The 115343-nt window shown below is 40.7% G+C and carries 99 protein-coding genes and 4 riboswitches (1 of these 103 running past the window's edge); of the genes, 62 read left to right on the forward strand and 37 right to left on the reverse strand.

Annotated elements, in window-relative coordinates; translation table 11 throughout:
* The 4 genes from C9J48_RS18465 to C9J48_RS18485 all read left to right on the forward strand — a co-directional run.
* Positions 1-309, forward strand: a 309-nt coding sequence (locus C9J48_RS18465; protein WP_146151661.1) for an EAL domain-containing protein, incomplete at its 5' end; no start/stop codon positions are given.
* A gap of 134 nt (positions 310-443) precedes the next feature.
* Positions 444-526: riboswitch (Fluoride riboswitch) on the forward strand.
* A gap of 217 nt (positions 527-743) precedes the next feature.
* The gene (locus C9J48_RS18475; protein ID WP_006232183.1) at positions 744-1436 is read left to right on the forward strand and encodes an iron-sulfur cluster assembly scaffold protein; all 693 of its coding nucleotides are present in this window, start codon (positions 744-746) and stop codon (positions 1434-1436) included.
* Positions 1437-1497: 61 nt separating this feature from the next.
* Positions 1498-2496 (forward strand): GGGtGRT protein, encoded by a 999-nt coding sequence (locus C9J48_RS18480; protein ID WP_006232184.1) that lies wholly within the window; start codon positions 1498-1500, stop codon positions 2494-2496.
* A gap of 296 nt (positions 2497-2792) precedes the next feature.
* Positions 2793-3698: a manganese-dependent inorganic pyrophosphatase gene (locus C9J48_RS18485; protein WP_006232185.1), complete on the forward strand. Its 906-nt coding sequence runs from the start codon at positions 2793-2795 to the stop codon at positions 3696-3698.
* Between the two features lie 89 nt (positions 3699-3787).
* Here the strand turns inward: C9J48_RS18485 and C9J48_RS18490 are convergent, their stop codons facing one another.
* Together C9J48_RS18490 and cydH are read right to left on the reverse strand one after the other, a co-directional pair.
* Positions 3788-5095, reverse strand: a complete 1308-nt coding sequence (locus C9J48_RS18490) for a patatin-like phospholipase family protein (RefSeq protein ID WP_006232186.1) — start codon at positions 5093-5095, stop codon at positions 3788-3790.
* A 125-nt stretch (positions 5096-5220) separates the two neighbouring features.
* Complete coding sequence (gene cydH / locus C9J48_RS18495) at positions 5221-5310, reverse strand: cytochrome bd-I oxidase subunit CydH (protein WP_006232187.1); 90 nt, start codon at positions 5308-5310, stop codon at positions 5221-5223.
* Between the two features lie 187 nt (positions 5311-5497).
* Between cydH and C9J48_RS18500 the strand changes: the two genes are divergently transcribed.
* The 10 genes from C9J48_RS18500 (at position 5498) to panP (ending at position 14509) form a co-directional block, all read left to right on the forward strand.
* Positions 5498-6055: a hypothetical protein gene (locus C9J48_RS18500; protein ID WP_242610848.1), complete on the forward strand. Its 558-nt coding sequence runs from the start codon at positions 5498-5500 to the stop codon at positions 6053-6055.
* Positions 6056-6445: 390 nt separating this feature from the next.
* Positions 6446-7927, forward strand: coding sequence for a sodium-dependent transporter (locus C9J48_RS18505; protein ID WP_006232189.1), 1482 nt, complete (start codon positions 6446-6448; stop codon positions 7925-7927).
* Between the two features lie 2 nt (positions 7928-7929).
* On the forward strand, positions 7930-8031 hold the full coding sequence (locus tag C9J48_RS18510; protein WP_006232190.1) for a MetS family NSS transporter small subunit: 102 nt from the start codon (positions 7930-7932) through the stop codon (positions 8029-8031).
* Positions 8032-8560: 529 nt separating this feature from the next.
* A complete protein-coding gene (locus C9J48_RS18515; protein ID WP_006232191.1) occupies positions 8561-8788 on the forward strand; it encodes a hypothetical protein in 228 nt (75 codons plus the stop codon).
* Positions 8789-8814: 26 nt separating this feature from the next.
* A complete protein-coding gene (locus C9J48_RS18520; RefSeq protein ID WP_006232192.1) occupies positions 8815-9183 on the forward strand; it encodes a VOC family protein in 369 nt (122 codons plus the stop codon).
* Between the two features lie 535 nt (positions 9184-9718).
* Entirely contained in the window at positions 9719-9958 is a 240-nt protein-coding gene (locus C9J48_RS18530; protein WP_006232193.1) for a hypothetical protein, read from the forward strand.
* A 165-nt stretch (positions 9959-10123) separates the two neighbouring features.
* Complete coding sequence (locus C9J48_RS18535; RefSeq protein ID WP_036803418.1) at positions 10124-10333, forward strand: hypothetical protein; 210 nt, start codon at positions 10124-10126, stop codon at positions 10331-10333.
* 520 nt (positions 10334-10853) lie between these two features.
* The gene (locus tag C9J48_RS18540; RefSeq protein WP_006232195.1) at positions 10854-11366 is read left to right on the forward strand and encodes a hypothetical protein; all 513 of its coding nucleotides are present in this window, start codon (positions 10854-10856) and stop codon (positions 11364-11366) included.
* Between the two features lie 349 nt (positions 11367-11715).
* Positions 11716-12696 carry a DUF2860 domain-containing protein gene (locus tag C9J48_RS18545; RefSeq protein ID WP_006232196.1) on the forward strand — a complete coding sequence of 327 codons (981 nt, stop codon included), beginning with the start codon at positions 11716-11718 and terminating at the stop codon, positions 12694-12696.
* Positions 12697-12859: 163 nt separating this feature from the next.
* Positions 12860-14509, forward strand: coding sequence for a pyridoxal-dependent aspartate 1-decarboxylase PanP (gene panP / locus C9J48_RS18550; RefSeq protein ID WP_006232197.1), 1650 nt, complete (start codon positions 12860-12862; stop codon positions 14507-14509).
* Positions 14510-14944: 435 nt separating this feature from the next.
* On the opposite strand, the gene torR is transcribed toward panP, so the two are convergent.
* A complete protein-coding gene (gene torR, locus C9J48_RS18555; protein ID WP_006232198.1) occupies positions 14945-15658 on the reverse strand; it encodes a two-component system response regulator TorR in 714 nt (237 codons plus the stop codon).
* Between the two features lie 202 nt (positions 15659-15860).
* Here torR and torC point away from each other — a divergent pair, with 202 nt between their 5' ends.
* From torC to C9J48_RS18575, 4 genes are all read left to right on the forward strand, one after another.
* Positions 15861-17027, forward strand: coding sequence for a pentaheme c-type cytochrome TorC (torC, locus tag C9J48_RS18560; RefSeq protein ID WP_006232199.1), 1167 nt, complete (start codon positions 15861-15863; stop codon positions 17025-17027).
* A 70-nt stretch (positions 17028-17097) separates the two neighbouring features.
* On the forward strand, positions 17098-19629 hold the full coding sequence (gene torA / locus C9J48_RS18565) for a trimethylamine-N-oxide reductase TorA (protein WP_006232200.1): 2532 nt from the start codon (positions 17098-17100) through the stop codon (positions 19627-19629).
* 249 nt (positions 19630-19878) lie between these two features.
* The gene (gene torD / locus C9J48_RS18570; protein ID WP_006232201.1) at positions 19879-20529 is read left to right on the forward strand and encodes a molecular chaperone TorD; all 651 of its coding nucleotides are present in this window, start codon (positions 19879-19881) and stop codon (positions 20527-20529) included.
* A gap of 299 nt (positions 20530-20828) precedes the next feature.
* Complete coding sequence (locus tag C9J48_RS18575; RefSeq protein ID WP_006232203.1) at positions 20829-21386, forward strand: hypothetical protein; 558 nt, start codon at positions 20829-20831, stop codon at positions 21384-21386.
* A gap of 127 nt (positions 21387-21513) precedes the next feature.
* On the opposite strand, the gene C9J48_RS18580 is transcribed toward C9J48_RS18575, so the two are convergent.
* The 4 genes from C9J48_RS18580 to hutW form a co-directional block, all read right to left on the reverse strand.
* Entirely contained in the window at positions 21514-21903 is a 390-nt protein-coding gene (locus C9J48_RS18580) for a hypothetical protein (RefSeq protein WP_006232204.1), read from the reverse strand.
* Positions 21904-22145: 242 nt separating this feature from the next.
* The gene (hutZ, locus tag C9J48_RS18585) at positions 22146-22703 is read right to left on the reverse strand and encodes a heme utilization protein HutZ (protein WP_006232205.1); all 558 of its coding nucleotides are present in this window, start codon (positions 22701-22703) and stop codon (positions 22146-22148) included.
* A 119-nt stretch (positions 22704-22822) separates the two neighbouring features.
* Positions 22823-23314 (reverse strand): heme utilization cystosolic carrier protein HutX, encoded by a 492-nt coding sequence (hutX, locus tag C9J48_RS18590; RefSeq protein WP_207383114.1) that lies wholly within the window; start codon positions 23312-23314, stop codon positions 22823-22825.
* 98 nt (positions 23315-23412) lie between these two features.
* Complete coding sequence (gene hutW / locus C9J48_RS18595) at positions 23413-24840, reverse strand: heme anaerobic degradation radical SAM methyltransferase ChuW/HutW (protein WP_006232207.1); 1428 nt, start codon at positions 24838-24840, stop codon at positions 23413-23415.
* Between the two features lie 487 nt (positions 24841-25327).
* On the opposite strand from hutW, the gene C9J48_RS18600 reads away from it, so the two are divergent.
* From C9J48_RS18600 to C9J48_RS18670, 15 genes are all read left to right on the forward strand, one after another.
* The gene (locus C9J48_RS18600) at positions 25328-26107 is read left to right on the forward strand and encodes an energy transducer TonB (RefSeq protein WP_006232208.1); all 780 of its coding nucleotides are present in this window, start codon (positions 25328-25330) and stop codon (positions 26105-26107) included.
* 3 nt (positions 26108-26110) lie between these two features.
* Complete coding sequence (locus C9J48_RS18605; protein WP_006232209.1) at positions 26111-26854, forward strand: MotA/TolQ/ExbB proton channel family protein; 744 nt, start codon at positions 26111-26113, stop codon at positions 26852-26854.
* The gene (locus tag C9J48_RS18610; protein ID WP_006232210.1) at positions 26851-27270 is read left to right on the forward strand and encodes an ExbD/TolR family protein; all 420 of its coding nucleotides are present in this window, start codon (positions 26851-26853) and stop codon (positions 27268-27270) included. The genes C9J48_RS18605 and C9J48_RS18610 overlap by 4 nt, the downstream gene beginning before the upstream one ends.
* Positions 27270-28139 (forward strand): heme/hemin ABC transporter substrate-binding protein, encoded by an 870-nt coding sequence (locus C9J48_RS18615; protein WP_006232211.1) that lies wholly within the window; start codon positions 27270-27272, stop codon positions 28137-28139. The genes C9J48_RS18610 and C9J48_RS18615 overlap by 1 nt, the downstream gene beginning before the upstream one ends.
* Before the next feature lie 33 nt (positions 28140-28172).
* Complete coding sequence (locus C9J48_RS18620; protein ID WP_207383115.1) at positions 28173-29210, forward strand: FecCD family ABC transporter permease; 1038 nt, start codon at positions 28173-28175, stop codon at positions 29208-29210.
* Entirely contained in the window at positions 29207-30040 is an 834-nt protein-coding gene (locus C9J48_RS18625) for a heme ABC transporter ATP-binding protein (RefSeq protein ID WP_006232213.1), read from the forward strand. The genes C9J48_RS18620 and C9J48_RS18625 overlap by 4 nt, the downstream gene beginning before the upstream one ends.
* Positions 30041-30542: 502 nt before the next feature.
* Positions 30543-31547, forward strand: a complete 1005-nt coding sequence (gene purR / locus C9J48_RS18630; RefSeq protein WP_006232214.1) for an HTH-type transcriptional repressor PurR — start codon at positions 30543-30545, stop codon at positions 31545-31547.
* Positions 31548-31767: 220 nt separating this feature from the next.
* Positions 31768-31874, forward strand: a riboswitch (cyclic di-GMP riboswitch).
* 121 nt (positions 31875-31995) lie between these two features.
* On the forward strand, positions 31996-32586 hold the full coding sequence (locus C9J48_RS18635; protein ID WP_006232215.1) for a TfoX/Sxy family DNA transformation protein: 591 nt from the start codon (positions 31996-31998) through the stop codon (positions 32584-32586).
* Between the two features lie 417 nt (positions 32587-33003).
* Complete coding sequence (locus C9J48_RS18640) at positions 33004-33396, forward strand: hypothetical protein (protein WP_242610849.1); 393 nt, start codon at positions 33004-33006, stop codon at positions 33394-33396.
* A gap of 110 nt (positions 33397-33506) precedes the next feature.
* Positions 33507-34106: a carboxymuconolactone decarboxylase family protein gene (locus C9J48_RS18645; protein WP_006232217.1), complete on the forward strand. Its 600-nt coding sequence runs from the start codon at positions 33507-33509 to the stop codon at positions 34104-34106.
* 8 nt (positions 34107-34114) lie between these two features.
* Complete coding sequence (locus C9J48_RS18650; RefSeq protein ID WP_006232218.1) at positions 34115-36328, forward strand: dihydrolipoyl dehydrogenase family protein; 2214 nt, start codon at positions 34115-34117, stop codon at positions 36326-36328.
* Positions 36329-36350: 22 nt separating this feature from the next.
* Positions 36351-37559: an ABC transporter substrate-binding protein gene (locus tag C9J48_RS18655; RefSeq protein ID WP_006232219.1), complete on the forward strand. Its 1209-nt coding sequence runs from the start codon at positions 36351-36353 to the stop codon at positions 37557-37559.
* A 124-nt stretch (positions 37560-37683) separates the two neighbouring features.
* Complete coding sequence (locus C9J48_RS18660; protein WP_006232220.1) at positions 37684-39432, forward strand: ABC transporter permease; 1749 nt, start codon at positions 37684-37686, stop codon at positions 39430-39432.
* Positions 39398-40057, forward strand: a complete 660-nt coding sequence (locus C9J48_RS18665) for an ATP-binding cassette domain-containing protein (protein ID WP_006232221.1) — start codon at positions 39398-39400, stop codon at positions 40055-40057. Before C9J48_RS18660 ends, C9J48_RS18665 begins: the two co-directional genes overlap by 35 nt.
* Positions 40050-40661 carry a CDP-alcohol phosphatidyltransferase family protein gene (locus tag C9J48_RS18670; RefSeq protein WP_006232222.1) on the forward strand — a complete coding sequence of 204 codons (612 nt, stop codon included), beginning with the start codon at positions 40050-40052 and terminating at the stop codon, positions 40659-40661. The genes C9J48_RS18665 and C9J48_RS18670 overlap by 8 nt, the downstream gene beginning before the upstream one ends.
* A gap of 41 nt (positions 40662-40702) precedes the next feature.
* Here C9J48_RS18670 and C9J48_RS18675 read toward each other — a convergent pair whose 3' ends face one another.
* Positions 40703-41047: a hypothetical protein gene (locus tag C9J48_RS18675; protein WP_006232223.1), complete on the reverse strand. Its 345-nt coding sequence runs from the start codon at positions 41045-41047 to the stop codon at positions 40703-40705.
* Positions 41048-41477: 430 nt separating this feature from the next.
* Between C9J48_RS18675 and C9J48_RS18680 the strand changes: the two genes are divergently transcribed.
* Complete coding sequence (locus C9J48_RS18680) at positions 41478-43760, forward strand: leukocidin family pore-forming toxin (protein ID WP_006232224.1); 2283 nt, start codon at positions 41478-41480, stop codon at positions 43758-43760.
* 76 nt (positions 43761-43836) lie between these two features.
* On the opposite strand, the gene C9J48_RS18685 is transcribed toward C9J48_RS18680, so the two are convergent.
* Both C9J48_RS18685 and C9J48_RS18695 read right to left on the reverse strand, forming a co-directional pair.
* Positions 43837-44763, reverse strand: coding sequence for a LysR family transcriptional regulator (locus tag C9J48_RS18685; RefSeq protein WP_006232225.1), 927 nt, complete (start codon positions 44761-44763; stop codon positions 43837-43839).
* Between the two features lie 552 nt (positions 44764-45315).
* The gene (locus tag C9J48_RS18695) at positions 45316-46368 is read right to left on the reverse strand and encodes a zinc-binding alcohol dehydrogenase family protein (RefSeq protein WP_006232227.1); all 1053 of its coding nucleotides are present in this window, start codon (positions 46366-46368) and stop codon (positions 45316-45318) included.
* A 125-nt stretch (positions 46369-46493) separates the two neighbouring features.
* Here C9J48_RS18695 and C9J48_RS18700 point away from each other — a divergent pair, with 125 nt between their 5' ends.
* Positions 46494-47438 carry a LysR family transcriptional regulator gene (locus C9J48_RS18700; protein WP_006232228.1) on the forward strand — a complete coding sequence of 315 codons (945 nt, stop codon included), beginning with the start codon at positions 46494-46496 and terminating at the stop codon, positions 47436-47438.
* 16 nt (positions 47439-47454) lie between these two features.
* On the opposite strand, the gene punR is transcribed toward C9J48_RS18700, so the two are convergent.
* On the reverse strand, positions 47455-48357 hold the full coding sequence (gene punR / locus C9J48_RS18705) for a DNA-binding transcriptional activator PunR (RefSeq protein WP_006232229.1): 903 nt from the start codon (positions 48355-48357) through the stop codon (positions 47455-47457).
* Positions 48358-48463: 106 nt separating this feature from the next.
* Here punR and punC point away from each other — a divergent pair, with 106 nt between their 5' ends.
* Complete coding sequence (gene punC / locus C9J48_RS18710; RefSeq protein ID WP_006232230.1) at positions 48464-49672, forward strand: purine nucleoside transporter PunC; 1209 nt, start codon at positions 48464-48466, stop codon at positions 49670-49672.
* A 162-nt stretch (positions 49673-49834) separates the two neighbouring features.
* Here the strand turns inward: punC and C9J48_RS18715 are convergent, their stop codons facing one another.
* Both C9J48_RS18715 and C9J48_RS18720 read right to left on the reverse strand, forming a co-directional pair.
* The gene (locus C9J48_RS18715) at positions 49835-50458 is read right to left on the reverse strand and encodes an SCO family protein (protein WP_006232231.1); all 624 of its coding nucleotides are present in this window, start codon (positions 50456-50458) and stop codon (positions 49835-49837) included.
* 3 nt (positions 50459-50461) lie between these two features.
* Positions 50462-51973, reverse strand: coding sequence for a multicopper oxidase family protein (locus C9J48_RS18720; protein WP_006232232.1), 1512 nt, complete (start codon positions 51971-51973; stop codon positions 50462-50464).
* Between the two features lie 629 nt (positions 51974-52602).
* On the opposite strand from C9J48_RS18720, the gene C9J48_RS18725 reads away from it, so the two are divergent.
* Positions 52603-54117 carry a Na+/H+ antiporter NhaC family protein gene (locus tag C9J48_RS18725; protein ID WP_006232233.1) on the forward strand — a complete coding sequence of 505 codons (1515 nt, stop codon included), beginning with the start codon at positions 52603-52605 and terminating at the stop codon, positions 54115-54117.
* Positions 54118-54280: 163 nt separating this feature from the next.
* Here the strand turns inward: C9J48_RS18725 and C9J48_RS18730 are convergent, their stop codons facing one another.
* From C9J48_RS18730 to C9J48_RS18740, 3 genes are all read right to left on the reverse strand, one after another.
* A complete protein-coding gene (locus C9J48_RS18730) occupies positions 54281-55027 on the reverse strand; it encodes a transporter substrate-binding domain-containing protein (protein ID WP_050764912.1) in 747 nt (248 codons plus the stop codon).
* A gap of 381 nt (positions 55028-55408) precedes the next feature.
* Positions 55409-55807: a hypothetical protein gene (locus C9J48_RS18735; RefSeq protein ID WP_006232235.1), complete on the reverse strand. Its 399-nt coding sequence runs from the start codon at positions 55805-55807 to the stop codon at positions 55409-55411.
* A gap of 274 nt (positions 55808-56081) precedes the next feature.
* Positions 56082-56702, reverse strand: a complete 621-nt coding sequence (locus tag C9J48_RS18740; protein ID WP_006232236.1) for a TetR/AcrR family transcriptional regulator — start codon at positions 56700-56702, stop codon at positions 56082-56084.
* 189 nt (positions 56703-56891) lie between these two features.
* Between C9J48_RS18740 and C9J48_RS18745 the strand changes: the two genes are divergently transcribed.
* The gene (locus C9J48_RS18745) at positions 56892-58121 is read left to right on the forward strand and encodes an efflux RND transporter periplasmic adaptor subunit (RefSeq protein ID WP_006232237.1); all 1230 of its coding nucleotides are present in this window, start codon (positions 56892-56894) and stop codon (positions 58119-58121) included.
* 2 nt (positions 58122-58123) lie between these two features.
* A complete protein-coding gene (locus C9J48_RS18750) occupies positions 58124-61210 on the forward strand; it encodes an efflux RND transporter permease subunit (protein ID WP_006232238.1) in 3087 nt (1028 codons plus the stop codon).
* A 102-nt stretch (positions 61211-61312) separates the two neighbouring features.
* Here C9J48_RS18750 and C9J48_RS18755 read toward each other — a convergent pair whose 3' ends face one another.
* Together C9J48_RS18755 and C9J48_RS18760 are read right to left on the reverse strand one after the other, a co-directional pair.
* A complete protein-coding gene (locus C9J48_RS18755; protein ID WP_006232239.1) occupies positions 61313-62455 on the reverse strand; it encodes a DnaJ domain-containing protein in 1143 nt (380 codons plus the stop codon).
* 327 nt (positions 62456-62782) lie between these two features.
* On the reverse strand, positions 62783-63484 hold the full coding sequence (locus tag C9J48_RS18760) for a helix-turn-helix domain-containing protein (RefSeq protein WP_006232240.1): 702 nt from the start codon (positions 63482-63484) through the stop codon (positions 62783-62785).
* Positions 63485-64061: 577 nt separating this feature from the next.
* Positions 64062-64212, forward strand: a riboswitch (glycine riboswitch).
* Between the two features lie 27 nt (positions 64213-64239).
* A riboswitch (glycine riboswitch) is annotated at positions 64240-64355 on the forward strand.
* An 82-nt stretch (positions 64356-64437) separates the two neighbouring features.
* Here C9J48_RS18760 and C9J48_RS18765 point away from each other — a divergent pair.
* Positions 64438-65817 (forward strand): alanine/glycine:cation symporter family protein, encoded by a 1380-nt coding sequence (locus C9J48_RS18765; protein ID WP_006232241.1) that lies wholly within the window; start codon positions 64438-64440, stop codon positions 65815-65817.
* A gap of 87 nt (positions 65818-65904) precedes the next feature.
* Here the strand turns inward: C9J48_RS18765 and C9J48_RS18770 are convergent, their stop codons facing one another.
* Together C9J48_RS18770 and C9J48_RS18775 are read right to left on the reverse strand one after the other, a co-directional pair.
* Positions 65905-66315, reverse strand: coding sequence for an ester cyclase (locus tag C9J48_RS18770; RefSeq protein WP_006232242.1), 411 nt, complete (start codon positions 66313-66315; stop codon positions 65905-65907).
* Positions 66316-66638: 323 nt separating this feature from the next.
* Complete coding sequence (locus C9J48_RS18775; protein ID WP_006232243.1) at positions 66639-67292, reverse strand: HAD family hydrolase; 654 nt, start codon at positions 67290-67292, stop codon at positions 66639-66641.
* Positions 67293-67671: 379 nt separating this feature from the next.
* On the opposite strand from C9J48_RS18775, the gene C9J48_RS18780 reads away from it, so the two are divergent.
* Entirely contained in the window at positions 67672-67980 is a 309-nt protein-coding gene (locus C9J48_RS18780; protein ID WP_006232244.1) for a high-potential iron-sulfur protein, read from the forward strand.
* 113 nt (positions 67981-68093) lie between these two features.
* On the opposite strand, the gene C9J48_RS18785 is transcribed toward C9J48_RS18780, so the two are convergent.
* Both C9J48_RS18785 and yegD read right to left on the reverse strand, forming a co-directional pair.
* Positions 68094-70940, reverse strand: a complete 2847-nt coding sequence (locus C9J48_RS18785) for an Ig-like domain-containing protein (RefSeq protein ID WP_006232245.1) — start codon at positions 70938-70940, stop codon at positions 68094-68096.
* Between the two features lie 406 nt (positions 70941-71346).
* Entirely contained in the window at positions 71347-72699 is a 1353-nt protein-coding gene (yegD, locus tag C9J48_RS18790) for a molecular chaperone (protein ID WP_006232246.1), read from the reverse strand.
* Positions 72700-72875: 176 nt separating this feature from the next.
* On the opposite strand from yegD, the gene C9J48_RS18795 reads away from it, so the two are divergent.
* From C9J48_RS18795 to C9J48_RS18845, 10 genes are all read left to right on the forward strand, one after another.
* Positions 72876-73499: a thiol:disulfide interchange protein DsbA/DsbL gene (locus C9J48_RS18795; RefSeq protein ID WP_006232247.1), complete on the forward strand. Its 624-nt coding sequence runs from the start codon at positions 72876-72878 to the stop codon at positions 73497-73499.
* Positions 73500-74060: 561 nt separating this feature from the next.
* Positions 74061-75146: a porin gene (locus tag C9J48_RS18800; protein WP_006232248.1), complete on the forward strand. Its 1086-nt coding sequence runs from the start codon at positions 74061-74063 to the stop codon at positions 75144-75146.
* A 290-nt stretch (positions 75147-75436) separates the two neighbouring features.
* Positions 75437-76504 carry a porin gene (locus C9J48_RS18805; RefSeq protein ID WP_006232249.1) on the forward strand — a complete coding sequence of 356 codons (1068 nt, stop codon included), beginning with the start codon at positions 75437-75439 and terminating at the stop codon, positions 76502-76504.
* A 421-nt stretch (positions 76505-76925) separates the two neighbouring features.
* Complete coding sequence (locus C9J48_RS18815; RefSeq protein ID WP_006232250.1) at positions 76926-79076, forward strand: adenosylcobalamin-dependent ribonucleoside-diphosphate reductase; 2151 nt, start codon at positions 76926-76928, stop codon at positions 79074-79076.
* A 20-nt stretch (positions 79077-79096) separates the two neighbouring features.
* A complete protein-coding gene (locus C9J48_RS18820) occupies positions 79097-79804 on the forward strand; it encodes a TSCPD domain-containing protein (protein ID WP_006232251.1) in 708 nt (235 codons plus the stop codon).
* Positions 79805-80334: 530 nt separating this feature from the next.
* Positions 80335-81993, forward strand: a complete 1659-nt coding sequence (locus tag C9J48_RS18825; protein ID WP_006232253.1) for a putative transporter — start codon at positions 80335-80337, stop codon at positions 81991-81993.
* 397 nt (positions 81994-82390) lie between these two features.
* Complete coding sequence (locus C9J48_RS18830) at positions 82391-84076, forward strand: methyl-accepting chemotaxis protein (RefSeq protein ID WP_006232254.1); 1686 nt, start codon at positions 82391-82393, stop codon at positions 84074-84076.
* 185 nt (positions 84077-84261) lie between these two features.
* Positions 84262-85269, forward strand: coding sequence for a LacI family DNA-binding transcriptional regulator (locus C9J48_RS18835; RefSeq protein ID WP_006232255.1), 1008 nt, complete (start codon positions 84262-84264; stop codon positions 85267-85269).
* A 164-nt stretch (positions 85270-85433) separates the two neighbouring features.
* Complete coding sequence (gene nhaC / locus C9J48_RS18840; RefSeq protein WP_006232256.1) at positions 85434-86897, forward strand: Na+/H+ antiporter NhaC; 1464 nt, start codon at positions 85434-85436, stop codon at positions 86895-86897.
* A gap of 27 nt (positions 86898-86924) precedes the next feature.
* On the forward strand, positions 86925-88097 hold the full coding sequence (locus C9J48_RS18845) for a MalY/PatB family protein (RefSeq protein ID WP_006232257.1): 1173 nt from the start codon (positions 86925-86927) through the stop codon (positions 88095-88097).
* Positions 88098-88323: 226 nt separating this feature from the next.
* Here the strand turns inward: C9J48_RS18845 and C9J48_RS18850 are convergent, their stop codons facing one another.
* The 8 genes from C9J48_RS18850 to pheS all read right to left on the reverse strand — a co-directional run bounded on the left by C9J48_RS18850 (position 88324) and on the right by pheS (position 97311).
* Positions 88324-89079, reverse strand: coding sequence for a DsbA family protein (locus C9J48_RS18850; RefSeq protein ID WP_036803802.1), 756 nt, complete (start codon positions 89077-89079; stop codon positions 88324-88326).
* 130 nt (positions 89080-89209) lie between these two features.
* Positions 89210-89665, reverse strand: a complete 456-nt coding sequence (locus C9J48_RS18855) for a hypothetical protein (protein ID WP_006232259.1) — start codon at positions 89663-89665, stop codon at positions 89210-89212.
* Positions 89666-89768: 103 nt separating this feature from the next.
* Positions 89769-90530 carry a vitamin B12 ABC transporter ATP-binding protein BtuD gene (gene btuD, locus C9J48_RS18860; protein ID WP_006232260.1) on the reverse strand — a complete coding sequence of 254 codons (762 nt, stop codon included), beginning with the start codon at positions 90528-90530 and terminating at the stop codon, positions 89769-89771.
* 26 nt (positions 90531-90556) lie between these two features.
* On the reverse strand, positions 90557-91549 hold the full coding sequence (gene btuC, locus C9J48_RS18865; protein ID WP_006232261.1) for a vitamin B12 ABC transporter permease BtuC: 993 nt from the start codon (positions 91547-91549) through the stop codon (positions 90557-90559).
* 156 nt (positions 91550-91705) lie between these two features.
* The gene (locus C9J48_RS18870; RefSeq protein ID WP_006232262.1) at positions 91706-92773 is read right to left on the reverse strand and encodes a succinylglutamate desuccinylase; all 1068 of its coding nucleotides are present in this window, start codon (positions 92771-92773) and stop codon (positions 91706-91708) included.
* 313 nt (positions 92774-93086) lie between these two features.
* Positions 93087-93383, reverse strand: a complete 297-nt coding sequence (ihfA, locus tag C9J48_RS18875; protein WP_006232263.1) for an integration host factor subunit alpha — start codon at positions 93381-93383, stop codon at positions 93087-93089.
* Positions 93384-93904: 521 nt separating this feature from the next.
* Positions 93905-96310 carry a phenylalanine--tRNA ligase subunit beta gene (gene pheT / locus C9J48_RS18880; protein ID WP_006232264.1) on the reverse strand — a complete coding sequence of 802 codons (2406 nt, stop codon included), beginning with the start codon at positions 96308-96310 and terminating at the stop codon, positions 93905-93907.
* A 17-nt stretch (positions 96311-96327) separates the two neighbouring features.
* Positions 96328-97311, reverse strand: a complete 984-nt coding sequence (gene pheS / locus C9J48_RS18885; protein ID WP_006232265.1) for a phenylalanine--tRNA ligase subunit alpha — start codon at positions 97309-97311, stop codon at positions 96328-96330.
* Between the two features lie 507 nt (positions 97312-97818).
* Between pheS and C9J48_RS18890 the strand changes: the two genes are divergently transcribed.
* Complete coding sequence (locus C9J48_RS18890; RefSeq protein ID WP_006232266.1) at positions 97819-98301, forward strand: GNAT family N-acetyltransferase; 483 nt, start codon at positions 97819-97821, stop codon at positions 98299-98301.
* 29 nt (positions 98302-98330) lie between these two features.
* A complete protein-coding gene (locus tag C9J48_RS18895) occupies positions 98331-99284 on the forward strand; it encodes a LysR family transcriptional regulator (protein ID WP_006232267.1) in 954 nt (317 codons plus the stop codon).
* A gap of 90 nt (positions 99285-99374) precedes the next feature.
* On the opposite strand, the gene rplT is transcribed toward C9J48_RS18895, so the two are convergent.
* From rplT to thrS, 4 genes are all read right to left on the reverse strand, one after another.
* Positions 99375-99728, reverse strand: coding sequence for a 50S ribosomal protein L20 (gene rplT, locus C9J48_RS18900; protein WP_006232268.1), 354 nt, complete (start codon positions 99726-99728; stop codon positions 99375-99377).
* Between the two features lie 43 nt (positions 99729-99771).
* Positions 99772-99966, reverse strand: coding sequence for a 50S ribosomal protein L35 (rpmI, locus tag C9J48_RS18905; protein ID WP_006232269.1), 195 nt, complete (start codon positions 99964-99966; stop codon positions 99772-99774).
* Between the two features lie 95 nt (positions 99967-100061).
* Positions 100062-100613 carry a translation initiation factor IF-3 gene (gene infC / locus C9J48_RS18910; protein WP_081450113.1) on the reverse strand — a complete coding sequence of 184 codons (552 nt, stop codon included), beginning with the start codon at positions 100611-100613 and terminating at the stop codon, positions 100062-100064.
* Positions 100614-100616: 3 nt separating this feature from the next.
* Complete coding sequence (gene thrS / locus C9J48_RS18915) at positions 100617-102545, reverse strand: threonine--tRNA ligase (protein WP_107281214.1); 1929 nt, start codon at positions 102543-102545, stop codon at positions 100617-100619.
* 329 nt (positions 102546-102874) lie between these two features.
* Here thrS and C9J48_RS18920 point away from each other — a divergent pair, with 329 nt between their 5' ends.
* Entirely contained in the window at positions 102875-104119 is a 1245-nt protein-coding gene (locus C9J48_RS18920; protein WP_006232273.1) for a leucine-rich repeat-containing protein kinase family protein, read from the forward strand.
* Positions 104120-104190: 71 nt separating this feature from the next.
* Here C9J48_RS18920 and yqfB read toward each other — a convergent pair whose 3' ends face one another.
* The gene (gene yqfB, locus C9J48_RS18925; protein WP_207383116.1) at positions 104191-104490 is read right to left on the reverse strand and encodes a N(4)-acetylcytidine aminohydrolase; all 300 of its coding nucleotides are present in this window, start codon (positions 104488-104490) and stop codon (positions 104191-104193) included.
* Between the two features lie 216 nt (positions 104491-104706).
* Between yqfB and hutC the strand changes: the two genes are divergently transcribed.
* From hutC to C9J48_RS18965, 8 genes are all read left to right on the forward strand, one after another.
* Positions 104707-105411: a histidine utilization transcriptional repressor HutC gene (gene hutC / locus C9J48_RS18930; RefSeq protein WP_006232275.1), complete on the forward strand. Its 705-nt coding sequence runs from the start codon at positions 104707-104709 to the stop codon at positions 105409-105411.
* A 241-nt stretch (positions 105412-105652) separates the two neighbouring features.
* On the forward strand, positions 105653-106897 hold the full coding sequence (gene hutI / locus C9J48_RS18935; protein ID WP_006232276.1) for an imidazolonepropionase: 1245 nt from the start codon (positions 105653-105655) through the stop codon (positions 106895-106897).
* Complete coding sequence (gene hutG, locus C9J48_RS18940; protein ID WP_006232277.1) at positions 106887-107957, forward strand: formimidoylglutamase; 1071 nt, start codon at positions 106887-106889, stop codon at positions 107955-107957. The genes hutI and hutG overlap by 11 nt, the downstream gene beginning before the upstream one ends.
* Before the next feature lie 78 nt (positions 107958-108035).
* A complete protein-coding gene (gene hutU, locus C9J48_RS18945) occupies positions 108036-109742 on the forward strand; it encodes a urocanate hydratase (RefSeq protein ID WP_006232278.1) in 1707 nt (568 codons plus the stop codon).
* 24 nt (positions 109743-109766) lie between these two features.
* Positions 109767-111299, forward strand: a complete 1533-nt coding sequence (hutH, locus tag C9J48_RS18950) for a histidine ammonia-lyase (protein WP_006232279.1) — start codon at positions 109767-109769, stop codon at positions 111297-111299.
* 307 nt (positions 111300-111606) lie between these two features.
* The gene (locus C9J48_RS18955; RefSeq protein WP_006232280.1) at positions 111607-112473 is read left to right on the forward strand and encodes a fructosamine kinase family protein; all 867 of its coding nucleotides are present in this window, start codon (positions 111607-111609) and stop codon (positions 112471-112473) included.
* Positions 112474-112683: 210 nt separating this feature from the next.
* Positions 112684-113337 carry a hexitol phosphatase HxpB gene (gene hxpB, locus C9J48_RS18960; protein WP_006232281.1) on the forward strand — a complete coding sequence of 218 codons (654 nt, stop codon included), beginning with the start codon at positions 112684-112686 and terminating at the stop codon, positions 113335-113337.
* A gap of 374 nt (positions 113338-113711) precedes the next feature.
* Positions 113712-113915 carry a CPXCG motif-containing cysteine-rich protein gene (locus C9J48_RS18965; protein WP_006232282.1) on the forward strand — a complete coding sequence of 68 codons (204 nt, stop codon included), beginning with the start codon at positions 113712-113714 and terminating at the stop codon, positions 113913-113915.
* 86 nt (positions 113916-114001) lie between these two features.
* On the opposite strand, the gene C9J48_RS18970 is transcribed toward C9J48_RS18965, so the two are convergent.
* Both C9J48_RS18970 and C9J48_RS18975 read right to left on the reverse strand, forming a co-directional pair.
* On the reverse strand, positions 114002-114622 hold the full coding sequence (locus tag C9J48_RS18970) for a riboflavin synthase (protein WP_006232283.1): 621 nt from the start codon (positions 114620-114622) through the stop codon (positions 114002-114004).
* Between the two features lie 158 nt (positions 114623-114780).
* Positions 114781-115343, reverse strand: partial view of an ATP-binding protein gene (locus tag C9J48_RS18975; RefSeq protein ID WP_006232284.1) — the end only. The gene runs 874 nt beyond the window's last position; only the last 563 of its 1437 coding nucleotides appear in the window; its start codon lies off the right edge, out of view; its stop codon occupies positions 114781-114783.

The raw sequence follows: 115343 nt of genomic DNA on the forward strand, positions 1-115343 counted from the left end.
GGATATGGCGGTTTTAGTTACTTACAAGAGTTACCGATTGATACGCTTAAAATTGATAAAATGTTCGTAGAAACAATTGGAACAAATGATGTAAAAAGTAAAATTTTGAGCTCTATTATTTTGTTTGGTAAAAATGCAGGCCTGAAAATGATCGCGGAAGGCGTAGAAAGCCAAGAGCAAGTTGACTACTTAAACTTAAAAGGAATTACTTTAATGCAAGGCTATTATTACGCCAAGCCGATGCCATTTGAAGAGTTCACCCGCTATTATTATGGACAAAACGTTACAATGTATAAGGAGCGTAATTAACTCCCCCTTATTTTTAAAACTCATAAATGGAATATTTGTTTGAATAATTATCCCACTACAAAATGAAATAAAAGCGTATAGTTACTTCATCGGCAACGTGAACAACGCGTCGAAGTCACAATAACCCACTTGTTATTATGACGGGAGATGATGATCCTCCTTTAACTGCCTTACTGAAGTTTACCCTTCTTATAAGGATGATGACGTCTAACAACATTGGCATAGAATGGCCAGAGGAAGCTTTTCCGTGGATCCCTACATCCATAGAAAACTGCAGTTGTTAGATCGTAATTATCCTCTACCGTTCTCTGCCCTTTATTTAAAGCACAATCATTCAGTTTGTACGGTTCAAATCGTTCGCCTTTATTAGACGCGATTTCACAATAACAACGAATTGAACGGTACAACGCTAGAACAGCAAATGAGGCAGAGTAATGCAATATTCAGCAGAAGTTCAAAACATGTGTCCTATCTCTCGCGGACCACAACATGCGTCTTCCCCCATTCCTGTAGAAGGCCGCTGGGTTAGTCCGAAAGATGTGATTGCTATTTCCGGCGTTAGTCACGGTGTGGGTACATGTGCACCACAACAAGGCGCAGCAAAACTTACTCTTAATGTTAAAGATGGCATCATTGAAGAAGCATTGATTGAAACTATCGGCTGCTCTGGTATGACGCATTCTGCTGCGATGGCATCTGAAATAATCACAGGTAAAACCATCCTTGAAGCCTTAAATACAGACCTTGTATGTGATGCGATTAACGTCGCAATGCGTGAAATATTCTTGCAATACGTATACGGCCGTACGCAAACAGCTTTCTCACTCGATGGCTTACCAATCGGCGCTGGTCTTGAAGACTTAGGTAAAGGGCTACGTAGCCAAATTGGCACTCACTACGGTACGCGTGAAAAAGGCCCTCGTTACATGGAAATGGCCGAAGGTTATGTCACCAAGTTAGCACTGGATGACAGCGATGAAATCATTGGCTATTCATTCGTTAACCTTGGAAAAATGATGGAGTTTATCGGCAAAGGGACATCGGCTGAAGAAGCGATGGAACAAGCCAGTGGTCAATACGGCCGTTTCGACGAAGCAGTTCGCACTATCGACCCTCGTCACCAATAAACACAGTCATACCACGACTTACGCATCACATGCTATCACGCTGAATTTTGAGGATACCATCATGGCTCTATTTGAAAGTTACGACCGTCGCATCGACCAAATCACTCCTGTACTTGAACAATACGGTTTCACGTCATTTGAAGAAGCACTAGAATACTGTAAAGAACGTAATGTTAACCCTTACAATATTGTAAAAGAAACCCAACCTATCGCATTTGAAAATGCTTCTTGGGCTTACGTATTAGGTGCGGCTATCGCACTAAAAGAAGAAGCAAAAAATGCAGCTGAAGCAGCAGAATATATTGGTCAAGGCTTGCAAGCCTTCTGTATTCCAGGATCTGTTGCTGATCAACGTCAAGTTGGTTTAGGCCATGGCCGTTTAGCCGCACGTTTATTGAATAACGATACTCAGTGCTTTTGTTTCTTAGCGGGTCATGAATCTTACGCAGCAGCTGAAGGCGCGATTAAAATCGCAATGAACGCTAATAAAGTACGTCATCATCCTCTTCGCGTAATCCTTAATGGTTTAGGCAAAGATGCTGCTTATATGATTGCCCGTATTAATGGTTTTAATTACATACAAACTCAATTCAACTATGAAACAGGTGAATTGGATGTGGTATCAGAGCGTCGCTTCTCAACAAGCCAGCGTGGTGAAATTAATTGCTACGGCGCAGATGACGTACGTGAAGGCGTTGCGATTATGCACCGTGAAGAGGTTGATATCTCCATCACTGGTAATTCAACTAACCCTACTCGCTTCCAACACCCTGTTGCAGGTACGTATAAAAAAGAACGTCTAGAAGCGAATCAAGCGTATTTCTCTGTTGCATCAGGTGGCGGTACGGGTCGTACTCTTCACCCTGATAATGTTGCAGCAGGTCCTGCTTCTTATGGTATGACAGACACAATGGGTCGCATGCACTCTGATGCCCAGTTTGCTGGTTCTTCATCTGTACCTGCTCACGTTGAAATGATGGGGCTTATTGGTATGGGGAATAACCCAATGGTAGGCGCAACTGTTGCCGTTGCCGTTGCGATAGAACAAGCAAAAAATTAAACTGCATTATTATTGGATAAGTAGCAGGTCAAATACTCGTAAAATGATCAGATCCTTATTTAAATTGTTATAAAATCAAACACTAAATTCATATTTAGATAGCTTGAGTTAGGTGCGGATTTAACCAACCGCACCTTTAATTGCGCAACTTAATTGGTTATTTCGTAAAAAACCTCTAGAATTGCCCGAGTTTGATCACTTACGTTGGCTTCATTTTCAGAATTAAAGCCACTAAGTTAGTCCCATTCAGTCTTACAGCAGGTTGTTGCTGTAATCGGCGCAGTAAAGGAAACATGATGATTCAAGTTGTAGGTCACAAAAACCCAGATAGTGATAGCATCTGTTCAGCTCTAGTAGGTGAAGCACTTCTTAAAGCTCGTGGTTTAGAAGCAAAAGCCGTTCGTCAAGGCGAGCTTAACCGTGAAACTCAGCACATTCTAAAAACTGCTGGTGTTGAGCAGCCAGAAATGTGTACTGGTGTTGCCGGTCAAAAAGTATGGTTAGTCGACTACACCGATCTTGCGCAAGCACCTGACGATATCGCAGAAGCTGAAATCGTAGGTATTGTTGATCACCACCGTTTGGGTGATGTGATGACAGTTAATCCATTAGAAGCATGGATTTGGCCTGTTGGTTGCACATGTACAATCATGTTCAATCTATTCAAGATGGAAGGTACTGAAATCACGAAGCCACTTGCAACATTAATGATGTCTGCAATTCTAAGTGACACAGTAGGTTTCGCTTCTCCAACATGTACTCAGAAAGATCGTGATGCAATTGCAGAGCTAACACCACTTGCTGGTGTTGAAGATCTTGACCTGTTCATCAAAGAGCTTCTAATCGCAAAAACTGACATTGAAGGTCTAAGCGCTTCTGAGTTAGTTGAAAAAGATCTTAAAGCATACCCATTCAACAACCGCAATGTTGTTGTTGGTCAAATTGAGCTAGCAACACTTGAACAAGTTGACAGCATAATTGATGAGCTAAACGCAGATCTTCAACGTCGTTGTGACGAAGAAGGTTTAGCAATGGCTGCCCTTATGCTTACAGACATCACAACAAGTACGACACGCTTGCTATTTAAAGGCGAGTGGAATACGACATTAGAAACATTCGCAGACAATGGCGTACTTACAATGGAAAATACGCTTAGCCGTAAAAAACAAGGCTGGCCTTGGCTACAAAAAGTACTTTCGTAATTTAGCTAGAGTATTTATTAATTCGAGTAGGATAAGGTATTACTGTTTTATCCTCTCTAAAATAAAAAACACAGCATTCGCTGTGTTTTTTATTTATTACTTTTCAGTGTTGTCTTTTCGTTTAAAAGATCACCAAAATGAGCTAAAAATTGGCGCCCTATTACTTTTCCTTCTCGATAATCAATTTCTAGATCGTCTTCACTACTCAGCAATGCTCGACTCCTTAAATTACTCTCAGGTGCAATTTGAATGACTTGTAAACCTTCAGGAGGGTTAACTAAAAACGCATTTAGATCATTATAGGTATAATAGTAACGCCTTAGCATATCCATAACTTCAGCACTTTTACTTTTTCCTGCCATTGATATAAACCGTTCAATGTTATTTGATGCAAAAAGTGACCAATTTGAAGATTTGCTTTCATCAACAAATTCTTTAGCCTCACTGCTGTCTGTATTTCTCTTTTTTATATCATTAAGTTGGTCAAATTTATTCATCATATCGAATACACTTGTATTACGATAATCACCGTCTTCATGATTAACGCGAGTTTCTTTCCATGATTCAAATCGCTGTGTTAAATCGCTATGTATATTTTTAATTTTATCCATTGGTTCATTAAGGCTTAATTTCTCAATATACTGTGGAAGTGTTGCTTCTATTCTTTCTCGCCAATCATCAAATACACCTTGTGACTTTTCAGCATTACCGTCTGAACTGGTTTGTATCAGATGTTCACTTATCGGCTCTGTTCTTATCACAACAACTAACTCAGCCCCTTGCTTCCACGCTTCTTTTACTGGTACAGCAGCAGCAACACCACCATCAACCCATTCAAGATCATTGATATTCACAGGCTGATTATAAAGAACCGGAATGGCACAAGTGGCACGTAATACTTCTCGCCAGTTTTCTTGATACATCGGAAGGTAAATATCTTGAAGAGTATCTTTACGTGTTGCGCACGCATAAGCATTACGATGAATTAATGTCTTACGTGCTTGCTGAAAATCAAGCGGAGTATCACCGCCCGGTGAAATAACCTGTAACGCCCAATCAAGATTTAATGGTTTTTGTTGACTAAGGTATTTATAAAGATTAAAGAATTCATCATTTGTTGTGTAATTAACAATGAAATTATAGCTGTAGCCAGGTTGACGACTAAGAAAAGAAGATACCGTCAAAGCACCAGCAGATGTGCCAATATACAGTTCAAAAGGATCAAAACCTGCTTCCAAAAATGCATCAAATACCCCCGCAGTGAATATTCCTCTTTGACCTCCCCCTTGAACAACTAAAGCAATTTTCTTTCGACGCGACTGAACAAGCTGCGTCGAAAATTCGTTAACCATATGTAAATTAATAGAGTTTAAGCTAAACGGCAGATGATTCGACATAGTCCCTCAACAAAAAATTACCAGAACGTATTGCCGTTAGAATATCACCTAATGTTTAATGCAAACGGAACGATGAACACAAAACATTATCTATTATTAATAAGTTACATATTTATTACGAACACTTATGCACCAATTGCGGTTAATCCAAATCCGATAAGAATGGTAAAAACAACGCCCGTAATAATAAGTGCAAATTTTAGTTCAGTTTCCATACCTTACATCCTCAAAAAACCAACTGGTTAACATATTATTAACTATAGTTTAAGCTGACTTCAAGATCCTTACCTATTTATAAGCACGTTTTTAAGATAGCTGTCACAATTAAACCCATAACTTCAAGGGATATAGTATTAATATATGAAGCCATCAACAATTAGTGCCTTAGTGTTAGGTATAATCATGTTTTTTTCTTCCCAAGTAGCTGCAGAGTACCCTGTACATATCACACCTTTTGTTGGTTATACCTTCTCTGGCGATGTAACGGATGAAAATGACATAAATATTCAGCCTGAGAACGACCTTCATTTTGCACTATCTGTTGAAACCGATGTTGACCCTGGAAGAGTTGGCTTATTTATTAGCTACTTACCTACAGAGACACAAGATTTTAAAAATGACACCTCTTTTACATACCTTCATTTTCAAAGTTCTCTCCGTTTCGAACCAACTCCTAAAATTGATAGCTACTTTGGAGCCAGTTTAGGAGGTACTTTCGTTGATGCAGACTGGTCTGATAACAGTCTTTTATTCTCTGCCGGTCTGTTTGGCGGCGCTGAATACAAAGTGCATAAAAATGCGAAAATTGTTTTTGAAACTCGATGGTTAGCAAATGTTGTAGATAGCAATACATCTTCAATCTGTACCCTACCAACGGGTGATGAAACCTGTAAAATTCACGTAGATTCGAAAATATTGAGTCAATTTCAAACAAATCTGGGACTTAGCTTTAGCTTCTAAAAGGCAGGGTTAAAAGTTATGTAATATGACTGATATTTTGCAAATCAGCCCCTACCTGCTAGTTTCCGCTTATTTTGCAGTCATTTTTACAACTATTAGAAAATAAAATAAAACACTGCAAAACACAAGATAACCAGTGATTAACTTCAAATATCAACCCGCCAACTGCCCTATTCAACAATCATTAGAGTAACAAACCAAACGTTAACACCTTTGGAGCAGGTTATTAACAAAGGCACACTCTATTGATTTACATATTATCTCTGGTTAGTCTCAACTCATCAGCGTGGCTTATCAAACCAGATGTCACGACTTAGGATTCTGATTTAGAGAATAAATCTCTAAGAATATTTAGTTTCATAGTGATTAGCAGTACATAAGGAGATGTTTATGAAGCGAGAACAATGGGGCTCTCGTCCCGGTTTTATCTTGGCAGCGGTTGGTTCAGCCATTGGCCTAGGTAATATTTGGCGATTCCCATACATGGCTTACGAGAATGGCGGCGGCGCATTTTTTATTCCTTACCTTTTTGCCATGATTTCAGCCGGTATTCCATTTATGATTATGGAATTCACTTTAGGTCATAAACTTCGTGGTGCTGCACCTCGCGCTTTTTCTAAGCTAGGTGTAAAACTTGAGTGGCTTGGTTGGTTCCAAGTATTTATTGCTGCGATCATTGCTGTTTATTATGTCGCCATTATCGGTTGGGCAATTTCGTATTTAGGGTACTCATTTACACAAAGTTGGGGTGCAGATACTAATGCCTTCTTCTTTAGTGAATACCTACAGCTAGGTGAAAACTCACCAAGTAAGCTAGGCAATTTGCAAATGCACATTGTTCTACCAATGGTATTAGCTTGGGGTATTACTTTTGCAGCAATCTTTACCGGTATTAAAGGCGGTATCGAACGCGCAAGTAAAATAATGATGCCTCTTCTATTCCTTATGGTTATAGGCTTAATAACACGTGTTGTTTTCCTACCTGGTGCACTAGACGGTATTAACTACCTATTCGAACCAGATTTTAGCAAGATTACAGACCCTACTGTTTGGTCAGCAGCTTACGGACAGATATTCTTCACATTGAGTGTCGGTTTTGCCATCATGATTGCTTACTCAAGTTACTTGCCAGAGAAATCTGATATAAATAACAACGCATTCATGACTGTACTGATTAACTGTGGTTTCTCTATTACTTCTGGTGTGCTTATTTTCGCAGTATTGGGTTATATGGCTCAAGACCAAGCGAAACCACTAACGGAAGTTGTAACAGCAGGTGTAGGTTTAGCGTTTGTTACTATTCCAGCGGCTATTAACCTACTACCAGCACCGTATATTCTTGGTCCACTATTCTTCTTGGCACTTGTTGTTGCAGGCTTGAGTTCACATATCTCAATCATTGAAGCAGTAACATCAGCCGTTATTGACAAGCTGAACTGGTCACGTAAGAAAGCTGCTTCTGTTGTATGTGGTGTAGGTTTTGCGGTATCAATGGCGTTTGCAACCAATGGCGGTCTACTACTACTTGACCTGGTTGATTACTTCATTAACAACGTTGCACTACTTGCAAGCTGTCTAATTGAACTTATCGTTATCGGTTGGTTACTTAAAATTTCAGATATTCGCGATTACGCCAATGATATCTCTGACTTTAGCATTGGTAAGTGGTTCGAAATTTGTATCCGCTTTATCAGCCCAATAATGCTTGCGGTAATTCTTGCAACTAACCTTTGGAAAACGTTCAACGAAGGCTACGGCGGTTATGAAATGTCTGACCTGCTGATGCTAGGTTGGGGTTTAGTTGCTGCAATGTTTGTTGTCGCGGTTATCATCAACGTAACATCTAAATCACCAACCCAACAGGAGAGTTAATTATGACTACAGGTGCAATTATAATGATGCTGTTTGGTTTTGGTATCACATGGGGTGGCGCAGCATACTGCATCTCCATTGCGATGAAAAAGAATCAAGAGTAATTCAGACACTCGTAACAAATAGAAAATAAATAAATGCCAATCAATTCGTTGATTGGCATTTTGTTTTTAAATACCTTCAGCCAGCTCTCTATTGTCAGCCTCAGAACTTTTCGGCGTACAAAACGTACCACATCAGTATTCGATATTATATTTTCGTAGTTTCTCATCTCATTGGCATTTATCAATCCAGCTTTACCGGCATACCTAGCGCACTGCGATAAGGCTTCATGTTGCCACACTCGAGTTATACGATGTTTTGTTCAAAGAGCAGCTGACTTATTGCGAATTCTCGGTAACGCTCAGGCTGAATAGCCACAGAGGCTGGGTTAATACATTGTCTTTATCATCCATAAAAATGACTCCTCTCACACAAAGAGACTTCGTTTCTTTGAAAACTTATTTTTCATACAACTTTTGACAGAAAAAGATGCACTTATGTTAATTTTACATAGCACTAATTAACAATATAACAACGAAGATCAATACTTATTGTTCTCTATAAGTACTAATAATAACGAGTGAGATAATAATGAAAAAGCATTTCTTCATAAATGAAGATGGATCTTTTCGAGTACTAAATAGTGATGCCGCATTGAAGCAGTTTTACAAAAATTACAATGGCGATCGTATTATTTATAAGAGATGTACTATGACTAGTGATAGCAAGCGCTATGTAGTTTTCGTTGATGTAAATTTTGATGTTCATGAAGCGTACGTAATGCTAAAAGAAATTATTAAAGCCACCCTTACTGACTAACGTAAGACAATGAACAAGGAGGTAAAATGATAAGCCACATAGATCATGTCGTTCTGACCGTTTCTGATATTGAAGTCACGTTGGATTTCTATCATCGAGCTCTATTTATGGAAAAAATAGCCTTCGGCAATGGACGCAAAGCACTAAAGTTTGGCGCTCAAAAAATCAATCTGCAAACACTAGGCCAAGAGCCAAGAAATAGAGCCCAAGTCGGCTCTGGTGATTTATGCCTTATTACACAGTGGAACTTAAAAGAAGTAATTGCTCACCTAATGAGTGAGAATGTAAAAATAGTAGAAGGTCCAGTAAGCAAATCAGGCGCTGTAGGAGAAATTGAGTCAGTCTATTTTCTGGATCCTGATGAAAATTTGATAGAAGTAAGCGTTTATAAATAACGTTCGGTCTTTAATCCAATAACGTTACGAAGTAGCTGGTGTCTTCAATGATTTACTTATTACCATCTGGTTTTTAGTTAGTAGCTTTTTGCGTTCACGACAATCTTGTTGTGGTGCGCGCTATAAACACGTTTTAGGGCATATTCGGCTTAAAGTGATCACCTACTAAAGCATTCGGGTGGATTTCGCTTTGTCCACTTAGCGAATTTAGCTATATCGCCCAGATAGAACCTGCGATACGCAAATATTGGTTCGTCATTCACTTTATATATATCGGGCATCGCTTGAGGGAATGCTGTTAAACCAATTGAATGAAATGAATGTACTGATATTAAATAATTACGAGTAAAGTAAATGTGCAGCAACTACCCCGTCTAGTAATACGGGGGAAAGGTTTGGCATACACTAGCAGTCAACTGCCCTACTATGTCGGCTATCGAACTGGTAGATATACGATCTTAAATGTTATCTAGTGTCCCGTGAGTTGTTGATTCCTTCTATAGTTAGACTAATTTTAGCAGTTGAGATTTATAGAATGGAAGAAATGGAATCCAAAGACACCATTACAATTTTCATTGCTACTCTCAGTTTCTTTGTTAGTGCGTTTGCTGTTTTCATATCATCTAAATCAGCGCAAAAATCTAGAAATAATGATGCCCTCAATTTACTTCATGATACGTGGAAAGACCAAAAAGTATTTGAAGCAAGTAACCCTAAGACGTTGGTCGCTATTGATGGAGCTATGCTGCACCTATGTGGATTGATTGTGGTGTAAGCAAAAACTTAATTTACGATGTATTCTTTGATAGGTACAAGTCCATTTACTGTCAATTATTGGCGCATACAGTGCATTTACCTGATGTTGACTATTGTGGAAAAGACTTAATCACTGAAACTGTAAGAAAAGTGTATGCGGAAATGTCCTTTTGGAGCGTTTAATATGAATTTAATTAATATAATTAATGCAACAGATGAAGTGTCTCGGTTAATACTGGAGCTAAGAGAGTCAGGTGCTGAGTTAGATGAATATCAGTTCCAATCATTTGAAAACTCTTTACAAAACTTAGTTTCATCTGCTACTGGATTAAAACCAAACCTAAGAGATTGTGAGCATTGTAAAGGTAAGGGGTATGTAGATTCGATAACATAACAAAACAAAATGATGCGTTCCACTCGGCAACTTTGGTACGAAAAATAACAGCCAACACCTTGTTGACTGTTAGAATGAGAGCTACTAATTAACTGCCTCTGCGGCTCTTTGGTAGTTCTTTCAATTGCCTTGCTGTTCTGATTATTTTAGACATGTTTACCCTATCTCTTTCAGCTCCAATTATCATCAATTGAAGACAATTCCCGCCCAGAATAAAGTTTCATCAAGCGCCGATACTCTGGAGGGATTGGTTTTCCGTTACTCCTCTCAGTAACAGCTCTCACACTCTTGAAAAGCTGACCGTGATAAGATCTTCTCTAAATACAAGAACTCAAGGTTAGAGCGTAATTTAATCTTCAACAAAATGTGATGCCTTGCATGTTTGTCCATTATAAAAGCGACAAAAATTAAGTAGATTCAGGATGAATGAATCATTCTTATAAAGAATCATTTTCTTTATCACAATCATCTCGTTACAATTAACACATAAAAATAAACATTGATCAATCAAGGATAGGCAATGAAGTTATCTGCTGTAATTCTTTCACTCGTACTTCTTCCAACAACGGCACTGGCATCAACAACTAACTGTGAAAGCGACAAATACCACCAGTATGTCGACGCATCATTAAGCTGGTATCAAAGTTTGGTTGATTTGAGTGTTAAACAAGATGAAAGCCTTAAAGAAGTAGGTGACTGGTTTTTAGCTGGTCGTAAACATCACTTTGAATTAAATCGTGAAGCGGTTGATTGGTACTTAGAAAATGATAAAGACCAACTTGATCTAAACCAACCAGTTGAATCTTGGTTACAACTAACTCAGCAAGACGTTAAAAAGCTATCAACGCAACAAGATGAACTTGGTCGTTATGCAAAAAAAGCATTTGATGATCGCCAGAGCACACCTCATAAGAAGAATTATGAGCTACGCAGTGCCTTTGCTAACTTACTGACCCACCCTGTAAATATTGATGAGCCCCTGAATGCTTACAATGAAAAAATGACAAAAATTGCAGCGATTAAGTGTGACTAACACCGTTGGTAATAACTCTATTTAATTACTGAATATAAAGTATCCGCGACTCATTGTTGCGGTTTTTTTTATCTACTCATAGATACCTAATCTACTTCAGAGTCACTTCCGAAAGACGAGTTTTAGATAAAGTATATAAGTATTAATTATCATTAACATCTTAATTATTCAGCTATATTTTTGATATTATAGTAAATTTATTATTTAACATTATATTGACATAGCGTATTCTTGCTTTGCGTATAAGAACAGCACAAAGTAAAATTCAACTTGCATACTTTGTGTGCCATATAAAAATACACGTTATATACCTTTTTATTTAACAGCATTGTTTTTCACAGGAGTGGTAATGAAGCCTCTTTCGATGGGTCTGCTTATTGCAATGACCTCAACATCAGCTTGGGCTAACCCTTTAGTTCAGTGGGAGCAAGGATTCAGCGGTGATATTTCATTGCTTACGGGTTTTAGCTATAGCAAATCACAATTCAATACAGATCAAGAATCAACCTCTTCTCTTAACAGCTCTGGCAAATCTGATACTAAAGCACTTATCACCCCACTCGGTGCTATTCAATATTCTTTCGCTTCAGATAAGCAGGTTTTCATGGGTACTAGCCGATCAGATTTGGCATTAGGCCGTTTCCACATTGAGGCAGGTTACCGTCAATTATTCGAAGGTAATGGTATGGTTAGCTTAAGCTATGTACCTGGTATCATTGGAACTAAAACATGGGAAGATCCCTTTTTAGTGAATGAAAACCGAACTGAGACAGATACAAAAATTAAAGGGTTCCGTTTTCAATACAAAAATATACTGGGATCTAACTTCTCAATGGAAACCTCTGTTGGGCAGCAAGATATTGATACTGAAAAAAGTGGTCAAAAACAAAACTTGTCGGAAACTGAAATAGCCTCATTAGATCGTGAAGGAAACATCGTTTATTTAGAGGGGTCTTATCGCCAATCTATTGCTCGAGGGCGATTATTGCGTGGTGCGTTGAGCTATACCCGATTTGATGCTGATGGCGACGCGATGTCATATGATACCTATGGTGCACAGCTAAGTGTTATACAGATGCTACCAAGCTCTAGTCTCGTGCTAACGTTTGGCTATAAAAATGCACAGTACGAAGCAGAGAACCCAGTATTTGACGAAAAGCAAAAAGATGATCTGTGGAGTGTCTTTTTAGCGTATGAATACAACGAGCCTTTTGGTTGGACAGATTGGGGGCTAGTGTCATTGATTGGTTATAACACAACAGACTCCAATATCAATTTCTATAACGAAGACTCCCTAATGGCCACAGTCGGTATCAACTATAAATTTTAATATCAATGCATCAAAATAGTTAATTGGTGTGACTATATCGATGATCTTGAAGGTTTTTATGCGAACAGTTAGTAGCAAACATAGAAATATTTCGAGACATCGATACCAATTTCTATTAAATTAGCATCAATTTGCCGAAGTTAATCAAAAGTAACAAGTCATTATGGCAGTGGATAATAGAAAAGCCGATGCGACTTTAGAGTCGTTACATCGCATTTTTACGGTGCCGGAAGCACCTGAATCAACCTTAGGGCTGATCGAGCAAAAAATCTCACAAAACCTAAATGAATTTTTAGGGACTCATATTGCTGCGCGCGAAAAGCCGCTTGTAGAGATTGAAAAGGATTTCTCGTCTGCTGACATTCCTGAAAGCCCTAGCTTTGTTTCCGATCACACTCAATTCTTGCTGACTAAGCTTGTTGCTCAGTCAGTTCATACGTCTGCGCCAAGCTTTATTGGCCACATGACGTCTGCTTTACCGTATTTTTTGATGCCGCTATCAAAAATTATGATTGGTCTAAACCAAAACTTGGTAAAGATTGAAACCTCAAAGGCATTCACTCCCCTAGAGCGCCAAGTTTTAGGCATGATGCACAACTTAATCTTCAATGAAGAGACAAGTTTCTATCAGCAGTGGATGCACAGTGCAAACCACTCTTTAGGGTCTTTTTGTTCTGGCGGAACAATTGCCAATATCACAGCACTCTGGGTGGCACGAAACAATGTGTTAAAACCAGATGGTGAATTTAAGGGTGTGGCCAATGAAGGTCTATTCCGTGCAATGAAGCATTACGGATATGATGACCTTGCAGTACTTGTCTCTGAACGTGGTCACTATTCACTGAAAAAAGCCGCTGATATATTAGGTATTGGACGTGACTGCGTGATCCCAATTAAAACGGATGACAATAACCGAATACGAGTTGATGAATTAACGGCAACACTCCAATCCCTAAAAGAAAAGAACATTAAACCTTTCGCTATTATTGGTGTGGCTGGTACAACTGAAACGGGTAATATTGACCCGCTAGACGAGCTAGCCGACATAGCGCAAGCGCATGATTGTCATTTTCATGTCGATGCTGCTTGGGGCGGCGCAACCTTAATGTCAAACAAATATCGTTCTTTATTAAAAGGGATCGAGCGAGCAGACTCGATCACTATTGATGCGCACAAGCAACTGTACGTACCAATGGGAGCTGGCATGGTTATCTTCAAAAACCCGGCTTTAATGACATCGATTGAACATCACGCTGAATATATTCTTCGTAAAGGTTCCAAAGATTTAGGTAGCCATACTTTAGAAGGTTCGCGTAGTGGTATGGCAATGCTACTGTTTGCGAGTTTGAACATTATTAGCCGACCTGGCTATGAAATGTTGATCAATAGCAGTATCGATAAAGCCAAATATTTTGCTAATCTGATTAAGCAAGAGCCTGATTTCGAGCTAATCACAGAACCTGAGTTATGCTTACTCACCTATCGCTATGTACCAGCAGAAACACAACAAGCATTAGCCATTGCGAATGCCGAAGATAAGCATCTATTGCACGATTCACTCAATGACCTTACGAAATTCATTCAAAAGCGTCAGCGTGAATCTGGTAAATCTTTTGTATCACGTACTCGTTTAACACCTGAAAAGTGGGATCACAAAATCACGACGGTTTTCAGAGTTGTACTGGCGAACCCGCTAACCACCGATGATATTTTACAAGATGTTTTAATCGAACAAAAAGAACTCGCGAAAGAAAGTGTGCATAGTCTGCCGCGTTTGATCCATTTAACCAAACGTATTTTGGCTAATAACTAGCGTCCAATAAATCCATTAAACAGTCTGATAATCTCAGGCTGTTTGGGTATTACTCCCTCAAATTCCCCCACCAACGCTCAGCCTTATTTATCGAGATATAATACTATATTTCAATAATGTCATAATCGTAACATTTCGAATTATTTAGCTGTTACCATAACAATATGCATGTTAAAGAGTCGATATTTTATGTAACCGTATCGTAAATTTCATCGTAAAAAAAACAAATTTTCAGAGTCACTATTGAGCAGGTCGATTAATGTTCTAAAAACATACAGTTAGCATTTATTTACAGATTCAACAAAAGTTGATTAAAATCAACAAAAGTGCAGTTAAGTTACCATGAAAAAGCCGGAACATAGAATATCCCGGCTTAAATAGAGGCTGGTTAAAACGACTTTTCAGTTAGATATTTTAACGTTAATTTGTGAGGATTTAATCACCAGCAAACATGTAACCTTCACCATGAACAGTGACAAAAATTTGTGGATTTTTAGGGTCAACTTCCATTTTAGAACGCATTCTCCGAATCAGAACATCGATGGTTCTATCATTAGGAGCCTCTACGCGATGGCTCAACATATTCAGAATTCTTTCACGGCTTAATACAACATTTTGGTGCGAAGAAAAAGCAACTAAAAGCTCATATTCTGCTTTAGTAAGCTTCACTGGCTGACCATTATGAGTCAATGCTCGCTTGTTAATATCGAACTGCCAATCGCTGAAACGAATGATGTTATCTTCTTGTATTTCAACTAACGTTTCACTACGTGCTTTTTCGACTAAGTCCATGCGCCATAATAAGTTTTTAACTCTTACAAGCAGTTCCCTTAACTCGAATGGTTTTGTCACATAATCGTCAGCACCCATCTCTAAACCCACGATGCGATCAATGCTATCTGTTCGACCTGTAACTAGAATAATACCCACTTCAGAGCGGCTTCTTAATTCACGTGTAAGTAATAAACCATTCTCACCCGGCAAGTTAATATCGAGCATGATTAGGTCTATGTTTTCGACCATCATTATCTCTCGCATCTGCTCGCCATTTTCTGCTTGGCTTACTTGGTAACCCTCATTTTCAAAATACCCAACAAGTTTGGTGCGGGTAACAATTTCATCTTCTACAACAAGTACGTGATGACTCATTTTTATCTCTTTTATTGTGTTTTTATTGCCTAATAAAACGTTAGCACATCCAATTGCCATTAACAATTTTTCATAAACCGATGCTGACTGTTAATTCTTGCCGTTAACCTTATTCATATCGTGGACTTATTATCACCTCATAAAAATTTAAGCACCTCCGTAGGTTATGGAGGCAATTCTTTGTTTATGGAATATTCCAAATATGAAAAAACTTTGGCAAAAGTTGATAAAACCAAGCAGCAAGTATTCAATTCTTGCGTTGGTATTAGTCGGTATCGGTATCACGCTAACGGGTACATTCACTGTACACAAAGGTTTTGAGTTTGCTTCAACCACAGAATTCTGTACCTCTTGTCACACCATGCAAGGTAACTACGAAGAGTATAAACAAACTATTCACTTTAAAAATGCCTCTGGTGTACGTGCTGAGTGTGTTGATTGCCACCAACCAAAAGACTTGCCAGGAAAAATATTCCGTAAGCTAGAAGGCGCAAAGGATCTTTACCACCACTTCATTTCTAAAAAAGTAGATACGCCTGAAAAATTCGAAGAACACCGCCTAGGAATGGCGCAAGCTGTTTGGGCTCGAATGGAAGGACAAAACTCGAAAACATGTAAAAGTTGTCACGCTTACGATTCGATGGATCACTCAAAACAATCGGCTAAAGCTGCGTTTGAAATGAACAAAGCAGCCGCTGAAGATATGAACTGTATCGAATGTCACAAAGGTATTGCTCACGAGTTACCTAACATGGCGGGAGGCTTCCAAAAAGATTTCGAAGAGCTACAAACAACAGCTAAATCTCAAGGTGCTGCTGCTGAAAAACTTTACTCTTTAGGAGAGAAAGATCTTTTCGCAACCAACAACGCTGATGCTAAATCAGAAGGTAAGCTATTACCGGCTTCTGAAGTTATCGTTCTTGAACGTAAAGACGACATGCTGAAAGTACAAGTTGACGGCTGGTTAGAAAAAGCAGGAAAAGGCCGTGTACTAACTGAATACATGGGTAAACGTGTCTTTAAAGCAACGATTCGCGGCGATGTAAAAGCGGGTGAGAAATTACTTGAAGAGAAAACTGACGCGTCAACCGACATTGTTTGGCAACACGTTTCTGTTGAAGCATGGATCAGCCCTGATGACATGATCGATAGCATTCAACCTATCTGGAATTACGCAGAAGACATGTATGGCTCAACCTGCAATGCATGCCATGCTGCACCAGCACCTGACCACTTCACAGCAAATGGCTGGATCGCAAGCCTGAATGCGATGAGTGCTTACTACCGCTTAACGAAAACTGAAGAGCGTACTTTGCTGAAGTACCTACAAAATCACGGTAAAGACACTGGCGGCGCTAGCGCCCACTAATACCTAAGAGGCGGGTTATGACTAATAGCCCGCGTTATTGCACAGAATTTCAAATTTAAGGATCGCGTCTATGACGACTCAAATTCTAAATAAAGGTGTTTCACGCCGCCGCTTTTTATCTGGTCTGGTTACAGTCAGTGCAGCATCCGTTGTAGGGACAAGCTTACTTGCACCACGTAAAGCAATGGCAGCAACCGATAGCAAGACCATGTTCACAGGCAATGTGCTGTCAGGCTCTCACTGGGGTGCATTCCGCGCTAAAGTTGTTGATGGTGTTTGGGTAGATACAGTTCCATTCGAGAAAGATTTACACCCTACTCCTATGATTAACGGTGTACGCGAGGTTGTTTACAACCCTGCCCGTGTTAAATACCCAATGGTTCGTATTGATTGGCTAAAACATGGTTACAAATCTGACACTACGCAACGTGGTGATAATCGCTTTGTACGTGTGCCATGGAGTCAAGCGCTTGATTTCTTCTACCACGAACTAGAACGTGTACAAAATAACTATGGCCCTAGCGCACTTTACGCAGGTCATACAGGTTGGCAGTCAGTCGGTAAGCTTCACTCTGCCGGCACTATGATGATGCGTGCTATTGGCCTACACGGTACTTACCTTGGCAAAATGGGTGACTACTCAACAGGTGCAGCACAGGTTATTCTTCCGTACGTTGCTGGTGCAATGGAAGTATACGAACAGCAAACATCTTGGCCTTTGGTTCTTGAAAACTCAGACACAATTGTTATCTGGGGTTCAGATCCAATTAAAAACCTTCAAGTAGGTTGGTTGGTTCCAGACCACAGCCCATATGCTTATTACCAAGAATTGGCTGAGAAAGTAAAGAACAAAGAAATCAAAGTAATTTACGTTGATCCTGTTCGTTCTGAAACTCAGAAGTTTGTCGGTGGCGAGCAAATCGCAGTTAACCCGCAAACCGATCTACCGTTGATGTTAGCTATCGCGCATACCTTGTATACCGAGAACTTATACAACAAAGATTTCATTGCTGATTACACAACTGGCTTCAAAAAGTTTGTCCCTTACCTAACAGGTGAGAGCGATGGTGTTGAAAAAACACCAGAGTGGGCTGAAAAAATCTGTGGTATTAAAGCAGATGAAATTCGTGCACTTGCTCGTCAAATGGCATCTGGTCGTACTCAGATCATTGGCGGTTGGTGTCTACAACGCATGCAACACGGCGAGCAATACGCGTGGATGCTTGTGGTAGTAGCTGCAATGCTGGGCCAAATCGGCTTGCCTGGTGGTGGGTTCGGTTTCGGTTGGCACTACAATGATGCTGGCTCTATCACGTCTAATGGCCCATTAATGTCTGGCTTTAGTGGTGTAACAGGCGTTGACCCTATCCACAACGGTTCATACAAAGGTTACTCGAATTACATCCCAGTAGCTCGTTTCGTAGATTGTATCGAAAATCCAGGCAAAACAATCCAGTGGAATGGTCACGATGTTACATTCCCTGAAATGAAGATGGCTATCTTCTGTGGCAACAACCCGTTCCACCACCATCAAGATCGTAACAAAATGATCAAAGCATGGCGCAAACTGGAAACGGTTGTATCAGTAGAGCACCAATGGACAGCAACTTGTCGTTTTGCAGATATCGTTTTACCTGCAACAACAACGCATGAACGTCATGACATTGAACAATATGGTAACCACTCAAACGCAGGTATTATTGCCCTACCTAAAGTTGTTGAGCCTATGTTCGAAGCAAAAGATGACTTCGATATTTTTCGTGAACTATGTCGCCGCTTTGATCGTGAAGAAGCATTCACCGGTGGTAAGACACAAATGGAATGGATTGAAGAAATCTATAACGGTGCTCGTTTACAAGGCCGTGGTCTTGGTGTTCGTATGCCTAACTTCAAGAAGTTCTGGGATGAAGAAGGTTTCATTGAGTTTCCTGAAGGTGCTGAATGGGTACGCCACGAATCATTCCGTAAAGAACCGGATCTAGAGCCTCTAGGTACCGCTTCTGGTCTGATTGAGATCTATTGTAAAACAATTGCAGATATGGGTTACGACGACTGTCAGGGTCACCCAATGTGGTTTGAAAAGAATGAGCGTAGCCACGGTGGTCCTCAGTCAAACAAGTTCCCACTGAACATGCAAAGCACGCACCCTAACCACCGTTTACACTCACAGCTATGTTCATCGACAGAGCTTCGTGCAAGTTATTCAGTTGCGGATCGTGAACCTGTTTACATCAGTGCTGTCGACGCAAAAGCACGCGGCATTCAATCTGGTGATGTTGTTCGTGTATTCAACGACCGTGGTGAAGTACTAGCAGGCGCAGTAGTGACTGAAGACTTCAAATCGGGTGTTTGTCGTATTCACGAAGGCGCATGGTATAGCCCACTTGAAGGCGGTAAACCTGGCACAATCTGTACATATGGCGATCCAAACGTTCTGACTCAAGATGTTGGCTCATCAAAGCTTGCACAGGCAACAACAGCGGCATCGGCTCAAGTAGATATCGAAAAATACACTGGAAATCTTCCAGCGGTAACAGGCTTTAATGGTCCTGTAGAAGTCACTGATATTAACCCTCTATTCCCAGCAATGGATTTAGAGTAATCCCTATACGTTAAGATATTAACGCTACCGGAAAAACAATAAGCAACCAAGCGAATACTTGATGTGCGCATTGTTTTAGTGAACGGAATGATAGCCGCCTTAAATATAGGCGGCTAATCAAAAATAATAAAAAGATAGGCGATCTTACGCAATAACATCGTCTTTCTTTAAACAAAATAAAACCTATTCACATATAATCATTACAAATCTATGTTTTATGTGAATATGTTTTAAGTGTCTGGAGTGACCATGCAAGAATTTATTGCTTTCAACGAACAACGTGCTGAAATTTACTGGTGGATGTCTTCACTTTTGGCTCGCGAGTTGACGAATGAAGATTTAACCGAATACCACGGTGACGAAATGTTCACTTTCTTGTCTGGTTTAGGCATAACACCTGAGCTTAAAGAACCTGTTGAAGCATTTCGCAATGCAATCAACACGCTAAAAACACGAGAAGATGCACAGCTTGAATTAGCGGCAGATTTCTGTGGCCTATTTCTGAGCACACCTAAATCAGGCGCACTACCTTATGCATCAATATATGTTGGTGAATCTGGTTTATTGAACGATAAGCCTGCTCAAGACATGAATGCATTAATGGAAGAATACGGCATTGCACAACGTAAAGAATTCAACGAACCAGCTGATCATATTGCTGTAGAGTTAGACTTTATGGGCAATCTTATCATTCAAGCAAACCATGAGTTGAATGAAGAAAAACGTGAAGCATTGATGCAAGCGCAACTCGCCTTCGTTAATGGCATGCTATTGAACTGGATTCCTGCATTTGCCCAATCGTGTAAAGCACGTGATGACTTCGGGTTTTATACTGCATCTGTTAACTTACTTGTTGCTTTCTGCCAACTCGACGCTACTTTCCTGTTAGGGGAAGAATAGAACCAAATTCTATAATAACCAGTATGCATTCATGTTGGTACCTACATGATAATGCTACTGATGCACTATCTCTTTGCCGGTATTGAATACCGGCTTTTTTATACCCAAAATTCAAAAATACGCTCACCGTACTCGCAAGATATTGAAGAATAAAGCGTTCAAATCAAACGCTGATATGCGTTGATATAACGACCTGAAGAGTGTTCAGCTTTTAAACAGCCTTCATGACAATCTTCTGACATAACTCCCCCTTCCGACATTTAACGTATACCCCATACTAAATAACAAGAGATATAAACATGTCTAGAATTACGGTAAAAGAACCTCTATTTAAATCCTTATTTGCAAAACTGCTTCTATCTTTTTCTATACTTGGCTTTATCGCAAGTGTGCAAGTAAATGCGAGTGAAGTAATGGCATCACCTGCTGTTGAGCAGCAAAAGCTGGCTAATCGTATTGGCATCATTCAACAAGAGTTAGCTGATATAAGAACGCAAACTATGCAATCAAACCCAGCTCTTGTTGAGCAAGTAAAAACATTCGAAGCAACGTTTGAGAAGAAAGCGAAAGAAGTCAATTATCAACCAGAAGCTTTCCTTAAAACTGCACAAGAAATCCAGCAACAAGTAAGAGATGAAAATACGACAGATGAAAAACGTGCAGAGCTAATAAAATCATTCGCCAAAGAAAAACAAGCATTAGCTAAACAACGTGAATCTATCATGGCAGATCCTGAGCTTAGTAAACTAGAAATCGCACTACAGAAAGATACGATCTCTGCAATGAAAAAGCAGGATCCAAAAACAGAGACTCTCTTAAAAGAGCTCGACACTTTATTTACCCAATTTAGAAGCTAAGTCGACAAGCTAGACTAGTTCCCCCCTAGTTTAGCGAGGAAGCGAGCAATAAAAAAACCTGTGGCAAGTCTGAGTAACTCATCAGACTTGCCACAGGTTTTCTAGTTCTAACTAAATATTTGGGCTATTACATTTCTACAGCTTGGTTTACGCTAAGCTGCTTCATACCTTTTACTATCTTCGCAAACCAAGCCACAATCGCTGCTAAGGCAATAGCTGCACCAATAAATGGCAGTATATTCAGTACTGTATGAAGTACATTACTATGAACCCAATACTCAGCCCCCGCTACCATACCCGTTATAGTCGCCGCCGTTACACCCAAAACAACAAAAAATGTGAAGAACAAAAAGAAGCTTCGAATAATGGTGTAATAATGGCTGTAAGCCACTTCATCAGTACCTTTATTCAACTGATAGCCAGAATAAATAATGGCAACAATACCAGAGGTTAGTAATGTGAAAGGTGTTAAGAAGCTTGCGATATAGGCAAACCATAAACCGTTTTTATTAGCCATAATATTGATCCGATATAAGCGTAAAGGTTGATGTAATTATCACACTTATTTGGGAGACATCAAGTTTCTCATTGTTATCTGATGATCATGATCAAGCGTTTAAAAAACCTGTCTGTGATTATCCGCAATAACACCCTAAACAAACAAAGGCCTGAACCTAGGTTCAAGCCTTTTGCTTATTAACTGTACCAACTCACCGTACTTTTAAGCGTACTTCACTTATGCCCAAGCGTGGATATACATTATAACTCTTCTGTTGGCGCTGTTACTTCACTACCATCTTTAACACGCTTATGACCTTCTGTTAGATGCACAAAATCAACCAGGTCATCACTGCTTACTTGGAATGCTTTACCAAAGCCTTTTACAAATAAGCCTTGAGTGGGTTCAAGACGGAACATTTTAAAATCTTCCAATCCACTTAAACCATCAACAATTTCGCCAAAACGATCTTTAAGACCCACTACGGCTTCTTGCCAACGTGCTGTTTCACGCTCTACAATCACAACGTTTGCTTCAAAAGTTAAGCGTTTACGGGCATAAATTGTTTTCGATGACGCTTCATCTTCAATCATCATTAAAGATACTTTTGGATTTTCAAGCAAGTTACGTGCGTGCTTCGCAATTTGGCTAATCAACACATAATAACCATCATCTAATAATGCAAACGGGGCATAACTCACGTTCGGGTTACCATTCGCATCAACTGTCGCGAGCTGAATAGTTTGGCACGATTCACGAAATTCTTTGATTTCTGGACCTAAACGGTTTTGAAGGCGTTCTTGTTTTACCTGACTCATTTTTACTTTCTCCGTTTATACCTGTTTAGTCGGTATTTTGAGGTGATTTCTTTATATGATGACAATGCTTATAACTGTTGTTTATAAGTACTGTTTATAATCATTATTGATAAGCTTTTTTATAAATACTGGGTTTTAAGTTGTTGGAATTTTTCAATTTGCTCTGGGAATAACTTACGCTGCTTATCGCGTCCTAAATATACTTTAAACACACACTCGCCCGTTTTAGCAAAGAAGCCAATAAAGTAACTTTCTTGCCCCATAAATGTTTTGCTTACTAAGCCAATCTTAGACATGAGATCTAAACGCAAATGACCGTGCAGTTCGCCGTCTTTACCCATCAAGTTATAATAACCACGCGCTTCCTTGCCTTTAGGAAATGGTGCCTTCACCTCAAAAATTGAACCCATTGAATGCACAATTGCTGTAACAGGGCCCCATGAAGGTAAATCTTCTAGAATGCTTTTCGCGAACTCACCAGACAATGTCACTACTAACTCATCAGGAAAAGCGAATACAACTTCTCCTTCGGTAACTTCTAATTTTTCGGCAATCGCACCAGCATGTAACTTAGGGTCTTCAGCTAATAATGCGGCTACTTTTTCTTTCATTGTTTCTAGTGAGTATGTTGAAAACACGGTGTTTCTCCATATTTATAAATGCGTTAATTTACTTTTTAATTTTTATCTATAAAGGTGCTAGATGCGCTTCATGCCGCCGCTTGCACGGGTAAAAACTGCTGTAATACTTCAATCATTGCCTGAGCCAACGACACCGACCAGAATTGTCCTGCTAACGTTAGCGATAAATACTCATTATCGACATCGACCAGCCCATGACTTTCCCACTTTTTAAACAAGGGTAAACAGTAGTCATACACATCAATATTCATATATATTGCTGAAGTCTGGTTTACCATCACTTGCTGTGCAAGAGCCTTTCTAAGTAACGATGCAGACAGTACCCCGCGATCAAAACTTGCTTTAATTTCTGCGTGTAGTGCAGCTAAAGGTGCAGACTTGGTCATCATCATTAAAGGCATCTCACCTTTACTTACAGACGCCATATACGTGTCTAAGTTCCGGTGTTGCATGAAACCATAACCACTAACATTGCCACCCGCCCCTGCACCTAAAGGTAATACCTCTGCAGAGGTTTTAGCTAAGCTATTGTAAACACTACGTTCACGGTTATCTCTTGCCCAGTGATTCACACTCAAACGGCGCATATGGTGTTTGGCCATAAAATTCACGCCATTTTCAAACATCGTCGCTTTTGTGGGGGTATCTGCTGGCTCGGGTAATCGACCATTCTCCACCAGCCCCTTCATCGGTGTACCACCCATTTCGATAAGTTGATACAGATCGACACCATGCGCACCACTGTCTAAAAAGTCCTTTAGATCTTGTTGCCACACCGTTAAGTCTTGGTACGGCAACCCATACAATAGATCGATAACAATAGGTGCTGATTCGCTCGAACTAAGCGCTTGAATTCTCTCTAATACCACGTCTTTATCATCTAAACGCTTTGCTTTACGTCGAACTTGCGTATCGAAGCTTTGCACACCAAATGAAAAGCGATTGAAGCCACCTTCTAATGCTGAATCAAACATTTCATCAGTAAAACGATTAATTCGCCCTTCCAACGTTAGTTCACAATCTGTTGTTAATGGGAAATGTTGGCGAATCATTTGTCCCAAACGCTTAATTTGCGCAGCCGTTAAATCTGTTGGGGTACCACCACCAATATATACCGCATGAAATGGTGCAGCTTGTGTCCAGGCTTGACCTGCTTTCAGTTCAAGCTCGACCATCAACGCAGCAAAATAATCATCAATTAAACTTTGGCTCGATGCGTATTGAAAAAAATTACAATACGTACAACGCACACGACAAAAAGGAATATGAACGTATAAACAACGCTTCCCCGACTGTCTTGGTACCGTACTTAAAATTGCTTGCGCTATAGGCTGCTGTTCGCTCTCTGCAACCATTGATGTCATGCCACCAGCATGCGCTGACCGTTTTTGACGGAATGCAAACCTCAGTGGATCGGGTGTATTTTCCCCGACAATATCAACACTCATGCTTTCAACATGTATTTTATCAATACTCGGCAATTGTTCTTTATTCATAGATTAATGTGCTGGTTTAACCAGCCACTCCTCGTGTCGGTACTCTTCACCAAAAATAGTGTGAGTTAAGTAATAAGGTGAGCACTTACCACTTAGCTAATGAGTCAACTTCAACGCTGTTTACTTTCTATATGCATACTTTCTTATTAACTGACGATACATATGCATTTATGTCATTTACTCAAACAAGCAATCACCCAATGGATACATTAATGTCAATGCATTCATATTAGAAATTACATCAAGTAAATTATTGAATTTAATGCTTTTATATCAAAATACACAATAATCAAATGATAATCAGTCTTATTTGATAGGCATCATATTCAGCATCAAATGAGATTGCAAATGATAATTGATATTATTCGCTTTTAGTGGATAATAAGACTCATTCTTGATAACATGTTTATCTCAATATCGTTATGAACCCTAATTCCAATGCCTTGTGCGTTTGTGGAAATATCAAATTTTCGAGCAGGTGATCTTTGTGAATACCAAGCGATACGTCATTGCGGGTGCTACATCCATTATTTTCCATGGCATCTTGCTTTCTGCGATCCCAAACAAAAATGCGATGGCAATGCCTGTTGGTGCTGAATCTGTGCGTGTATCTCTCAATTTGGTTTCAGTACCTCAAGTTGCTTCTTCGCAACCGATAGCTGAACCAGTCAAGCAAGACGTTATTCAACAAGCGGTACAAAAGGCACCACCTAAAAAGGTAATTGACCCCGTAGAAACGAAAACAAAAAAGCTGGTGAAAAAATCGGACAACAAACCGAAAGTAATTAAAGAAGTGAAACCTAAAAATCCCCCTAAAGAAAAGACCACACCGAAGAAAGTGGTTAAAAAGACGACCCCAAAGAAAAAAACACAAACAAAAGAGGTTAAACAAACACCCGCTAAGATCATGGATAAACCAACTCCAAACGTTGCAAAAACAGAACAGCAGGCAACAAAAAGTGAAGTATCGTCTGGGGCTAATTCGCCAGCGTTGATATCAAAACCAACATTTGCAACACGTCCTAGCCCTGTGAAATATCCTCGTTTAGCTAAACGCCGCGGTGTTCAAGGGGAAGTTATGGTTGAGGTATGGATAGATCAAACAGGCCGTCAAATTAAACAAACATTGCTCGCCTCTTCAGGCACAAACATGCTGGATAAAGCGGCATTAGAGGCTATCAAAAAATGGCAATTCTCTTCACATATCGTCGATGGACAAGCAATTGCCCACCGTGTACAGATTCCTGTTCGTTTTCAGTTGGATTAAATAATGGACACCATCAATAATTTACAAAACCAGTTTGGGCTAATGACATGGCCTCTTCTTATCTGCTCTGCATTAACCATCATGATTTTGTTGGAAAGATGCGTACAAGTCCTCTTGTGTACCGGTGTGGGTAAAACAAAAATAAATGCCCTACTTGCCAAGCAATATCGTGATGATGATAGCGGGTTAGATGAGCTTGCCTCTGAATTAAAACAACAACGCCCTTTGCTATATAAGGGAGTGGCAATGCTAATTTCACACCGCCATTTTGATAAGCCACTTCGGGAAGATGCAGCAGGTATTTGGTTACAACAAAAACGCACACAACTACGTTCAGGCTTGCGTTTACTCTCGCTGATTGGCGTGATCACCCCTTTGCTAGGTTTATTGGGCACAGTGTTGGGTTTAATCGAAATGTTTAAAGGAATAGCTGCCACATCTGGTTCAGTTACACCGAGCGACCTTGCCGACGGACTTGGGCTCGCCATGCGGACAACAGCTGCTGGTTTGATTATTGCTCTACCTGCTATCACAGGAGCTCAACTACTAGGTTTGTGGGCTGATCAAGTAACTGCAAAATTAGAACATACCTTAAACCATTGTAACCTTTGGTTAGAAGGGCTAGACCTTGACCCCGCTTGTAATAAGCATTCGAAAAAAACGAGTGTAGAGCCATCAGCGGTCAACATAAACACATCAACAACTAACATAAACGCTTCTCTTGCTAGTACAGAGACAGCCTTATGATCAGCGTAAGCCATACATATAGAAATGACGATGAGCTAAAGCCCGACCTCACACCTTTACTCGATATTATTTTCATCGTTATGGTTTTTCTGTTGCTTACTGCCAGTGTGAAATTAAAAGCACTCGATGTCGAATTACCCAAAACAGAAACACAGATATTACAAACAACAGAAGCCGACCCTATTACGATCAATCTTATCGCCAAAGAACCGTACTGGGCGCTGCAAGGTCAATCTTTTAACACTTGGGATAGCTTTACCGTTGCGCTATTAAAACAAGTAAAAGATGGACCTACAAAGCCTGTTGTTATTGGTGCCGATAAAAACGCATCAGTAGAACAAATGCTAAAGCTATTAGCCTTCTTGCAACAACATGAAATTAAAGCCACACAACTATTGATGGAAGATAACGCGTAATGGAAAAGAACATAAACAAAAAAATGAATACGATGAAACTCGCAGTCTTAGCTAGCGCATTGATTTTCTCTAGCAGTTCATCATGGGCAAGTGAACGCATAATTAGTGCTGGGGCTGCAATTACTGAAATCATCTATGCACTAAATGCTGAAAGCCAACTGGTTGCTGTAGATCTAACCAGTAAAACCTTGGTTAAAGGCGCTTATCCATTAGTGGGTTATCACCGACAGTTGTCCGCAGAAAGCCTAATGTCTTTAACACCAGATCGCATTATTGGTTCAAATGAAATGGGGCCAAGCAGTACGTTAAAATTGCTTAAGCAAGGTGGCGTTGATGTTGATGTCGTCAACTCTGGCGAAACAGTAAAAGACCTATTAGAACGCATTGATGAGGTCGCAGCGTTAACCAATAAAACACCGGCAGCAGCATCATTAAAAGCTGAAATAAGCAAAAAAGTAGACGCGATACAAACACACCTACTCACACAAAGCACCCAAAAAAAAGTATTGTTCTTAATGATTCATGATGGCCGACCAGCGAATGTTGCCGGACGTAATACGACAGCAGACACAGTGATCAGATTAGCCGGCGCAATTAACCCTGCCGCAAATACAATTGAAGCATACAAACCTATCTCTGCTGAAGCGATGGTACAGATGCAACCAGACATTATCCTATTAAGTAGTCGAACATTGAGTTCAATTGGCACAATCGATGACTTGCTAAAAAAAATGCCTCTACTTGCAGCAACACCAGCGGGTAAAAATAAAGCACTGGCGACTATCGATGGTACAGCTCTAATTGGAGGCTTAGGTCTGAAGAGTATTGATGAAGCTGAACGTTTAAATAAAGTTTTCTATCAAGATTAAGTAAGGGTTACACATCACATGCAATCAAGACGTATGCAGCTTCAACGCTTACCCATTGAAACACTCTTACCATTAGGGATTGGGTTATTATTTTTTGCTATCACGTCTTCAATTGTGATCGGTCCGATGGATATCAGTTTCATCGACAGTATTAAAGCATTAATACCGTGGGAAACGGATTTACCAGCTCATATACAATTAGTGGTTAATCAAATACGCTTACCACGCACATTATTAGCCATTGCCATAGGTGCTATTTTGGCACTATGTGGTGCCGTTATGCAGGGGTTATTTAGAAACCCTTTGGCTGATCCTGGCATTATTGGGGTTTCAGGCGGTGCGGCATTAGGCGCTGCAATTGCAGTTGTTTTCTTTGCACCTCTTGTTGTCAATTACCCACTTATTTTGACACTTGGTACTGTACCTGTATTCGCTTTCATAGGCGGCGCATTAAGCACATTCTTTGTTTATTACCTTGGTACAGATAAGAACGGCACATCAGTTACCATTATGCTGCTTGCGGGTGTTGCAATTGCGGCACTTTCTGGTGCCGCCCTTGGTTTTATGAATTTCATCGCCGATGATCAAGCACTGCGAGATTTATCGTTATGGTCGATGGGATCATTAGCAGGGGCAACATGGCCTGGCATTGCTTTAGCATTTGCTTCTTTAGCTATTTTGCTTTGGCTATTTTGTCGTGATGCAAATGCGCTGAATGCCTTTCTACTCGGTGAAGCTGAAGCCAAACATATGGGGGTGAATGTACAGATGCTTAAACGTCGCCTTATTTTATTATGTGCAGCTGGCGTTGGCGTTACCGTTTCTCTAACTGGCATCATTGGTTTTGTTGGTTTGGTTATTCCCCATTTAGGTCGCATGCTTTCGGGGCCAAATCACAAAACATTACTTCCTATATCTGCATTACTGGGCGCTTTGATTCTATTGATTGCAGATATGATTGCGCGCGTCGTACTTGCTCCTTTAGAGCTTCCAGTCGGTATTGTAACTGCCATTTTAGGTGCACCATTTTTTATCCTCTTACTTGTTAAGCAAAAAGGTAGAATGTCATGATTTTTGGCCCGCAACCTAATAGCCTAGAGCCATTAATAAACAATCAAATATGCAAGAAAAAAGTTGCCATTCGCGCCCAAGGTTTAAACCTGATTTTAGGGGGTAAAACCCTGCTTGATAACTTTGATATTGATATTCATGCAGGTGAAGTCACAGCATTACTTGGTCCGAATGGCGCTGGGAAAAGTAGCTTATTAAAAGTGTTGTGCGGTGAAATAGAAGCCACGGGAAACATCGACTTTTTTGGACAAAACAGAAAACAATGGTCAGCTAAAACACTCGCAAAACACCTTGGTATATTGCCCCAGCACAGCACGCTAAATTTTGCTTTTTTAGCACATGAAGTCGTTGAACTTGGGGGATTGCCACTAGAGTTAAGTAATATACAAACACAACAGATTACTCAAGAAAAAATGGCTCTTGTCGATGTCTGCAATTTGGCTCATCGTCTTTACCCTTCCCTCTCTGGAGGTGAAAAACAACGCGTTCATTTTGCCCGTATACTGACTCAACTGAGCCAATCGGGAGAACAGTGTGTTTTAATGCTTGATGAGCCCACTTCTGCACTCGATTTAGCCCATCAGCATAAAACATTACAAGTCGCCAAAGAATTAGCCAGTAATGGGGCTGCAGTTATTATTGTCTTACACGACTTAAACCTTGCAGCACAATATGCTGATCGTTTAGTTATCGTTAATCACGGATTAATACAGGCAGAAGGAACACCGTGGCAAGCATTAAAACCGAATATTATTGAACAAGTCTACGGTTGGCCGGTATATATATCCTCTCACCCAACAGGTGACTATCCTGTCATTTTGTCGCACTAATGTGTTGCAAAAAGCCGTAAATATAAAACGGAAACTATCACTCAACATATATCTAAGTTACCTCACGGTACTCGCTTCAGCGGCAGTGAGGTCGCTTAGGTATTTGGGACTCTAAACAATTAATCACTAACATTTCAGATCGCCGCTATTGACAGTTACCAAGCATATATACAAACAAACTCATAATCAGCATTTATAAAATAACGATTATTACCATGCATACCTGTTGAAATTGCATTAATTTTGTTGATACCTATCAAGTAATTTCTTCTTGAGAGCCAGAACAGTTGCACTGTGCGCTACACTCAGTAAAATGTGAGCGCAAGCGATTAAATAATGTAACATACTAAATTTATGAAAAAGCCGCGAGTTATAAGATGCGGCTTTTTTACGTTTAAGTACCAAATTGAATAGATAGCCAGATAATCTCTTTCTGTTTATTCAATTTGGTACTGCTCAAGTAGCGTTCAGATCTCTGACTACAATTATTAGAAGAATAAATATGGCAACGATTAAAGATGTTGCACGTATGGCTGGTGTGTCGACCACAACTGTCTCTCACGTGATAAACAAAACTCGCTTTGTGGCAGAAGCAACTCAGAAAAAAGTATTGGCTGCAGTAGATGACCTTAACTATGCACCAAGTGCTGTCGCGCGAAGCCTGAAATGTAATACAACAAGAACCATCGGGATGTTGGTCACAAAATCAACCAACCCATTTTTTGCTGAAGTGATTCATGGTGTTGAAGAGTATTGCTATGGAGCAGGTTACACACTAATCCTATGTAATACTGAAGGTAATCTAGTTAAACAACGAGACTATCTGCGCATGCTTGCTGAAAAGCGTGTAGATGGCCTACTCGTAATGTGTTCAGATCTTGATCAAGACCTACTTGATCTACTTGCACGTAAAAGTGATTTACCAATGGTAATCATGGATTGGGGCCCAGAAAGCCCACTAACAGATAAGATCCAAGATAATGCTGAACAAGGTGGCTATATAGCAACTAAGCATTTTATTGACAATGGTCACAAAAAAATAGGCTGTCTGTCAGGTCATAGCGAAAAATCTACGTGCCGCGAGCGCTTAAAAGGCTTCAATAAAGCAATGGCTGAGGCTGGTATCACCGTTAATAATAACTGGCTTATTGATGGCGATTTTGAGTGCGAGTCTGCCGTTGAAGCCGCAAATAAGTTCATTACGATGAAAGATCGCCCGACGGCTATTTTTTGTTTCAACGACATCATGGCAATGGCGTTAATTAGTACATTTGAACAAGCAGGTATAAGTGTGCCAGAAGATGTCTCTATTATTGGTTATGATAATATTGACTTAGCACCGTATTTTTCACCACCGCTAACAACGATCCACCAACCGAAACGACGTTTAGGTAAAACTGCCGTCGAGATATTGATGGAGCGAGTGAAAGATAAAAATCATGAACGTCGTGTTTTTGAAATGAAACCAGAACTGGTGATTCGTAAGTCTGTCAAAGACTTAAATTAATAAATACCCACAATAAAAACAATGACACTTGATTCATAAGAAACCGATAAGTTAATTCTTATCGGTTTTTTTTTATTAAAATAATCTCTATAAAAAGAAAGCTTTAATATGAATTAAGAGCTTTTAACCCATAGAAATAAACCCAATACCTGAAGCAATATCACATTTAAAAAATTTCGAAACGGAATAAAACTGACTATCTACGTTACAATCGTTATGTCACGAAACAAGGCAAACTATTCGAAAGAATAGGACGCAAAGCTTCCGGCCTAAAAAGGTATTATTTGTATCTTAAATAATAACCCTCATGGTAGCGGGGTTGCCGATGGATTAACAAAAAGTTTTGTCATAAATTTTACATAATTTTGACACAGATTATCTGTAGTTTGATAATTTGAATTCCTCGCTCTGATGTTAGGTGACTCATGGCATATCACCGAGAAGAAGCATGGATAAACCAGTACTAAAAGACGCATTAAAAATATTTGATTGTTTTGAGAGTGTTAAATCACGCTCAATGTTTGGTGGCTTTGGTATTTTTGCGGGTGAAACAATGTTTGCTCTTGTAGTAAACGATAAACTTCACCTTCGTGCGAATGCTGATAATGAAGAAGAATTTAAAAAATCGGGTCTTGAACCATACGTTTATAAAAAACGTGGGTTTCCGGTTGTCACTAAACACTACGCCATTCCTGATGAGTGGTGGAATGATACAACCAAAATAATTTTGCAAGCTCAAGGGTCTTTGACCGCTGCTGAAAAAGATAAAGAGGCCAAAAGTAACACTGGTCCGAATCGTATTAAAGACCTTCCAAACTTACGTTTAGCTAATGAACGTATGTTAAAGAAAGCAGGCATATGTACGATTGACGATCTTTTTGATGCAGGGGCGCTTGGAGCATATCGAGCTTTGCAAGATAATCATCAGAATTCATTAAGTATTGAATTATTATGGGCGCTAGAAGGGGCAATAAGTGGTCAACACTGGTCTGTTATTACAGAACAGCGTCGTACTGAATTGTTATCTGCATTGTCTTAATTTAGATATACGTTATAGAATGAAACTAAAAGAGGCGTTTACGCCTCTTTTTTATGGCTAAAAAACACCATTTACCTTTCCACTCTTTAATTTAATAATCCACTCTTAACACTAAAGCCAAGTACACATTCATGTGCTTCATATCGTATATAGATTATTTTTTCAAAAAAGTGATAAATCCAGTGAACATCACACCTAAGACGACATTATCTACGTCAAAATTAAGTCAATAAATCACAAACATTGAAGCGACTCACAAAGCTGCTTATAAAAACAGCTACGGGTTTTCATTCAGCACAGATGCTTGTAAAATTAATGCGTATTCTATCAGAATGAATGCGTTGCTTAGGTTATAAAAATACACATACAACCAGCGCTGACACTCAAAATCGTTCACCTATAACACTGAGAAACGCTATGTCTTGTGCAAACCCCTTTACTGGGCAAGAAGGCCACATGTTTAAAGATAAGTTTTGTAAGTGGCCCAAGCTGCTGCGATTTCTTGTTTTTATCAGCCTTATACCGCCTTTAAGCATATTCTATCTAGTGTACAGTAACCTTGCCCCTGCTTACCTTCTAAATGAAACGCTAACGATTGTTGGTGCCTTTAACCTTCTACTACTTGCTTGGGGTTTATTGCTAAAAATTAGAGCGAAAAAATATTGGTATCGAAATTACCATATTGGAAAAACAATGGTTTTAGCATTAATTCCAATTTTAGCGTGTGGTTATCTACTTGCGACCGATCAAAACGCGCCTCGTGTTGCTCAGCAAGTTAAAACCCAATATGTAGAAATATCCATCAACTAAACGTTTTTTAAGATATTTTCAGCATTTATTGAAATATTTTCGTAAGGTTCTCGGTCTTTGTTGTTAGTTTGGTATAAAAACCATATTTACAACGTTGATAAGGGGCACTAGTGCGTATTTCAAGCAAGAAAAGTTACTCATTTCTCATCAAGCCACTGCTTTGGCTTCAAAAGCGTCATTATGGTGAAATCTTAAATCCAGCCCTACTTTGGGGGCGAAAGCCTGCACTCTTTTGGCTCGTCGCAGGTTTCTTCGGCGTTCTAGATCGTAAATCATCTCCTATTACTCCCGTTATCCGTTCATTAGTCTGCGTGCGCGTTTCACAATTGAATGATTGCGCCTTCTGTGTTGATGCCAACGGAATGAAACTTGCTGAACGTTGTGATTCGGTTGATAAAATCAAAACTTTAGCACAGTGGCAACATAGCGATCTATTTTCTGAGCAAGAACGTATTGTGCTTGCTTACGTTGAAGCGATGACTATCACAGGTCAGAAAGTTACTGAAGAAATGATTAACGACTTAAAGCTGTCGTTTGATGAAGATACTATTGTTGAATTAACAGCCTTGGTGGCTTTTCAAAATCTATCTGCAAAATTTAATACTGCACTCGATGTACCAGCACAAGGTTTTTGCTCACTACCAATACAAATGGATGATAACAACACACCGTCAACGTCGACACAAACTGAACGTGACTCAAACAGCTGAGGTGTTTCATGGATAGAAAAAAAGTAGTACTGCTTATCACATTAATGACCCTTATAGGGCTTTGGTTTGCATTTGATCTAAGCCAATACTTCACACTTGAACAAGCCAAAGCTCAGCAATTAGCGCTGCAAGATACAATAGCCGAAAAGCCATTTTTATCGAGCCTCGTTTATTTTGCGGTTTACATTCTTGTCACTGCCCTATCGTTACCGGGTGCTGCAATAATGACGCTACTTGGTGCCGCTCTGTTTGGTTTTTGGTGGAGCCTATTATTAATCTCTTTCGCGAGTACTATCGGCGCAACGTTAGCCTTTTTATTCAGTCGTTTTATATTACGCGATTGGGTACAAGCTAAATTTGGTAACAGAATTGCCCCAATCAATGCCGGCATAGAAAAAGATGGGCCTTTTTATCTTTTCACACTGCGTTTAATTCCTGTGTTCCCATTCTTTTTGGTGAACCTGCTTATGGGGTTAACACCCATTAGTACACGCATGTTCTATTTAGTCAGCCAGCTTGGCATGCTGGCAGGCACTGCGGTATACATTAATGCGGGTACACAGCTTGGTGAAATTGAATCACTAAGCGGCATTATTTCAGCCCCTGTTTTAGTGTCTCTTGCACTTCTGGGCCTTTTTCCTTTAATAGCGAAATTCATTATGAATATCATTACTCAACGTCGTGTATACGCCAATTGGAAACGCCCTGAAAAATTTGACCAAAATATGGTGGTGATTGGCGCTGGCGCAGGTGGTTTAGTGAGCTCTTATATTGCAGCCGCTGTAAAAGCAGAAGTTACGCTGATTGAACGCCATAAAATGGGGGGAGATTGCCTCAATACAGGGTGTGTGCCTTCTAAAGCCATTATTCGTGCAGCCCATACTATGGCAGAGATTTCTCGAGCTCATGAGTTTGGTATTACTACCGATAAGCCTCAGGTTAACTTCGAAAAAGTGATGTCACGTATTCATAATGTGATCGATAAAATTGAACCACACGACTCTGTAGAGCGTTACTCTTCATTGGGTGTTAACTGTATCTCGGGTGACGCTCAGATTCTATCACCGTGGGAAGTTGAGGTTAACGGTCAACGTATTACAACGCGTAACATTGTGATCGCGACAGGTGCTCGTCCACTTGTTCCGGGTATTCCTGGCTTACAAGATGTTAATTATCTAACGTCTGATTCTATCTGGTCGTTAAAAGTACAACCGAAGAAGTTACTTGTATTAGGTGGTGGCCCTATTGGTTGCGAACTCGCCCAAAGCTTTAGCCGTTTAGGCAGTACCGTTACCTTGGTTGAAATGGCAGAGCAACTGCTCATTCGTGAAGATACCGACGCATCTCTGCTCGTTAAAGAGAGCATGCACAAAGATGGGGTTGATATTAAACTCAACCACAAAGCCACACGCTTTGAATCTATTACAGCAGAAGACGGAACGCGTATTCAACGAGCATACCTCGAATACAACGGCAAAGAAGTTATCATTGAATTTGATGCGGTTATGTTAGCGTTAGGTCGTGTAGCCAATGTGCAAGGATTTGGCCTTGAAGAACTTGGTATTACAACCACACAGCGTGGCACTGTTGACGTTAATGATTACCTACAGACTAAATACCCAAATATTTACGCTGTAGGCGATGTAGCAGGACCTTTCCAGCTAACGCATGCCGCAGCCCACCAAGCATGGTATGCCGCAGTTAATGGTTTATTTGGACAGTTTAAGAAATTTAAAGCCGATTACTCTGTACTACCAGCCGCCACTTACACTGCACCTGAAGTCGCTCGGGTGGGTATTAATGAAAAAGAAGCTGAAAACCTCAATATTGAATTTGATGTAACACGCTATGGTATCGATGATCTTGACCGTGCCATTACTGATGGCGAAGATTATGGTTTTGTAAAAGTGATTACCCCTAAAGGTAAAGATAAGATTTTAGGCGTTACGATTGTAGGCAATAATGCGGGTGAACTATTAGCTGAATTTACCCTAGCCATGCGCCACGGATTAGGTTTGAACAAAATACTCGGTACTATTCACCCTTACCCTACAATGAGTGAAGCCAATAAATATACTGCCGGCGTTTGGAAACAAGCAAATGCGCCACAGGCGTTGCTCGCTTGGGTAAAAAAATACCATGCTTGGATGCGTAATGATAAAGCAGGCTCTATACATTCAAAAACAGACCTACAGACTAAGCTCGAAAAAGAACAGCGCTAAGCAAATAAGGATATTTAGGAAAATGACAAAACTAACAACAGCTATAGGCTTAACGCTCGCATTAGCCTCAGGCTTTCTCACATCGAGTTTTGCACATGCCGAACAGCAGACAAGTACTTATTCATCGGAAATGGCTAAGAAGTGGCAGCAAATAGAAAGCAAAGCCGACGGACAGACGGTATATTTTAATGCTTGGGGTGGAAGCCAAGAAATAAATGCATACCTACGCTGGGCAGCAAAACAACTAAAATCTCGTTACAATGTCACGCTAAAGCATGTCAAAGTTGCTGATATTGCTGAAACAACACAACGTTTAGTTGCTGAAAAAACAGCAGGTAAAAATAGTGATGGCAGCGTCGATATGGTATGGATTAACGGTGAAAATTTCCGTTCAATGAAATCCGGAAACCTATTATATGGTCCTTTCGTCGACCAACTACCTAACTGGGAAAAGGTTGATCAACGGCTACCTGTTTTTGAAGACTTTACCGAACCTACTGATGGGCTTGAAGCGCCTTGGGGTGTTGGGCAGCTTGTTTTTATTCACGATAAGCAAACATTAAGTAATCCACCACAAAGTTTTGCTGAACTATTAAGCCTTGCTAAAGCATTTCCCGGAAAGGTGAGCTACCCTCAACCACCAGAGTTTCATGGTAGTAGTTTCTTAAAAGCAGCTTTAATTGAATTAACTGACAACAAGCCAGCGCTCTATCAGCCGTTAGATATTCAGAAAGATAAAATGCTTTTTGATAGTGTTACTGCTCCTTTATGGCAATACCTTGACCAACTTCATCCTGTGGCATGGCAACAAGGTAAACGTTTCCCATCAGGTACGACTGAAACAATACAATTACTTGATGATAAACAGTTATTGCTCGCACTCACATTCAACCCTAATGCCGCAAATGCCGCCATTGAACATGGAACACTCACAGAAACCGCTCAAGCTTATGCGTTCAAGCAAGGAGCATTGTCTAACATTCACTTCTTAGCAATACCTTGGAATTCATCAGCGAAAGAAGGGGCACAAGTTGCTATTAACTTTTTGTTAAGCCCTGAGGCCCAAACACGTAAAGCTGATACCAGCATATGGGGCGATCCATCAGTATTAAAAGAAGACTCACTTGAAAATGGAAGCCATGGGTTTTCACTATTTCAACCCATTGCCGAACCTCACCCAAGTTGGTTAACAGCCATAGAGCAAGAATGGCAACGTCGTTACGGTCACTAATCAAACTGAGGTGCTGAACATAACGTTTGGCATCTCAAATTCACTATAATGAAAGGGTAATAAATCGGTTTATGCTGTCTTTTTCTCTTTATAACATTGTTGCTAGTAAGGCTTCGGAAAACACATGATTCGTTTGCTGTACTTAGTAACAATACTCATTTGCGCTTTACCTTTACTACCCGGTGTATTGGGTATTGTGCTACCTGCTTTTTCTTGGTTACCCGCACTTGGTTTAAACACTCCAAATTTTTCTGCTTTTAATACTGCCTTTCAATGGTCGGGGCTTTCTCAGTCAATTTTCTTAACTTCATTTACAGGTATTGGTAGTACTGTACTCGCGCTAACGCTTTGCTTTTTTATTCTTAGGGCTAATTGGAATAGCCCTCGCTGGCAACGTATCGAACACTTAATTGCCCCTATGCTGGCATTGCCTCATGTTGCATTTGCTATTGGCTTTGCTTTCACCTTTGCGCCTACAGGTTGGCTATTCAGGTTACTCGAAAGTATTGGCATAGATACAGCATCGGCTTTTACTCTTATTCAAGATCCTTACGGCATAGGGCTCTTACTTGCTCTTGCGATAAAAGAGACCCCTTTTTTACTCTTAATGAGTGTATCTGTTTTACACCAAATACGTGTTAACCAATTACAAGCCGTCGCAGCTGGCTTAGGTTATAGCCACAATGAAAACTGGTTAAAAGTCGTGTTGCCTCAATGGCTTCCTAAAATGCGTATGCCTATTTACGCAGTATTGGCGTATGGGCTATCAGTTGTCGATATTGCATTAATTCTTGGCCCCACACGCCCCCCAACACTCGCTGTTTTAGTTTGGCAGTGGTTTAACGAACCTGACTTGCTCTTAATTACCCGAGCAGCCGTCGGTGCGTTACTGCTTCTTGCTGTTTCTTTTTGTGTTTTAGCTCTTGCACGTGCTATTGAGTGGTTTGTATTTGATATAAAACGTGAATGGCAGATTTCTGGCGCTCAGGCTAGCACTCCCCTCACGACCAGAAGCAACAAAAAAAAGAGACACACAGGCATCAGTGGACGACTGCATTGGCCATTCTTCCTTGTACCGATTGTGGTTATTCCCGTTTTACTGCTTTGGTCTTTTGCTCAACGCTGGCGTTTTCCTGATGTACTACCAAGTCGGTACAGTGCACGCTTTTGGCTACAAGAAAGTAATACACTGATTGAACTCGCCACCAGCAGCGCAATGCTGGCTTGTATTAGTGCTTGTTTGGCTTTGATTTTAGCCATTGGTTGTCTTGAATACCGTCAAAAGTATCAGCGTGGACTGCCTACGTGGTTAATTGCTTTACCAATGGTTATTCCTCAGCTCTCTATTTTATTTGGTATGCAAATATCGACCTACTTCATTCCAGGTCAATACTATTGGTTTTGGGTAATATGGAGCCACGTGCTATTTGCTTTCCCATATTTATATCTGTCTTTAGATGGCCCATGGCGCAGCTATGATATCCGGCTCGATCAATCAGCCCGTAGTTTAGGCATGAATGCATGGGCGACGTGGTGGAAAGTAAAACGCCCTCTCATGATGCCTGCTATTTGTTTAGCTATAGCTGTCGGCATGAGCGTAAGTCTTGCGCAATACCTGCCAACCCAAGTTTTAGGTGCTGGACGTATTTCCACCTTAACCACTGAAGCTGTCGCTTTAGCCAGTGGACAAGATCGTCGCGTCAGTGCTGTTTACGGTTTACTTCAAGGGTTGTTACCTTTGATTTTCTTCACTTTGGCACTGATTGCCAGTCGTTATTCGGGTAACTTTTCCCGTCGTACACAATCGATTCAACGACAAACACGGAGTACCAACACGGATGACCTTATCTGTGGAAAACCTCACTATAAATAACGCTAATATACCGCTTATTTCTTCTATCAACTTCAGCGTTAATAATGGTGAAGTGTTGACATTAATGGGACCAAGCGGCTGCGGTAAATCTAGCTTATTAAGTGCTATTGCTGGTCATTTAAGTCCCATATTCGCCTTAGAGGGTCAAATACGACTTAATAATACGATCATGAATGATCTTGAGCCTGACCAACGCCAAATTGGGATCTTATTTCAAGATGATTTGCTCTTTCCTCACCTCAATGTGTGGGAAAATTTAGCATTTGGACTCCCCCGTACGATCACTGGGGCAAACCGAAAGAATGAAGCAATTCAGACACTGACACACATAGGATTACACAATATCGCCTTTAACATGCCTAACGAAATATCGGGAGGACAACGCGCAAGAATCAGTTTAATGCGAACATTATTAGCAAAGCCAAAAGCGGTTTTGTTAGATGAACCCTTTAGTAAACTCGATAAAGCCTTGCGCATTGAATTCAGGCTCTTTGTTTTTGAGCAAATAAAGAAACAGGATATTCCCGCATTAATGGTGACACATGACGATGACGATATTCCTGAAAATGGACTGGTTTTGCGCTGGCCATGGAACAACAATGATCGAGGGTTAGTCAATGCTTGATCGCTATGCAGTTAAAGTTATTCGTTGGCCGCTAAAAACACTGGCAGCCCTACCCGATAAACTTGGAATTACGGCTAACCAAGTAACGTTAACTGGCTTTTTAATTGGCTTACTTGCCTTACCATCCCTTATGCTGCAAGAGTATTATTGGGCGCTGACATTCATCGTTATTAATCGAATATTTGATGGTTTAGACGGCGCGATTGCACGTCGACAAGGCATTACAGATTGCGGTGGTTTTCTCGATATTACACTGGATTTTCTATTTTATTCGATGGTGCCATTTGGCTTTGTATTAGCTGACCCAAGTGCAAACGCCGTTGCTGGTGCATTCTTGATATTTTCGTTTATTGGTACTGGCTCAAGTTTTCTCTCTTTTGCCATAATGGCTGGAAAACGAAACATCGAAAGCCCTGTTTATAAGCAAAAATCCTTGTACTACATCGGAGGGTTAACGGAAGGCACAGAAACCATTGCCTGCTTTGTACTGTTCTGCTTATTACCACAGTACTTTGCGATCATCGCATGGGTATACGGCACCTTATGCTGGATCACAACGGCTACACGTATTTGGGCGGGTTATCAAACGCTGAAAACAGACTAAAACATGGAGCTAGTAAATAATTTACTGGCTCCATCCCTCTTTTAATTTGCTAACCGCAATACCCATTTCCCACCATGACTTCTTTCACACGCTTCTTCACTGTCAAACTGTACCTGACCGCGCACATCCTTAAGTACAACATTCACTTTGTTAAGGTGGGTCTTTATCAGATTACGTAAAAACACATCTTGTTCTTGCTGTTTCAACGCCAGTAACTGGGCATCAGTATTAAACACGCACACCACTTTCAAACTCGCAGGGAAACGGTCGTAGTTGACTTCATGTGTTAACCACTGAAAGCCATCTACCGATATTAATGCGATATCACATACCTCGATTAATTCATTACGGATCGCATTATCGATTTTCTTGTCGGTTTTTCTCATTATCCCTTCCTTTAAACCACCTAAACAAACGGCAGAAATAACTTAATCTCATAATGTAACAGAATTACATGCTATATGGCTGCATATCACACACCAACGTATGCTTCTTATTGATATGCATACTTACGCACCTTTTATTTTCAATTGGTTATAAATTTAAATAGCATACTTAGTTAAATAATTAATAGTGATCATTATTCATGCCAATTTAATCGCACTAAAAACCATCACCATCACACTTTATAAACACTAAATGGAAAATGTTAAATTATAACAAGTAATTAATGATAAAAATCTTCTTTTTCCTTAATGGAAAATGGTGTTTTCTCTATTCACCAGCTGAATGCGATTGACCTTAAATATAATAAAAAACACCATAGCTATGCAGTAAAGCCGCATTTTATACCAATAATAAAAATGAGAACGTCAGATGATAAAAACTAAAATAAGCAAAACTTCTTTTACGCTTTCCACTCTCAGCTTGGCAATGGTATCAGCAGTAGCAGTTGCACAGCCGTTTGAAACCATAGGTACTCCAAGCAGTGATGCTATCGAAATATTTAGCACCTTACAAAATGACCAAAATATCGTATATATCAATGCCACTTCATGGTTAGATGACAGCACAGATACTGATAAACAACCCACATCATTGTCTTTGCAAGTCATCGAAAATGATGTGATAAATAAGGGCAAAAAATATTTCATTGATTTCAGTGATATTGAAAACGACACTCAAAAAGTAATGGCTAAACAAAAAATGAGCGCCATTACAGGTATGTCTTTCAATACTGATCTTATTGCTATCAGCGAATATAAAGGAGCACTTCTCTATACGCTGTTAGAAAGCACCGATGATTCAAATATCAGTAAATTGGATTCCTTAGCTGAAGCACCTTCGCGTTCGAAACGTAGCTTATCAAGCTTCGACTCACCAGCACCACGTAATAACAATCAAAATACGACATCCACTTTACCGCACGTTGCGTTCTACATTAACGTGAACCGTGCTATCAGTGATAGTGAATGTACTTTCAATAGCTCTCATTTCTGGGATCGAGGCACACGTGTATTCTGTGATAATCCAAACATTTCATTGATCTACCGAGTGAACCTTGAACGTTCTTTACAGCACGGTACTATTGGATCAGCGACCCCAGATGCAAAAATTGTACGAATCAGTCTCGATGAAGATTCAACAGGAGCAGGAATTCATTTGAATGATCGTTTAGATCATGTCGGTAATTCCGCAGATTACACAACATTAGACGCTTGGTTCCGTGATTGGGCAACCGATGCGATTGCACAGGATTATCAATTCGCGTTCAAGGCCTCAAATGATAAAGCTGCAATCTTGAAAACATTCCCAATTAATAACCTTAATGCCAACTACGAAAAGCGTGAGGTTTCAGGCTTTGAGCTTGGAGTAAGCGGAGGAGTTGAAGTAGGTAAAGAAGGGCCAAAAGGCAAACTAGAAGCATCTGCAAGTTATAGTCAAAGCCGTTGGTTAACCTACAACACATCAGATTATCGTGTTGAACGATCTGCACCGAATGCGCGACAAGTCAGCTTTAAGTGGAACCGTGAACAATACGCAACGGCAGAATCCCTTCAAGATGATTTTACAGATGCATTATGGGCAACCAGTTATCCGGTCGATGTTAACCGTGTTAATCCAATTGGATATGCCAGCTTTATTCCCAACATGGACGTGATATATAAAGCCGAACCAACGACTACGGGTACAACTGAGTTCACTATTGATTCTTCTGTAAACATTCGTCCTATCTACAACGGTGGCTATAAACACTACTACGTTGTAGGTAGCCATGTATCTTATCAAGGATTAGAAAATACCCCACGTAAACGTGTAAGTAAAAGTGCTAGCTTCACCGTTAACTGGGAGCACCCTGTCTTTACTGGTGGACGCCCTGTCAACATACAGCTGGGTGGCTTTGCAAACCGCTGTCTAGAGTCTGATACCAATGGTGTATTATCGGCACAAACATGTAACAACAAGAAGAGCAATCAATCATTCATCTACGATCAGCTCGGTCGCTACATGAGTGCTGCGAATACTCACCAGTGTTTAGACAGTCAAAATCTAACGCAGCTGCAAACGTGTAATGAAAGCCTTACCCAGCGTTGGGATTGGATTGCAAACAGTGACAAACTTTCCAATACATTTGACGGCCAAGTACTAGCACATGATAAATCAAGTGGGGATTTAGCTCTTTATGTTGAGAATAGCGAACCAAGTGGCAGCAGTTCACGTACGATAACATCATATACAGACGTATTTCGTAATGAAAATGTGAGCCCTGTATTTGGTTACACTACCGGTAACCCTAGTATCTTAGACAATTCATCAAACCAATTATACATTGCACATGGGGCAGCAATTGATGCTATTGGTACCCAACCTAATAACCTTGTGGGTGGTAATACAAATAATGCCACCAGCGTAGATTTATCAAACGTAGTACAAATTAAAGTGTATTCAGGCGAGTTCACATATGGTGGCAAGCACATTCTGGCATTAGAATTTGTAAAACGTGATGGTTCAATTCAAACCTTTGGTGCAAAAACCGGTTCGTCAGTCGGCACTGTACAACAAGAAACATTGGATGTGCCTGCAGGATCAACATTACAATCAATGCATGTATGGAGCGGTGGTTGGTTAGTTGATGGATTACAGTTCAAATTTAGCTAACTTTCTTATGCTTCTTTAAAGAAAAAAAGGGTATTTAATGAAAATTAAATACCCTTTTTATTTCTATAGTAAGTAGTTACTCTTCTTTAGGTAACAAAGCACACATCACCTGAGGCCGCTTTGTACACTGAGACATCAACAGGTCTTTCCGCTCAAGCAAAAATCCTAACAATACTTTTGCACTGCTACTCATTAACTCTCGTTGCGGATAAATCACATTTAATGGCATATTTGGTAACCGACAAGAAGGTAGCAGGTGAACTAAAACACCACTTTCTAATTTCTCGGCCACTTCAAAATACGGCAAAATCGACATCGCATCAGTACTCAAAATCGCTTTCAAAGCACTTTTCGAAGAATTCAAACGCATGCGAATATTACTATCATGAATCTTACGATCCAATATTTGCGAGAAATACCCAACCCCACAATTACTGTGTAGCACTATTGGTAATGCCCCAACAAACGTTTTATCGTCACAGTCTTTCGACGATATTGCACTAGCTGAAGCAACTAACACGCGTGGTACTCGCCCTACTTCGCGCGCGACAACATCCCTTTCCGTTATCTCTCCAATACGAAGTACCAAATCGTAACCTTGTTTAAATATCGACTCTTTATTGTCATTCATCTGAACATCTAGCTGAATATCAGGATGTAGCTTAGAGAACTCCATTAATAACGGGAAAACATACTCTTCCCCATAACTGCGTGGTATTCCAAGTCGCACTTTGCCTTTATTCATACTGGTATATTGAACATTGATTAAGCGATGGTAACTAGTCAATACATCCACAGCGTGGCGATGGTATATTTCTCCTTGTTTTGATAGGTACACATTATTGCCTTTTCGGACTAATAACTGACACCCAAAAGTTGATTCAAGGTTGTGAATCCATTTACTTACAGTACTGTTTGCGACACCGAGTTGCTCTGCTGCTAATGAAAAGCTTTTAGCTTCGACGATTTTCACAAACGCATTAAGCTGAGTCAGTTTATCCATATTATTATTGTGTTTATTTTAATTATTAACAGCACTGAACATTATGTTCAGCATGTGTTTTATACGACATAACAAAGGAAGCTGAGTAAAAAACAGTATTTTAACATCACGAGCCAACGATGATGTAAAAAGCCTTTACTGACAACATATTACACGGTGATAATAACAGGATAAATACTCTATGGTTACGTATTATTTTCTCATCAGACCAATAAAAAAATAGAAATGTAAGTTACAAAAAAAACTTTTATTAAAAATAAAACAAACACCATAATAATTATTTTTTCACACTAACATATGGAAGTAACAACACAATTATATAACAACCTCGCATTCATAATTGTAATGAAAACATTGTAATGATTAATTTTCATAAGCCATTTCTTAATGAGAAGATAGTCAATAATAGGACGGTAAACCCTCGTGTTGTACTCCATGACCTAAATAGGAAGTACAGACCAAAAATAAAACAAATTTATAAAACAAAAAGCGCAGTACATGAAGGTACTGCGCTTTATAATAATATTCTTTATAGCTCACGTTTCAAATAGATTAGAAGCCTTCTAGAACCACTTTGCCGATTGACTTACCAGATTCGATATAAGCATGTGCTTTTTTAAGGTTTTCAGCATTTATCTTGCCAAAATTCTGCCCTAATGTTGTGACTAACTCACCATCATCAATCAATGAAGATACTGCGTTTAATAACTGGCGCTGCTTATCCATATCGGCAGTTTGGAACATTGAACGTGTAAACATTAATTCCCAATGAAGTGATAACGACTTACGCTTCAACTTCATAATATCAATTGGTTCTTGAGGATCATCAATCAACGCCAGTTGCCCTTGAGGCGCTAAGGCTTCAACAATCTCATCAAAATGTTTATCTGTGTGTGTAAGGCTAATTACATGTGTAACATCACTGATTCCGATACGTGCCAGCTCTTCAGTGAGTGATTTCGAATGGTCGATTACATAATCAGCACCTAGGCTTGCTACCCATGCTTGGCTCTCTTTACGTGAAGCAGTACCAATCACTGTTGCATTCGTTAACTTAACCGCTAACTGGGTTAAAATTGAGCCGACACCACCAGATGCACCCACGATCAGTAAACGGGTATCTGTTGGTTTCTTTGCTTCATTGGCAGCTTGATCTGAAGCTACATGGCTAATCACGTTAAATCCAAGTCGATCAAACAGTAGCTCCCAAGCCGTAATTGCCGTTAGCGGTAAAGCTGCGGCTTCTTTATTCGATAATGTTAATGGCTGCTTACCGACAATGCGTTCATCCACAAGATGGTATTCAGCATTGGTGCCTTGACGGGTAATATCACCGGCATACCATACTTTATCACCCACTTTATAGTGCTCTACATCATCACCAATCGCGACAATTTCACCGACGGCATCCCAACCTAAAATTTTATGTTCACCTTCATTCGGTTGAGCATTACGACGAATTTTAGTATCAACAGGATTAACCGAAATCGCATTCACGTTAACCAATACATCTCGTCCTGTTGCCGTCGGCATTGGTAACTCGATATCTAATAGTGCATCTGGTTGATCAATGGCTTTCGCTTCTAAGTATCCGATGGCTTTCATGGCTATTCTCTTTAATATTTGAAGGGGTATATGTTGTTAAAGCAATAATAGAAGAGAATGTTCCAATTAAAAACAGCATAATGATTTAAACTTTTTCAAAATAATATTGATAATAGGTATTAACCATGAACACAGCAGACCTCGAGCTTTTTGTGCGAACCGCCGATATCGGTAATATTACGGCAGCCGCAGTACAACTCGACATTAGCCCTGCAGCCGCAAGTGCTGCCCTGAAACGACTTGAAAAGCAATTGGGTATTGAGTTGTTTATTCGTTCAACACGTCAGTTACGTATTACCGCTGAAGGTGAACGTTTTCTACTTCATTGTCGTCAAGCACTGAGCTCGCTGGATGATGCCAAAGCATCAATTACGGAAATGAAGGGAGAAATAGCCGGAGAAGTGCGTTTATCTGTTTCTTCAGATTTAGGACGTAACCTTATTTTACCGTGGTTAGACGAAGTCATGGATAACAACCCTAAACTCAGTTTTCAACTCAGTATTGGCGATTCGCTGGCTGATTTCTACATGGATAAGGTCGATGTTGCCCTACGTTATGGGCAGCCTGAAGACTCAACAATGATCGCATTTAAATTAGCCACAGTAGACCGTGTAATTTGCGCTTCACCTGGTTATATTGCGACATATGGTTCACCCAAAAAACCTGAAGATTTACTACAACATAATTGTTTGCTGTATCAGTTAGGCAGCAAAACATATAACCAGTGGGAGCTGATAAGTAAAAACAGTGGCAATACGATCTCGAACACTGATGACAGTATTAAATCCAGATCTAAAATCAAAGTAAGCAGTAATCGCATGTGTAACGATGGCGATATTGTTAAGCGTTGGGCAGTTGCAGGTAAAGGGATCGCATTAAAATCACGTTTAGATTTAAGCCATGATCTGAATGCAGGTCGAGTAATCGAGCTAATGCCCGATTACTATGTTGAACCAACAAGCTTATGGCTAATTTGCCCAAACCGAAAACAGGTAACTCCTGCCATTTTACTATTGCGAGATTTGCTAAGAGTAAAATGCCAAGCGCTACTACAAAATAGACATATTTAGCTTACCTACACCTCTTTTAACGCATCCATTCGCGGTGAAGCTGCTCACTATCACCCAAATAAGCGAGTAGCCATTCAAGTGCAGGGTTTACGCATTCGGTATTCCATGCAAGGCAACATGGGCTAACCGCGGGTTTATTCACTAACTGCTTTTCGACTAATTCACCCGATTCAATCCGAGGAATTGCCATATGCGTAGGCACAACACTGATCCCCAGCCCTGCCTTTAAGCACTGTAGCGCACTGTACCAATTCGGCACCATGATTCGGCGCTGGTTATCCATTATCCAAGTAACACGTTTAGGTAACGTACGCGCCGTATCTTCAAGACAAATTGCCGGATACTGAACTAACTCTTCTGCGGTAAGTTTATGTTCCACACTTGCTAGTGGGTGATCTTTACTCACCACAAATTTCCAGGTGAGTGTTCCCATATCGCGATAGTCGAATGCCCCACCAACAGGAACAGCAGCGGTAGCACCAATTGCTAAATCTGCTCTGCCATCAGCAAGCGCATCCCAGACACCATTGAACACTTCCATGCTTAAATGTAATTCTACATCAGGAAAGGCAACGTAAAAGTCACGTACTAAGGTATTTACTCGGCTTTCTCTTACTACGGTATCTAAAGCAACAGAGACACTTTGTGACCAACCATTTGCTACACGCTGCGTTTGCAAACGCATCAATTCCATTTGCTTAATTAACTTGCGTGCTTCTTCGACAAAATACTCGCCAGCTGGCGTTAATTTAACCTGCCTGTGCAAGCGAACAAATAAATCGACAGCTAAACGCTCTTCGATTAATCGAACGGTGTAACTAATTGCACTTGGTACTTTATGTAATTCTTCTGCCGCAGCGGAAAAGCTGCCACGCCTAGCGACAACATCAATAACTTGCAGATCATTGTATGAAAACATATCACATCAAATTTTTTGAAAGCAATGTTGAAATATTACCGTTTCACAGCCAGTAAAACCACCATTAAACTTGCCGCAATGTTATTTGATTAAAAGAAAAAGCGTAATGAAAAACCAACCATCAAAAATCACCCTAGCCTGGTTTGCATGCCTTAGTATGTTAGGGTTTCTCGCAACAGACATGTATTTACCTGCATTTGCAACAATTCAAGAAGAGTTTGGTACAACACAATCACTTATTGGTCTCTCTTTAAGTATCTTCCTTCTTGGTATGGCGTTAGGGCAGTTGATCTACGGACCACTTTCAGACCGCATTGGACGTATTAAAGTCTTAATTGGCGGTATGACGTTGTTCAGTATAGCTTCTGTATTATGTGCTTTTGCACCGAACGTAGAAATGTTTCTTGTAGCACGTTTTGCACAGGCTTTAGGTGCATGTAGTGCTACCGTTATTTGGCAAGCAGTTGTTGTTGACCGTTACGAAGGTAAAGTATCTGAACGCGTGTTTGCGACAATCATGCCGCTAGTAGCCTTATCTCCGGCACTTGCTCCTCTTGCTGGTGCGATGCTTGAAGGTCAATTCGGCTGGCGTAGTATTTTTGTTTCTCTTGTTGGCTTTGGTGCTGTTTTAGCTATTATGTCACTGAAAGAGACTGAAAGTGCACCAACAGTAAAAAACCATGAAAAAGTATTCGTTCAGCTAAAGAAAGATTATAAGCAAATTTTAAGTTCAAAAAAATTCATCGGCAACATGCTAATTTTTGCAGCATGTTCTGCAGCGTTCTTTGCTTATTTAACTGGCTCACCGTTCATTATGGGCGCAATGGGTTATTCAGGCGCTGATATCGGCTTAAGCTATGCTCCACAAACGGTTGGCTTCATTGTTGGTGGTTACGGTTGCCGTACACTATTGGCTAAATATGAAAGCAAGAAAATTTTGCCATGGTTACTAACGCTATTCGTTACCACAGTAGTTATGATGTTCTTGATTTCACTAAGTACATCACCAACATCAATTTGGCCAATTTTACTTCCATTCTGCTTCCTAGCGGTTGCAAATGGTGCGATTTATCCAATCGTTGTTAGCCAAGCATTATCTGAATTCAAGAACTGTAGTGCAACAGCAGCTGGCTTACTTAACTTTATGCAAACAATGGTTTGTGTGGCAGCAAGTGCATTAGTATCTGCATTTACTGCACATGGCCTAATTACGGTAACAACAGCCATGTTCGTGACAGGCTTTGTAGCTTTGATTGGTTTTAGCCTTGTTGTACAAGCACGTCGTGAAATACCACAAGACGCACAAACAGCTTAACGTTACATAGCGTATATAGTCATAGATATTAAGTTGATGTTGTAAACGCTAAATGTAATTAATACGAAAAGTCGACCACAAGGTCGACTTTTTTGTATCTGCAATATGGTATGACCATCTCGATTAACGGCTAGTACGCGCATAAGACAATGAATACATGATTTACATCACTTTTGAAATTGCCTTTAAAATATCTTTAGGTGAAATAAGGGAAGGAATTGCAACCCATGTTCCTTGAGGCTCATTCCCATAAACCAATATTCCTGCATGTTGCGTTTTATCCGCATCCACTATCGGGTCAAGATCATAAACACCTAACTTACGCCTAAGCCTTTCTATATCGTCATATTCTCCTGTTAGAAATAACCAACCGGGCTGTGCTGAAAATACGTCAGCATAACGTCTAAGACGTTCAGGAGTATCAAATTCAGGATCCAAAGTGATTGAATAGAAATAAATATCTTTACCTAATTTATCGCCTAGCTCTTCCTGTACTCTAGCCAACCTTGAAGTGGTTGGAACACAGATCCCACCACAATTTGTATAAATGAAATTAATAAGTACCACTTTATCTTTGATTAAATCGTCATAAAATTTCACTGACTCATTAAATTGATTTCTCAGTTCAATATTGGGTAAATACCCCTTCATTCTTACAGACGGAAATGTTGATGTCACCTCTTCGAAAACGGTATTGTTAGACCTATTCGTTTGGGTCTTTTCAAAATATTTAAAACCACCAAAGAAGCCTACGCCAACAACCATTAAGATCAGTAAAACTTTCATTCACTATTCCTCTGGCTTAACATCAAACCTGGCCATCATTCTCATATCCTCGTGTTCAAGATTATGACAATGAAATACCCACGGACCGGGGTAATCTCTGAATTTAATGAATACTTCAACCTCATCATTTGGGCCAAGAATAATGGTATCCTTTCTCGCCATACCATCTCTTTCTTCTAAAGGCGGCCTTTTACCGTTACGGCTGATTACGCGCATTAATTCAAGATGAACATGGATTGGGTGCCACCAGCCACCAGATTTGTTAATAAAACGCCAGATAGCGGGTTGGTTCATCATAGGGCTTACCATTGGTCTCGATAGATCTGCCAACTTTCCGTTAATCGTCCATGCACCTTGTTTTTTGTCAAACTCAAACTCACTGACTTTGGCACGTTTCAACTCTGCTTTAGAAATCGGTTCAAAAGGTCGTAAGCTATTGGGAACAAGGCTGTTGTCTTCCACTTTTCCCCCTTCAACGATAAATTTGAGTAACCGTGGTCCTTTATTGGGCGTATCAGGTCGTAAGAAGTCACCTTTCGGGCCGCGTCCGTCTTCTTGTCGTAGCCTATTTTCAACAAAGATTGCAGTACCCGCCTCAAACTGAGAAAAGTCGAAAATAATCTCTCGACGCTCTGCCATTCCTAATAACATTGATTCTCGACCTCTTATAGGGGAAGAAAATAAACCACCGTCAGTCGCAATTAAGTCAAATGGATAGGTGTTTCGATCTTTATCAGTTATAAAGAGTTGATAAAATCTTGCGTTGGAACCATTTAAAAAACGGATTCGATATTTACGCCGTTGTACACGATGAAAAGGCTGAACCATACCGTTAACTAAAAACTTATCCCCTAAAAAACCGTTATGATCGAAAGAGTTATAAAGTAATGAGCCATCACGTGCGAATTGTTTATCTTGAAATACAAGGGGTAAATCAAACTCACCACTGGGTAATTGCAATCCGCTAGTATCATTTTCATCGCCAGTATCAAGCTCATCAAAAATAAGGAAAAAGCCAACAAGGCCACGGTAAACATTAGGTCCAGTAAAATCAAAAAAGTGATCGTGATACCAAAGTGTCGATGGGCGGTCAAAAGTATGTGCTTCACCTGTTGAGTATCCTGGATCTTCCATATCATAGCGATAGTCAAAGAAACCACCGTGTTCAAATACTGGATGAAAACCTAAGTTATCAATATTTTCCGGAAAACCATCAGAACGAGATTCAATATGCCCACCATGAAAATGGACCGTGGTATGTGTTAAACCAAACCCTTTATGGTCTATTGGTAACTGATTATTAAAACGCACACAAATAGGTTGTTTATCTACCCCCATTTTTACCATAAATGTCGGGCCTAGAGCTGTTGCGGTAATAGAGTCAACATTTGTATCTCGATAGCGCCATATCGATGTTTCAGGTAGATCACGGTGCATCTTTATCATTGCCTGCTCTTCAATAATCTCAAAATGCTTTGCATTGGCAGGTACATCTAATTGGTGTTGATTACCCACATCTATCGTCGGTAAGGTAAAGGCAGCGCATCTTTGAAGGGGGGTGTGGCTGGACTAGAAATATTATCATCGCCAGAAGATCCTTTACCTTTTGAGCCAAAATTATAATTGGTATAGAACAAAGTAAGTGTTCCTATACTCGAAATACCTATCTGTATCAGACGTCGTCTTGTTACCATGAAAATCTCCATCAAACATGTGTAAGAATAAAATGTGTTTATTTAATCCCTTACAAATCAACGTTTGCTGGCGGCATGTTGTTACAGATATTACTCATGAACATCGACAGTTATACAAGCTCTTTTTTATAGATGTCAGTGTAATAAACACTCTGTAAAACGTATTTCTGAAGGCAATTTCACTACATGTATTGTTTTTAATTGCCCAAAAATCCTTTTATTCTTATCCAGAAAATATAACCAAACCGATCAAACTATAGATTCAAATGCAATATTTTGCATCTAGCAATAGATCCATCTAGGTTCTTCTGAGTTCTGAGAATAAAACATCAACACTTAATCTCCCTACCCTATATACACGCTGACAAATTAAATATATATTCAATAAAAATGAATTTATAACAAAAATGGAATGACTCATTTCCAAGCTGTATTAGGAAGGAAGTAAACATGGAACAAACGGATGTAACCTCGCTAATCCCTATCATCATTACTTTGATACTTTCATTAAGTACACGAAACGTTGTAATAGGCTTATTTGGTGGCGTGTTAAGTGGTGTCGTTATGCTTAACGGCTTTAACCCCCTCGATACATTTGGGGTATTAGTAAAAGATCATTTAGTGCCTCAACTAACTGACAGCTATAATGCTGGCGTACTAGTCTTACTTGTTTTCATTGGCGGGTTTGTAGCATTAATGGAGCAATCTGGCGGTGGTCATGCGTTTGCTCAAAAAGTTACACACTGGGTAAGTACGAAGTGTCGTGCGCAAATATCTTCATGGTTTGGTGGTATTTTTATCTTTTTCTCCGATCTCGGTACGCCACTGATTGTTGGTCCGGTTTTCCGCCCCTTATTTGATAAGTTAAAACTCTCACGTCAAAAATTAGCATTCATCATTGATTCAACCTCATCTCCTGTGGCTATTCTTATTCCCTTTATTGGTTGGGGTGTTTATATCATGGGGCTTATCCAAAAAGAGTTTACTGCCTTAAATGTTGATATAACCGATTGGGAAGCATTTGTTCGTGCAATTCCTTTTCAGTTCTATGCATTTCTAGCCATTTTTATCGTCCCCTTAGTTGCCTTTAAGAAGCTTGATTTTGGTCCTATGGCTGAAGCAGAAGAAAAAGCACAACAAGGTATAATTACAGGCGGAACGAAAGAATCGCTTACCGCTTTTACGCATAAAAATGCAAAGTCATCATTTGTATGGGCCCCATTATTGGTTATGGCTGTTGTGCTTATCAGTATGCTTGCACCATTAGGCTTCCCGTTTGAGAAAATTTCTGGATCTTCGTTTAGAGCTGCGCTATCTAGTGCCTATTTCTTTGCTGCGATTACGCTAGTTGGCTTGATGGCACTGTATAAAGTACGAAATTTCTCTGATGGTATTTCGGTTTATTTAAAAGGAATGGGAAATATGATGCAGGTCGCCATCATTCTTATTCTTGCATGGACATTAAGCGGTGTAGGTAAAGATTTAGGAACAGCTGCATATATTGCAGAGCAAGCACAAACAGGATTTCCTCATTGGCTAGTACCCGCTGTGGCATTCTTGTTATCAGCAATAATTTCTTTTGCAACGGGCTCTTCTTGGGGCACATTTGCGATTATGATGCCTTTGGTGATTCCAACGGCTATTGCGATTGATGCACCACTTTATGCTTGTATAGGGGCGGTTTTATCTGGCGGGTTGTTTGGTGATCACTGTTCTCCTATTTCAGAAACAACAATATTGTCTTCGACAGGCTCTGGTTGTGATCAATTTGAACACTTTCGTACTCAGTTACCTTATGCACTTTTAAATGGTTTTGTTGCATTTTTCAGCTTTGTTATTGCAGGCATAATGAATACCCCTGTAATTCTAATTGGCGCTTTGATTACTCAAGCTTGTTTAGTTTTTGCCTTAGCCAAAATTCATCAGCGTCATTTAAAAAATAAACACGTTATCGCGGCACTATAACTATTCGTTGCCTCGCTCTAACATACACTGATATTAAAAAAGCCGCTAAATAATAGCGGCTTTTTTCTCACCTTAAAAAGAAGTGAGTTGTTTCTTCCTGAAACTATTAATTTTCTTCATTTCTATTTTTATTATTTACCAGGCTTACGCCATGGCATTAGCACTAACGCTCTAAGTGCACCAGTCCCCACTTTTTAGCAATACGTTCGAAAAAACCCTGAGTCTTTTTTAACTCAACCCAGTGGTTGATATAATTTATCCATACTTGGTCATCACGTGGTAACAACATCGCAATGGGTGTTGGTCTACGCATTCCTTTCACATCTGCAATTTTGAGTTGAGAGAACTTACGCGTTATTGTTGCCGCTTCAACGTTAGACGTCACAATAACGGTTGCTCTATTCGCTAAGAGCTCTTGATAGTCTCGAACCTCTGAATCAATCACATCATGTTTTGCTTTAGGAAAAAATTCTTTAACCATGCTTTCTTGTACTGTGCCTAGTGAAGAGGCAACAGTTACTGAAACATTATTGAAGTCATTCCATTTCTTAAAACGCGTCATATTCTTTTCTTGGATAACAGGAACAAATGCCAAGTAAAAATAGGGCTGACTATACCCTGCAACTCTGGCACGGTGCATATTCAGCGAGGCACTGCCCGTCATGTCATATTTATCTGTCACTACACCATTAACGAGATTTTTCCATTCTGCAGCCACATACTCAACCGTAACTCCAAGATCTTTAGCCAGCTCGGTTGTAATATCTATATCGTAGCCTTTATAGAAATTTGTTGCGGGATCTCGGATAGTCATCGGGTTCCAATCCCCCGTTGTCCCAACTTTTAATACACCACGATCGATGATTTGTTGTAGGCGACTTGAAGCAGCATCAACTTGTTGTGAAAGCATTAATCCTGGAATAGCGACCAGTAATGCACATACTTTACTGATGGACCAAGTCTTCATGATCACCTCATAATTTATATTGATGATGTTGAAACACACAAAATAAACATAGCAGTAAAATGTGATCTGAAAGGCAAAAAAATGCTCAATAGTATGCTAGATGGCTCTATTTTTCATTTATCTTAAAAGTAAGAATTTTTAGGCATTATTCTCAAGAATGAGTCATCAAAATGAGCTATCTGATCAGATAAGCTGACATTTAATTGCATTAGCTACCGTTATAATTTGGAATCACAAAAGATTAAAACAAAAAATCCCACACTTGCTTATTTATCGGAATAAGAAAGTATGGGCGGTATTAAATTGAACTATCGTGTTCGCTAATTAATCTTCACGCTTATCTAAAACGGTATAACCTTTTTTCTCTAAACAATTACGAACGACGTAATCTGCATCATTCAAATCTTTACTTCGACCAGCAAGACCACCACTTACGGCACCTGTTGCACCACCAAGAGCAGCTCCTTTAGCAGCACCTTCACCAGTCGCAGCTCCTGCTACCGCACCTAAGCCAACCCCTAACAAAGCACCATTACGTCGGGCTGCAACTTTGCTACCTGTCGCTTCATCTGCAAAACCAAGGCACTCTTGATATGCCTTATCATAATTCTCATCTTTATCCATCACTACGGGTTGTGTGTTATACGATAAAGCGCCATGACCAGAGCACCCCATTAAACCGAGAGAAATAACTATTGTTGCTGCAATCGTTAGCTTTTTCATATCGTATAAACCTTATGTTGAGCGGATAAGTTGATTAGAGAATCTCCATGTCTCGCTGCCAATATTCATTGCAAACATTGACGTCCTTGGTATGACGGTAATTTAACCAACTGCAGCATTTCTAGCTAATCACTAGTTCTTAACCAATTGATAAGCGTTGCTTATGACTCAGTGCTTTTATATAAAAAAAAGCCCATTATCTCTTTACTAACAGCAAGAGATGATGAGCCTTAACATTTACTACACAGTTAACACGAATAACGAAATTGAAAATCTATGCTTTAACTTCATAGCCAGCTAAGAAAAGATCTACACAGCTATTCAAATAAGTTCTACGATCTTCTTCTGTTTCTTCATTATCCTCACCTAAGTAAGACCAATAAACGATTCTTCCATGCCACATAAGTAATAACTGCATCGCAGCTTCATGAACTGGTATAGGCACATTCAGTACACCTTTATCAATAAAGTATTGAATATAATCAGCCAACATATCGGCTGTCGCTTTAGGCCCAGCGCTAAGATATACCTTCGCGAGTTGTGGGTGACTATCTCGTTGGCTAATAGCCGTTTTGTACGTATGCTGGGCTTCTTTCGTTAATAACATGCTTTGAAAAGAAAAAGCAAAATCACACAAAACTTCACGAATCGGTCTTGGGTCATCTACCAACCTTCCATCTAACTGATTCTCTGAACATTTTGCTTTTATGCACGTCTCAAAAAGCTCATCTTTCGTTTTAAAGTGTGAATACACTGTTTGCTTCGATACTTGCGCTTTAACGGCTATCGCATCCATGCTGATCGCATAGCCTTGCTCACAGAACAACTCTCCTGCCGCTTGTAAAATTTGTTGTCGTTTTTGCTCACTTCTTGGACTCAACACTACGGTCACCATTAATAAAACAATTTATTATCACTTTTGGCACAATCAAACTGGACAGTCTAGTTCCGATCGTATATTTTTTAATCATGTGGACTGAGAAGTCTAGTTTGATTCAAGTGCTCTATGATCGAAACCTGAATTAAATATGTATATAGACTAGACCGTCTAGTTTTAGAGTAATCCCAATCAGGAAAAATTACCATGCCACAGATATCATCGCGATATACATTACACGTACTGATACTTGCAGCATTACTTGGTGGCTGTAATAGTTCGAGCTCTGAGCCAGAAGTACAAGCAGAGCAATTACATATAGCCAGTGTTAATGCGATGACTTTAACACCATCTGATCATTACATGGTTACTCGTGAATACGTGGGCATTGTTCAGGCGGGTCAGCAATCCAACTTAGGTTTTGAACTCGGTGGAAAAATAGCGCAGATTTTTGTCGATGTCGGCGACAAAATTCAAGAAGGTGATCCGCTTATAGTTTTAGATACTCAGCTGCTAAAAACCTCTGCAGACCAGTTAACTGCACAGCAAGCGCAGATTACTGCCCAACTAGAATTGGTTAATGCAAACCTAAAACGTCAAAATACACTAAAGAAAAAAGGATTCAGTGCTGAATCTGAAATCGATAACTTGAACAGCCAACGTAATGCTTTACGGGCAAACTATCGTCAAATTGGGGCTACCTTGGCAGCGAATCGATTACAACAAGAAAAATCAACGATTTATGCTCCTTATAGCGGAACCATCAGTGCACGTTACATTTCAAAAGGTGATGTAGTCAATACGGGGTCTCCTACCCTTACATTACTTGCAAGTAACCGAAAAGAGGCACATGTTGGCATTCCTGCTAAACAACTTCTTCGTGTTAACCAACTCTCTCAATCTTCTGCCACAAACACTGAGAATACTGCGAATACAGATGGTAAGAAACAATGGGTTCTACGTATTGGTGATAAAACATACACCACTACGCTATTAAATCCTGGCGTCAGTGTAAATCTGAACTCTCGCTCTATTACCCTGCGTTTCGAATTACCTGACTCTGTTACTGCTATCGATGGTGAGTTAGCGTATTTACAATTAGACGACAAACACGATGACAATGGATATTGGGTGCCGCTTTCAGCGATGACCGATGGGCTTAGGGGCGTATGGAATGTGTATGTTCTCAGTGAAAAATCCGCAGATGAAAACAGTACATTAGAAAGTTCGAAAAAAAAGCTTCGCGTTGAGCGACGTTCTGTACAAGTTTTATATGCAAATGGAAAACAAGCGTATATCAGCGGTGCAGTGAATGCAGGCGAAAAGTTAGTGTCTGATGGACTACACCGTTTAGTACCAGGACAAACTGTCGTTATATCAGAAATGAGCTGGCTGCCAAAAAAGCTGTCACTCCCACTGATTGATAGCGAGGCCTAATAATGAAATATATTCTTGGCAATACTCGGCTGCTTATTCTTGCTGTTGCATTACTGATTGTGAGTGGTCTTTCAGCATTAAGCGCACTACCCCGCGCTGAAGATCCTATCATCAAAAATAGAATTGGCAGTGTTGTTACACATTATCCCGGCGCAACAGCTGAGCGTGTAGAAGCATTGGTGACGGAGAAAATTGAAACCAGCTTACGCCAACTTGATGAAATAAAAACATTATCATCAGTATCTCGTCCTGGTATCTCGGTGATTACAATAGAGCTGAAAGATGAGATTATGGATTCTGACCCCGTTTGGTCGCGAGCGCGAGATCAGCTCTCAGATGTTGTTCCGGTACTGCCTCAAGGTACTTCGGCCCCTGATTTAGATACCGATCATGCTTATGCCTTTACCATTATTACTGCACTCACTTGGCAAGGTAATACTGAACCCGATCTTTTAACTTTACGACGCTATGGTATTGAATTAGGTAACCGCTTACGCACGCTTAGCGGCACAGAGTTTGTCGATGAATACGGTTTACCGGATGAAGAAATTCTTGTTAGCATGGATCCTATTGTCGCAAGTGCATTAGGTCGTTCAGCAATATCAATTGCTGAAGCAATCAACGGGGCTGACGCAAAAAACTCAGCAGGAGAATTGGTAAATAGCAGTAACAGATTCGCACTAGAAGTTTCTGACTCTCTCGATTCCTTGGATCGTATTCGCCGTGTGCCAGTAGCAATTGATGATAGCGGACATGTTATTCGCTTAGAAGATATTGCCGATGTAGAGCGTCGCCAAGCCTCTCCTCCCGCAGAGATGGCTATCGTCCAAGGTCAGCCAGCGGTTATTATCGCAACACGTATGCAACCACATTTACGCGTTGATCTCTGGTCTAATCGTGTGCATACCTTCTTAGATTCTTTCCAGCAAGAGCTACCCAGCAACGTTAAAGTTAATATCCTGTTTGAACAACAAAGTTATACAGAAACCCGTTTATCAGATCTGTCTCAAAGTCTATTAATCGGTTTCACGATCATATTAATTGTTTTGCTTCTAACGTTAGGTGTTCGTTCAGCCATTATTGTCGCTCTTTCATTACCACTAACGAGCTTACTCACCTTAGCAATGATGAAGTTTACAGGGCTCCCCATCAATCAAATGTCGGTAACAGGTCTAATTGTTGCCCTTGGTATTATGGTCGATAATGCGATTGTGATGGTCGATACTATTCAGCATTATCGTCAGCAAGGTATCGAGAAACTAGACGCTGCAATGAAAGCATTAAATCATTTATGGGTGCCACTGCTTGGTTCAACCTTAACCACTATTTTAGCTTTCGCCCCTATTATTTTAATGCCGGGGCCAGCAGGCGAGTTTGTTGGCGCAATTGCGATTACCGTATCATTCTCGCTAGTGGGTTCTTATATTGTCTCTCACACTATTGTGGCAGGGTTTGCATCACGTTGGTTACCATCTGGAGAAAATAGCCACCACTGGTATCACACAGGTATAACCCTTCCAAAGTTAAGCAATGGATTTGAAAAAAGTGTTCGCATTGCGATTAAACATCCACTAATCACTGCATTGTTAGTATGTGTTTTACCGCTTACTGGCTTTTGGAGTGCCTCACAATTAACGGAGCAATTTTTTCCACCGTCAGACCGTGATATGTTTGAAATTAAATTGTATTTACCCCCACAAGCGAGCATTTTTGCCACAGCAGAAGCAACAAAATCGGTTGATCATATTCTGGCGCAATATGACGACATCGAAAATGTTAACTGGCTTGTTGGTGGCAACTTCCCTTCGTTCTATTACAACATGGCTGCACGTGAGAAAGGCGCAGCCTATTTCGCGCAGGCCATGGTAAAAGCGAAAGATTTTTCAGCCGCTAATGCAATGATTCCTGACTTACAAACAAAATTAGATATAGAACTACCTCAAGCACAAATCTTAGTAAGAAAACTAGAGCAAGGCCCTCCGTTTAATGCGCCACTCGAGGTGCGCTTATACGGTGCTAATCTCGACACATTAAAATCAATTGGTGAAGATATTCGCCTGATTATGACAGAAACGCCCTATGTCACTCACACCCGTGAAACCCTGCAGCCCGGTACACCCAAAGTTTGGGTAAACGTAAATGAAGAAGCAAGCCAATTAAGTGGCTTAACATTGAGTAAATTCGCTAATTTACTGCAAGCCTCTTTAACAGGTAAAGTAAGTGGAAATATAATTGAAGCATCTGAATCAATTCCAATAAGAGTCCGTGTTAAAGATGAAAACCGTGAGAATATGTCTCACCTCAGTAACCTTCGTTTACCCGTTATCTCTGAAGATGTGTTTACTGGGTTGCCCGTTTCCGCCCTTGCAGAGCTTTCTTTAACACCAAGTAGAGGCGCAATACCACGCCGTAACGGCCAGCGGGTGAATGTTATTGAAGGTTACATTCGTGCAGGGGTGCTACCGCAAACCGCACTTGACCATTTTCAAGCCAATATCAGCGAATATCAAAAAACAATTCCAGCAGGTTATCGAATCGAATTGGGCGGCGAATCAGCAGAACGAAATGAATCTGTCAGTAACTTGTTGGCTAACTTATCAATGGTCGTGACACTACTTGTTATGGTGGTTGTGATTTCGTTTAACTCATTTCGTTTAAGCCTGATTATCTTTACTGTTGGGTTACTTGCCGCTGGGCTAGGCCTGTTATCTGTCTGGTCATTCAGCTATCCCTTTGGGTTTACCGTTATTATTGGCTTACTTGGTTTAGTCGGCCTTGCCATTAATGCCGCTATCGTCATCTTGGCTGAACTTAAAGCCGATAAAGATGCAATAAACGGTGATAGCAACGCAATTCTTGCAGCAGTAATGAGCTGTACGCGTCATATAACCTCTACAACGATCACAACGATTGGTGGGTTTATGCCGTTAATCTTAGCGGGTGGTGGCTTCTGGCCGCCGTTTGCGGTCGCGATTGCTGGCGGTACACTGTTAACAACGATGATCTCGTTTTACTTTGTGCCCGCTGTGTTTCGACTGGCAGTATATAAAAAGCCGCTGTATAAAAACCAATCTGTCGCAGCCAGTTAACAATAAATAACGTTCGCTACAATCACAATAAGGAGAAGGAGAAGGAGAGGTTATGCTCTTGCTTTATACCCAAGCGACCTCTTATTCTTCCTTTAATGATCATCAGATGGAAGAAACACACGCATTATTTAATCTACCGAATGCTTCAGAAAAACCAGTATTCGAAAAGTATTCTTCATTGAGGAGTACACTTTTACTATCAGACCAATTTGCCGCAGAAGATCCTTTACCATAAGGAATATCATAAACAATAAAGTGACGTTCTTTTCGATCAAAGATCATGTTTGCAGACAAACGTCGTGCTCTAACCGTTTCATTCAAATAATATTCAAAGCCTGAATCACAACTTTTCACAATATAAGAACCTTTATCACTGCGCACTGCAATATAAGGTTTCTGACTGTCTTCGTAAAACTTTAGCTGCCACTGACCAATAACCTTGTCAATTTGAATACGTGCGATAGGCTCTGGCTCTATAGCCAAAACAACCGTTGTCTCGACTTGATTAGCAATAGGGTTATTGACTACATCTAACGGATTCACATCCACGATGGTAGCAATAGCATTAGGTTCTATATCTTGATGATTAAACCATGCGAATACTGCCAGCCAAGGGGCTTTACCTGCACTTAGCAACAACACAATAAGCATAACTGGTACCAATAGTACTAACCCCACTCGCTTAGCGTTGAAGTAGCCTAATGACTTAATTTGAGAGGCGACTTTTTGTGTCAGTACCGTTGGGTCAGCCGCATTATTTCCGGAGCTAGACACGGCATGAGATTGATTTTTCGCTGCTAACTCCCCCTTTGCTTCCGCTAACAATTGGGCTAACCTAGTGTTCTCTTCTTGAAGTTTACCTACATCATTACTGGCAGTATTTTTCATATTATGAATGTGCATAGAGCTATCAGCAAAAGCTTGCTGAGCTTCCTTTTGAGCGCTAGCTAATTTCTTTACGAGCGTATCTCTTTCCTCTTTCAGATGCCGGTAATCATTTTGAAGGCGGTGAATCTGGCTCAAGTACTTCTCAACAGATTTCGTTTGAACATATTCAGTATTAAACGCTTCTTGTTGTCCCTTTCCTTCACTTACATATTTATAGGCTTCTGAAATAAGTTGCATCAATGCTTTAGAGCCACCTTTATCAGGGTGAGAGCGATTAGATAGGTGTTTATAGCGACGTTTTATATCACTTTGGGGAGTATCTTGGTTTGTACCTAAAATATCATGAAATGAAGTCATTAACGGATGCTGTTCCTGAATGCAATGAGAAAACCAATCATATAACGCTAACTGTATTTGTAGTGAAGAAATACATACAATTATAATATGCATTCTATTTTATATGAAGAGGAAAATAAAAAGAATTCCACCGTATCAAAAACAGCCAGAAACGTTTCTATCCCTACATTGGTTTATATATCGACTAAGGTAAAGCAAACTTTATAACATTGAGTTTATTGTTAATATGGAAATGACATAAAAGGTATGATATTGAAAGTAATTCTACATTGTATGAAGATTAAATATCTATTGAATAATGAATGAAACGGTATCATTCCAATACCGTTAATTCACATCATGTTTTTTTAATCTAAATTCGCCTGGTGAACAACCAATGTGTTTTTTAAATACACGAGAGAAATAGGAAACATCTTTAAAACCCGCAGAAGTTGCGACCGAAGATATTTTCTCTCGATCAGAGATTAACAAACCACAAGCTAAATCCAATCGTTTTTTAATGATGTACTGTTTAAGGGTCACACCCATTACATTATGAAATAAACGTGAAAAATAGGTCGGTGAATATTGGCAGGCATTAGCAAGATCTTCTTCACGCAAAGGAGCACTTATATTTTGATCGATGATGATCAAGGCAGGTTTAATGGATAGTTCACGCTGTTCATATGCACCACTTTCAACATTGACAGTATGGGTATGTAGACGGGTAAAACACTCATCTAATTGTTGCCGATTTGAATTTACGCTGATGACATCATCACCACCAGCACGTAACACATTCAGTGCTAAATCTGCATCAAGTTCATGATATACAATAACGACTTTCGTTGCTGCATGACGTTGCTTAACAGCTCTTAGTAATTCAAACCCTTCTGAACTAGAATTTTTCACTTCAAGGAAGATCAACTCATGTCCTGTCATTGTCGACAGAATTTCAAAAGGAGAGACATCAACAACGCTATGAAAATGCTTTAAATTTTCTTTCGCTTCAATGTGTTTATTATGATGATTACAGCTAACCCAAATCACATTTTCACCTTATTGCTAGGGTTATAACGTCATGTATTTCAGCTCAAAATTAGAGCATAAACATGCCAATTTATACATAACGACTCATATGAAATGTTGTTATGAATACGCTTTGTACCGACGTTTCCTGTCAATAATGTATAAATAATTATACAAATCTATTACTATATTTTTTCTTATTTATAAATAATTAACGGTTAAATAATCAAATAAATCCAGTTTTATAATCCTGTCTCATTTCTAAAAAATAATTATTTTATTTTCTACTATTGACCAAACTAACAATTACTATCAACATTAAATTGGTTAAAATACGCGACCTTTATATTCCAAAATGGAATATAAAAAGTGCTATTATTCCTAAAGCATCTACTTATTTTTCTTCGCTTATACAAGGAAATTAAATTTATAACGACAAAATAATGATACAAGCTACTTTCAGAAGATAGCAAACTTCATGCTTATGACAAATATGTGTATTAATCTCACATCGTATTTTTTTGATTATTTACTCCATTTTTTTGCAGACAATCACATTTTTATCAATTAGTATTGCGGCTGAAAAAATTGAGTTCCGATGAAGATAGCAGGAGAGTGGCATATTATTCGCTGGCAGAAATAGTCTGGTACGAATATAAGCCCGCCGAAGAAGTAAGCGTTCTTAAACCGTTTGTTACTGTTCAAACACAAGACGTAAATCTTTCAGGCACTGGAACATATACCTTTTAACAAGGTATCCGGTATGGACTGTTATTGGAGGAGCCTCTGGAGAGACCCGTTAAATCGGGCGCCGAAGGAGCAAGCTTTCCTTTTTGCTGTTTTAACATGCATGGAAAGTGAAACTCTCAGGCAAAAGGACAGAGGAGATAAGATCAACAGCCCAGAAACTATTTCTGTACACACTTGTTTCTGTTGTTCTATGTCTCTTCCTTTGAAGTTTAAAAGGAGGAATAATGAATCCGCTACAAAATACACTTCAAGTTATTGATAACCTTGTTTGGGGACCGCCACTACTAATTTTATTAGTCGGTACTGGTCTTTATTTAACAATACGTCTTGGTTTTATCCAAATTCGTTACTTACCTCTAGCACTTAGTTATGTGTTTTCAACTAAACATCGTACGAAAGGTGATGGTGATGTCTCTAGCTTTGCTGCACTCTGCACAGCCCTTTCCGCCACGATTGGTACCGGTAATATTGTTGGCGTTGCAACAGCAATCAAAATGGGGGGACCCGGCGCACTATTCTGGATGTGGCTAGCTGCCCTATTTGGTATGGCGACCAAGTATGCAGAATGCCTGTTGGCTGTGAAATATCGCGAGCAAGATGCTAACGGTCAAATGATCGGTGGACCAATGTATTACCTAGAAAAAGGGGTCGGTAGTAAAATTCTTGCTAAACTTTTTGCCTTTTTCGCCCTAGGTGTTGCATGTTTTGGCATTGGCACATTCCCACAAGCAAATGCGATTGTTGATGCTGCTTACCTTTCTTTTGAAGCACCCAAAGAATACACCATTGTGATTTTAACATTACTCGTGGCAACGGTGACACTCGGTGGAATAAAGTCGATTGCAAGTGTAGCCAGTAAGGTTGTACCTGTAATGGCTGGTTTTTATATTTTGGCTTGCCTATTGGTATTAACAACTCAAATTCACGCTCTACCTGAAGCCATCGCTTTAGTGATTAGCTCTGCATTTACTGGTCATGCTGCTGCAGGTGGTTTTACCGGTGCAGGTATTATGCTTGCGATACAATCAGGTATTGCTCGCGGTGTATTTTCAAATGAATCGGGTCTTGGTAGTGCACCTATTGCAGCCGCGGCTGCGAAAACAGATTCATGTGTTCGCCAGGGCTTAACATCGATGACGGGTACATTTTTTGATACCATCATCATATGTACCATGACAGGGCTTACACTTATTGTTACGGGTGCATGGCAGAGTGAGTATGCAGGTGCTGCAATGACAACCTATGCGTTTGCTGCTGGTTTAGATTCAGCGTATTGGGGACCATTGATGGTATCGGTAGGGCTAATGTTCTTTGCGTTTACCACCATCATTGGTTGGAATTATTATGGCGAACGCTGCATAACTTACCTTTTTGGTGTTAAAGCTATTTTACCTTATAAAATTGTCTTTTTGGTATTAGTGGCAAGTGGCGCCTTCTTAAAGCTGGATATGATTTGGCTAATTGCAGATATTGTAAATGGCTTAATGGCTGTACCTAACTTGATTGGTTTAGTCTTGTTACGTGGTGTTGTTATTTCAGAAAGTAATATGTACTTTGAGCAGCTAAAAACGCTAACAGCCAAAAAAGCACAACACGCCTTATAACATTACACATTATCATGAAGGTAAGCCGAGAGGTTCTCTTGTACTCACCCTGAAGTTCTTGTGCTTCACCTTCATGTTAATCGCTAATTATTCCAAATAACGCGTCAGCTGTTGGTATAAATCAAAGCTACTGTCTTCTAACCAACAATCTGTCATTAACCCATCTTTCATTTGAAATAACACCATTCCTGTCATTTTAACACTCTGGTTTTTTCCTGGTATCTTAATCCAACCGCCATGATATGTGGCTTCACATTGATATAAGACCACCGTTTTATGTTCTTCGGTAATGATTTGAGAAATAGTAAAGCGGACATTATTGAAACGTTGTTGCCAAATATCAACAAAGGAAAGGTAGTCTTCATGTGTCAGCGAAAAGCTTCGCCCTCCTGAAGTATGAAAATTAAAAGGATTTGTCGCACATTCAGCCAGCAACTGAGCATCCCCCTTCCCCCATACCTCATGAAACCAACCCTTTATCCATTCTTCTTTATTCATCTACAGCCTCCAATGCAAAGTAGACAAGCGCTCTAACCTAACCCCTCGCTTGATCACTCAATGAAACAGATTTATTGCATTTTTATATGTTCATAATTTATTTTACGGATACAACTACAAGATTAGACTCAAAATCACAAAAGTGCTGAAAGGTTGAGCAGAAGTTGCATCACAGAATGATATGCCAACAGAAAAATAAATACTGGAAGGTTAGAGGCTAGTTACCATCACCACTTACACGTAAACATTCAATGATGATGGTAATTGTTGCACTTACTTAGATGAAACAAGCATGGTTCATAATGCGATGAGGTAATAATACCTTAAAGCGACAACTGTGAGAAAACAGATTGGTAATGTGTAAAGTTAGGTATCTGAGTATGGTGTTTAACCCCTGTACCCACCGCTACAAAATCGTACCCGAGCTCTTGACTGGCATTCTTATTCCATTCACCATCGCCAAAAAAAACACGACGATCAAATGTTTCACCAGTATCTTGCTTTGCTCGAAACGCAGCAAGTGCCATGATTTCGGTACGACTCATCGCATCAGATGATGATGTAAATGTGATCTTAGATGCATCAATGCCAACCGCTTGTAATTTCAATTTAGCCGCAGACTCCCAAGCCCCCGTTGCAATTGCAATATGCGTATCTTCACGATCCTGCATTTGATCAATAAACTTCTTTGCACCTTTAATTTCATGCATTTCTGACGGATTGTTATTTAAGTATTCACGAATACGTTCTAAATAACGGGCTTCAACTTTACGATGAATAATCGAACGGCTTTCACTGACATTATTCTTTAATAGTATTTCATCAATAATGCCAGAATCAGTGACTTTCTGATATTGGCTCCAATTACCATCAGTAGAGATACCCAGAACATCTTCAATTGCCAGCGTTAAACAATGTTGATCAATTTCATCAGAATCAACTAAAGTGCCATCTATATCTAAAAGAAATAAGTTCATTTTCTCTACCTTTATTGTTTTGTCTGGTGGTATCGCGAACACAGCATGCGCTTGTAAACAAAATGTTGCAAGTTAAGAATTGATACAATCTATGTATTTTATAAAAATGATCAATCCCTTTTTAGTCAAATGGTTACTGTTATCAAATGATGGAATTATGGCCTAGTAGCATGCAATCCATTACACAAGCTACGTGATCATGTGAACAATTTAGAAAGATAACGTTGCTAGATCGCACGATCCATTCCAAACTTATGAACTAATATCCCTGCTAGTTCGTATTAATGTTTGAATCACAAAGCGTTAAAGTAACGTTATAAAAAATAGAGAATCACAATAAATATTATTAGATCAGTAATGTCGTTAAAAAGGATAATCCATGAAAAATCACCCTACACGTAGACGTTTTCTAAAACTTGGACTTGGTGGCGTAATCGGTGTCACCCTTGGTGGTACAGATTTAATCAAACCTGCACATGCAGAAGATCTTCCTCATCTAGCTGAAGATAACCCGCAAGCTGCAGCCTTACAATATGTTCACAAATCACCAGACGACAGCAAACACTGTTCTGGCTGTTTACTTATTCTAGGCAATGACGGCGATGAATGGCGTCCTTGTGGTGTATTCCCTGGCAAACTAGTATCAGCAACAGGCTGGTGTTCTGCATTTGCACCTAAAGCTGCATAACGATAGCTAATCACCTTATAAAATGAAATAAGCCCTCATAAGAGGGCTTTTTGTTGGTTTTTTCTAACATCCTGAAAATGGGCTTTACGGTGATAAACCACTTACAGTGCTAGTTATTTATTTACATCAATCATTTCATTGAAATATGCAACTTGCTCTGTCATTGAAAGACTTTGATTATTAGACCCTAACGCCCAGATAAAGAAGCCACCGTACCCTTGCTCTTTTTGCCATTGTGCACGAGCAATGTTTTTCGCTCGGGACTCAACAAAATTACCATTTGGTCCCCACTGGCTATTAATCGTATTGCCTAATACTACTTTTGATTTATCACCAATGTATTGAGCATAATTTGCCATCGCAACGTCATAAAGGAAGTTTTCACCGGCGTCGTAAGTCATCACATTAAAGAAATCAAATTTGTCTTTAGTTGACTGAAGTAACGAGATAACTTCACCATGGTGTGATGAGCGTGCCGGTTCAATATACGAACAATTCTCATATACTGATGCGTTTTGACACTCCAGCGGATCTGCGCCAACATGATAAGTGGTTAATGATAGTAACTTCTCATCACCAATTTCCTGACGAATAATGTCGATTAATAATTCAAGATTTTGATTTTCTGCTTCAGTAATACGAGCAGCTTTCTCGAAGTCAAAATCCAAACCATCGATCTGAACATAACCAGCTAATTGGTATTTATTGTAGTCACAATTACCCGACCAATCTTCAGCTAAACATTCGCCCACCACCTCTTCCGGTTTTAACCCTTTTTTATAAACAGGGAATGGGGTGTGAAGTAATTCAACTAAGCTAGTAGCAATTGCCTCTCGTCTTTGTGGTGTATCTAAATAAGACCAAATACTTTCGTATGTTTGCCCACCGAATGCGACTAGCATTGATGTTTCAGGACGGTCAAAATTTAGTTGTGTCCATGCTAAGTAGTTTCCTGCCATCCAATCTTCATTGTATTCAGGTACAGCTACCATATTATCGGATATCGATACATTGCCGCCAGCATCCCACTGACCAAAAGACAACAAATATCCATCACCGTTTGATGCTTGAAGTGCTTTAGGATCGTCAAGCCCCCACGATGTTAAATAACTGATTGAGCGATCAGGGTTATTGCCTAGATCATTCCCCATCGATTTTTCTTTAATCTCGATATTTGACGTTGCTGACTGCTGTTCCTGATTTTGGCTATTGGTCGCTTTAGCATAGATTTGGTAGTTACCAACTTGCGCACCAACCCAATCATATTCGTACGGCGCATCTACATCTGTATTTAGCGCTATACCATCAGAATAAAATACAACCTGGGTAATCGTGCCATCAAAGCTTTCTGCATCCGCTGTCAACTTGACGCTTCGTCCTTCATAGAATTCTGAGCCATCTGCTGGCGAAGTAAGGCTCACTACTAATTCTTTGTCAGTAACAGCAATTGCTACTGGCGCAGTTTCTGAATGTGCGTTTTGGTCATCATACGCAACAGCCGTTAATAGGTACTGCCCTTCTGGTTGTCCCGGTACCACTAGCGTGTATTCGTTGCCTTCTGATGGTTCAGTGGTGGTTGCTACTTTATTACCATTTAAGTGTGCTTCAACACGCGTTACTGCTGTATCATCCGTGGCTTCAACAACAACATTGAATGTCTGATTAGGTACAATACGATCTCCCGCTTGTGGCGATAGTACATCCACATTTGGGGTTGGGTTTACATCACACTCACCAGTTTCATCCCATGCGTCTTTCCATGCGTCAGGATAATCAGGGTGTCCCGTGCCAGGTGCCCAGACAGGATTGCCACACCAACCCGCCACTTTACACGAAAAAATCTCGCCGATATTCGTCACTTCATCGCCAACTTGATAGCTTTCACCATCTTTATATTGAGGTACATCACCACAACTTGAACCTGACGCGGTAATGGTAACTTGAATATTTTGATTTGCCGTATGATTTTCAGCATCTTTAGCTTCAATACGAAGTTCAGCAGAACCCGCGGCTTCTGGCTGCCAATCACAAGCAAAGTCACTCACAACATTCGCATCAAAATCGCAGATTTTCTTTTCGTTCGCAAAGAATGTTACCGAAGCAAGATCATCATCTTGATCTGTTACGTTCGCTGAAATATTAATGACATCTGTTTGCTTATGCGTCGAGCCATTCGTTGGTGTTATAAACTCAATAACTGGCGGATTGGGTGACGTTGACGACGACGTTACATTAACTTGAACTTGCTGCTCTTCCAGTTTTACACCGCTGTCATCAAAAGCCATAACGAATATATTCGTTAAGCCAATTTCAGAGGGTGTCCATGTGTGTTGGTAACTCTCAGTATCATCAGTGATTGGCTGTTTACCAATTTCTTCAGAATTCACCCAAAATGCAATATTTGCAGCCCCTTCACCACTTACATTGGCTTGAATCAGTACCGTGTCACCAGTAAGCAGCTCAGCACCAGACACCGGAGATTGAATATCAATCGATATCTCTGGTAAACCGGTGCCCTCTGTGATGACTTTGACACTATTTTCAAAAGCAGCCATGTCACTAACTTGCCCGCCAAAAGCAACAGTTAACGTAAAGGATTCACCGGGCTCTAATTGCGTATCGACCCAGCTTCCTGATGGAAAAAGAATACTTACATTATGCTTAATACCATTCGAATCTGGTTCATGAGTCGTGGTTAGTGTGGGATAACTTAATGCGTTTGATGTCCAATTCACATTATTGACAGCCTGAGGCAAAACAAACTGCACCACAGCATCAGTAAGGTCGATAGTTTTACTAGCACTATTCACCAACTGTATTTGATAAGAGCTCCAACTTTGACTTTCAGAGGTCGCGTTTATATCTGTATTAAATTCGTTTGCAATTGCACTCGCCAAAGGTGACATTGCAAAACCTGCACAAAGCATCGCTATGCCAAAAGGCTTCCATTTATAATTCATTCTTCATCCTCGTTTTCGCTGCTTTAAGCTAAAATCCCTTCGCGCTAATTCATCATGTATGACATCACAACGTTGCTGATACTCTCACTCACGATGTAGCACGGAAATCATAATTCCAAGAATGAAAACAAAGGGCTAATGATATTTGGTGATAAAAAACATCATAAGAAATGACATTATATATTGGCGTTTTATGATGAATTTATTTTCTGAAAAATAGAAAAACTGTGAAATTCAGCCAAAACATAATTCTTGCAATTCTAATTCTCGTCAAAAAAATCTGATGTTTTTAACGGGTTTTTATCGCAGGTTTATACCTTGTAAATTACGTCAAAAAAAGCCGATAAGCGGCTTCTCATCATCGCTTATCGGCTTCATTCTATACTTACGCTATAAATTAATTACTTTAGCGATAACAATGTTCTGCCCAGCGGGCTAATCCTGCAGTAACAGAACCAAAATAACTACCGCTGACCACTGGTACATTCGGTAACTGTTGTTCGATACTGGCGCGTAATATAGGTGAACGCGCAGTGCCACCCGTCATATAGATTAAGTCTGGTTTTTTACCCGATTGGCTTACGGCTTCAGTCACCAATTCACTCATCTTGGCTTTTGGTGTTTCAATGGCTTCTGCCATCTGATTCTGAGTAATCGAGACTTCTAGCAACTCAGACAAAATATGCATTTGTACCTGACTGCTTTTGGCTTCAGATAAGGCAATCTTACTTTCTTCTGCTTTTCTTACGATATGATAGCCTAGCGTATCGTGATAGGCATGAATCAGGCGTTTCAGTTTTTCAGGTTCAGATGCATCACGGCGAAGTTGATCTAAGGTACGTATATTTGCAGAACTATAGAAATCTGTTTGGGCGATAACGTTATTAATGGCAATTGGGTTCCAAAATTGGCTAATTGGCATATCGATACCACGCAGCGTTTTACTGCCTAATCCAAACAGCGGCATTAATTGGTTAAAAGCTAAGTGGATATCTAAATCATTGCCGCCAACACGTTGACCACTATGTGCAAGTAAACTAGCAGTACGATCTGCTTTGCCGCACCAATCTGGACCCATTTCAATCAATGAACAGTCCGTTGTACCACCACCGATATCAACCACCAAAACGGTTTTATTTTCTGTTAATGTACTTTCAAACTCTAATCCTGCGGCTACGGGTTCAAATTGAAATTCAATATTGTTGAATCCAGCTCGCTTTGCCGCTTGCGTTAGAATAGATTCTGCTTGCTCATTGGCGCGTTCGCCGCCAGTACCTTGAAAATTAACAGGTCGTCCAATAACTGCATCTGTAATTATTTTCTGAGTTGTCATTTCGGCTTTGGTTTTAATGTTACTCATCATGGCGCAAACAAGATCTTCAAAAAAGCTTATCTGTACATCACGTAACCCATTAGCACCAAGAAAAGATTTAGGGGATTTGACGTAATACACTTCTTCAGGATCTTCGAGATACAAATCCAATGCCGCCTGACCAAATTGTAAACCCCCTTGTTCAACACGAATATCTTCTTCGCGGTTCATAGCAATCGCGCGGCGAAGTACTTGCTCACCGACAGTGTTAAGCGGAGATATACCCATATGGCGGTATAAGTGTTCACTAACGGCTTCACGAGTTGGAGCACATAAAGTAGAAGGTATGTACTGATTACCATTTTCTAACGGCAACATACGTGGCTGCCCTTGCTCCATCATTGCAACTGAGCAATTTGCTGTCCCGTAATCAAATCCGATGTACATCCCGAGTCTCCACTTAGAAAAAGGTCGGCGATTTTATACTGATTTATCTATAATACCAAGAGACTTTGACTGAATATCTCTACGAGATAATGCTCAAATTTGATTTAAAATCAGTTATTTTTTGCACGAACAGGCATAATCACCCCTTCATAAATAACCAGACAGACAGATTAACTATGAAACAGTATTTAAAACCCGCTTTTGCTTTACTATTTGCCATGGTCACCTTAGTAGGTTGCAATGACACGAACACCCCTAAAGAAGGTGATAAGTACACGCAAATATCAACGCCAATCTCTGATATGCCAATGGTTGTTGAAGTCTTTTCTCTATCATGTGGACATTGCCGCAGCATGGAAACTATGTTGCCAGAGATTAAGAAACAGGCTGGTGTAAATATCGATAAAGTACATGTGACGTTTAACGAAAGCGCACAGATTGCAGCTTATATTTTTTATACAGCCTCTATACAAACAGATGGTAAGCCTAGTGATAAGCTGATGGAGCAATTATTCGCTTATACGCAAGACACGCCAGAAACGGCAACAGAAGTAGAAAAGAAAGCGATCTTAGAAGAAATCTTTACATCAAATAATCTACTTAGTCCTTATGGCTTAAGTGAAGAGCAACACAAACAAGTGTATAAAAAAATGACGGAAGCTGAGTCTATCGTTGCAAACTCACAGTTAGCATCTGTACCAGCATTTATCGTGAATGGTAAATATATAGTACAAAGCGATGCACACCAAAGCTTGGATGAGATGGCAGACACCATCAAATACCTAACAACGCTGAATTAATACCAACCAATATTGTTATCGACAAGTTACAATGTAACAAATAACAAGGTGGTAATGCGTATTAACACATCTAAGCCAGCATATTAATGCTGGCTTTTTTTACACCAATAAACGATGTAACAAAGCTTGAGAGCCTTATTTCTCCCCTCGTTCACTGCAGCTTACCATCTAAGCCGAAAAAACCAATGTACGTAAATTGAAGACATGTAAATTTAACCCAAAATACACATGTAAAACACGTGATATCTATATCGAAAATAACCCACTAATGATTTAAGTATCAACAAATTAGAACCAAACCTTTGTTTTAATAATCATTTTTCACATTTTCATCTAAATAATCCTTTAATTTTAGAAGAATTAATACCTATGAATCAAGATGCACATACAGCTTAACTTGTTGAATTAATGTTAATTAATAGCATCTAAAACTCATGAAATCTAAAATTTACATTTTCTTTACAACGTTTTACTTACGCGAGTTGCTTTTTACGCTTTAAATAGTTTTACGCATTTGGAGTAAATGCTGTAACAACATGAATATTTAAAGGAATTATAATAATGAATAAGAAAATTATCGCATTAGCGGTGGCAGCAGCAGCAGTAGTTTCAACAGCAACATCAGTTTCAGCAGCAACAGTGTATCAAGATGGCGCATCTAAAGTGACTATCGGTGGTCGTTTAGCTGTTCGTGCTGAATATACTGAAAGTGTGAATGATCAAGACAGTACAACCAAGCTAGAAAACAACAGTTCACGTATTAACTTTGGCTTTGAGCATGAAATGGTTCCAGGCTGGATAGCTGGTGCTAAAGCAGAATGGGGCTACGATGCACTCGCTAGTGGCAGCCAAGAATTCAGTAACCGTTTAGGTAATGTGTACTTCCTTAACGAGCAAGTGGGTACAATTACACTGGGTAAACAATGGTCAACGTACTACGACATTACCGCTTGGACAGATGTGTTCTGGATCTATGGTGGTGAAGCCTCTGGTACGTACGATGGTCGTGCAAACGAAGATGGCCATGGTGATTCAGGTACTGGCCGTGCAAACGAGGCGTTATCATACCGCAAATCAATTAATGGTCTGAATATTGGTGTGCAATACCAATTTGAAGGCGATGATATTAAAACAGGGCTTAGCACAACGCACCGTGAATACGGCCTGCAAAGTGCCCTATCGTACGACTTTGATTTTGGTATAAGTCTAGGTGGTGCATACAGCCTTACAAAGTATGAAGGCCAAGCCGACGATAAAACATGGACATTAGGTGCTTTATACCAATCAGATATGCTTTATGTTGCGGGCCAATACGGTCAATATGAAAACCACACAAGTGTAAATGGCAACCTGAAAGGTGTAACTAATAAAGCAGGTGTTAGTGGCGTTGCTGAAAATGCAACTGGTTACGAATTCATTGCAGCTTATCTTGTTAACGGTGGTGAGTACCAAGTATACGGTGGTTACAACGGTCTAGAAGATGATGACACTAAAGCAGAGTACTCATATGGCCTAATTGGTGCTGCATGGACACCAGGTAGCATGATTTTCTCTGCTGAATATAAGTTAGGCGTAACAGATAAAGATAACTTAGGTAACGATTCAGGTGCTGATCAATTTGCAGTGCTAGCGCGTTACAACTTCTAAGCTATACCGAACCGAATCCACTTTTATTATTTTGCTTGATTTTGGCACTCTTTTGAGTGCCTTTTTTAATTACAAATCTTTAAATATAGCTCATCAACCTATTACTTCAAATTATATATTCACAAACTAACCATCACGCACGATAATGCTTATTTCCTAAATATTTACGTGATTCTGATTACCTTTTTATGAACATCCGGACTAGAGTTTATTTCACGAAGTTAGTGGCATTTTTTTGCCACGAATGCTTCGAGGAGTAACAAAATTATTCTAGTTAAGGGATGACAAAAATGAATATGAAATTCATTGCCATCGCAGTGGCAGCAGCAACTGTTTCAATTCCAGCTTCAGCAGCAACCGTATATCAAGATGACAACACAGTATTTAACGTCGGAGGTCGAGCAGAAGTTCGCGGTAATATTTCAGATGCAAATAAAGAATTTGATGATACTGGCGTCGAAACCAACGACAGTACATACAAAGATAAATCTCGCGTTCGTTTAACTGTCGATGGCAAACAAACATATAATTCAGACATTACTTTCGTCGGTAAATATGAATTTGAGCTGACAGAAAAAACAGATGGCGGCTCTGATGATGTAGCAATGAATACTCGTCACTTATATGCTGGTGCAGAAACCAGTTTTGGCGATATTTTTTATGGTCACCAAGTAAATGCCGTTACCTACCTTACCGACTGGACGGATGTCGCCGAAACATTCAGTGGTTACACCAATGAATATAACGTGGCAACAGCTGACCGAGCTAAAAATATGCTCCGTTACGCGACAACCACCAGCTATGGCTTAACATTCCAGGTTGATGGTAATTTCAACTCAGATCAACAAAGTGATGGTTATGGTGCAATTGTTGCGTACGAACTACCCATTGGATTAGAGCTTGGTGCTGGCTATGCCGCAAGTGATCAAACGTTTGATCAAACAATAACCACGCTTGATAGTAGCGGTGATCCAATCACAACACCTACTTACGAAACTGACTCATCAGACACTTATCTATTAGCTGCTAAATATGCCAATGATGGGATCTGGCTGGCAGCCATGTACCAAGGTGGTGATATTTCGTTCGATGGCACCAAAGATTCTGATTTCAGTGCCGTAGACCTGTACGCAGGTTACTCATTTGGCGATAACACCGTCAACATGACATATAACTATTACTCAGCTGATGACATTGGAGCGTTAGATATCGACTTCATCGGTATTGAATATGCGCGCTATATGGGCAGTGTCGCTCTCTTTGGTAGCTACAAGTTCAATTTACTTGATGAAGGCGAAGGTGGTGAAGGTGATAATGACGAAGATGAATTACAGCTTGGTTTACGCTACGGCTTCTAAATCTACTGCATTTAATCACAGTCGCATTTGATAACAGTCGCATTTGAAAGCACTCATACCTGAGTGCTTTTTTAATCTGTTTTATCTCGTCTGAATATTATATTTTTTGTTTCAAAAAACTCTTCTAATCACACCTTTTCCTCTCGACATTCTGTATTATTTCCTCTGCCATTTATCGGCAAGGCACAGTTATCAAACATTGAAAAAACAAGCCCGATCGTTTCATGTAACACTATACTTACAATCGCAGATATAGTGGCTGTCAAGACTAGAAGATCATCATATATTGTGTTTTCATCTGTCGCCTCAACATAAGAGGCAACCACGTATTGGCTCTTAAACACACATAATGCAGTCTGGATGACGCATTAAACCGTGTCTGTTGTGCTTGAATTACAACAAACATAAAGGTGCATTCATAATGGCGAAAACCTCAACAGCTTCTGAAGTATCTCAAACAATCGATATTGCATACCAATCTACCTCTATGGAGATCTGGAACAGTAAATATCGTCTCAAGACTAAGCATGGAATCGCTATTGATGAGACTGTGGATGATACCTTCAAACGTGTTGCTCGCGCGTTAGCTGATTTAGAAAAAGATAAAGTCAAAGAACACTGGTACAACGAATTCTTATGGGCGCTGCGTAACGGTGCTATTCCTGCTGGTCGTATCACCTCTAATGCAGGTGCTTTTGAACACAAACCTGCCACCTCAACCATTAACTGTACCGTATCAGGCACTATCGAAGATTCGATGGATGATATTTTAGGTAAAGTTCACGAAGCGGGTCTTACCTTAAAAGCAGGTTGCGGTATTGGGTATGATTTCTCGACACTTCGCCCACGTGGAGCTTTTGTTTCTGGCGCTGGGGCTTATACATCTGGCCCACTGTCTTTCATGGATATCTATGACAAGATGTGTTTCACCGTGTCTTCAGCAGGTGGTCGTCGTGGTGCGCAAATGGGCACCATGGATATTCGCCATCCAGACATTATCGATTTCATTCGTGCTAAGCGTGAAGATGGTCGCCTACGCCAATTCAATTTATCTCTATTAATTTCTGAAGAATTTGTTCAAGCAGTTAAGAACGATAAAGACTGGAGCCTTGTCTTCCCAGTAACGGCAAAAGAAGCGAAGCAAGATAAGCTTGATCTGCATACTGATTCTTCAATCATGTGGACAGATTGGCCGCTGACTGAAGGTTTAGTGGAAGACAAAGACGGTCGAGTTGCATGTAAAATCTACCGCACCTTACCTGCACGCAAGTTATGGAACGTTATCATGACGTCAACCTATGACTATGCTGAACCAGGATTCATTCTGATTGATAAAGTAAACCAGATGAACAACAACTGGTTCTGTGAAGAAATCCGTGCCACTAACCCTTGCGGTGAACAGCCTCTTCCACCTTATGGTGCGTGTCTTTTAGGTTCTATCAACCTCACAAAGTTTGTGCGAGATCCCTTTACGAATACCGCAGCATTTGATTGGGATGGTTTCCGTCGTGTCGTTGCTATTTTTACGCGTATGTTAGACAACGTAGTAGAAATCAATCAGCTCCCGCTTGAAAAGCAACGTCATGAAATTATGCATAAACGTCGTCACGGTATGGGTTTCTTAGGGCTGGGCTCTACAACAACCATGCTAACGCATAAATACGGTAGCGCAGCATCTATTGCCTTTACAGAACAAGTAGCACAAGAACTTGCGATCTCGGGCTGGAAAGAAGCCCTAAGCCTTGCCAAAGAAAAAGGTGCAGCGCCTGTCATGGATCAGGTGTTTACCATAACCGCTAAAATGATGCGTCAGCGCCCAGAAATGGCAGATGACGGCATCAAGGTAGGTGATAAAATAAAAGGTAAAGTACTGCATGCCAAATACAGCCGCTACATGCAGCAAGTTGCTGAAATTGAACCTGAGCTGATAGAGGCATTATCAACAGTTGGGGCACGTTTCACCCACCATAGTTCCATTGCGCCAACAGGTACTATTTCATTATCCTTAGCGAATAACGCAAGTAACGGTATTGAGCCAAGCTTTGCCCATCACTACAGCCGTAATGTTATCGTTACCGGTAAGAAAACAAAAGAAAGTGTCGATGTGTATAGCTTTGAGTTGCTTGCCTATCGCGAGCTAGTGAATAGCAAAGCAATGCCATACAGCACAGATGAAGAAACTCAACTGCCAGAATATTTCATTACCGCAGATGATATTACACCAAGCCAACATGTAGATGTTCAAGCAGCAGCTCAACGCTGGATTGATTCTTCAATTTCCAAAACCGCCAATATACCAACAGACTTCCCTTTCGAAGACTTTCAAGATATTTATATGAATGCCTACGATAAAGGTTTGAAGGGGTGTACTACTTTCCGCTTCAATCCTGAAGTATTCCAAGGTGTACTCGTAAAAGAGAGCGACCTTGAAAATACAACTTACGTTTTCAACTTAGAAGACGGCTCTACAATTGAAGCTAAGGGCAACGAAGAGATTGAATACGACGGTGAAACACACACCGCAGCCAATCTTTACGATGCGCTTAAAGAAGGTTACTACGGTAAGTATTAAGTTAGAAAGGTTATACACTCATGGTTCAGAAAATTAGCAGTAAAATCGTTGGCTTTAAAGTAAAAAGCCAAGAGCCAGAAGTACAGGCAGAGCCAGTACAACCTGAAGAGATTGTTGAGTACATGCATGAAAACATGCCTCGACCTGACATTCTTTTAGGCACAACCTACAAGCTGAAAACGCCAGAGCACATCTCTGAACATTCATTGTTTATTACCATCAATGATGTGGTTTTAAATGAAGGTACAGAGCATGAAGTACGTCGCCCATTCGAGGTTTTCATTAACTCGAAAAGCTTAGAGCACTACCAGTGGATTGTTGCCCTAACCCGTATTATGTCAGCCGTATTCCGTAAAGGTGGAGACTGTACTTTCTTAGTAGAAGAATTACGTTCAGTGTTCGATCCAAAAGGCGGTTACTGGAATAAAGGCAAATATGTGCCCTCTTTAATTGCTGAAATCGGTAATATTATCGAGCAGCACTTAACGAAGATTGGCATGATGGGCGCACCTGAAGTGGATGTACACCAGAAAGCATTTTTAGATGCAAAAAAAGCTGAGCTTGCAGGCAAAGTAGCTGAAGACAAAATGGCTGAAAACGCTGAGTCTGAAAGCAATGGCAGTTTTCCGCCAAGTGCCACCTTATGCTACAAGTGCCACACTAAAGCAATGATTATCAAAGATGGTTGCCAGACCTGCTTAAATTGTGGCGATTCTAAATGCGGCTAAGTGCTTAGTATCGTTACGTAATGAATAATCACCACACGAAAAGGGGCTTTTAAGCCCCTTTTTATCGATCCTTATTGGTTCATCGCTCCATTCCAGCACCACACCCACCCATTTACCACCGCGAAATATAAATAAAACAAAAAAACAACACACCCACAACACAATCACATCTGATCCATCTTTATCTTGGTTAACCGCACATTTATCAGCCTATACACTTAAATGTATGATAAATATGCGCTATTAATATGAAACATAGACACAGAAAGCGAGATGTTATTGATTAATAAAACAATTAAACTGACTTATCTAATAATAATAAAAACACAAATAATATAGGCAGCCAGTTCATTAATTGAAAAGCCGATCCACCAGCTGTAGGCATCAACTCCCTATTCACTCCTTTCACAAAAGTGAAATCTGTCCTTACTGAGTTCCTCTCCACTACCCCTGGCGCAGACTTTTTTACCGATTTTTTCGGCGAATAACTATCGCAACGATTTTGTTTAATAAAAGCTAGGAGACTCACTATGAGTGATATTGCACTATCTATCAGCATATTAGCGCTGGTTGCAGTGCTGGGCTTATGGATTGGGAATTGGCGTATTTGTGGTGTTGGATTAGGGATTGGCGGGGTGCTGTTTGGCGGCATTTTTGTTGGTCACTTTACTGACTCATGGGGCGTAGCTCTCGATTCACATACCTTGCACTTTATACAAGAATTCGGGTTAATACTTTTTGTGTATACCATTGGTATTCAAGTCGGACCAGGGTTCTTTGCTTCATTACGAAGTTCTGGTCTTAAACTCAATGCTTTTGCTGCATTGGTCGTTTTACTAGGCTGCATTGTTGCTATCGGTTTATATAAAATATTTGATGTTCCATTACCTGTTATTCTCGGTATTTTTTCGGGTGCTGTCACTAATACCCCCTCACTTGGTGCTGGTCAGCAGATACTCACTGAACTTGGTGCACAAGAAGGTATGCTTGACCTAACAGGCATGGGCTATGCCGTTGCGTACCCTTTTGGCATTTGTGGAATTTTATTAACCATGTGGATTTTACGCTTGGCTTTTCGTGTCAATGTTGACAAAGAAGCGGAAGAGTTTGAACTCCAAAACGGTCATAAAAAACAAAACTTACACACCCTTAACGTTGCGATTCGTAATCCCAATTTAAACGGTTTACAGCTTAAAGATGTGCCAGCACTAACTGAAGGTGACATTGTTTGTTCGCGCTTAAAGCGGGGCGAGAAATTACATGTTCCCCGACCGGATACGCGAATTGAAACGAATGACCTACTCCATTTAGTCGGGGCTAAAAATGCCCTCGAAAAAGCACGCTTAGTGATTGGTGACGTTGTAGATGCATCGCTATCAACCCGAGGAACAGATTTAAGGGTTCAGCGATTAGTGGTAACCAATGAAATCGTTTTGGGTAAAAAAATTAGCCACCTTGATCTCAAAGAAAAATATGACGTTGTGGTATCACGCTTAAACCGATCTGGTGTTGAGTTAGTACCGACAAGTCAAACGACATTACAATTTGGTGATATTTTAAACCTTGTTGGGCGCCAAGAAGCCATTGAATCTGTTAGTGGCATTGTAGGTAATGCCCATCAAAAGTTACAACAGGTACAAATGCTGCCAGTATTTGTGGGCATTGGTTTAGGGGTTTTATTAGGGTCGATTCCTTTCTATTTACCGGGGTTTCCAGCCGCAATTAAACTTGGCTTAGCAGGCGGACCGTTACTTGTCGCACTTATACTTGCCCGTATCGGTAGCATTGGTAAGTTATATTGGTTTATGCCACCCAGTGCTAACTTGGCATTACGAGAAATGGGTATTGTACTATTTCTTGCCGTTGTTGGACTAAAATCTGGTGGTGGCTTTGTTGATACACTCGTAAACGGTGACGGTTTAAGTTGGATGGGCTACGGTATTGTTATCACCTTAGTACCTCTACTTACTGTCGGATTTCTAGCTCGCATTGTGGGGCAGCTTAATTACCTTACTATCTGCGGCATGCTTGCGGGCTCAATGACCGATCCACCAGCTCTTGCTTTTGCCAATGGCTTACATCCAACAAGTGGGGCTCCAGCGCTATCATACGCAACAGTCTATCCATTAGTGATGTGTTTGCGAATACTATCACCACAAATACTCGCCTTATTATTATGGGCAGTTTAATGCATATTAACTAAATCGATAAACATAAGCATAAAAGTCACAATACGTGACTTTTATGCTTTTATTGCAATGCAAAACCTAAATCGAAAAATTATTTAGGATTTATTTGTATTTAAATTTGAATATTAACTTTGCTGCATTTGTTTATAAATAGAAGCAAAGTCACACTTTTAATAACAACAAATATCGCCAACGAGACATAACACATTGATTGCCTAGTAAAGTACATATAAAAGTTCAGATTAATAGCCTCTACAATATCCACTTATATTGAGTGGTTATCAGGGGTAGCAGTATTTAATCGTAAACTTTCAACACAACCTGCCGATATTGATTATGGACATAGAAGAGAGTCAAACCATTATAAATATAAATACGAAACAGGATCCATATTATTATGAACAAACTCAATTTAAAGAGCAAATTACTGCTGCTCAGCTTGCTACCAGTGTTTATTATCATGAGTGTCGCGATTGGCATTGTTCTTAATTTAGAAAACAAAGCATTAGATGAACAAGTAGATCACTTCAATAATAAATTAATAAGCGAACGAAAAAGTCAGCTTAAAGATGCAGTAATCATTAATAAACAAGTTATTGAGGCTCTTTTATCAAGTAATGATAATCAAAACTCTGTACTCAATGAGATTAGAGAATTATTAGAACCCATGCGCTTCGCAACGAATAACTCAGGCTATATATTCATTTATAGTAGTAATGGTGACAACATTGTTCATGCAGCAAATCCAAGCTTGCAAGGTAAAAACTTCAGTGGATTAACCGATCCTAGCGGCATTAAGATATTAACAGAACTAGATAACGCGGCTAGAAACGGAGGGGGGTTCGTTAATTACAGTTACGCAAAACAAGGTAGCCCGACACCACAGCCTAAACTCAGTTACGCCGCTTCAATTAAAAACACAGACTGGTTCATCGGTACGGGTGTGTATATTGATGATATTAACAACGAAGTCTCTGAATACCGTTTAGCGGCTAAAAATGAAATGAATGAGCGTTTTAATATTGTCCTACTCACTTCTGGCATTTTAAGTCTATTGACGATTTTTTCGATCATTTTCACTGCGAATCGCATTACACGACCTGTACAGAATATGGTTGAAACATTGAATGATATTGCCGACGGCGAAGGTGATTTAACCCGCCGCCTTGATATTAATGGTCATGATGAAATTGCGCAATTAGGTAACGCGTTCAATCGCTTTGCCACTAAATTACAAAGCATCATCCGACAAGTCTCCACAGTAACCGATCAAGTATCCGGTGCTGCGGGCAATATTCACAACCAAACAGCCAGCCTTACTCGCCAGCTCCAAGAACATAACAACGAAACAGAACAAGTTGTTACCGCTGTTACTGAGATGAGCTCAGCGGCAAGTGAAGTGGCAATGAATGCGAATGAAGTTTCAAGCGCAACCAGTGATGCAAGCCAAGATTCTATCGTCGCCCAACAACGTGTCGACACATCTGTTATTTCAATCTCTGCATTGGTTGAAGAAGTCGATCAGGCAGCACAACATATTCATTCATTAAACCAGCAATCTCAAAAAATCGATAACGTATTAAAAGTGATCGGTGAAATTGCAGAGCAAACTAACCTACTCGCTTTAAATGCCGCAATTGAAGCCGCACGGGCTGGCGAGCAAGGTCGTGGGTTTGCTGTCGTTGCCGATGAAGTGCGTGGCCTTGCAAGCCGTACGCAATCTAGTACCAAAGAAATAAAAGAAATGTTAGATGAACTGCATCGATTAGTGTCGCAAGCAGTCACCTCTATGGATCATAGTCAATCAACCTGTACTGAAGCGGTGGATGCTGCAAATTTAATTACAGATAGCCTTTCTTCTGTTACGGGCGCAGTTGAATCAATTAATGACATGACAAGTCAAATCGCGACGGCTGCAACAGAACAAAGTTCGGTCACAGATGAAATCAATCGTAATATGGTGTCTATCCAAGATATCGTGACCGATTTAATTCATTCGAGCAGCGACTCTGAAAAAATAGTTATTGAGCTTAACCATGCCGGTAGTGAGCTGAAAAGTTTGGTTGGGCAGTTTAAAGTATAAATACATCAAATATTTATACGCCTTTCACGCTAAGTGGCAGCCTTTAGGTTGCCACTTTTATATTCAACCCTTTAAAAATCAGCCTGTGATCTCTCTTCGAGCTTTTGATGCAACTAACATTTTTGCACTGATAATCTATGTAAACTGCCGCACACTTTCAGTATCACGATAAATGAACCACTTTTATGGCAACGATTAAAGATGTGGCAAAACTGGCAGGCGTCTCGACTGCGACAGTCTCTCGAGTAATCAATAACACCACATATGTTGAACCCGTCACCCAAGAGCGCGTTCAAAAAGCAATGAAAGAACTGAACTACCACCGTGATGCTAGAGCTGCAGCATTAGCCAGCCGTTCTAACAACACCCTCGGCTTATTAACTGGCAATCTTGCCGATCCATTCTTTGCATTAGTCGCCAAAAGCGTCGAAGAAGTCGCGCGTTCACAAAACTGTCAGCTTGTTGTGGTCAGCGGTGGCCATAATGCCCAACGAGAAAAAGAAGGCTTAGACTTTCTGATCAGCCAAGGCTGTGAAGCCATGGTAGTACACTCAAAAATGCTGGATGACACGACACTGCTTCGTTACAGCGCTCAACTACCCGCCATGGTATTAATCAACCGTACTATTCCTCAGCTTGCTCATCGGGCAGTTTGGGTCGATAACCGTGCAGGAGCAGCTAAATCCGTCGACCATTTGATAGCATCAGGTCATCGCAAAATTGCTTGCGTTACCAGTGACCTCCCTATTGAAGATCGAACAGAACGACTTGAAGGCTACCGCCAAGCAATGGCGTGTGCCAATCTCACCATTCAATCTAATTGGATTATCAACCAGCCCTTTAGCGAAGAAGGCGGAGAAGTCGCAGGAAAACTTTTGATCAAGCAATGCCCAGAAGTAACAGCCGTCGTCACATTCAATGATGTAATGGCGGCAGGCTTAATGGCAAGCTTGTATGAGCAAGGCTATAAAATCCCGAATGACTATTCCATCATCGGCTTTGATGATGTGTTATTAGCACGATACCTCTACCCTCGCCTTTCGACTATGCATAACCCTATCGATTTAATGTCAACTCATGCCGCAAAATTAGCATTACAACTACGAGAGCAGAGTGAAGTATTACCTTCGACCAACCAATTTGATGCCAATTTAATATGCCGCCAAAGCGTTTCTATACCCCGAGAAGCTTAAAACCGTGATCAGGTTCAAATGTGAAGATCTCATGTAACCGCTTACATGAAACGGATACATAAGTCTCATTTTACCCAGTGTGTACCTCTTATTATGGCTATGTTGAAACAACCTACGATTATAAAAAAACTCTGTACGACTTTACTTTTTAAGAGGACAAATCAATGACGAATAATAAGCCTCTGCCATCTTTAGCATTAGCGATTGCACCTATCGCTGTTATGTTTGGCTTACTCGTGATCGGCTACGGCATGCTGGGTTTACGCATCGAACCACTATTACTTATCTCTGCCGTGTTCACGGGCGGGATAGCCTATAAAATGGGGTATAACTGGGATGACATCATGGCCGCTATCGTTGAGAAATTAGCGAAAGCCATGCCTGTTATTTTGATTCTCGTTTCAGTGGGCGGCTTAATTGCTAGCTGGATGGTGAGTGGTACGATTCCTTTCATGGTGTATTGGGGCTTAAAAGTCATTAGTCCTGAGTACATTTTGATTGCTGCGTTCTTCGTGACTTCAGTGGTATCAGTATGTACGGGTACTTCTTGGGGCTCTGCCGGTACTGTCGGCGTTGCATTAATGGGGGTAGCTGCTGGGCTTGATGTCTCACTCGCTGCTGCTGCAGGTGCAGTGGTATCTGGCGCATACTTCGGTGACAAACTATCACCACTTTCTGATTCAACCAACTTCGCACCCGTTGTATCTGGCACGACGCTTTACGAACATATCCAACACATGCTTTATACTACGATTCCAGGCTTTGTTATTGCCTCAATCGTGTTCTTTATTGCTGGTCAACATGGCGATGTCGCCAATGTCAGCGAACCTCAAAAAGTTATCGATATTCTTGCGGGTATCGAAAGTCTTTATAACCTGAACATTATATTAGCCCTGCCTCCTGTTCTGATTCTTTGGGGTGCAGTAACTAAAAAACCCGTTCTTCCTCTTATGCTAACAGCATCTGCATTAGGACTTGGCTTGGGTATGGCTGTACAAGGATTTAGCCTACAGCAAGGTTTTCAAGCATACGTTGATGGCTTTAACATCAGCATGCTAAGTGATAACGGTCATGCTATCGATGGTCTAGTACCTGATATTGCAAAGCTACTTAATCGTGGTGGTTTATTCTCGATGATGAGCACTATCTTACTGGTATTTTGTGCTTTCGCTTTTGCAGGTATTTTGAGCCTGACAGGTGCACTGAATGTTGTGCTTGGTCGCTTCTTACACCTTATTCGCACTACGGGTCAGCTAATTCTATCTACCGTTATTGCAACCATTACAGTGGTATTCACCACATCTGACGGCAAGCTTGCACTGTTAATTCCGGGGGAGTTATTCCAAGACGCTTATCGCAAGATGGGCTTAGACACCAAAAACCTTTCTCGTACATTAGAAGATGCAGGCACGATCATCGAACCATTGGTTCCATGGACTGCAGCAGGTATCTATATGGCAAGTACATTAGATGTACCAACACTTGATTACTTACCGTGGGCAGTTCAGTGCTACACCGGTGTTATCTTCGCGATTATCTATGGTTTCACTGGCTTTGGTATCGCTAAAGCGAAGCCGCTCGATACAAAAGAACAGTCAGTAAATATGTCTCCAGCTGACGTTAAATAAATTAAAAAGCAAAATAAGGTAAACGCAATGACTACACATTTTGATCAAGTAAACGATCGCCATAATAGTGGTTCATTGAAATGGGATTTCATGGAACAAAAGCTCGGATTACAAGAAAACGGGCTACTACCAATGTGGGTTTCAGACTACGATTTTAAAGCGCCACCAGCGGTGCTAGAAGCATTAAATACCCGCATTGAACACGGTATATTTGGCTACGCTGAACGCAATAGCGAGTACTACCAAGCCATTATTAATTGGTACAAGGCTCGACACAACGTCACGCTACCGCAATCTTGTATTACCACCGTGCACGGCGTGTTACCTGGGTTGTCTATCGTTATTCAGATGCTCACCAATACTGGTGATGGCGTCGTAATGCAAACACCGGGCTATGGTTCATTTCGTAAAATCACAGAGCTGAATGATCGTCATATTATTGAAAATCCATTAACCGAAAAAAATGGTTATTACACCATGGATTTAGACCATCTCGAGTCATGCTTTAGCGCTGGTGCTAAAGTAATGATTTTGTGTAATCCGCATAATCCCGTTGGGCGAGCTTGGTCAGAAAGCGAAATGATAACGGTTGCTGAGCTATGTAAAAAATACAATGTATGGCTATTAAGTGATGAGATCTGGGGCGATTTAACGATGCCGAATCATTGTTACTTCTCTGCCCTATCTTTACCGAATGAATTACAACAACAATTAGTAGTAGCGACAGCTGCAAGCAAAACGTTTGGCTTATCATCAATGCGAATATCTAATTTCATGATTCCAAATGAAACATTACGCCGCCAGTTTACACGCCGTTTAGACTCACATGGCATGGATGTCTATAACAGCATGGCAATGTGCGCGGCAACGACAGCTTATCAAACATCGGCGCAATGGTTAGACGAATTAAAAAACTACTTACAAAGCAATATTGAGTACCTTGATACGTTTATTGGCACTCAATTACCGATGCTAAAATTTCAACAGCCGGAAGCTGGTTATTTGGCGTGGGTTGATTGTCGTCAATTAGGTTTAGATGATAAGCAATTAGAAAAGCAGATGGTCAGCGCTGGCATTGTACCAAGTATGGGCATTGCATTTGGAGAAGATGGAAAAGGCTTTATACGCCTTAACCTTGGCTGCCCAAGAACAACGCTCATTGAAGCCTGTCAACGGATAAAGCAAGCACTGAACAAATAGAATCGAGCCAGTTAAAGTAAGGCCGTTTATATATGGCAGCTAATTTAGTTGCCATTTTCCATTCTGTTCCCACTATGCCCAGCCTCGCATCACTAATAACTACAAATAGTTTCACTCGATAGCATCACAATTCAGTCATCTTTGATAAGACAAAACTTGAAACAAAAAAAGGTCTGAAAATCATTTCAGACCTTAGGTCTATCGTGCTTAACTCATGATCAGTCTATTAGGTGGTTTTATCTGCCACTTTATCAAGAGCATCTTCTACAATCGGCTTTAACTGATCGTAAGGTAAATAACCCGGCAAGATTTGATCACCAATCAGCATGGCTGGTGTACCATTTAAACCCAACTCACTGAATATTTGGTAACTCTTATCAATGGTTGGCTTTAATGTATTCGAGGCATCGAGTAACATCTGAGTTTTCGTTACCTGTGCTACACGCTCTAACGATGACTTATCATGACGACCATTTTTTCTGATTAAATAATCATGTACTTTCATGTAGCCATCTGGGTCATTCTTCCAAACATTCAATGCGTACTGTGCTGAATTAGTATCAATACCCGCAACCTCTCGTTGTTGCAGAGGAACAAAAATATTCACCACCCGTACCTCTGGATTTTCTTCAGTTAAACGTTGTAACACAGGGTCTAAACGCTTGCAGTACGGGCAGTTAAAATCAGTAAAGTTGATAATGGTTAATTTAGGGTTATCTGTACCAAACGCGGCTAAGTCAGGGTTGTTGTATAGCCAATCATGATACTTCTTCAACGTCACTGCTGTTTTGTTTTCTTGGTCAATATACATATTCAAACTGGTCAACAAACCATCAATCAATTCTGGCTTTTGTTCCAAAATAGTTTGAATTTTAACTAGGTTATCTTGCTGCTGTGGGGTTAAAGGTGCTGCTTTTGTAGGTATAGCCACCACAAACAATACAGCAGAAACTGCTGCTGCAATTAAAGAAAGTTTTTTCACAATATAATCCTGTAGTAATAATAAAGAATGTATCAACTCATTTTTTATACCAATCTGGATAAGTAGATGATCACAAGCTTGCACAGCAAAAATGAACAAACACTTATTTAGGTTGGTATTACTTCAGGGGTTACTCCAGAAAAACACAATTATGTAAGTGGGTGCGATATTGAGGTAATGCAGGAGAACATGGCTGCCAATGCAAGTAGAAACGGCACGCCATACATAACGTAAGTAACAGGGAAAATGAGAGTAGAATTACGGCTAAATAGTTGTCTGTTTTTACTTCAGAGCAACTTCTAACAAGGTGATCAAGTAATTGACATGTGCCTGTGGGTACTGGTGAAGTATTTTTGAACTCAGTAGTTTTATCTATAGAAGAAAAGCCTGCTATCGCGTCAAAATTTTCAGTACTTAATGGCGCTTTAAGATCAAATACAGGTACAGCAGAAAAAGTATCATTGGTTTGATTAATCGAAGATGATGGCACAGATTTCATGCACACTAAAAGCATCATCACAAGCAAGATGACAAAACTTGTCACGCGTTGCTTAAGCGCATTATGTGTGAGAGAAAAAGAAACCATGATGAATTAACTTAACCTTACGTTCTGACTACTTGGGTATAGTTAGAATAACACTCTCTCTATTAGTTCATTTTATTCGTAGAACAGTTTTATTCGACACGCCCTAGTCATTAAAAATCAGGCAACTCCGCCCTTCATGCTCAATACGCTGAACTTGCGTCGCAAACGTAGATTCAAGCTGTTCTACAGTCATTACATCTGATGGTTTCCCTTTCACCACACACGATCCATTATTCAATAACAGCACTTTGTCTGCTTCTCGCAGCGTACGATTCAGATCATGATTAGCCATCACAACGGCAATACCTTGTTCAGCCATGCGTCGAACCAGCTTATACATCGCGGCTTCTTGACCAATGTCTAATGCTGCTGCAGGTTCATCTAATATTAACAATGTAGCTTCGGGGTTTATTGCGGGCCATACCTGTAAACAAGCAGCAGCAAGACGAACACGTTGCCATTCTCCACCAGAAAGCGTTTGGATATTTCGATTTAATTTATCGGTAATATTTAATGCTTGGCAGATTTCATCTAGCGCGTGTTGAACATGGTCTGCCTGCGGGTTATTCAAAGCCGATAACGATAATGCTAAATAATGGTAAACTGCTACCGAAAACGCTGGGCGATCTTGCTGAGAAAGGTAACAACGCATGCGAGCTAACGATGGTAAATCATAGTCAGACAATAGCTGCCCCATGAAAGTAATCTCACCCTGCCCTTCGAATAAACCCGATAACATCGAAATAGCGGTACTTTTACCACTTCCGTTTGGCCCAATAAAATGCACAATTTCACCCGCATCAATCGTAAATGAAACGGGTAATAACCGAGGTGGCATTGCCAAATTTTTCGCATCAAGAATCATCGTATTAATCTTGGTTATCTATCTTGTTAATCAATATGTGAACGCAGTAGCATCCACACAAAAATGGGAGCACCAATGGTCGTTGTAACTACCCCTACGGGCAATTCAGCAGACGGTAGAATGACACGAGATAAGGTATCGGCCAATGCTAATAACAATCCACCGCATAAAGCAGACAATGGTAATAAGTAGCGATTTTCAGCGCCCAAGCTCATACGTAATAAATGTGGGATAACCAAACCAACAAAACCGATCACACCGCCTAGCGCAACAGATGCTCCCACTAACAGCGATACAATTAAGATAAATCGCCAGCGTAACGCTGCTACATCTAAACCAAGTTGTTTGGCTTGAATTTCACCCAGCATCAGTAGGTCGAGTTTCTTACCTTGTAAACATAACCAGACTAAAACAGGTACAACAAAAAGTAAGACTGAAAGTTGCTGCCAGCTTACCCCACCCACGCTACCCATCAACCAGTACATTAACTGGCGCAAGTTTAAATCATCACTAAAGTAAAATGCCCACGTGACGACTGAACCCGATAAAATGCCCAGCGCCACGCCAATAAGTAATAGGCGTGCAGTTGATACTTTTCTACGCCGAGAAAGTCCGACTAATATCAGAGTAAAAATAAGGGCGCCTAACATGGCCGCTAACATTGTAAGCAACGGTGTAGGAACAAAAGGCAATGCAAACAGTAGAATGACTAACGCTAGACTTGCCCCACCCGAAATGCCCAATACACCAGGTTCAGCCAAAGGGTTGCCCAGTAGCACCTGCAATACCGCACCAGACGCAGCCAAAGAAGCACCAATAGCCAAGGCCGCGATTAAGCGTGGCATACGAAGCTGAGTAAGCAGTTGCTGCTCTAGTGCACCATCTGGTGACCATGGCAATATCCACATCTCACCAATGGAGAGTGATAAAATACACGTTGCCACCATTAAAATGGAAACAACCAAGAAACTGGCTTTCCAGCGGGTTTGTTGACGTTGAATTAGGTCGTTTAAAAGCATCGGCTGAATGGATAGGAAATACTGCGCTAACAATACCTTTTCAGTTCCAAAATAGAAAGAAGACCGTGATTAAACAGTCTCCTTTAAGTCAAATCGCACTCATTTTCCGATATCTTTCATCAATAAAAACCAAATAGACTAAAAGGCTGAATTGATTCAATTAGCAATAGTCACTTGCTCGCCAAATTTCACGTCCGTTTGTTGTACCAATAAACAAGCTCTTTGCCCTAGTGCCACATTCGGATTAGGGAATACAACCGCTTCGCCACCTTCTAATGAATAATATTTGACCCCGCAATCTTGAGCTAACAGTTTGCCATGCTCGAAGAAGGTGAAGTTCGCCTGATTAGAAGGAAAAGTAAACGAGAAATCGTCAGACTTTTTCGCCAAGCTACGTGTTACGCGATAGACATTTGTTGCTGAATCATCCCAACTAACGTCTAACGTATCGCTGCAGATAAGTTGCTGCATCATTTCTGCAAAAGGCGCTAGGCGAGTTAGATCATTCTCCCCTAAGCGTGCCACCTTACCCAGTTCCATCGTTAAGCCTTGAGCACCATAATTTTCAGCACTATACCAACTGAACGTTGGCGATGGTGAGCTAGACAACAAAATGGCTTCTATCTCAGCTTGTTGTAAGAATGAAAACAAAGCACCGCTTCGAGTGGTTTTTTCACTATACGGACTTACAGCAAAGGTATAATGAACTGAATCACGAATTGCGCAATGAAGGTCTAAATGCCAACGATCGGGTAATGCCTGATCATGATGAAGGGTTAACAGAGGCGATTTTTGATAAAAATCATCGACAGCATACTGCAATTGGTTCGCATTAATACGGTCAATATTCGTCTCATCATTCCTTTCGGAAAAAAGACGATTCATATTTTCTTCGATGAAACGTGTATGTACATTAATAGCTTGAGGATGCCCAATAATAAGCAATAACCGATGAACGGGCACTAACTTACCCTGCAACAGGCTTTGAGCCATTTCCTGAACTAATTCTATAGGCCCAGTCTCATCCCCGTGAACACCAGCAGAAACGATAATGTCTTTCGTTAATGCACTCACTTTGGGCGGAGTGATCGTTAAAATACCACGGTGAGATAGGTCAAATTCCACCCCTGATTCAAGCGCCCATTTACCAGCCTCGAAGGGTAATGCTAAATCCAATGTAGCCGTTAAAAAGCCGCCCTCTTTTACTGATTGTAGCGATGCCATTTATAACCTCCGTGTTTATGTATAACTGGCGTACATCCACGGTGTTTTTCTAAGCATTAATTAACGCTAAACACAGTGAATGAAACTGCATTTACTATACAAGCTAGTTACATAGTTGTAACTTAAATGTTTTGGCAATATATCGCAAAGCTAAATAAAAGTAATAATTCGATGACGTTGAAGAAGTCTAGGCAGGTACCTTGACTTAGATTGGGGGGATTTATATATGGTATTGGATAAAAGAAAACCCAAGCGAATCTTCACATTCCGCTTGGGTTCGTTATTATGTATTAAGCAGTAAAACTAAAAACTCTTATTTTTCGATTTCTATGCTTTCAACGCGAGCTTTTAATTTTTGACCTGGACGAAAAGTAACGACACGACGTGCAGAGATAGGAATATCTTCACCCGTTTTTGGATTTCGGCCGGGGCGTTCATTTTTGTCGCGCAAATCAAAATTACCGAAACCTGATAATTTTACTTGCTCGCCATTTTCTAGAGCCTTTCTGATTTCTTCAAAAAAGACTTCCACCGTATCCTTGGCGTCCCGCTTGCTTAATCCAACATTCTCAAACAGGTCCTCAGCCAAATCGGCTTTTGTGAGCGCCATAGATAACTCCCTCAAGACTATGCTGAATGGGTAGTGCACACAATTCAAAGTTAAAGATTCTAACGATGAATCACTTGTGTCACTGCGAATAAGTTTTGCTAAGGGGAAGCGTTCATACCAATGAATCAATATGTAATTCAAGTGGCGTTTCAAGCGCTCTCCTCAACTAGAGTCAAGTTTAAGCCAACTTGCTGATTTTCGCCAACTTTTTTAAGTTAACTTCATGTCAATTTATTGATTATTTGCTCTGTAAAGTAGACATTTAAATGCACCTTGTTGTGTGTCAAATTTAATACTACCAACAATAAACCCTACAAAAACAATCAGATATAGAATAAAAAACCAAGATACTAATACCTAAGAGAAAATATCACTATCAATCAAAATGTTAGAAAGTTTTCTATTTAGACAAAAAAAAAGCAGCCTTTTAGGGCTGCTTTCTTAAAACAATGACTTAAATGTGCACTGTCTCTCACTTTCTTTGTTCAGGTTAAAAGCCGATCGTTCATAGAGCGTTAACTCTAGTCACGTAGACTAGCACCAAAACGTTCAGCAAGCACAGCTACAATACTGTCTACTGCACCTGAAATATCCGCATCTTCAAGTGTACGTTCAACTGACTGAAGGCTTAGCGCGATAGCAAGGCTCTTCTTGCCTTCCTCAACACCTTTACCAACGTAAACGTCAAACAGTTTAGCGTCAGTTAAGAATTCACCGCCCGCTGCAATACATGCTTTTACGATGTCGCCAGAAGCCGCTGCGTCATCAACAACAACCGCGATATCACGACGGTTTGCAGGGAACTTAGATACAGCTACTGCTTCTGGAAGAACGCGAGTATTGATTGCTGCCCATTCGATCTCGAATACGACCGTACGACCATTTAGGCCAAACTTACGCTCTAATTCTGGGTGAACAGTACCAATAATACCCACCTCTTTGCCATCAACGACGATAGCCGCAGTTTGACCAGGGTGCAATGCTGGGTGCTTAGCCGCCTTGAAGCTGTATGCCTTTTCGTTCGCAGTCAGCTCAAGAATAGCTTCTAGGTCACCCTTAAGGTCGAAGAAATCAACGGTATTAGTGTCGATATCCCAGTGTTCTTCACCTCGAGTACCGGCAATAACACCCGCTAGCATCATTTCTTGACGCATGCCATTTTCAGCGCTAGCTTCAGGAATGAAACGTAAGCCAGATTCGAATAAACGAACACGAGATTGCTGACGCTTTTGGTTGTGAACAACCGTATTTAGTAGACCTTGGATTAGGCCAAGGCGCATTGCTGACATATCCGCAGAAATCGGGAATGGCAGGATTAGCGGCTCAACACCAGGAACAACTAGTTTCTGTTGTTCTGGCTCTACGAAGCTGTAAGTAATCGCTTCGTGGTAACCACGGTCAACAAGAAGATCACGAACACGCTTAAGCGGTTGGTTTGCTTCTTTGTGATCATTCATCTTAAGTGCGGCTACTGGCGCTTGGTTAGGAATGTTATCGTAACCGTAGATACGACCTACTTCTTCGATTAGGTCTTGCTCGATTGCGATATCAAAACGCCATGCTGGAGATGTTGCTGTCCAACCTGCGTCTGTTGTCTCCGAATCTTCTACAACAGAAACGTTACAACCTAGACGAGTTAGGATCTCAACCACATCTTCAGATGGGATTTCGTGGCCTAGCAAGCTATCTAGCTTAGTGCGACGTAAAGCAACAACGTTTGCTTTAGGCAGATCAGCTTCAGACTCGCTACCATTAACAGGTGCTACTTCACCACCGCAGATTTCAACTAGAAGCTGCGTAGCGCGCTCCATTGCTGCAGCTTGTAGCGTTGAATCTACACCACGCTCAAAACGTAGAGAAGAATCAGTGTGAAGGCCGTATGCACGAGCGCGACCACGAATGTGATCAGGTGCGAAGAATGCAGCTTCAAGCAGTACGTCTGTAGTTTCAGTCGTTACACCTGAGTCTTTACCACCAAAAATACCAGCAATTGCTAGTGCTTTAGTGTGGTCAGCAATAACTAATGTCTTACTGTTTAACTCAGCTTCGTTGCCGTCGAGAAGTGTCAGTTTTTCACCTTGCTCAGCAAGACGAACCACTATGCCACCGTCAATCTTAGAAAGATCAAATGCGTGCATTGGCTGACCTTGCTCAAGCATTACGAAGTTCGTAATGTCAACAATCGGGTCGATTGAACGGATACCACAACGACGCAATTTTTCTTGCATCCAAATTGGAGATTCCGCTTTCACGTTTACATTCTTAACCACACGGCCAAGGTAACGTGGACATGCGTCAGTTGCTTTGATTTCAACTGATACTGTATCGTCAATGCTTGGAGCAACCGCGTCGATAACAGGCTCTGTTACGTCAGCACGGTTTAGAACACCAACTTCACGAGCTAAGCCACGAATACTAAAACAGTCAGCACGGTTAGCCGTTAGATCTACGTCGATAGCAACGTCGTTAAGCTCTAAAAGCTCACGAACGTCCATGCCCAAAGCTGTGCCTTCTGGTAGCTCAAGGATACCGTCAGACTCAACATCGATACCTAGCTCAGAGAAAGAACAAAGCATACCGTGAGAAGGAACACCACGTAGTTTTGCTTTCTTGATTTTAAAGTTACCAGGAAGAACCGCACCTACCGTTGCAACAGCAACAGTAAGGCCAAGACGACAGTTAGATGCACCACATACGATGTCTAAAAGCTCTTCTTCACCGATATCAATTTTTGTTACTTGAAGTTTGTCTGCATCAGGGTGCTGACCGCACTCAACAACTTTACCCACTTTAACGCCGGTAAACTCACCCGCAACGGGAGCAACTTCATCAACTTCCAAACCAGCCATTGTGATTTGGTGAGCTAGTTCTTCGCTGTTAATAGCAGGCTTAACCCACTCGCGTAGCCAAGATTCACTGAATTTCATATTGTACTTCTCCTGACTTACTTGAATTGCTTAAGGAAACGAAGGTCGTTCTCGAAAAACGAACGAAGGTCATTAACGCCGTAACGAAGCATTGTTAGACGCTCAACACCCATACCGAATGCAAAACCAGAGTATTTCTCAGGATCAATACCAACAGAACGAAGTACATTAGGGTGAACCATGCCACAACCTAATACTTCTAACCATTTGCCATCTTTGCGCTTCACATCGACTTCAGCTGAAGGCTCTGTAAACGGGAAGAAAGAAGGACGGAAACGAACTTCAACTTCTTCTTCGAAGAAATTACATAAGAATTCGTTCAAGATGCCTTTAAGTTGCGCAAAGTTAACGTTTTCATCTACTAGCATGCCTTCCACTTGGTGGAACATTGGCGTATGCGTTTGATCGTAATCGTTACGGTATACACGACCAGGTGCAATGAAACGGAATGGCGGTTTACCATGTTCCATAGTACGGATCTGTACACCAGAAGTGTGCGTACGCAGCATCAAATCAGGGTTGAAGAAGAACGTATCATGATCAGTACGAGCAGGGTGATCGTCTGCGATGTTCAATGCATCAAAGTTGTGGAATGCATCTTCAATCTCAGGACCAGACTCAGTGCTAAAACCAAGCTCACCGAAGAATTGTTCAATGCGCTCAACTGTACGAGTAACAGGGTGAAGACCACCGTTTTCGATACGACGACCAGGAAGGCTCACATCGATAGTCTCTGCAGCTAGCTTTGCTTCAAGCTCTGCACGTTGAAGTGCATCTTTACGTGCTGCGATCGTTTGTTGAACGACGCCTTTCGCTTTGTTGATCTCTTGACCAGCAGTACGACGCTCTTCCGGTGGTAATTTACCTAGGCTTTGTAATTGCGACGTTAATTCGCCTTTTTTACCTAAGTACTGAACACGCACTTCATCAAGTGCGACTAACGAATCAGCGGTTTCAATAGCTGTCGTTGCGTTGGCTAGGATCTCGTCTAGTTGTTGCATCATTTCCTCATCCACCCACAGGTGGCGTCCATAAGGGAGATATAAATTCGCGTAACGATACATACTAAAGAAACACGCATCTAAATCCAAACTGAATCGCAATAAAATGGCTGTATTGGATGAAAAAAAGTCGCCTTAGCCCTCTTTCATGTTCACTTTGCAATAATGCCATCATCTCTGGAATCTGTTTTCACTTAAGGTTCGAACTTTACGCACTATCACTAAAAGTCATACCTTGTAGTCGTTAATACCATTTCTCGATAGGTACCTACCTTTCGTATAGTGAATCGACATTAACCAACATGTTGATGAATATATAAACTGCGTTTAAATACTAGTTTATTACTGAGAGGGCAAACCTCAATAAAAAATGGGATTTACAATGCATTTATTGCAATACATATTAGCCTTTTTCACCACACCACATTGGAGTGTTGCTGCTCCGCATGCGATAAAGCCACTCTGCGACACTCAACAACCTAATCTAGATACTAATAGGAATGCGCCATGAAAGTAAAAGTAATACCTGTAACCTCTGAGTATGATGCCGCGCTTTGTGATGTGATTAAACATGTAGGTGCTGAATTTGGTGCCGTTGGTGAAGGATTCGGCCCATCAGATGCTGAGGTATTGGCGATGAGTCGCTTTTATCACAACGATACAGATAGCCTGTATTTGGTCGCTTTAGCTGATGGTAAGCTTGTAGGCGGGTGTGGTGTCGCACCATTTAATCGCAGCGAAACTATCTGCGAACTAAAAAAGTTGTTTCTATTACCGGACGCCCGTGGACTGGGGTTAGGCAAGACATTATCCATTAAATGTTTGGACTATGCCAAAGCAAGAGGTTTCACTGAATGTTACCTCGATACCCTCACAAATATGCAATCGGCGGTGCATTTATACGAAAGATTAGGCTTCACACACCTTAGGGCTCCTATGGCTGGAACCGAACATAACGGATGTGATGTGTGGATGTTAAAACAACTTTAAGATAGTCAAAGAGGTGCTAGGATGATCTTATGGCTCCATCAGGGATGATCACTGTGTACAACTACAAACTATTACCAGCCTTGGCATCATTGTTAGAAACACAGAGCGTGACAGAATCAGCCGATAATCTCAATGTCACGCAATCTGCTATGAGTAAAACGCTCAAGCATATTCGGGATACCTTTCACGATCCTATTTTAGTCCGCGAAGGAAATACGTATATATTAACGCGGCGAGGAATTCAGCTTAAACAGCAGCTTCCCGATCTACTACAGCAACTTGATGCGCTGTACCTTCCTCAAGCTTTTGTACTCGCTCACAGTCAGCGCCAATTTTCCCTTTCTTACAGTGCCTTTGTGTCCCCGACGATGATTCCTCAGTTATGTAAGAAAATCGCTACTCTCGCCCCACAAGCTAGTATCAACTGCACTTTATGGCAAAATCAGTCTTTAGATAACTTGGCTAAACAACCATTTGATCTTGTTGCGACTACTGCATTATCAGTACCTGATAATTTACACGGTAAGAAAATCATCGACGATAATTATGTCGTGGTCTGTTGTCACACACAGTCGATCACTCAACAAACAATGACTATTGAGCATTACACCAGCGCTAAACATATTTTAGTGAACGGCATTGTCGATCCACGCCGTGAAGTCGATAGCGCATTATCCCAACAGGACAAAACACGTGATGTTTTTGCTATCGTACCGGACTTTGAGATGGCTTTTGCAACATTACAACACACACCAGCCATTGCGACAGTTCCACTTAATATTGCAGCGCAGTATGCAGAACAATATCAGTTAAATTTGTTTCTCCTTCCTTTCCACTTACCTCCACACAGTTATTACCTGCTTTGGCACAGTAAGCATGTACACGATCCAGAACATCAATGGTTCAGAAAACTGTGTTTTGATTATCTTAAAGAAGATTTGGTGCACCGACAGATACAGGGAGAAGAATTATTGACGCATTAAGAGCAAAGCGTGAGATGTGAGAAAAGATTAAACGCCAGATATGAAAAAAGGAGAGCCGAGGCTCTCCTTTTCACTTAAAACTAAACTGTATTACAGTGCAGCTTTTGCTTTTTCAACAAGTACTGTGAAAGTAGCTTTGTCAAATACAGCGATATCAGCAAGGATCTTACGATCGATTTCGATAGACGCTTTCTTAAGACCGTTGATTAGACGGCTGTAAGACATACCATTTTGACGTGCAGCAGCGTTGATACGAGCAATCCAAAGAGCACGGAAAGTACGTTTCTTCTGACGACGGTCACGGTAAGCATATTGACCAGCTTTAGTAACAGCTTGGAAAGCTACGCGGTAAACACGTGAACGTGCTCCGTAATAACCTTTAGCTTGTTTAAGAACTTTCTTGTGACGTGCACGCGCTTGTACACCACGTTTTACGCGAGGCATAGGAGACTCCTAACTAATTAATAAAATATAAAACTAAAAACGATTAAGCGAACGGAAGCATACGAGCAACTGCAGCCACTTCACACTTAGGAAGGATTGCATTTGGACGAAGCTGACGTTTGTTCTTAGTAGTACGTTTAGTCAGGATGTGACGTTTTGTAGCGTGCTTAAACTTAAAGCCACCAGCAGTTTTCTTAAAGCGCTTAGAAGCGCCCTTGTTGGATTTCATCTTAGGCATGATGAGACTCCGCATTGTTGATAGTTAATAATCATAGTAATCAGGCGAACAAAAGCCCTGCCGGAGCAGCGCTTTTAGCTACTTTAATGCCGTAATTACTTCTTTTTTGGAGCAAGCATCATAGTCATTTGGCGACCTTCAACTCGATGTGGGAAGCTCTCGCAGACCGCTAGGTCTTCAAGTTCTGCCTTAATACGATTCAAAAGATCAATACCAAGATTCTGATGGGCCATTTCACGACCACGGAAACGTAGTGTGACTTTACCCTTGTTGCCCTCTTCTAAAAAGCGAATCAGGTTGCGTAGTTTTACCTGATAGTCGCCTTCGTCTGTACCAGGTCGGAATTTAACTTCCTTGATCTGGATTTGTTTCTGTTTTTTCTTTTGCTCTTTAGCAGCCTTGCTCTTTTCGAACAGGTACTTGCCATAGTCCATCACGCGACAAACTGGTGGCTCGGCATTTGGGCTGATTTCAACTAAATCCACACCTGCATCATTTGCAATGCGAGTTGCTTCTTCAAAAGATACAACACCGATGGACTCGCCATCTATACCTGTTAAACGAACTTCACTAACGCCGTGAATTTCACCGTTTAAACGGTGTGCATTTTGTTTAACTGGTGCTTGAGTTCTTTTTCCGCCTTTAATACCTTAGTCCTCCAAAACATTGAGCTTGCGACTGCTAATTTCTTGCTGCAAGAATGCAACAAGTTCATCAATCTTAAGTTTACCCAAATCTTTACCCTTGCGAGTACGAACTGCTATTTCGCCTGCTTCGACTTCTTTGTCGCCACAGACAAGCATGTAAGGCACTCGCTTCAAAGTATGTTCGCGGATTTTAAAGCCAATCTTCTCATTTCTCAAGTCCGCATTGACTCTAATTCCACATTTTTGCAATTTTTTTACTATTTCTTGTGCATATTCTGACTGACTGTCAGTAATATTCATCACTACAGCTTGCTGAGGCGCCAACCAAGTTGGGAAGAAGCCCGCATATTCTTCGATAAGAATACCGATAAAACGCTCTAGAGAACCAAGAATAGCACGGTGAATCATAACTGGGGTATGACGTTCGTTGTCTTCGCCCACATATGTTGCACCTAAACGCTCTGGTAATGCAAAATCAAGCTGAACAGTACCACACTGCCATGCACGATCTAGACAGTCATGGAGTGTGAACTCGATCTTAGGACCGTAGAATGCACCTTCGCCTTCTTGAATTTCAAATGGAATGTCCATTGATTCAAGTGCGACTGTTAGGTCAGATTCAGCTTTATCCCACATTTCATCAGAACCTACTCGTTTTTCAGGACGAGTAGAAAGCTTAACAACAATGTTGTCGAAGCCAAATGTCTGGTACGTATCATACACCATTTTAATACAAGAAGTAACTTCTTGTTGCACTTGGTTTTCAGTACAAAAAACGTGCGCATCATCTTGAGTAAATCCACGAACGCGCATTATTCCATGAAGAGCACCAGATGGCTCATTACGGTGACATGCACCAAATTCAGCCATACGTAATGGTAAGTCACGGTATGATTTCAAACCTTGGTTGAAGATTTGTACGTGGCCTGGGCAGTTCATTGGCTTAATAGCGTATTCACGGTTCTCTGAACTTGTTGTGAACATTGCTTCCGCGTATTTGTCCCAGTGACCAGAACGTTCCCAAAGAACGCGATCCATCATTAATGGACCTTTCACTTCTTGGTACTCATATTCTGTTAGCTTTTCACGAATAAACACTTCTAGCTCACGGAAGATTGTCCAGCCATTGTGGTGCCAGAAAACCATACCCGGTGCTTCTTGCTGCATGTGGAACAGATCAAGATGTTTACCAATTTTACGGTGGTCACGCTTTGATGCTTCTTCTAGACGAGTAAGGTGCGCTTTTAGCAACTTCTTATCTTGGAAAGCAGTACCGTAGATACGCTGCAGCATCTTATTGTCACTGTTACCACGCCAGTAAGCACCAGCAACACTTAACAATTTAAAGTGCTGACAGAAGCCCATGTTAGGAACGTGAGGACCACGACACATATCAATGTATTCTTCGTGGTGGTATAGACCTGGACGATCATCGCGAGAAACGTTCTCGTCTAGGATTTCAATTTTGTAAGTCTCGCCACGCGCTTCAAATGCATCACGCGCTTCCTGCCAGCTTACTTTCTTCTTAACAACGGCATACTTTGTTTTCACAAGTTCTTTCATGCGCTTTTCAATCGCATCAACGTCGTCTTGTGTTAAAGATTGCTCAAGGTCGATATCGTAATAGAAACCATTGTCGATCGTTGGACCAATCGCCATTTTAGCTTCAGGATAAAGTTGCTTGATTGCATGGCCTAGTAGGTGAGCACAAGAGTGACGGATAATTTCTAGGCCGTCGTCGTCTTTAGCTGTGATGATTGCTAGGCTTGCATCGTTTTCAATTAAATCGCACGCATCAACACGTTCGCCATTAACACGGCCTGCGATACATGCTTTCGCAAGACCAGGACCGATGTCAGCAGCAACATCCATAGTTGAAACAGCGTTATCGAATTGACGTTGACTACCGTCAGGAAGAGTAATTACAGGCATTAAAATGTCCTTCACAGTGGTGCCACATACCAAGTAGCACATGTTGAATTAAATAAAGCTTAGAGAAGCTTTTATGAAAATTTCGAAAGTTTGTAAGCCGGCTCCGCAATACTGAGCAGCACTCGGGGTTACAAACGAAGGCGCAACTATAACAAACGCCTGCGGAACAATGCAAAGCTACAGACATATTTATTATTTAATGCGCTTAAATACCTTCTAATTGCACAGATATTGTCTATTTATATAAGTAGCCACCCTTTTCCTTTTACTTAAACTTTCTTGTAAACTGTTTCGCTGTTTTATATCACTCTCATCATGGATTCATCATTTTGCATACACTTTCTCAGCTAAAATCTGGCGAACTAGCCGGTATTCAACGTTTAAAATTATCAGAAAATTTAACGTCATTCCCACTGGAAATTTTATCTCTGGCTGATAGCTTAGAAATCCTTGATTTATCCAACAACCAATTAACTTCTTTACCGCTAGAATTAGTACAACTTAAGAAGCTTAAAATTCTCTTTGCCTCAAATAACCAATTTGAAGTACTGCCTGAAGTGCTCGGTCAACTACCGCATTTAGAAATGCTCGGCTTTAAGGCAAATAAAATACATTCAGTACCAGAGCTATCTTTACCGACTCAGTTACGCTGGCTTATTTTGACTGATAACCAGATCAAAGCGTTACCGAATTCGTTAGGTGAACGCCCACGCCTACAAAAGTTGGCATTAGCAGGTAACTGTTTAACACATCTGCCTCTGTCAATGTCGCAATTAGACAACCTAGAATTAGTACGTATTTCAGCCAACCAACTAACAGAATGCCCAGAGCAGCTACTTTCACTGCCTAAGCTTGCTTGGTTTGCCTTTGCAGGTAACCCGTTTAGTCAAACAAATAGCGCAATTCAATCTGTGCCTGTATTGCCATCTTCCAGCTTCACCTTACAAGACGTTTTAGGGCAAGGTGCATCAGGCGTTATTTCTAAAGCGATATGGAATAATAAAAAGCAAACAGACTTCCCTGAAGATATTGCTGTAAAAGTGTTTAAAGGCGAAGTAACAAGCGATGGTTACCCTGATGATGAATTACAAGCCTGCTTAAAAGTCGGTAACCACCCCAATGTCGTGCAATCTTTAGCGCAAGTGAATGAAGACGGTTATCTAGCCTTAATCATGAATTTAATCCCTTCTCACTTCCGCAATTTAGGGCTACCACCCTGCTTTAATAGCTGTACCCGAGATACTTTTCCACCAGACTTTACCTTGTCGGTTGAACACATAAATAAAATCGTTAAGCAGATGGAAGAGGTTTTTGTTCATTTACATTCAAATCAGGTCTGTCACGGCGACTTATATGCGCATAACACCCTTTATGATGAAGAAGCCAATATCATTTTTGGCGATTTCGGGGCTGCGAGCATGTACCACATGCTAACTGAAGCGCAACAAGCATGTATCAAGCAGATTGAGCACCGTGCACTCTGCCATTTCATTGATGATCTGCTAAGTGTTTGTGCTGAAGGTAATAGAAACGAGGAAACGTTTCAGTTACTAAAAAAGAAATTGAGCCACTAAAAGAAAAGATAGCATCAGGAAGTAAGCCTAAGTGCTTACTTCCTGATGCTCATACCCTAAGCTATTCAGAACTAAGCAACGAGCTTATAAGACACAACATAAAGCTGTTTGATGCCAGGATAAATATCTTGAATAACATCCTTTAAAACTGGCAGAGTCATATTTTCTTGATCTGCATGAAATTGAGTCAGTTCATCAAACAAGATTGGCTCAACCGATAAAATTTCTAACTCACAAAATTCACGCCCTTCTTCAAGCGTTGATACTTTTACCGTTGTGCCCGGTACATAGTAACGCTCAGATTCGTCACGAATTGTTATCGTTTTCTTACTTGATAAAATATCGCTTTCAAAACGTGCGAAAAATGTCATTTTAGTTGGAATAGTCGTTGTCATTTTTTACTCATAATTACATATCGCCGTTAGAGGCATTGTAAGTAACACACATTATGCAGCTACTCATGTTTGATACTTATTCTACGCATTCCTATCTGTAGTCCTAGATAAAAAATAGCCAATAAAAATATTTACTTGAAATACAGCGATAAAATTGCTTTTATTTGTATAGGCAATTATGGAATTACACTCATGGCTCAATCTCCTCGTTATTTACAAATCAAACAGTATTTAAATGATAAAATCCAAACTAGAACTTGGCCTCCTGGTTTTAAAATTCCTACTGAAATTGAGTTATCAGAACAATTTGCAGTGAGTCGGATGACGGCAAATAAAGCGATCCGAGATTTAGTAGGTGATGGTTTATTAAAACGCACCCCAAGGTTGGGCACGTTTGTTTGTCATAAAAAAGCTGAATCACCATTAATGGAGATTCGAAATATCGCTAATGAAGTGCGTAACCGTGGTCATGACTATTCAAGCCAAGTAATAAGCCAACATAGCGTAGAAGCAAAAGATGATATTGCTTTACGCATAGGCGTAAGAAACGGCACATTGATTTACTTTACTCAAATAGTACATTATGAGAATAGCATGCCTATTCAGCTTGAAGAACGCTGGGTTAACCCCGACTTTGCCCCTCAATATCTCGAGCAAGATTTTACGGTACAAACACCTAATGAATACTTGGTTCAAACCTGCCCTCTTAGTGATATCGAACATACCGTTGAAGCCATTATTCCCATTGGCCGTATTATATCTTTGCTTGAAATGAACGAAGGTGAACCTTGTCTATTGCTTAATCGTCGTACGTGGAGTGACAAAAATTTGATCAGCACTGCATTGCTCTATCATCCCGGTAATAAATATAAGTTGAGTTCTCGAACTAAGGTGTAATCTGTATTCGCTCTAACATGTAACAAGATAAAATGGTCGCTGTTAGAGCTATTTACTTCTACTGTTAATCCGCTTTACCAACCGATCATTCTCTAACTTTTTAGTTACTGTCAGTTAATAATTACAACTTTGATCACAATTTCTTTACATCACATCTTGAGTTTCACTGCAAAATCGCCTATTTATTTGTATATACATATTGCTTTTGTATCTTATACACAATCAAAGAAGCGGATTATAAATGGAACGAGTGCTTACCAATCTTAGATTAGTCACCCTGTCGTCAGAGACATCAGCCGATAATAACGGCTATCAGATCATCGAAGATGGCATGGTTGGAATAACAAACGGAAAGATCATGTTTGTCGGCTCGGCATCCGATAGTCCTCTGGCATGTCATAACGACTTGCATGGTCATCCTGACGTAATTGATTGTGGTAATGCATTAGTGACCCCAGGCTTAATTGATTGCCACACCCATCTTATCTTTGCAGGTAATCGAGCAAACGAGTTTGAACAACGCCTTAACGGTATGCCTTACGAAGAAATTGCCAAACGAGGTGGCGGTATTATCTCTACCGTTCAAGCAACCCGTGAAGCAACAGAAGATGAACTCTACCAACTCGCGCTCAAGCGGTTAGATGGCTTAAAACGTGACGGCGTCACAACTATTGAAATCAAATCAGGTTATGGTTTAACACTAGACGATGAATTAAAGATGCTTCGTGTGGCTCTACGCATTGGAGATATGCCAGATATTAAAGTTTCGACTACGCTTTTAGCCGCTCACGCTGTACCTCCTGAATATAAAAACCGTGCTGATGATTATATTGACTATGTTTGCCAACACATTATTCCTGCGGCAGTAGAACAAGGGCTCGCAGATTATGTTGATGTTTTCTGCGAAGGCATTGGTTTTTCTACTCAGCAATGCCAGCGTGTATTTGAAACAGCCAAAGGCTACGGACTGGGTATTAAAGGCCATACAGAACAGTTATCCAACTTAGGTGGTAGTGCGCTTGCGGCAAGAATGGGCGCCACCTCTGTCGATCATATTGAACACCTCGATCACGATGGCGTGGCTGCACTTGCTGCGAATAATACTGTCGCAACCTTATTACCTGGGGCTTATTATTTCTTGCGTGAAACACAACGTCCACCCATCGAACATCTACGTAAATTTCAGGTTCCTATGGCAATTTCAACCGACTTTAATCCGGGAACATCCCCTATCGCTTCGCTCCGTACCATGATGAATATGGCATGTACATTCTTCCGACTTACGCCCGAAGAATGTTTACGAGGCGTAACCTGCAATGCTGCTCAAGCGTTAGGGCTAGAAGCATCACGCGGGAAAATCAGTGTTGGCATGGAAGCAGATCTCGCACTTTGGGACATTGATACACCCGCAGAGTTATCTTACCGACTAGGTGTGCCCGATCTTATTGCACGCATTGTGGATGGAGAAATTTTCTATGCCAAATAATATGTTTTCAAACACAATCAACATGAGTGCTTGGCAAGGGCGCACCGACCCTGAAGATGGCGAACTGGGCATGCGATGGCACCAAAAAGTGCTTCCTGCCGATCAGGCCAATGAAGAAGGCATTATGTTGCTGGGCTTCGCCTGTGATGCTGGTGTCGCTCGTAATAAAGGCCGCACAGGTGCTTACGGTGCCCCTATTGCTATCCGACGCGTACTGGCAAATTTAGCTTGGCACCATCAAGAGCCTGTTTACGACGCTGGAGATATCAGCTGTGATGACGGTAACTTAGAGTTAGCTCAACATCGCTTAGGTGAAGATGTCTGTCTTGCTTTACGTCAAAAACATAAAGTGATTGTCTTTGGCGGTGGTCATGAAATGGCATGGGGTACATTCCAAGGTATTGGCGCTTATTTGCAACAAAAGCAAGAAGCGACAAACAGTATTCAAGCGCCACTTGATATGAATAATGAAAATCCGAATGTGGAAAGTTCTGAGATACCCGCACCTCGCATCGGTATTATCAACTTTGATGCGCATTTTGATTTACGTAATCCACCCTCTGGCCCACAAGCGAGTGCAGGCAGCTCTGGCACACCATTCCATCAAATCGCTCGTTTTTGCGAATTACAACACTGGCCATTTAATTACGCTTGTCTTGGTTTAAACCGCGGCAGTAACACACAAGCATTATATGAAAAAGCCGATCGACTTGGAGTGCTGTACCGAGATGATACGGAATTAACACACCGAACCATCGAACAAACCCAAGCAGCACTCAATACATTTATTGCTGAATGCGATTATTTATACCTCACGATTGACTTAGATGTTTTTCCAGCCTGTGTCGCACCCGGTGTAAGTGCACCTGCGGCTCGTGGCGTATCGTTAGAAATAATCGAACAGTTAATGGAACCCATTTTAACGGCTAAAACAGAGCAAGGTGATTCAAAGTTACTTGTCGCTGATTTAGCAGAATATAACCCTCGTTTTGATATTGATAACCAAACTGCACGGTTAGCAGCAAGACTGACCTGGACAATAGCCCGTGCCATTCGTTAAACCCGCTATCGCTTATTAACTTTAAATAACAGTGAACAATATAACCACTACGACGAATAGCACAGCAAGGAGAGCTACATGACACAATCAACAATTCCAAACCCACGCCTGGATGAATCACGCACAATCATTGCACCTACTGGTACGCAATTAAATGCTAAATCATGGCTAACAGAAGCCCCACTTCGCATGTTAATGAATAACTTGCACCCAGACGTTGCTGAACATCCTCACGCATTGGTTGTATATGGTGGCATTGGCCGCGCTGCACGTAATTGGGAATGTTATGACAAGATTGTTGAAGTACTAAAGCGTCTTGAAGACGATGAAACCTTGATGGTGCAATCAGGTAAACCTGTTGGTGTCTTTAAGACGCACACCAATGCACCACGTGTATTAATTGCCAACTCAAACCTTGTTCCACATTGGGCAAACTGGGAGCACTTCAACGAGCTCGATAAAGAAGGTTTAATGATGTACGGTCAAATGACAGCAGGTAGCTGGATCTACATCGGCTCACAAGGCATTGTTCAAGGTACTTACGAAACATTTGTTGCCATGGCTCGTCAACACTTCAACGGTGATGCAAAAGGCCGTTGGGTACTAACTGGTGGGCTTGGTGGCATGGGTGGCGCTCAGCCTCTAGCGGCAACAATGGCAGGCTTTTCAATGCTGGCTGTAGAGTGTGATGAATCACGCATCGACTACCGTTTACGTACAGGTTATGTCGATAGCAAAGCAACAACCCTTGATGAAGCATTAGCGATTATTGAAGAATCGAAGCAAACAGGTAAGCCAGTATCAGTCGGTTTATTGGGTAATGCGGCAGATGTGTATGCAGACATTGTTAAGCGTGGCATTGTGCCAGATGTAACTACAGACCAAACCTCTGCGCATGATCCGCTAAATGGTTACCTACCTCAAGGCTGGTCGATGGAGCATGCTGCTGCAATGCGCCTTGAAGATGAGGCGGTTGTTGTAAAAGCAGCAAAACAATCAATGGCAGTACAAGTTCAGGCAATGCTAGCGCTACAAAAGGCCGGTTCTGCCACCGTCGATTATGGTAATAATATTCGTCAAATGGCACTAGAAGAAGGGGTTGTAAACGCGTTTGATTTCCCGGGCTTTGTTCCGGCGTATATTCGCCCGTTGTTTTGTGAAGGAATTGGACCTTTCCGTTGGGCTGCTCTTTCTGGCGACCCAGAAGATATCTATAAAACCGACCAAAAAGTAAAAGAACTGATTCCAGACAACCCGCACCTGCATAATTGGTTAGATATGGCACGTGAGCGTATCCAGTTCCAAGGTTTACCTGCACGAATTTGTTGGGTTGGTTTAAAAGATCGTGCTCGCCTTGGTAAGGCATTTAATGAAATGGTCAAAAATGGCGAGCTTAAAGCCCCTATTGTTATCGGGCGAGATCATCTTGATTCAGGTTCTGTTGCCAGCCCTAACCGTGAAACAGAAGGCATGATGGACGGTTCAGATGCCGTGTCTGATTGGCCGTTGTTGAATGCCCTTTTGAATACGGCGTCAGGTGCAACATGGGTTTCGCTTCACCACGGTGGCGGTGTTGGCATGGGCTTCTCACAGCATTCCGGCATGGTAATTGTGTGCGATGGCACTGACGATGCAGCCGAACGTGTAGGCCGTGTTCTTCGTAATGATCCTGCAACAGGTGTAATGCGCCATGCCGATGCTGGTTACGATATCGCCATTAACTGCGCCGAAGAGCAAGGTTTAGACCTGCCGATGGTGAATACAAAAAATACTCACTCTAAATAAACTACCGATAGCGAGAAAGTAATCATGTACCAATTAGAAATTATTCCAGGCAAGCTATCGCTGAAACAACTTCGTGAAGTTAGCCGTCAGCCTACTCAATTATCTTTAACGGAAGATGCACTGCCTGAAATGCTCATCAGCGCAGAAGCGGTTGCACAAGTTATCAAAGATGACAAAGTTGTTTATGGCATAAATACTGGGTTTGGTTTGCTCGCCAACACCCGTATTGCCGCTGAAGATCTTGAAACACTGCAACGTAGTATTGTACTTTCACACGCAGCAGGCATCGGTGAGTTCATGGACGATGCCACTGTACGAATGATGATTGTATTAAAAGTAAATAGCCTTTCACGCGGTTACTCGGGTATTCGTCCATTGGTTGTTAATGCATTAATGCAATTGGTTAACACTGAAGTATATCCATGCATTCCGAAGAAGGGCTCTGTGGGTGCTTCTGGCGATCTTGCCCCTCTTGCACATATGAGTACCGTGTTATTGGGCGAGGGTGAAGCCCGTTACCAAGGCAAAATAATTACTGGTGCCCAAGCGCTTGAGATTGCAGGATTAGAACCTATTACCCTAGCCCCTAAAGAAGGGTTAGCGCTGCTTAACGGAACCCAGGCTTCGACCGCATTTGCACTAGAAGGCTTTTTTGCAGCTGAAGATTTATACTCAGCAGCAACAGTTTGTGGCGCAATGTCTGTTGATGCTGCACTGGGTAGTCGTCGTCCATTCGATCCTCGAATTCACCGTGTTCGTGGTCACCGTAGTCAAATTGACGCGGCAATGGGATACCGTCACATGTTAGGACAAAACAGTGAAATTGGTTTATCTCACCAACAATGTGAAAAGGTACAAGACCCCTACTCGCTGCGTTGTCAGCCACAAGTAATGGGTGCTTGTTTACAGCAAATTCGTAATTCTGCTGTCACGTTAGAAGTCGAAGCAAACGCAGTATCCGATAATCCACTTGTTTTTGCTGATGATGGCGACATTATCTCGGGTGGTAACTTCCATGCAGAGCCTGTTGCAATGGCAGCAGATAACCTTGCATTGGCCATTGCCGAAATTGGCAGCTTGTCTGAGCGTCGTATGGCGTTATTGATCGATAGCGGCTTAAGTAAGCTTCCACCGTTCTTGGTAGATAACGGAGGGGTTAACTCCGGCTTTATGATTGCACAAGTAACCGCAGCTGCATTAGCAAGTGAGAATAAATCGCTTGCTCACCCAGCCTCAGTCGATAGCTTGCCAACATCAGCGAACCAAGAAGATCACGTTTCAATGGCTACATTCGCAGCACGTCGCTTAACCGATATGGCTGAAAACACGCGTGGTATTCTTGCTGTTGAATTGCTAGCCGCGGCACAAGGCCTCGATTTCAGAAGCCCGAATAAGAGCTCTGAATTAATCGAACAAGCAAAAATGCAATTACGTGAACGTGTCTCTTTCTATGACAAAGATCGCTACTTTGCACCAGACATCGCAAAAGCAAACCAGTTGTTAAAAGAAGCGACATACAATGCATTAATGCCAGCTACATTACTCCCAAGCTTGTAATGTAGCGTTGTAATCATTAAAAGCTTTGTAAACGATATAAATCGAGCCTGACCTTTAGCATTATGGTCAGGCTCGATTTTTCTATTTTAATCCTTTTCCCACCTTTGATACCCCTCTCTTCTAAGTTGATTTACAAGCTTTTTCACGCAATGAATATTGCATACAAAGTTCAAACCTTGATAAATGCACGGTTATATCTTCCTTAAATGGTCTAAGATGTTGATGAGACACTACTATTATTCGTCGCTATTCATATTAACGTGGGTAGCTGTTTAACTGATTGTATTGTTCCAACACGGAGGATGCTATGTGGCAGGCCATTTCTCACCAACTATCAGATGTACTGGGTAAACCGTTTAAAATCAGCGAACGAGAGGCTCTCGAAGGTGGAGATGTCAATCAATGTTATTGCGTCGGTGATGGTGATGAGCGCTTTTTTATCAAACTGAATGATAAAGAACAGCTTGCCATGTTTAAAAGTGAAGCCGAAAGTTTACGCATTCTAAACGAGGCTAATTGTGTTCAAGTACCTCAACTATTACACCTTGGCACATGCCGTGAAAAGTCGTTCTTAGTTCTAAATTACTTACCAACCAAAACCATCGACAACGAATCTGCCTTCAAACTTGGTCAGCAGCTTGCTGAATTACACCAATGGGGAGAGCAAGCAGAATACGGTTTTGATTTTGATAATTATGTGGGTATTACTCCGCAGCCTAATAAATGGCGTCGTCGTTGGTGTCGATTCTTTGCCGAGCAACGCATAGCATGGCAACTTCAACTGTGTGAAGAAAAGGGAATTAAATTTGGGAATATCGATACCATTACGGGTAATGTTATTTCGTTATTGATGCACCACCAGCCAACCCCCTCTTTGCTTCATGGCGATTTATGGCATGGTAATACAGCACTGACGGTCACAGGGCCTATCATTTTTGACCCCGCTACATACTGGGGAGATAGAGAGTGTGATATCGCAATGACAGAGCTCTTTGGTGGTTTCCCTGCCAGTTTCTATGAAGGGTATCAATCTGTTTTCCCATTAGATGATGGATATCAAGAACGCCGTGACCTTTATAATTTATACCATATCTTAAATCACTGTAATCTATTCGGCGGTGAGTACTTAGCCCAAGCAGAGCATATTATAGAAAAGCTAAAACTCGATAAATAGTGTATCTGACCATATGCAGTGCTAAAGCGCGTATCATGATAAATGTCACAATAAAGCAGAATCGAAAACATTAGCCCGATAAACGAGCTAATGTTTTTTTTGCGCAAAATACAGTAATCTCAACAGTCGTTATGTGTAATGCCCATCTTGATAAGTAGATCATCAAGTATTTATCAAGATTGTTATAAACCTTATAGGTATGAAAAAGTCATGTTAAAAGCAGCAGTATTTGATATGGATGGACTACTCGTCGATTCAGAACCGTTTTGGCAACAAGCGCAAGTCGAAATATTCTCATCTATCGGCGTTACCATTGAACAAAAAGATACATTGCAAACGATGGGTTTACGCATTGATCAAGTCGTCGATTTTTGGTTCAAAAAACAACCATGGCAAGGTCCTAATTGTGCAGAAATAACCGCTTTAATCGTTTCTCGCGTTCAAGATTTAGTAAAAGAACATAAGCCAGTGCTACCCGGTGTATTTGAAGCCATTGCAACCTGTAAAGCAATGGGACTAAAGGTTGCCCTAGCCTCTTCATCACCATTAGGTTTAATTGAAGCGACGTTAGAAGCATTAGAGCTAGAAAATGAATTTGAAGCTGTGTTATCTGCTGAACATCTTCGTTATGGTAAACCCCACCCAGAAGTGTACATCAACGCTGCAGATGCATTGGGCGTAGAGCCACAAGCATGCGTCGCCTTTGAAGATTCAGTCAATGGTTTACTGTCAGCCAAAGCGGCACAAATGAAAGGGATAGCGGTACCTGAAGCGGAATATGCCAATGATGCTCGCTGGGCGATTGCAGATAGAAAACTTTCATCGCTTCACGAAGTAAATCAGCAATTATTAAGTAGTCTATAAACAAAAAACAATTCAATTGTTGGTGTTACAAAGGGCTAAACCGAGTTTCATCAACAATTCTTACTGTTCAATTATATAAATGTTTCATTTTTGGCGTTTTATAAAATAACTTAAAAGTTATAAATCACTTCATATCCATCAAAAAAAGACAATACTGAGAACCTTCACTTAATAATTATTCAGTTCTTCTTATCAATTCAAAGTTTGTAGTTAATTTTCAGCAAAAACCAATGCTAAACGCTAGGATTTAGTTATACCAGTAAATCACCTGACACATTTATTAAGAATGATTCTTACGTCAGGAGCATCAAGTGGTGACGCTGGTTCTGTGAATTTTTGTATCTGTAGAGATGCATCATACCAAGGAGTATCAAATGACGAATTATTCAGAGCAGAGTGTCTCTTGCCCGCATTGTGGACATATTATCAAGATAACTCTTGATACGAGTGGTGGTAGCCAAGAATTCTACGATGACTGCCCGTCGTGCTGTCATGCGGTGCATTTAAACATGCAAATTGATGAAGTTCATAAAACCATCAATTTATTTATTGATGCTGATGATGAACAAATTTTTTAGTCTTCGTCATAGACAAAAGTGAGTCTAAGCCTATATGAGAATTCAATATATAACCACTCAATAGGCTTAACTTAATAATAAATTTATTACTGTGTGTTACTCGATTGATTCATAAGTACTCGCTCGACGGTGTCAACAATCGCTTGAGTTTGTGGATCAATTTCAATGTTAACTACATCACCTATTTTACGGATACCAAAAAGTGTTCTTTCCAGTGTTTCAGGGATCAGATGCACGCAGAATAGATTGTCCTTAACCTCACCGATAGTTAATGAACAACCATCAATACCAATATACCCTTTTGTTAATACATACTTCATCGACGACATTGGCATCGTAAACCAGATTGTACAATTGTTAGCGGTAGTAATAACATCAGAAATGGTCGAACATAGATTGATGTGGCCCGACATAGAATGCCCGCCAATTTCATCACCAAATTTTGCTGCACGTTCAATATTGACGTTATCGCCTTCTACTAACAAGCCGAGATTAGTCACTTTTAAAGTTTCTTGCATTAAATCAAAAGAAACGAAGTCGCCTTCTACTTTGGTAGCCGTTAAACAACAACCGTTATGTGCAACGGATGCACCAAGCGTTAATCCTTTTCGCAGCTCTTGCGGCATTTCTAACACATGTGTCTGAAAATTTTCTTTTTTTAATATTTTAACAACACGTACCGTACCTTGAACAATTCCTGTAAACATCTGTATCCCCGACTATTATTTTAATATCAGTTGGTTAGTCATCGCATTATATATCCAAACGCACAAAAATGTAGGATTCAAAACCATTCGACTCCCACCATTTCTGTTTGCACCTTTGCTATATACACCGCTTCTATATATAGAGGTTGCACCGAAGCTTATTTAGATTGTGGACGATGATATAGTGGCAATCGTATCTCAGCGCAAAGGCCACCTTCACTGCGATTTCGTAAAATTAACGAGCCGCCATGGGTTTGAATAATCGAGCGGCTAATAGATAAGCCCAATCCCACACTTGATGAACTAGTATCTCTGGCTTTCTCTAATCGTACAAAAGGTTTAAAAACGTCCTCTAATGCACTTTCATCAATACCTGTACCACGATCGCAAACCTGGACAACAGTGTGCTGTTCATCATTAAAGCAGTTTAATTCAATCAGAGATGTATTCTCAGACTGCTGTCCATAACACAAACTATTGTTCAGTAAATTTTCAATCACTCGCCTAAAGGCAATAGGCGACAATCGACATATAATTTTATTAGCAGCAATAAAGTGTATGATATCGCCTCGGTCTTGATAATCATCGGTAATTGTTTGCAATAAACTGGTTAGCTCAACGGTTTGACTTGGCTCTTGTTGGGCATCGTCTCGCGCAAAGTTCATTGTCGCTTCAATCATCGACTCCATATTAGTCAGTGTCTTTAATAATTGTTTTTGAT

Source organism: Photobacterium profundum (assembly GCF_003026285.1).
In the GTDB taxonomy this organism is placed as follows: domain Bacteria; phylum Pseudomonadota; class Gammaproteobacteria; order Enterobacterales; family Vibrionaceae; genus Photobacterium; species Photobacterium profundum.

Excerpts from the sequence above, each read along its gene's own strand:
- rpmI (WP_006232269.1), bottom strand. The coding sequence starts at position 99,966 with ATGCCTAAGATGAAATCCAACAAGGGCGCTTCTAAGCGCTTTAAGAAA.
- hutX (WP_207383114.1), bottom strand. The coding sequence starts at position 23,314 with ATGAAAGAAAAAGTAGCCGCATTATTAGCTGAAGACCCTAAGTTACAT.
- hutU (WP_006232278.1), top strand. The coding sequence starts at position 108,036 with ATGACACAATCAACAATTCCAAACCCACGCCTGGATGAATCACGCACA.
- C9J48_RS18515 (WP_006232191.1), top strand. The coding sequence starts at position 8,561 with ATGAAAAAGCATTTCTTCATAAATGAAGATGGATCTTTTCGAGTACTA.
- yegD (WP_006232246.1), bottom strand. The coding sequence starts at position 72,699 with ATGTACATCGGATTTGATTACGGGACAGCAAATTGCTCAGTTGCAATG.
- C9J48_RS18485 (WP_006232185.1), top strand. The coding sequence starts at position 2,793 with ATGATTCAAGTTGTAGGTCACAAAAACCCAGATAGTGATAGCATCTGT.
- C9J48_RS18660 (WP_006232220.1), top strand. The coding sequence starts at position 37,684 with ATGATTCGTTTGCTGTACTTAGTAACAATACTCATTTGCGCTTTACCT.
- C9J48_RS18780 (WP_006232244.1), top strand. The coding sequence starts at position 67,672 with ATGAAAAATCACCCTACACGTAGACGTTTTCTAAAACTTGGACTTGGT.
- C9J48_RS18845 (WP_006232257.1), top strand. The coding sequence starts at position 86,925 with ATGACTACACATTTTGATCAAGTAAACGATCGCCATAATAGTGGTTCA.
- C9J48_RS18725 (WP_006232233.1), top strand. The coding sequence starts at position 52,603 with ATGGAACAAACGGATGTAACCTCGCTAATCCCTATCATCATTACTTTG.
- C9J48_RS18675 (WP_006232223.1), bottom strand. The coding sequence starts at position 41,047 with ATGAGAAAAACCGACAAGAAAATCGATAATGCGATCCGTAATGAATTA.
- nhaC (WP_006232256.1), top strand. The coding sequence starts at position 85,434 with ATGACGAATAATAAGCCTCTGCCATCTTTAGCATTAGCGATTGCACCT.
- yqfB (WP_207383116.1), bottom strand. The coding sequence starts at position 104,490 with ATGACATTTTTCGCACGTTTTGAAAGCGATATTTTATCAAGTAAGAAA.
- C9J48_RS18805 (WP_006232249.1), top strand. The coding sequence starts at position 75,437 with ATGAATATGAAATTCATTGCCATCGCAGTGGCAGCAGCAACTGTTTCA.
- C9J48_RS18740 (WP_006232236.1), bottom strand. The coding sequence starts at position 56,702 with ATGGTGACCGTAGTGTTGAGTCCAAGAAGTGAGCAAAAACGACAACAA.
- C9J48_RS18575 (WP_006232203.1), top strand. The coding sequence starts at position 20,829 with ATGTCTAGAATTACGGTAAAAGAACCTCTATTTAAATCCTTATTTGCA.
- C9J48_RS18800 (WP_006232248.1), top strand. The coding sequence starts at position 74,061 with ATGAATAAGAAAATTATCGCATTAGCGGTGGCAGCAGCAGCAGTAGTT.
- pheT (WP_006232264.1), bottom strand. The coding sequence starts at position 96,310 with ATGAAATTCAGTGAATCTTGGCTACGCGAGTGGGTTAAGCCTGCTATT.
- C9J48_RS18605 (WP_006232209.1), top strand. The coding sequence starts at position 26,111 with ATGGACACCATCAATAATTTACAAAACCAGTTTGGGCTAATGACATGG.
- C9J48_RS18795 (WP_006232247.1), top strand. The coding sequence starts at position 72,876 with ATGAAACAGTATTTAAAACCCGCTTTTGCTTTACTATTTGCCATGGTC.
- C9J48_RS18855 (WP_006232259.1), bottom strand. The coding sequence starts at position 89,665 with ATGGTTTCTTTTTCTCTCACACATAATGCGCTTAAGCAACGCGTGACA.
- C9J48_RS18750 (WP_006232238.1), top strand. The coding sequence starts at position 58,124 with ATGAAATATATTCTTGGCAATACTCGGCTGCTTATTCTTGCTGTTGCA.
- torR (WP_006232198.1), bottom strand. The coding sequence starts at position 15,658 with ATGAGTCATCACGTACTTGTTGTAGAAGATGAAATTGTTACCCGCACC.
- C9J48_RS18500 (WP_242610848.1), top strand. The coding sequence starts at position 5,498 with ATGTTTTTTTCTTCCCAAGTAGCTGCAGAGTACCCTGTACATATCACA.
- C9J48_RS18835 (WP_006232255.1), top strand. The coding sequence starts at position 84,262 with ATGGCAACGATTAAAGATGTGGCAAAACTGGCAGGCGTCTCGACTGCG.
- ihfA (WP_006232263.1), bottom strand. The coding sequence starts at position 93,383 with ATGGCGCTCACAAAAGCCGATTTGGCTGAGGACCTGTTTGAGAATGTT.
- C9J48_RS18700 (WP_006232228.1), top strand. The coding sequence starts at position 46,494 with ATGAACACAGCAGACCTCGAGCTTTTTGTGCGAACCGCCGATATCGGT.
- C9J48_RS18695 (WP_006232227.1), bottom strand. The coding sequence starts at position 46,368 with ATGAAAGCCATCGGATACTTAGAAGCGAAAGCCATTGATCAACCAGAT.
- hutI (WP_006232276.1), top strand. The coding sequence starts at position 105,653 with ATGGAACGAGTGCTTACCAATCTTAGATTAGTCACCCTGTCGTCAGAG.
- C9J48_RS18655 (WP_006232219.1), top strand. The coding sequence starts at position 36,351 with ATGACAAAACTAACAACAGCTATAGGCTTAACGCTCGCATTAGCCTCA.
- C9J48_RS18530 (WP_006232193.1), top strand. The coding sequence starts at position 9,719 with ATGGAAGAAATGGAATCCAAAGACACCATTACAATTTTCATTGCTACT.
- C9J48_RS18890 (WP_006232266.1), top strand. The coding sequence starts at position 97,819 with ATGAAAGTAAAAGTAATACCTGTAACCTCTGAGTATGATGCCGCGCTT.
- C9J48_RS18765 (WP_006232241.1), top strand. The coding sequence starts at position 64,438 with ATGAATCCGCTACAAAATACACTTCAAGTTATTGATAACCTTGTTTGG.
- C9J48_RS18735 (WP_006232235.1), bottom strand. The coding sequence starts at position 55,807 with ATGAAAAAGCTAACGATTGCAGCAACAATAGTTATTTCTCTCGGTTTA.
- C9J48_RS18825 (WP_006232253.1), top strand. The coding sequence starts at position 80,335 with ATGAGTGATATTGCACTATCTATCAGCATATTAGCGCTGGTTGCAGTG.
- C9J48_RS18545 (WP_006232196.1), top strand. The coding sequence starts at position 11,716 with ATGAAGCCTCTTTCGATGGGTCTGCTTATTGCAATGACCTCAACATCA.
- C9J48_RS18635 (WP_006232215.1), top strand. The coding sequence starts at position 31,996 with ATGGATAAACCAGTACTAAAAGACGCATTAAAAATATTTGATTGTTTT.
- C9J48_RS18815 (WP_006232250.1), top strand. The coding sequence starts at position 76,926 with ATGGCGAAAACCTCAACAGCTTCTGAAGTATCTCAAACAATCGATATT.
- hutH (WP_006232279.1), top strand. The coding sequence starts at position 109,767 with ATGTACCAATTAGAAATTATTCCAGGCAAGCTATCGCTGAAACAACTT.
- C9J48_RS18535 (WP_036803418.1), top strand. The coding sequence starts at position 10,124 with ATGAATTTAATTAATATAATTAATGCAACAGATGAAGTGTCTCGGTTA.
- hutW (WP_006232207.1), bottom strand. The coding sequence starts at position 24,840 with ATGAATAAAGAACAATTGCCGAGTATTGATAAAATACATGTTGAAAGC.
- C9J48_RS18955 (WP_006232280.1), top strand. The coding sequence starts at position 111,607 with ATGTGGCAGGCCATTTCTCACCAACTATCAGATGTACTGGGTAAACCG.
- C9J48_RS18620 (WP_207383115.1), top strand. The coding sequence starts at position 28,173 with ATGCAGCTTCAACGCTTACCCATTGAAACACTCTTACCATTAGGGATT.
- C9J48_RS18475 (WP_006232183.1), top strand. The coding sequence starts at position 744 with ATGCAATATTCAGCAGAAGTTCAAAACATGTGTCCTATCTCTCGCGGA.
- punR (WP_006232229.1), bottom strand. The coding sequence starts at position 48,357 with ATGTTTTCATACAATGATCTGCAAGTTATTGATGTTGTCGCTAGGCGT.
- C9J48_RS18490 (WP_006232186.1), bottom strand. The coding sequence starts at position 5,095 with ATGTCGAATCATCTGCCGTTTAGCTTAAACTCTATTAATTTACATATG.
- cydH (WP_006232187.1), bottom strand. The coding sequence starts at position 5,310 with ATGGAAACTGAACTAAAATTTGCACTTATTATTACGGGCGTTGTTTTT.
- C9J48_RS18625 (WP_006232213.1), top strand. The coding sequence starts at position 29,207 with ATGATTTTTGGCCCGCAACCTAATAGCCTAGAGCCATTAATAAACAAT.
- torC (WP_006232199.1), top strand. The coding sequence starts at position 15,861 with ATGAAAAAACTTTGGCAAAAGTTGATAAAACCAAGCAGCAAGTATTCA.
- C9J48_RS18510 (WP_006232190.1), top strand. The coding sequence starts at position 7,930 with ATGACTACAGGTGCAATTATAATGATGCTGTTTGGTTTTGGTATCACA.
- C9J48_RS18580 (WP_006232204.1), bottom strand. The coding sequence starts at position 21,903 with ATGGCTAATAAAAACGGTTTATGGTTTGCCTATATCGCAAGCTTCTTA.
- C9J48_RS18895 (WP_006232267.1), top strand. The coding sequence starts at position 98,331 with ATGGCTCCATCAGGGATGATCACTGTGTACAACTACAAACTATTACCA.
- hutC (WP_006232275.1), top strand. The coding sequence starts at position 104,707 with ATGGCTCAATCTCCTCGTTATTTACAAATCAAACAGTATTTAAATGAT.
- hxpB (WP_006232281.1), top strand. The coding sequence starts at position 112,684 with ATGTTAAAAGCAGCAGTATTTGATATGGATGGACTACTCGTCGATTCA.
- btuC (WP_006232261.1), bottom strand. The coding sequence starts at position 91,549 with ATGCTTTTAAACGACCTAATTCAACGTCAACAAACCCGCTGGAAAGCC.
- panP (WP_006232197.1), top strand. The coding sequence starts at position 12,860 with ATGGCAGTGGATAATAGAAAAGCCGATGCGACTTTAGAGTCGTTACAT.
- C9J48_RS18480 (WP_006232184.1), top strand. The coding sequence starts at position 1,498 with ATGGCTCTATTTGAAAGTTACGACCGTCGCATCGACCAAATCACTCCT.
- purR (WP_006232214.1), top strand. The coding sequence starts at position 30,543 with ATGGCAACGATTAAAGATGTTGCACGTATGGCTGGTGTGTCGACCACA.
- C9J48_RS18785 (WP_006232245.1), bottom strand. The coding sequence starts at position 70,940 with ATGAATTATAAATGGAAGCCTTTTGGCATAGCGATGCTTTGTGCAGGT.
- C9J48_RS18610 (WP_006232210.1), top strand. The coding sequence starts at position 26,851 with ATGATCAGCGTAAGCCATACATATAGAAATGACGATGAGCTAAAGCCC.
- C9J48_RS18685 (WP_006232225.1), bottom strand. The coding sequence starts at position 44,763 with ATGGATAAACTGACTCAGCTTAATGCGTTTGTGAAAATCGTCGAAGCT.
- punC (WP_006232230.1), top strand. The coding sequence starts at position 48,464 with ATGAAAAACCAACCATCAAAAATCACCCTAGCCTGGTTTGCATGCCTT.
- C9J48_RS18965 (WP_006232282.1), top strand. The coding sequence starts at position 113,712 with ATGACGAATTATTCAGAGCAGAGTGTCTCTTGCCCGCATTGTGGACAT.
- C9J48_RS18745 (WP_006232237.1), top strand. The coding sequence starts at position 56,892 with ATGCCACAGATATCATCGCGATATACATTACACGTACTGATACTTGCA.
- C9J48_RS18770 (WP_006232242.1), bottom strand. The coding sequence starts at position 66,315 with ATGAATAAAGAAGAATGGATAAAGGGTTGGTTTCATGAGGTATGGGGG.
- torD (WP_006232201.1), top strand. The coding sequence starts at position 19,879 with ATGCAAGAATTTATTGCTTTCAACGAACAACGTGCTGAAATTTACTGG.
- C9J48_RS18715 (WP_006232231.1), bottom strand. The coding sequence starts at position 50,458 with ATGAAAGTTTTACTGATCTTAATGGTTGTTGGCGTAGGCTTCTTTGGT.
- C9J48_RS18755 (WP_006232239.1), bottom strand. The coding sequence starts at position 62,455 with ATGACTTCATTTCATGATATTTTAGGTACAAACCAAGATACTCCCCAA.
- torA (WP_006232200.1), top strand. The coding sequence starts at position 17,098 with ATGACGACTCAAATTCTAAATAAAGGTGTTTCACGCCGCCGCTTTTTA.
- C9J48_RS18670 (WP_006232222.1), top strand. The coding sequence starts at position 40,050 with ATGCTTGATCGCTATGCAGTTAAAGTTATTCGTTGGCCGCTAAAAACA.
- C9J48_RS18970 (WP_006232283.1), bottom strand. The coding sequence starts at position 114,622 with ATGTTTACAGGAATTGTTCAAGGTACGGTACGTGTTGTTAAAATATTA.
- hutG (WP_006232277.1), top strand. The coding sequence starts at position 106,887 with ATGCCAAATAATATGTTTTCAAACACAATCAACATGAGTGCTTGGCAA.
- C9J48_RS18680 (WP_006232224.1), top strand. The coding sequence starts at position 41,478 with ATGATAAAAACTAAAATAAGCAAAACTTCTTTTACGCTTTCCACTCTC.
- btuD (WP_006232260.1), bottom strand. The coding sequence starts at position 90,530 with ATGATTCTTGATGCGAAAAATTTGGCAATGCCACCTCGGTTATTACCC.
- pheS (WP_006232265.1), bottom strand. The coding sequence starts at position 97,311 with ATGCAACAACTAGACGAGATCCTAGCCAACGCAACGACAGCTATTGAA.
- C9J48_RS18640 (WP_242610849.1), top strand. The coding sequence starts at position 33,004 with ATGTCTTGTGCAAACCCCTTTACTGGGCAAGAAGGCCACATGTTTAAA.
- C9J48_RS18520 (WP_006232192.1), top strand. The coding sequence starts at position 8,815 with ATGATAAGCCACATAGATCATGTCGTTCTGACCGTTTCTGATATTGAA.
- C9J48_RS18820 (WP_006232251.1), top strand. The coding sequence starts at position 79,097 with ATGGTTCAGAAAATTAGCAGTAAAATCGTTGGCTTTAAAGTAAAAAGC.
- C9J48_RS18870 (WP_006232262.1), bottom strand. The coding sequence starts at position 92,773 with ATGGCATCGCTACAATCAGTAAAAGAGGGCGGCTTTTTAACGGCTACA.
- thrS (WP_107281214.1), bottom strand. The coding sequence starts at position 102,545 with ATGCCTGTAATTACTCTTCCTGACGGTAGTCAACGTCAATTCGATAAC.
- C9J48_RS18775 (WP_006232243.1), bottom strand. The coding sequence starts at position 67,292 with ATGAACTTATTTCTTTTAGATATAGATGGCACTTTAGTTGATTCTGAT.
- C9J48_RS18615 (WP_006232211.1), top strand. The coding sequence starts at position 27,270 with ATGGAAAAGAACATAAACAAAAAAATGAATACGATGAAACTCGCAGTC.
- C9J48_RS18540 (WP_006232195.1), top strand. The coding sequence starts at position 10,854 with ATGAAGTTATCTGCTGTAATTCTTTCACTCGTACTTCTTCCAACAACG.
- C9J48_RS18830 (WP_006232254.1), top strand. The coding sequence starts at position 82,391 with ATGAACAAACTCAATTTAAAGAGCAAATTACTGCTGCTCAGCTTGCTA.
- hutZ (WP_006232205.1), bottom strand. The coding sequence starts at position 22,703 with ATGAGTCAGGTAAAACAAGAACGCCTTCAAAACCGTTTAGGTCCAGAA.
- rplT (WP_006232268.1), bottom strand. The coding sequence starts at position 99,728 with ATGCCTCGCGTAAAACGTGGTGTACAAGCGCGTGCACGTCACAAGAAA.
- C9J48_RS18730 (WP_050764912.1), bottom strand. The coding sequence starts at position 55,027 with ATGCTTTCACAACAAGTTGATGCTGCTTCAAGTCGCCTACAACAAATC.
- C9J48_RS18505 (WP_006232189.1), top strand. The coding sequence starts at position 6,446 with ATGAAGCGAGAACAATGGGGCTCTCGTCCCGGTTTTATCTTGGCAGCG.
- C9J48_RS18665 (WP_006232221.1), top strand. The coding sequence starts at position 39,398 with ATGACCTTATCTGTGGAAAACCTCACTATAAATAACGCTAATATACCG.
- C9J48_RS18650 (WP_006232218.1), top strand. The coding sequence starts at position 34,115 with ATGGATAGAAAAAAAGTAGTACTGCTTATCACATTAATGACCCTTATA.